This is a genomic window from Burkholderia sp. MS389, from assembly GCF_016899425.1.
Taxonomy (GTDB): domain Bacteria; phylum Pseudomonadota; class Gammaproteobacteria; order Burkholderiales; family Burkholderiaceae; genus Burkholderia; species Burkholderia sola.
In genome coordinates, this window is sequence record NZ_CP045994.1 from 400,774 (window position 1) to 515,293 (window position 114,520).

Consider the following 114,520-nt stretch of genomic DNA (forward strand, 5'->3'; position numbering starts at 1 on the left):
CTGGCGCGGGCTCGCGGCCGTCACGACCGCGGCGATCAGCTCGCCGTTGTCGGGATGCTCGAGCAGCGCGTCGTCGATCGCCTGTTCGCGGTCGTCGGCACCGGCCGGCAGCTCGATGAAGCCTTCCGGCCCGCGATAGCCGTGACGGCGCTCGTAATCCATGATGCCCTTGCGCAGCGCGGTGTACGCGACCTGCTGATCCGCGGAATCGATCGTCGTGACGACGTTGAAGCCGCGCGTGTAGGTTTCCTCACGGTACTGCGCGTACATCATCTGTCTGACCATTTCGGCGACGTACTCCGCGTGCACGCTGAAATCGCGGCCCGGACCCTTGACGACGAGCGGCTGCGCGGACGCTTCGTCGTACTGTTCGCGCGTGATGAAGTTCAGCTCGAGCATCCGTTGCAGGATATATTCCTGGCGTACCTTCGCGCGCTTCGGGTTGACGACCGGGTTGTACGCGGACGGCGCCTTCGGCAGCCCCGCGAGCATCGCGGCTTCCGCGAGCGTGATGTCCTTCAGGTCCTTGCCGAAATAGACCCGTGCGGCGCTCGCGAAGCCGTACGCGCGCTGGCCGAGATAGATCTGATTCATGTAGACCTCGAGAATCTGATCCTTCGTCAGCGCGCGCTCGATCCGGTACGCGAGCAGCATCTCGTAGATCTTGCGCGTGTAGGTCTTCTCGCTCGACAGGAAGAAGTTGCGTGCGACCTGCATCGTGATCGTGCTCGCGCCCTGCGACGCGTGGCCGTTCGTCAGCGCGACGAAGCCGGCGCGGATGATGCCGGTGAGGTCGACGCCGCCGTGATCGTAGAAGCGCGCATCCTCGATCGCGAGGATCGCCTTCTTCAGCGAGTCGGGCACGTCCTTGAAATGGACGACGTCGCGGCGCTCCTCGCCGAATTCGCCGATCAGCACGTGATCGGACGTGTAGATGCGCAGCGGCACCTTCGGGCGATAGTCGGTCAGCGCATCGAGCGACGGCATGTTCGGCCAGGCCACGACGAGCGCGTAGCCGAGCACGAGGCCGCCGGCCACGACGAGGGCCACGCACATCGCGGCGAAGCCGAGCAGGACTTTTTGCCACCAGGGCCGCTTCTTCGGCTCCGGGGCGGGAGGCGGGGACGTAGGAGTCGTGGATTGCATAGGCATACCGGAAAACAGTCCCGCGATTATAGCTGCCCGGTAAGAGCGCTCCTGACGCGGGGGCCGCCCGTCGCCAAGCCGCGGGTCGGCGTGCCGTCAGCATAGTCCGTGCACGGCCGCCGTGGACCAATGCTGGCCGTTTGGCCGACTGTCGGCGGCGCGCGTCGCTTTGCAGAATCAGGTCTCGGATGCGCGGCATGGGCCGCGACGATCTCGGGAGGCTGGGATGGCAGGACGATGGGTGGCGCGGTTTGCACAGGGCAGGCACCGGTCGACGGGAATCGACGTCGGTGCGCACGAAGTGAGGGTGGCCGTGCTGAGCCGGCGCGGCAGGGAAGCGGAGGTGCGCGTCGAGGGGCTCGAGCGCGAACCGGTTGGCTTGGCGGGCGGGCCGGAGGACGCGCGTTGGGCGGCGGTCGCGCGGTCGCTGGCGGCGGCCGTGGCGCGGCTGTCGGCGTCCGACGTGCAGTGCGACGCGCGCGGCGTGATGGCGCTGCACGATGACGAGATGCGCACCGCGACGCTCGATCTGGCCGGGCGCGGCGACATCCCGGACGCCGCGCGGCAGGCCGCCGAACGCATCTCGGGGCTCGCGCCGGACAGTCTCGCGTTCGACTGGCGGCACTACGGCGGCGCGCGGTCCGGCGAGATCGCGGTGGCGGTCGCGCCGCTGGCGCTGCTCGAGCGGCGGATCGACGTGGCCGCGCAGGCCGGTATCGACCTGACGGTGATCGACGGCGAGTCGGCCGCCGTGCTGCGCGCGCTGCGCTATGCCGCACGGTTCGAACTCGATGCGCAGGGCGCGTACGCCGTGCTCTGGTTCTGCGACGCGGGCGTGCGCGGCTGGCGAATCGAGGGACGGTCGGCGATGCAGGTGCTCTCCCTGTCCGGCACGTTGCCGGAGGCGCTTCCCGATGCGTTGCGTCGGCGCGTGCTGGGGGTCGTGGGCTGCGTACTCGTCGCCGGGGACGAGCGATGTATCGCCCGCTTCGATACGTCGATTGCCGAGATCGGCGACGTGCTCGGCACGGCAGTGGTCCCGTTCGACTGCACGGGCTGGGACGGCCTGCCGTGCGCGCGCGCCGCCGTGCCAGGCGGCCCGGCGTTTGCCGTCGCGTTCGGGCTCGCGTTGCGTGGGGTGTGGGAATGACGGCCGGTCACGTGGCGGCAAACGGAGACGGCGCGGCGGCGCAGCAGCTCGTACAGGCGGTACTCGGCGACTTCAACCTGCTGCCGTACCGCGAGCGGTTGGCGCGGGCATTGCGGCGTCGGCGGGCCACGCAGTGCGGTGTGGCGATCCTGCTCGGCGTGCTTGGCGCCGGTCTGTGGACGGGCGCTGCGGTGTTGTCGCGGTGGCGGGTGGATGCCGAGCGCGCCGGCGTGGAGGCGCGGCTGCGACAGGTGCAGCCGCGGGTGGCCGTTGCGACGCGCGCGGCCGATGCAGCCGCCGCCGTCGCGCGACGCGACGCGCAGGCGGCTGCGCTGGCCGCACCTTACCGGCGCGTGGCCGGGTTGCTGGCGACCCTGAAGCAGGTGCGCGCCGATCATGTCCGGCTCGATGCGCTGCGCATGACGACGACCGGCGCCGTGCTCGATGCGCGCGCCGCGAGTTACCGGGCGGCTGCGCTGTGGCTCGCCGCGATGGCGCGCGAGCAGCGCGACTGGCGGATCGATATAGATACGTTGAAGCCTGCGTCGGATGCGCCGGCTTCGACGGCCGGGATGCCGTTCCGGTTCTCGGTGCAGTTGCGCTGGCACGATGCGACGTCGTCGCGGACGGTGTCGGGAGGGGGCGCATGACGGCGCTCGCGCATTGGCCGGCGCTGCGCGCGGGCGCCAGGGCGGGCCACATGCCGCGCGTGTCGGCGGCCGCCGCGCATGCCGCGGGTTGCGTGCTGGCGTTCGCGGCCGTGCTGGCAGGCAGCATTCATCTGGCGAATGCGGCCGACTGGAGCGGGCTGGCACGTAGTCGCGCGTTGCTCGCCGCGGCGCAGGCGCGCGCGGCCGACGCGCAGCGCGTCCTGGCTTCCGCCGGACAACGACGCGACGGGCATCCTGCGTCGACGCGTGACGATCGCTTGCCGCCTACGCCGGAATGGGCCGCGCTGATGCTGGCGCTGGCCGATCTCGCCGCGTCGAGCGGGTTGCACGGCGTATCGATCGAACCGCAGCGCGCCGATGGCGCGGCACCGGACGGCCGACGCACCGTACACATCGCCGCGGACGGCGGCTTTCACGCGTTGCTGCATATGGTTGGCGGGCTGGCGCGCTTCCCGGTGTTGGCGGTACCGTCGGCGCTGCGTATCGAGCGTGGCATGTCGGCGGCGCGGGTGGATATGTCCGTCGACGTATTTCCGGCGCTGCAGGCGACAACGGCCGCGGCGGGCAACACGCCGGTTCGCGCCGCTGCGCCCGACGCCGATCCATTCGACGAGGGGGGCCTCGCCGAAGCGGCGGGGTGCGCAGCCCGCCTTGCCGGCACGATTCGCGACGCGCGTACCGGTCTCGCGTTGTTCGACGACGGCGACGGCGCGTTCACGGCCGTCGCACCTGGCGAGGTGCTGGGGGCCGCGCGCGTGGTGCGTATCGACCGCGCGGCCGTGACGCTTGCGACGGCGGACGGATCGCAGCGGCTTGTGCTTGACGACGGAGGCCGGCCATGACGAAGCACGGCTGTTGGATGCTCGTCATCTGGGCCGGCGTGACGGCGGACGGCGCAAGCGCGTCGGTGCCGCCGCTGCCGGCGGTCTGGCCGGCCGGGCCGACGAATGTGTCGGTGCCGCGCCTGCCGCAGCCGCTGCGCGTGGCCGACAGCGTGGACAGCGCGGTAGCGGAGGACGCCGGCCCGCCGCCGTTCGATCAGGCGGCGCGCACGGCGCTGCAGACGGAAGCCGCCGCGCCGGTCCCCGCGCTCGAGGGGCCGCCGATCCCGCTGGCGCCGCCGGCCCGGATGAGCGACGCCGCGGCACGGCAACCGGGCGATGCGGACGACGAGCGGCGGATCTCGCTGAATCTGCAGGGCGTCGGGCTCGCGGCGGCGTTCGACGCGATCGCGCGATTCACGGGGCTCAATATCGTCGTCGGCGAGCAGGTGCGCGGCACGGTCACGTTACGTCTGAACAATGTCCGCTGGCGCGACGCGTTCGACACGCTGCTCGACACGCACGGGCTGGCGATGTCCCGGCGCGGCAACGTGATCTGGGTCACGCCGGCCGCCGAGCTGGCGGCGCGCGAACGCGAGCGCTTCGACATGCATGCGCGGGCCGCCGATCTGGAGCCGCTCGCAAGCCGTACGTTCGTGCTGCACTATCCGCGCGCCCAGGACGTGCAGCGGCTGCTGGCCGGCGCGACCGGCCAGCGCCTGCTGTCGAAGCGCGGCGCGGCGGCGGCCGATCCCCGTACGAACCTGCTGTTCGTGACCGATCTCGCGCCGCGCATCGTGCAGATCGCGGGCCTGATCGACGCGATCGACCGGCCGTCGCGGCAGGTCCGGATCGAGGCCCGCATCGTCGAAGGCGAGCAGGGTTTCTCGCGCAACCTCGGCGCACGTGTCGCACTGCGTGCGCAGGGGCGGCCGTCGTCGGCCGAGGGCACGTCCTTCACGGCGGACGCGCGCAACGCGCTGGATCTCGCCGCGCGGCCGCTCGGCGGCTTCGATGCGGCGACCGCCGGCTTCACGCTGTTCGCCGCGCCGCTCAGCCGCGTACTCGACATCGAGTTGAGCGCGCTGGAAGCGCAAGGCCGGGGCCAGATCGTTTCGCGTCCGCGGGTGGTGACGGCCGACCGCGTGAAGGCCATCGTCGAGCAGGGCGCCGAGCTGCCGTACCAGGCGAAGGTCGGCAACGGCATGAGCGGCGTGCAGTTCCGCCGCGCGACGCTGAAGCTGGAGGTCGAGCCGCAGATTACGCCGGACGGGCGCGTGGTGCTCGATCTCGACGTGACGAAGGACAGCGTCGGCGAGCCGACCGCGGCCGGCCCCGCGATCCATACGAAGCACGTGCAGACGCGCGTCGAGGTCGAGAATGGCGGGACGGTCGCGATCGGCGGCATCTATGAACAACTGAGCCGGAACGATGTGACGCGGGTGCCGCTCTTGGGCAAAATACCGTTTCTGGGCGCGCTTTTCCGGCACCGCGCGCAGCGCGACCAACGCAACGAACTGGTCGTCTTCATCACGCCGACCGTCGTCGATGCGCGTTGCGGCGCACCCGGCGCGGGCGACGCGGATGCCGAGGAAACGGGGCCGGAAGCCGCCGGCGCAGGCTCGACAAGGCAGCCGCTTTGCCAGTAAGCTGCGCCACACACCAGCAAGATTGAAGCAGAGGAAGCCGTTGCAAGCGCGGGACCCACATGCAAACGTATTTTTCGTCGGCCTTATGGGAGCGGGTAAGACCACCGTGGGCCGTGCGGTCGCGCGTCGTCTCGACAGGACGTTCTTCGACTCCGACCACGAAATCGAGGCCCGTACGGGCGCGCGCATTCCGGTGATCTTCGAGCTGGAGGGCGAGGCCGGCTTTCGCGATCGCGAAACGCAGGTGATCGCCGAGCTCGCGCAGCGCGAGAACATCGTGCTCGCGACCGGCGGGGGCGCGGTGCTGCGCCCGGAAAACCGCAACAGCCTGAAAACCAACGGCATCGTCGTCTACCTGCGCGCCAACCCGCACGATCTATGGCTGCGCACGCGCAAGGACAAGAATCGCCCGCTGTTGCAGACCGAAGATCCGAAGGGGCGTCTGGAAGCGCTGTACGAAGTGCGTGACCCGCTGTACCGCGAATGCGCGGATTTCGTCATCGAGACCGGCCGTCCGTCGGTCAACGGTCTCGTCAACATGGTGTTGATGCAACTCGAACTGGCCGGCGTCATCGCCAAGCCGCTACAAGCATGATTACTGTCAACGTCGATCTGGGCGACCGCGCCTACCCGATTCATATTGGCGCCGGCCTGATCGGCCGCACCGAGCTGTTCTCGCCCCACATCAAGGGTTCGTCGGTCACGATCGTCACGAACACGACGGTCGATCCGCTCTACGGCGACGCGCTGCGCGCGGCGCTCGCGCCGCTCGGCAAGCGCGTGTCGACGGTCGTGCTGCCGGACGGCGAGGCATACAAGAACTGGGAAACGCTGAACCTGATCTTCGACGGCCTGCTGACGGATCACGCCGATCGCAAGACGACGCTCGTCGCGCTCGGCGGCGGCGTGGTCGGCGACATGACCGGCTTTGCCGCCGCGTGCTACATGCGCGGCGTGCCGTTCATCCAGGTGCCGACGACGCTGCTGTCGCAGGTCGATTCGTCGGTCGGCGGCAAGACGGGCATCAACCACCCGTTCGGCAAGAACATGATCGGCGCGTTCTACCAACCGCAGGCCGTGATCGCGGACATCGGCGCGCTCACGACGCTGCCCGATCGCGAGCTGGCGGCCGGCGTGGCCGAGATCATCAAGACCGGCGCGATCGCCGATGCGGCATTCTTCGACTGGATCGAGGCGAACGTCGATGCGCTGAATCGTCGCGAGCCCGCCGCGCTCGCGCATGCGGTGAAGCGTTCGTGCGAGATCAAGGCGAGCGTCGTCGCGGCCGACGAGCGCGAAGGCGGCCTGCGCGCGATCCTGAACTTCGGCCACACGTTCGGCCATGCGATCGAGGCCGGGCTAGGCTACGGCGAATGGCTGCACGGCGAGGCGGTCGGCTGCGGAATGGTGATGGCGGGCGACCTGTCGGTGCGGCTCGGCCTGCTCGACGAAGCGTCGCGGCAGCGCCTCGATGCGGTGATCGCGGCCGCGCATCTGCCGACCCGCGGGCCGGCGCTCGGCGATGCGCGCTACATCGACCTGATGCGCGTCGACAAGAAGGCTGAGGCCGGCGCGATCAAGTTCATCCTGCTGAAGCGATTCGGCGATACGCTGATCACGCAGGCGCCGGACGAAGCGGTATTCGCTACACTGGCGCAAACGACCGGCTAACGGCGCCCGGATCCGCCGGCGCGCCTGACATGGAGGAGACGTGAGCGAGACATCCAGCAGCACATTGCCCGAAGCCAGCCGCGCATCTGCTGCGCCGGTGGCCGAGCCGCCGACGCTGGCGGCGCTGGAAGCCCATCTCGCTCCGTATGCCGCGCACGCGTCGCAGTCACGCGGCCGCCGCCATCCGGAAACCCCGCCGGCGGCGCGCACCGAATTCCAGCGCGATCGCGACCGCATCGTCCATTCGACCGCGTTTCGCCGGCTCGAATACAAGACGCAGGTCTTCGTCAATCACGAAGGCGACCTGTTCCGCACGCGCCTCACGCACAGCCTCGAAGTCGCGCAGATCGCGCGCTCGGTCGCGCGCAACCTGCGACTGAACGAGGATCTCGTCGAAGCGATCTCGCTCGCGCACGATCTCGGCCATACGCCGTTCGGCCATGCCGGGCAGGACGCGCTGAATGCGTGCATGCGCGAGCACGGCGGCTTCGAGCACAACCTGCAGAGCCTTGCGGTGGTCGACGAGCTCGAGGAGCACTACGGCGCGTTCAACGGGTTGAACCTGTGCTTCGAGACGCGCGAAGGCATCCTGAAACACTGCTCGCGCGAGAATGCACGCAAGCTCGGCGCGCTCGGCGAGCGCTTCCTGCAGGGCCGCCAGCCGTCGCTCGAGGCGCAGCTCGCGAACATCGCCGACGAGATCGCCTACAACAACCACGACGTCGACGACGGCCTGCGTTCCGGCCTGATCACGATCGAGCAGCTCGCGGAAGTCGAGCTGTGGCAGCGTCACTACGACGCGGCGCTCGCCGAATTCCCGCACCTCGAAGGCCGCCGTCTCGTGCACGAGACGGTGCGCCGCATCATCAACACGCTGATCGTCGACCTGATCGACGAAACCACGCGCAATCTCGTGCGCGTCGCGCCCGCGTCGCTCGACGACGTGCGCGACGCGCCGCCGCTCGTGTCGCACAGCCCCGAGGTCGCCGCGCAGGCAGCGGCCCTCAAGCGCTTCCTCTTCAAGAACCTGTATCGCCACTACAAGGTGATGCGCATGGCGAGCAAGGCGCAACGCGTCGTCACGGGGCTGTTCGACGCGTTCATCGACGATCCGCGCCTGCTGCCGCCGCCGTACCAGTCCGACGACGCGGCGCAGCAGCCGCGTCTCGTCGCGCACTACATCGCCGGCATGACCGACCGCTTCGCGCTGAAGGAATATCAGCGCCTGTTCGTCATCAGCGACAACTGACTGTCACAAACGATCACTAGACTTCGCCGGTTCAATGGCGACGGGAAGGTTGCACACGCTGTTGGTAACGTTTTCATAGGAGAGGTCGATGAAGAAGAAGCCTGCGGGGACACTGGTTCGTTCGATCGCGCTCGGCGGCGCGCTGATGTTCGGGGTGCAGCACGTGGCGCTCGCCGCGACGGAAATTCAGTTCTGGCATGCGATGGAGGCCGCGCTCGGCGAGCGGGTCAACGCGATCGCCGACCAGTTCAACGCGTCGCAAAGCGACTACAAGATCGTGCCGGTCTTCAAGGGCACCTACGACCAGGCGCTCGCGGCCGGCATCGCGGCCTATCGCAGCGGCAACGCGCCGGCGATCCTGCAGGTCTATGAAGTCGGCACGGCGACGATGATGCAGGCGAAGAAGGCGGTCGTGCCCGTCTACGACGTGTTCAAGCAGGCCGGCGTGACGCTCGACGAGAAGGCGTTCGTGCCGACCATCGCGAGCTACTACAGCGACGCGAAGACGGGCCACCTCGTGTCGATGCCGTTCAACAGCTCGACGCCGGTGCTGTACTACAACAAGGACGCGTTCAAGAAGGCCGGCCTCGATCCGAACCAGCCGCCGAAGACGTGGGCCGACGTGAAGGCCGATGCCGAGAAGCTGCGCAAGTCGGGGATGGCGTGCGGCTTCACGACCGGCTGGCAGGGCTGGATCCAGCTCGAAAACTACAGCGCATGGCACGGGCTGCCGTTCGCGAGCCGCAACAACGGCTTCGACGGCACCGACGCCGTGCTCGAGTTCAACAAGCCGCAGCAGATCGAACATGTCGCCTTCCTGCAGCAGATGGCGAAGGACGGCACGTTCACGTACGCGGGCCGCAAGGATGAAGCGTCGGCGAAGTTCTACAGCGGCGACTGCGGGATCCTGACGACGTCGTCGGGCGCGCTCGCGAACGTGCAGAAGTTCGCGAAGTTCAGCTACGGCACGGGCATGATGCCGTACGACGCGAACGTGAAGGGCGCGCCGCAGAACGCGATCATCGGCGGCGCGAGCCTGTGGGTGCTGGCCGGCAAGGATCCGGCGACCTACAAGGGCGTCGCGAAATTCCTCTCTTACCTGGCGTCGCCCGCGGTCGCCGCGAAGTGGCACCAGGACACGGGCTACCTGCCGGTCACGACCGCCGCGTACGACCTGACGCGTCAGCAGGGCTTCTACGCGAAGAACCCGAGCGCCGAAACCGCGATCAAGCAGATGCTGAACAAGCCGCCGCTGCCGTACACGAAGGGGCTGCGGCTGGGCAACATGCCGCAGATCCGCACGGTCGTCGACGAGGAGTTCGAACAGGTCTGGGCGCAGAAGAAGTCGCCGAAGGACGCGCTCGATTCGGCCGCGTCGCGCGGCGACGAACTGCTGCGCCGCTTCGAGAAGTCGGGCGGCTGAGCACGCATCGCGTCGTGCCGCCGGCGGCGCCGCGCGCGAGCGCGTGCCGTCCGGCGGCGCGGTTTCCCTTCCGTTTCGCCTGACCGGATATCCGCGATGCAATCCCGTTCCCGTTTCGGTACGAGCCCGGTGCCGTACCTGCTGATCGCGCCGCAGCTCGCGATCACCGCCGTGTTCTTCCTGTGGCCGGCCGGCGTCGCGCTGTGGCAGTCCACGCAGATGCAGGACGCGTTCGGCACGTCGAGCGAATTCGTCGGCTTCGCGAATTTCACGCACCTGTTCGCCGATCCGCTGTATCTCGATTCGTTCCGCACGACGCTTGTGTTCAGTTCGCTCGTCACCGTGAGCGGGCTCGTCGTGTCGCTGTTGCTGGCCGCATGCGCCGACCGCGTGATCCGCGGCGCGCGCGTGTACCGCACGCTGCTGATCTGGCCGTACGCGGTCGCGCCGACGATCGCGGCCGTGCTGTGGGCGTTCCTGTTCAACCCGAGCATCGGGCTGATCACGTATGCGCTCGCGAAGGGCGGCATCGTGTGGAACCACGCGCTGAACGGCGGCCAGGCGATGTTCCTCGTCGTGCTGGCGTCGGTGTGGAAGCAGGTGAGCTACAACTTCCTGTTCTTCTACGCGGGGCTGCAGGCGATTCCGCGCTCGCTGATCGAGGCGGCCGCGATCGACGGCGCGGGGCCGGTGCGGCGCTTCTTCAACATCGTGCTGCCGCTGCTGTCGCCGACGAGTTTCTTCCTGCTGGTCGTGAACCTCGTCTACGCGTTCTTCGACACGTTCCCGGTGATCGACGCGGCCACCGGCGGCGGCCCGGCGCAGAGCACCAAGACGCTGATCTACAAGATCTTCGCGGAGGGCTTCCAGGGGCTCGACATCGGCAGTTCGGGCGCGCAGTCGGTCGTGCTGATGATCATCGTCGTGGGGCTCACGGTGATCCAGTTCCGCTTCGTCGAGCGCAGGGTCCAATACGCATGATCGAAAATCGCAAGGGCTTCGACCTGTTCTGCCACGCGGTGCTGATCGCGGGTGTCGTGCTGATCGTGTTTCCCGTCTACGTCGCGTTCTGCGCGGCGACGATGAACGCGCAGGAAGTGTTCGCGGTGCCGCTGTCGCTCGTGCCGAGCACGCACCTGTTCGAGAACGTCGCGTACATCTGGGGGCACGGCAGCGGCGGCGCGACGGCGCCGTTCGGCCGGCTGCTCGTGAACAGCTTCGCGATGGCGCTCGGGATCGCGGTCGGCAAGATCGCGGTGTCGATCCTGTCCGCGTACGCGATCGTCTATTTCCGCTTCCCGTTCCGCAATACGGCGTTCTGGCTGATCTTCGTCACGCTGATGCTGCCGGTGGAAGTGCGGATCTTTCCGACCGTGCAGGTCGTGTCGACGCTGCACCTGACGAACACCTACGCGGGGCTCTCGCTGCCGCTGATCGCATCGGCGACCGCGACGTTCCTGTTCCGCCAGTTCTTCATGACGCTGCCCGACGAGCTGATGGACGCGGCGCGCATCGACGGCGCGGGGCCGCTGCGCTTCTTCTGGGACGTCGTGCTGCCGCTGTCGAAGACGAGCATCGCCGCGCTGTTCGTGATCACGTTCATCTACGGCTGGAACCAGTATCTGTGGCCGATCCTGATCACGACGGAAGCGTCGCTGTCGACTGCGGTGGTGGGCATCAAGACGATGATCGCGAGCGGCGACGCCGCGACCGAATGGCAATACGTGATGGCGGCGACGCTGCTGGCGATGATCCCGCCGCTCGTCGTCGTGCTGGCGATGCAGCGCTGGTTCGTGCGCGGCCTCGTCGATTCCGAGAAATGAATGACCGACGGTAACCGGGAGAAGGACCAGGTATGGCTGCGCTGAGCTTGAAGGGCGTCAGGAAATCCTACGACGGCAAGCAGCACGTGCTGCATGGCATCGACGTGGAGATCTCCGACGGTGAATTCATCGTGTTGGTCGGCCCGTCGGGCTGCGGCAAGTCGACGTTGCTGCGGATGATCGCGGGGCTCGAGAGCGTGACGGACGGCGAGATCGCGATCGGCGACCGGGTCGTCAACACGCTGGAGCCGAAGGACCGCGACATCGCGATGGTGTTCCAGAACTATGCGCTGTACCCGCACATGACGGTCGCGCAGAACATGGGCTACGGGCTGAAGATTCGCGGGATCGAGCGCGCGACGATCGATGCGCGGGTGGCCGCGGCCGCGAAGATCCTCGAGCTCGAGCCGCTGCTCGCGCGGCGGCCGCGCGAACTGTCGGGCGGGCAGCGGCAGCGTGTCGCGATGGGGCGCGCGATCGTGCGCGAGCCGTCGGTATTCCTGTTCGACGAGCCGTTGTCGAACCTCGACGCGAAGCTGCGCGTGCAGATGCGGCTCGAGATCCAGCGGCTGCATGCGCGGCTCGCGACGACGAGCGTGTACGTGACGCACGACCAGATCGAGGCGATGACGCTCGCGCAGCGGGTGATCGTGATGAACCGCGGCTACGCGGAGCAGATCGGCGCGCCGGTCGACGTGTACGAGAAGCCGGCGACGGTGTTCGTCGCGGGCTTCATCGGCTCGCCGGCGATGAACCTGATGCACGGCCGGCTGTCGGACGACGGCGCGACGTTTACGGTTGCGGGCGGCGGCCCCGCGCTGCCGGTCGCCGGCGCGCCCGGCATCGGCACGGAGATCGCCACCGGGCGCGACTGGGTGCTCGGCGTGCGTCCCGAACACATGACGCCGCAGCCGGGCGTCGCGCAGGCGACGCTGCCGGTCGACTCGTGCGAACTGCTCGGCGCGGACAATCTCGCGCACGGCCGCTGGGGCAATCACGATGTCGCGGTGCGCCTGCCGCACGCGGATCGTCCCGCGCGCGGCACGGCGCTCGCGGCTGCGCTGCCTGCGCACCGGCTGCATTTCTTCGATCCCGAGACCGGCAAGCGTGCCGGCTGAACCTGCTGCACCTGCCGAGAGACCGACGATGACATCCCGTACCGACTGGCCCTATCCGCGCGTCGTCGCCCATCGCGGCGGCGGCACGCTCGCGCCGGAGAACACGCTCGCCGCACTCGACGAGGGTGCGCGCCGCGGCCACCGGATGGTCGAGTTCGATGCGAAGCTGTCGGCCGACGACGTGACGTTCCTGCTGCACGACGACACGGTCGATCGCACGTCGAATGGGCAGGGTGCGGCGGCGGGCATGCGTTATGCGGCGCTGGCCGCGCTCGACGCGGGCGCGTGGCTCGACGCGCGCTTCGCGGGCGAACGGATGCCGACGCTGGAGGCGGCCGCGGCGCGCTGCATCGCGCACGGGCTGGCCGCGAACGTCGAGATCAAGCCGTGCCCGGGGCGCGAACGCGAAACCGGGCAGCGTGTGGCGGCCGACGCGGCCGCGTACTGGCGCGATGCCGCGGTGGCGCCGCTGCTGTCGTCATTCTCGTTCGACGCATTGCAGCAGGCGCGCGCGACCGTGCCGGGCCTGCCGCGCGGGATGCTCTACGAAGTCGTGCCGGACGACTGGCAGGCGCAGGTGATCGATGCGCTCGGCTGCGTATCGTTGCATGCAGACCACAGTCGGCTCGACGAACCGCTCGTGCGCGCGATCAAGGCCGCCGGGCTGCGCATCCTGGTTTACACGGTGAACGACCTCGAACGGGCGCGCGAACTCGCGCGTTGGGGCGTCGATGCCATCTGCACGGACCGCATCGACCTGATTGCGCCCGACGCGCTGGACGACATCGACGCCGTCTGATGGCCGCAGCCACGGCTTGCGCCGCGGCGGCGCTGGCGAAACCGTTGCGCGGAACGTGCCTGACGCGAAAAAACGACGCCCCGACGGGATTCCCGCCGGGGCGTTTTGCATCGTGGCGACGTTACGTCAGGAAAAATCCGCTACAAATTGCAGCAGGATTAACCATTCCCCAAATATTCGACTACGCTTAGAAGCGGTAGCCGACGTTCAGGTACGTGACGATCGGGTTCAGCGAGATCTTCGCCTTCGACGTTTCGGTCAGGGTACCGACCGGCGTCCGGCGGGCCGTCGTGAAGGTCGCGGTCACCTTGACCGGGATGTACGAGAGCGACAGCCCCGCGAACCAGTGTTTGGTGAAGTTGTACGTGAAGCCGGCGTTGAAGACGGGCGCCCACTGGTTGCTGGTCGTCGCGCTGGTCGGGCCGCCGAGCACGCCGTTCTCGAAGCTGCTGTTCGTGATCTTCGCGCCGGTGAACCAGACGTACGTCGCGCCGACGCCGACATACGGACGGAACTTCGCATTGGCGTCGTTGAAGTGGTAGCGCAGCAACACGGCGGGGCTCCACTGGTACGCACGGCCGAGTACGCCGAATCTTTCGAACTGACCCTTGCCGGTAATGTCGAACTTCGGCGGTATCCCCATCACGAGCTCGGTGGAGATATGGTCGGTGACGAAGTAGCCCGCCGCGAGGCCCAGCGTGTCGGCGTCGTTGATGCCGGCGCCGGTGTTGGGAATGGATTGGTTGATGGGCGTGCCGCCCACGCGGTAGACGAACAGCGGGTCGCTGCTGTCCTGCGGCGAAAGGTGCAGCCAGCCGGTGCTGAGGTAGAAATCACCTGCGGATTGTGCGTGTGCCGTACCGCCCGCGAATGCGAATGCGAGCGCTGCGGCCCCCGTAATGGCCAGTTTTCGTTTCATTGTGTCTCCTCCGATCAAAGGCGTGCTCATTATGACGACTGCGTTTAAAACCAAACAAGCTCGTAAGTTAGAGTTTTCTCCCTAGGATTCGCACGACCGTACGCTTACGCGCGCCGCTGGGGCAGGCATTCCACGCAGGTGCGCAATTTCGGACCTCCGGGTATTTCCTAACGCGTTCAAACGGACATTCAGCATGGCACGGTTAGCACGACTCTACGTTCCCGACCAGCCGCAGCACGTGATACTGCGCGGCCTGGATCAGCAACCCGCGTTCGTCGACGACCAGGACTACGAACTCTTCATCGATTGCCTGAAGGCCGCCGCACGCGATCACCACCTGTCGGTGCATGCCTACGTGCTGCTGCCGCGCCAGGTGCAACTGCTCGTGACGCCGAGCGACGAGGCCAGCCTGCCGAAGGCGATGCAGGCCGTCGGCCGTCGCTACGTCGCGCATTTCAACCGGCGCTATTCGCGGCGCGGCACCCTGTGGGAAGGCCGCTATCGGGCGACGGTGATCGAAGGCGAGCGCTATTTCCTGCTCGCGAGCCGCGTGGTCGAGATGAGCCCGGTGCGCTCGCAGCTCGTCGCGACGCCCGAGGCCTATCGCTGGTCGAGCTACCGGCATCACGTCGGGCTCACCGTCGACAGCCTGATCACCGACCATCCGCTCTACTGGGCGCTCGGCAACACGCCGTTCGACCGCCAGCGCGCGTACAAGGAGCTGTGCGAGCAGCCGCTCGACGAGCGGCAGGCCGACCAGCTGCAGCAGGCGACGCTGAAGGGCTGGGTGCTCGGCGGCGAGAATTACCGCGAGTGGGCGGCGCGCACCGCGAACCGGCGTGTGTCGCCGTTGCCGCGCGGACGCCCCAGAAAGGTGCGCGAGAACACGCCGCCGATCCAGCAGTAACCCCGGAAAGGCAGGCTGGAAGCGGCGCAGCGGGCGCCGCTTCTTTTTGCACCAAATCGATACGCCCCTAATAAAAAGGCACCACATCAAAGCACTCATTTAATTGGGGTTCGATCAAGCGGTTTTTGTTGCTATTCCCTTGATTCGTCGCGTATATTCCGAATTCCGGTGGCCCGGGCGAAGCCTGCCCAACCACCGTCGGCCGCGCCGTCTCCCGCCGGGAGCGGGATCGATGGCAACAAGAAAACGGTTCAACGGCCTCCAGGCCCCCTTTACGACGGTGTCCCCATGAACGACCACCAGCAGCCGCTCGCCGCGGTGCCCGCCGCACAAGGTCTGTACGACCCGCAAAACGAACACGACGCCTGCGGCGTCGGCTTCGTCGCTCACATCAAGGGCAAGAAGAGTCACGAGATCATTCAGCAGGGTCTGAAGATCCTCGAGAACCTCGATCACCGCGGCGCGGTCGGCGCCGATCCGCTGATGGGCGACGGCGCGGGCATCCTGATCCAGATTCCGGACGCGTTCTATCGCGAGGAAATGGCGAAGCAGGGCGTGGACCTGCCGCCGGCCGGCGAATACGGGGTGGGGATGATCTTCCTGCCGAAGGAAAACGCATCGCGTCTCGCGTGCGAGCAGGAGCTCGAGCGTACGGTGAAGGCCGAAGGCCAGGTCGTGCTCGGCTGGCGCGACGTGCCGGTCGACCATGCGATGCCGATCTCGCCGACGGTGAAGGCGAGCGAGCCGCTGATCCGCCAGATCTTCATCGGCCGCGGCAAGGACATCATGGTGACGGACGCGCTCGAGCGGAAGCTGTACGTGATCCGCAAGACGGCGAGCCACCGCATCCAGGCGCTGAAGCTCAAGCACGGCAAGGAATACTTCGTGCCGTCGATGTCGGCGCGCACGGTCGTCTACAAGGGGCTGCTGCTGGCCGGCCAGGTCGGCGTGTACTACCGCGACCTGCAGGACCCGCGCGTCGTGTCGGCGCTCGCGCTCGTGCACCAGCGCTTCTCGACCAACACGTTCCCGGCGTGGGAGCTGGCTCACCCGTACCGGATGATCGCGCACAACGGCGAGATCAACACCGTGAAGGGCAACGTGAACTGGCTGAACGCGCGTACCGGCGCGATCGCGTCGCACGTGCTCGCCGACGATCTGCCGAAGCTGTGGCCGCTGATCTACCCGGGCCAGTCGGATACCGCATCGTTCGACAACTGTCTCGAACTGCTGGTGATGGCCGGCTACCCGCTCGTGCACGCGGTGATGATGATGATCCCGGAAGCGTGGGAACAGCACACGCTGATGGACGAGAACCGCCGCGCGTTCTACGAATACCACGCCGCGATGATGGAGCCGTGGGACGGCCCGGCCGCGATCGCGTTCACCGACGGCCGCCAGATCGGCGCGACGCTCGATCGTAACGGCCTGCGCCCGGCGCGCTACATCGTGACCGACGACGACCTCGTCATCATGGCGTCGGAGGCCGGCACGCTGCCGATCCCCGAATCGAAGATCGTCAAGAAGTGGCGCCTGCAGCCGGGCAAGATGTTCCTGATCGACATGGAACACGGCCGCATCATCGACGACAAGGAATTGAAGGACAACCTCGCGAACGCGAAGCCGTACAAGAGCTGGATCGACGCGGTGCGCATCAAGCTCGACGAGATCGAGCCGAAGGCCGAGGAAGTCGCGGCCGGCCGCACGCAGGGCGCCGCGCTGCTCGACCGCCAGCAGGCGTTCGGCTATACGCAGGAAGACCTGAAGTTCCTGATGGCGCCGATGGCGCAGCAGGGCGAGGAAGCCGTCGGTTCGATGGGCAACGACTCGCCGCTCGCGGTGATGTCGAACAAGAACAAGACGCTCTATCACTACTTCAAGCAGCTGTTCGCGCAGGTCACGAACCCGCCGATCGACCCGATCCGCGAGAACATGGTGATGTCGCTCGTGTCGTTCATCGGCCCGAAGCCGAACCTGCTCGACACGAACAACATCAACCCGCCGATGCGTCTCGAAGTGTCGCAGCCGGTGCTCGACTTCAAGGACATCGCGAAGATCCGCGCGATCGACCAGTACACGGGCGGCAAGTTCAGCGCGTACGAGCTCAACATCTGCTATCCGGTCGCCTGGGGCAAGGAAGGCATCGAGGCGCGCCTCGCGTCGCTGTGCGCGGAAGCCGTCGACGCGGTGAAGTCGGGCTACAACATGCTGATCGTGTCGGACCGCAAGACGGACGCCGAGCACGTCGCGATTCCCGCGCTGCTCGCCACGTCGGCGATCCACACGCACCTCGTCCAGCAAGGGCTGCGCACGAGCACGGGCCTCGTCGTCGAGACGGGCTCCGCGCGTGAAACGCACCACTTCGCGCTGCTCGCGGGCTACGGCGCGGAAGCCGTGCACCCGTACCTCGCGATGGAAACGCTCGCGAAGATGGCCGAAGGCCTGCCGGGCGACCTGTCGCCGGAGAAGGCCGTCTACAACTTCACGAAGGCGGTCGGCAAGGGCCTGCAGAAGGTGATGTCGAAGATGGGCATCTCGACGTACATGTCGTACACGGGCGCGCAGATCTTCGAAGCGCTCGGCCTGTCGAGCGACCTCGTCGAGAAGTACTTCAAGGGCACGGCGTCGAAGGTCGGCGGCATCGGCCTGTTCGAAGTCGCGGAAGAGGCGATCCGCCTGCACCGCGATGCGTTCGGCGACAGCCCGGTCCTGCGCGACATGCTCGACGCGGGCGGCGAGTACGCGTACCGCGTGCGCGGCGAAGACCACATGTGGACGCCGGATTCGATCGCGAAGCTGCAGCACGCGACGCGCAGCAACTCGTACCAGACTTACAAGGAATACGCGCACCTGATCAACGACCAGACCAAGCGTCACATGACGTTCCGCGGCCTGTTCGAATTCAAGGTCGAGCCGACCAGGGCGATCCCGATCGACGACGTCGAGCCGGCGAAGGAGATCGTCAAGCGCTTCGCGACCGGCGCGATGTCGCTCGGCTCGATCAGCACCGAAGCGCACGCGACGCTCGCGGTCGCGATGAACCGGATCGGCGGCAAGTCGAACACCGGCGAAGGCGGCGAGGACCAGAAGCGCTATCGCAACGAACTGCGCGGCATTCCGATCAAGTCGGGCGAGACGATGAAGTCGGTGATCGGCGACGAGATCGTCAGCGACATTCCGCTGAAGGACGGCGATTCGCTGCGCTCGAAGATCAAGCAGGTCGCGTCGGGCCGTTTCGGCGTCACCGCCGAGTACCTCGCATCGGCCGACCAGATCCAGATCAAGATGGCGCAGGGCGCGAAGCCGGGCGAAGGCGGCCAGCTGCCGGGCCACAAGGTGTCGGAATACATCGGCAAGCTGCGTTACTCGGTGCCGGGCGTCGGCCTGATCTCGCCGCCGCCGCACCACGACATCTACTCGATCGAGGATCTGGCGCAGCTGATCCACGACCTGAAGAACGTGAACCCGAGCGCGAGCATCTCCGTGAAGCTCGTGTCGGAAGTGGGTGTGGGCACGGTCGCGGCCGGTGTCGCGAAGGCGAAGGCCGACCACGTCGTGATCGCCGGCCATGACGGCGGCACGGGCGCGTCGCCGCTGTCGTCGGTCAAGCATGCGGGCACGCCGTGGGAGCTCGGCCTCGCCGAAACGCAGCAGACGCTGGTGCTGAACCGCCTGCGCGGCCGCATCCGCGTGCAGGCCGACGGCCAGATGAAGACCGGCCGCGACGTCGTGATCGGCGCGCTGCTCGGCGCGGACGAATTCGGCTTCGCGACGGCGCCGCTCGTCGTCGAAGGCTGCATCATGATGCGCAAGTGCCACCTGAACACATGCCCGGTCGGCGTCGCGACGCAGGATCCGGTGCTGCGCGCGAAGTTCAAGGGCCAGCCCGAGCACGTCGTGAACTACTTCTTCTTCGTCGCCGAGGAAGTGCGCGAGATCATGGCGCAGCTCGGCATCGCGAAGTTCGACGACCTGATCGGCCGCGCCGACCTGCTCGACACCCGCAAGGGCATCGAGCACTGGAAGGCGAAGGGCCTTGACTTCTCGCGCGTGTTCTACCAGCCGGAAGAATGCGAGGACGTCGCGCCGCGTCACGTCGACGTGCAGGATCACGGCCTCGAGCGCGCGCTTGACCACGTGCTGATCGAGAAGGCGAAGGCCGCGATCGAGAACGGCGAGCACGTGTCGTTCATCCAGCCGGTGCGCAACGTGAACCGGACGGTCGGCGCGATGCTGTCGGGCGTGATTGCGAAGAAGCACGGCCACGACGGCCTGGCCGACGACGCGGTGCACATCCAGCTGAAGGGCACGGCCGGCCAGAGCTTCGGCGCGTTCCTCGCGAAGGGCGTGACGCTCGACCTCGTCGGCGACGGCAACGACTACGTCGGCAAGGGCCTGTCGGGCGGCCGGATCATCATCCGCCCGACCAATGACTTCCGCGGCAAGTCCGAGGAAAACATCATCTGCGGCAACACGGTGATGTACGGCGCGATCGAAGGCGAAGCCTTCTTCCGCGGCGTGGCCGGCGAGCGCTTCTGCGTGCGCAACTCGGGCGCGACGGCGGTCGTCGAAGGCACGGGCGACCACGGCTGCGAATACATGACGGGCGGCACGGTCGTCGTGCTTGGCGAGACCGGGCGCAACTTCGCGGCCGGCATGTCGGGCGGTCTCGCGTACATCTACGATCCGGAAGGCACGTTCGCGGCCAAGTGCAACAAGTCGATGGTCGCGCTCGAGCCGGTGCTGCAGCAGGCCGAACAGGAGCGCACGGTCGACCGCGCGCTCTGGCACGAAGGCACGACGGACGAAGCGCTGCTCAAGGGGCTCGTCGAGCGTCATTTCCAGTTCACGGGTTCGCCGCGCGCGAAGTCGCTGCTGGAAAACTGGGACGCGGCGCGCCGCCAGTTCGTGAAGGTGTTCCCGCACGAATACAAGCGCGCGCTGGGCGAGATCGGTGCGAAGAAGGCGGCGAAGGAAGTGCTGGCCGCCTGAGCGACGAACGACATAGCGAATGCCGCGCGCGCCTGACGGCCGCGCGCGGCTCCCCCACCCGATACATCGAACAGAAGAGCACCTTATGGGCAAGGCAACCGGTTTTCTGGAGTTCGAACGCCGCCACGAGGCGTACGAAGCACCGCTCACGCGCGTGAAGCACTACAAGGAATTCGTCGCGGCGCTGACTGACGCGGACGCGAAGGTCCAGGGCGCGCGCTGCATGGATTGCGGCATCCCGTTCTGCAACAACGGCTGCCCGGTCAACAACATCATCCCGGACTTCAACGATCTCGTTTACCGCCAGGACTGGCAGCAGGCGATCGAAGTCCTGCACTCGACCAACAACTTCCCCGAGTTCACGGGCCGCATCTGCCCGGCGCCGTGCGAGGCGGCGTGCACGCTTGGGATCAACGACGACCCGGTCGGCATCAAGTCGATCGAGCACGCGATCATCGACAAGGCTTGGGGCGAAGGCTGGGTGAAGCCGCTGCCGGCCGAGCACAAGACCGGCAAGAAGGTCGCGGTCGTCGGTTCGGGCCCCGCGGGCCTCGCCGCCGCGCAGCAGCTCGCGCGCGCGGGCCACGACGTGACGGTGTTCGAGAAGAACGACCGTATCGGCGGCCTGCTGCGTTACGGGATTCCCGATTTCAAGCTCGAGAAGTGGCTGATCGATCGCCGCATGCGCCAGATGGAAGCGGAAGGCGTGACGTTCCGCACCAGCGTGTTCATCGGCAAGGAGCCGCTGCCCGAGTCGATCGGCAGCCTCGCGAAGGAAACCATCTCGCCGGACACGCTGAAGGAAGAGTTCGACGCGGTCGTGATCGCCGGCGGTTCGGAAACGCCGCGTGACCTGCCGGTGCCGGGCCGCGAGCTCGCGGGCGTTCATTTCGCGATGGACTTCCTGCCGCAGCAGAACCGCGTGAACGCGGGCGACAAGCTCGTCGACCAGCTGCTCGCGAAGGGCAAGCACGTGATCGTGATCGGTGGCGGCGATACGGGTTCGGACTGCGTCGGCACGTCGAATCGCCACGGCGCGAAGCAGGTCACGCAGTTCGAGCTGCTGCCGCAGCCGCCGGAAGAGGAAAACAAGCCGCTCGTGTGGCCATACTGGCCGATCAAGCTGCGCACGTCGTCGTCGCATGAGGAAGGCTGCGAGCGTGACTGGGCGGTCGCGACGAAGCGTCTCGAAGGCAAGAACGGCAAGGTCGAGAAGCTGATCGCGGTGCGCGTCGAGTGGAAGGACGGCAAGATGCAGGAAGTGCCGGGTTCCGAGTTCGAGATGAAGGCCGATCTCGTGCTGCTCGCGATGGGCTTCACGCAACCGGCCGCGCCGGTGCTCGACGCGTTCGGCGTCGCGAAGGACGCGCGCGGCAATGCGCGCGCGGCGACCGAAGGCGATCGTTCGTACTACACGTCGGTCGACAAGGTGTTCGCGGCAGGCGACATGCGTCGCGGCCAGTCGCTCGTGGTGTGGGCGATCCGCGAAGGCCGCCAGTGCGCGCGCTCGGTCGATGCATACCTGATGGGGCATTCGGAACTGCCGCGCTGAGCTGAATCGCGCGAGCGGGTTTCGATGAACGCCGGGCGTCCGAGAGGACGCCCGGTTTTTTTATGCCCGGCGCGGCTGCATGCTGGCGCAGCCCCGTCATTTCCGTCGAGTGTCGCCTAATGTCGCCTAATCTGATCACATCGGGGATTTCATTTACGGGGGGCTCTGGATGGAAACATTCGCGCATCGGCTGATCGACGCCGTCAACGGCGTGTTGTGGAGCAACGCGCCGATCGCGCTGCCGCAGCGTCCGGCGTCGGCCGACGCGGTGGCCGAAGTGCGCGCGACGGTGCGCGAGTCATGAACGGCGACCGGCTCCGTGCGTTCGTCGCGCTGATGCCCGATGCGGCATCGCGCGACGCGCTGCACGCGTTGCCGGTCACCCGTGGCGCGCGGCGCACACTGCCCGCGCAACTGCACATGACGCTCGCGTTCATCGGCGCAATCGAGCGGGAGCGGTGCGACGCGCTGGCCGCGTACCTGCCCGCGCTCGCCGCCGCGCATGCGCTGCCGTCGTTGCCGGTCGAGCGGATCGCGTGGTGGCCGAGCCTGCCGCGCGCGCGGCTGATCGTTGCGGAGCTCGCTTCCGATGCCGCTTGCGTCGCGCTGAATGCGGGGCTGGCGGCGCTGATGCAGGAACTCGGCGTGCCGGCCGATCGGCGGCCGTTCCGGCCGCACGTGACGCTCGCGCGCCTGCCGCACGATGCGGTCGGCCAGCCCGCGCACGGCGGCGCGCCGGGGCGGCCTGTCGAGGTGCGCGTCGAAGCGCTGACGTTGTTCGAAAGCCGGCTGTCGCAGGAGGGCGTGTCGCATCGGCCGATCGTGTCGGCGCCGATCGCCCCGGCCGAATGCCGGACGCCGCCGCGGTAGCGACACGCGCTGACGACCGCGCGCCATGCCGCCGGTCGCGACCGCGCATCGCTTCGACGGCATGACCCGCTGGCTGCACTACCGGTCGTAACGCGCGAGCGTCAGCCCGGCCAGATCGATCTCCGGTACGCGCCCGGTGACGAGATCCGCGACCACCTTTCCCGACCCCATCGACATTGCCCAGCCTGTCGAGCCGTGGCCGACGTTGAGCCAGAGACCCTCGATCCCGCTCGCGCCGAGCAGCGGCGGCCCGTCGGGCGTCATCGGCCGGCGGCCGACCCAGAAGCGCGCCGACGCGCGGTCGGCCGCATGCGGGAACCAGTCGTCGAGCACCTTCATCAGCGTGTCGAGCGCCTGCTGCCGCAGCGCCGCGCGGCGGTTGCCGAGCTCCGCGGTGCCCGCGACGCGCAGCGTCGGGCCGAAGCGCGTGATCGCGGTCTTCAGCGATTCGTCCATCAGCGCGGCGCTTGGCGCCTTTTCGTCGTCGACGACCGCGAGCGTGGCCGAGTAGCCCTTCACCGGATACAGCGGCACGTCGATGCCGTGCGGTCGCAGCAGGCCAGCGCTGTCGACGCCGAGCGCGACGACGATCGCGTCCGCAGCGAGCAGCGCATCGCGCTGACCGGCCGCGCCTGCTTCGAGCGAGTCGACCCGCACGCCGCGCACCTTGCCGCCCGCGACATCAAGCGCTCGAATGCCGGTGCGGAACCGGAACGTCACGCCGTTCGCCTCGCACAGCGTCCGCAGTTCGCGGGTGAAGCGCGCGCAGTCGCCGGCTTCGTCGTCGGGCAGGTAAATGCCGCCGACGGGGGCCTGCCTGGCCCAGCGCAGGCCCGGCTCGATCGCGGTGCAGCCGGCCGCGTCCAGTTCGCGAAACGCGATGCCGGCATCGCGCAGCACCTTCAGCGCGGGCTGCGCCATCTGGACGTCGAACGCGCCGCGCAGCAGTTGCAGGTAACCGCGGCTCGCGCCGTAGTCGAATGGATAGCGCTCGCGAAACGCATGCAGGCACGCGCGGCTGTAATACGCGATGCGCTGCATCCGCTGCTTGTTCACGCGGAACCGCTCGAACTCGCATTCGCGCAGCCAGCGCGCGATCCAGCGCCACTGGGCGGCATCGAGCGTCGGCCGGAAGATCAGCGGCGACGCGGGCTTGAACAGGTACTTGAGGATCTTGCCGGGCATCCCGGGCGCGGCCCACGGCGTCACGTAGCCGGGTGCGATCACGCCCGCGTTGCCGAGGCTGGTCGCTTGCGCGACGTCGGCCTCGCGTTCGATCACGGTGACGTCGCAGCCTGCTTCGCGCAGGTGCCAGGCGGTGGTGACGCCGATCACGCCGGCGCCGAGAACGATCACGTGCATGCGGTGTCCGGGATGAAACGGTGGCTCACGACGCGACGGCCGGATCGTCGGCGAGCGACTTGCCGCGCGTTTCCGGCAGCACGAGCGCCGCGACGATCACGAGCAGGTAGCCGCCGCCCGCGACGAGGCCGATCGCCTTCACGAGCGACATCGATTGCGACAGCGCGCCGACGAGGATCGGGAAGAACGAGCCGAGCCCGCGGCCGAGGTTGTAGCAGAAGCCCTGGCCCGAGCCGCGGATCGCGCCCGGATACAGCTCCGACAGATACGCGCCGACGCCCGCGAAGATGCCTTGCACGACGATGCCGAGCGGAAAGCCGAGCAGCAGCATCGCGGTATCGGTGATCGGCAGCATCGTGTACGCCATGCCGAGCGAGAAAGACCCGATCGCGAACAGGATGAACGACGCGCGGCGGCCGAGCCGGTCGGACAGGATCGCGCCGACCACGTAGCCGACGAACGAGCCGACGATCAGCACGACCAGATAGCCGCTCGTGTTGAACACCGACAGGTGACGCACGGTTTTGAGATAGGTGGGCAGCCACGTCGTGATCGCGTAGTAGCCGCCGAGCATGCCGGTGCACAGCGCGCTGCCGAACAGCGTCGCGCGCAGGTGCGGCGGCGAGAAGATTTCGAGGAAGTGGCCCGACACACGGCCTTCGTCGCGCGCGCGGCGCGTGGCCGTGTAGATGTCGGGATCGCTGACGTTGCGGCGGATGTACAGGATCCACAGCGCGGGCACGATGCCGATCCAGAAGCACGCGCGCCACGCGACCTGCTCGGGCAGCAGTGCGAAGAACGCCCAGTAAAGGATCGCGGCCGCGCCCCAGCCGAACGACCAGCTGCTCTGCACGGTGCCGACGGCCTTCGCGCGATGCTCGGGCGAGCGGATCGTCTCGGCCATCATGATCGTCACGACCGACCATTCGCCGCCGAAGCCGAAACCCTGCAGCGTGCGCGTGGCGAGGAGCTGCCAGAACGAATGCGTGAAGCCGGACAGGCACGTGAACAGCGCGAACGTCGCGATCGTCCACTGCAGCACGCGCACGCGGCCGTAGCGGTCGGCGAGGATGCCGGCGACCCAGCCGCCGATCGCCGACGAGATCAGCGAACTGGTCGCGATCATCCCGGCCTCGCTCTTCGTCATGCCCCAGCTGGCGATCAGCGTCGGAATCAGGAACGAATAGATCATGAAGTCGAACGCATCGACCGCATAGCCGCCGAATCCGGCGTACAGCGTCCGGCGCTCGCGCGTCGACAATGCGTTGAACCACTGGAATGCCTGCATGCTTGCCGCCCTCTCTCTTGTCTCGTCCCGCGTTGCCGCGTCGCGTCGCGGTTATTTTACGGGCGCGTTCCGGCGCGCCAAAAAGGCGGATGCAGGGTCGTGCGGGAAAGCGGGGAGGAGGAAAGACGCGTCAGAGCGTCAGGCCGCCGTCGACGTGGATGACCTGGCCGGTGATCTGCCGCGCCGCATCCGACAGCAGGAACGCGATCAGCGCGGCGACGTCGTCGGGTTCGGCGATGCGGCCGAGCGGCGTCGCCTGTTCGGCCTGCGCCCACGCGGCGGCGTTGCCGGCGCTCGGCCCGTGGTCCTTGCGCGTGAAGCCCGGTGCGACCGCGTTGACGGTGATGCCGGGCGCGGCGAATTCGGCGGCTGCGCTACGCACCAGCGATTCCAGCGCGGCCTTCGCGGCGGCGGTCGCCGCGAACGGCGCATCGGCGCGGTAGCGGTGTGCGACGAACGAACTGACCGCGACGATCCGCGGGGCGGCCGACGCTTCGAGCAGCGGCCGCGCGCGGCCCGCGAGCGCGGAGAACGCACCAGGCATCACCGCGAACGCGGACGCGAGCGCATCCGCGGACAGATCGGAAAAGGATTGCCGCGCGGCGAAGCCGGCGTTTGCGACGAGCTGGTCGAGCCGGCCGAAGCGGGTGGCGACGGCATCGACGAGCGTCGCGGCAATACCCGGCTCGCCGAGATCGCCGGTCAGCGTCAGGCATTCCGCGCCGGCCGCCGTGCACGCTTGTGCGACGTCGGCGAGCCGTGCGCGTGCCGCATCGTCCGCGCCGCGCGCATGCAGCGCCAGCGCGACGCCGGGTGCCGCGAGCCGCCGCGCGAGCGCCGCGCCGATCCCCGCACCTGCGCCGGTGATCAGCGCAATCCGCACGAGGTGCGCGGCGCGTGGGCTCACGCAGCGACCTTGTCGTCGTCGTTCACGCGCTCGACGTTGATCGTGCCGATATGGAACGCGGCCAGCGATTCGCGGTGCGCGATGCTGACGATCGCGGCCTTCGGCAGCCGTTCGGCGAACAGGTGATAGAGGCGCGCTTCGTTGTCGGCATCGAGCGCGCTGGTCGCTTCGTCGAGGAACAGGAAGTCGGGCTTGTGCAGCAGCACGCGCGCGCCGGCCAGGCGCTGCTGTTCGCCCGGCGACAGCACGCGGGTCCAGTGCGCGGTTTCGTCGAGGCGCTCGACGTAATCCCCGAGGCGGCACGCGCGCAGCGCATCGCGGCACGCTTCGTCGCTGAACGCGTCGGGCGTCGCCGGATAGGTGAGCGCGGCCTTCAGCGTGCCGATCGGCAAGTAGCTGGTTTGCGGCACGAACATCATCCGCGCGCCGACCGGCGCGTCGATCGCGCCGTCGCCGAACGGCCACAGGCCCGCGAGCGCGCGCATGAACGTGCTCTTGCCGGAACCCGACTTGCCGATCACGAGCCAGCGCGAACCGGGCTCGATCGTGACGTCGCCGATGTTCGCCAGCGCGTTGCCGTTCGGCAGCGCGAGCTTCAGCGACGACGTGGACAGTTTCGCTGCGTCGACGTAATGCAGGTTGATGCCGCCGTGCTCGGTCGCGGGCGACAGACTTTCCTTCAGGTGCGACGTGCCCATCACGCGCTTGAATTCGCGCAGACGGTTGACGGTGGCGCGCCATTCGACGAGGGTCGAGTAGCTGTTGATGAACCACGAGAACGAATCGCTGACGGTGCCGAACGCGGACGAGATCTGCATCAGCACGCCGAACGAGAACGCACCGGCAAAGTAGCGCGGCGCGGCCACGACGAGCGGGAAGATGATCGCGATCTGTCCGTAGAAGCTCAGCACGAACGTGAGCCGCTTCGTGTACTTCATCACGCGCCACCAGTTGTCGCGGATGCGCATGAAGAGGGTCTGCGCGTTGCCGGTCTCGGTCTTCTCGCCGTCGTAGAACGCGATCTGCTCGGCGTTCTCGCGCACGCGGATCAGCCCGAAGCGGAAATCGGCCTCGACGCGCTGCTGCTGGTAGTTGATCGACACGAGCGGATGGCCGACCTTCTGGATGATCAGCGAGCCGACCACCGCGTACAGCGCGGCCGCCCACACCATGTAGCCGGGAATCGCGATCGGCGTCGCGCCGAGCGTGAACGTCAGCGCGCCGGCGAGCGACCACAGGATCGTGATGAACGACACGAGCGTGACGACCGTCGACAGCAGGTCGAGCGACAGCGCGAGCGTCGTGGTCGCGAACGACTGGAGGTCGTCGGTGATCCGCTGGTCGGGGTTGTCCGCGAGGCGGTCACGCTCGATCCGGTAGAACGCGCGGTCGCCGAGCCACTGGCCGAGGAAGCGGTCGGTGAGCCACTGGCGCCAGCGGAAGCCGAGCATCTGCCGCAGGTAGCGGCCGTACACGGCGAGGATGATGAATGCGAACGCGAGCGCGGAGAACTGCATCAGCAGGTTCGGGAAGTCGTGGACGTCCTTCGACTGCAGCGCGTTGTAGAACTGCGCGTTCCATTTGTTCAGCCGGACGTTGATCCAGACCACGCAGAGGTTGATCGCGATGATCGTGACCAGCAGGCCCCACGCGATTTTCCATTCGGACGATACCCAGTAGGGCTTGATGAGGCTCCATGCGGATACCGGGCGCTCGTCCTGCGGCGCGTCGGAGGCGGAGCGGACGGGATCGATCGATTGGGTCATGTGCTTCCTGATGATGAGCCGGCGCGCGGGCCGGGCGAAACCGGGCGCGCGCCGCGATACGGCATGCCGGGGCGCGGCGCCGACTGACGGCGGGCGTCCGGATGGTCGCCCGTGCGTCTTAAACGGCACTTAAAAACCGGCGGTGACGCGGCAACCGGCCGCTCGCGCGGCCGGCCTGCGGGCATTGTGCCAGAGCGGCGCGACACGCCGGCGAAATTGCCGCAAGGGGGACAGTTTGCGGCGCTTTCCGCTTTTATGGTCTAATGGCCGACGACGAAACAGGGGTGCTTCGTGGCGCGGCCGGCGGATGTTCCGGGCAGCGCGGCGAGGCTGAGAAAGACCCTTCGCACCCGATCCGGGTAATACCGGCGAGGGAAGTTTCTGATCCCGCCGGGCCGCGCTGGCCGCCATCCCACATGATCAGCGCCCGAGTCCCGCCCGGCCGGCCTTTGCTGCCGGTTTCGTCCTTTTGGGTACGCGCATTGCGCGTTACGGAAGGAATGATGGCCGCACAATCTTCAGTCTTTTGCAGGGTCCCCGGCCCGATATCGCATGCGTTCGCATGCAACGGCGCGCGCGCGTCGGCGTTCGTCGCGCGTGACCGCGCGGAGGGCGCGCGATGAACGTCCGCGATGCACGGCCCGATTTCGCGGTGCTCGGCGGTGGTCTCGTCGGCCGCCTGATCGCGTGGCGCCTCGCCGGCGACGGGCACCGCGTCGCGCTTTACGAGCGCGGCGGCCCCGACGGCGAGCAGTCGGCCGCGTGGATCGCGGCCGCGATGCTCGCGCCGCTCGCGGAAGCCGCCAGCGCGGAGCTGCTGATCACCGAGCTCGGCGCCGCGTCGCTCGCGCGCTGGCCGCAGTGGCTCGCGGAACTGCCCGAACCCGTCTTCTTCCAGCAGCACGGCACGCTCGTCGTCTGGCATCACGCGGACCGCGCGGAGGCGCCGTTGTTCGAGCGGCGCGTGCGCGCGAATGCGCCGGCCGACTTGTTCGACGGCGGCTTCGTGACGCTGGCCGGTGCGCAGGTCGACGCGGCCGAACCCGCGCTCGCGGGCCGCTTCGCGCGCGGGCTGCTGCTGCCGCGCGAAGGCCAGCTCGACAATCGCCAGGCGCTGCGCGCGCTCGCGGCGGGCCTCGCCGAACGCGGCGTCGCGCTGCACTGGCACACGCCGGTCGACGACGCGAACCTGCCCGCCGCGCATTTCACGATCGATTGCCGCGGGCTCGGCGCGAAACCCGCGCTGCCTGCGCTGCGCGGCATCCGCGGCGAAGTCGCGCGCGTGCACGCGCCCGGCATCGGGCTCACCCGGCCCGTGCGGCTGCTGCATCCGCGCTACCCGCTGTACGTCGCGCCGAAGCAGGACGATCTCTATGTGATCGGCGCGACCGAGGTGGAGGGCGAGGACATGTCGCCCGTCAGCGTGCGCTCCGCGCTCGAACTGCTGAGCGCGGCGTTTTCCGTGCATCCGGCGTTCGGCGAGGCGCGCATCCTCGAACTCAACGCGCAGTGCCGGCCGACGCTGCCCGATCATCGCCCGGCGGTGATCTGGGACGGCGCGTCGACGCTCGCCGTCAACGGCCTGTACCGGCACGGCTTCATGATCGCGCCGGAAGTCGCGCACGCGGCCGTCGCGTTCGCGCAGGCCGCGCTCGGCGGCGCGCTCGGCAATCCCGACGCGTTCGCCGCGTGGCGCGACGCCGCGCGCTGGCCGACGCTGCTTCATCACCGCAACGACGCGCGCCAGCCGGCCTGACGCGCGCCGCCGACCGAATCCGACCGAGCCTCATGGATATCCAGATCAATCAACAGACCCTGACGTTGCCCGACGGCGCGACCGTGGCCGACGCGCTGGCCGCGTACGGCGCGCGTCCGCCGTACGCGGTGGCGTTGAACGGCAACTTCGTCGCGCGCACGCAGCATGCGGCGCGCGCGCTCGCGGCGGGCGACAAGCTCGACGTCGTGCACCCCGTTGCGGGCGGCTGAGCGCCGCCGGTCCGTCCCCGCTCTTCCAGGAAAACGACATGACGTCCCACCCCTCCGCCGATGCGCTGACGCTGTACGGCGAAACTTTCGCAAGCCGCGTGCTGCTCGGCACGTCGCGCTATCCGTCGCTGCAGTCGCTGTCCGATTCGATCGCCGCGTCGCGTCCCGGGATGGTGACGGTCGCGCTGCGCCGCCAGATGACGGGCGGCACCGCCGAAGCCGGCTTCTTCGACCTGCTCAAGCGCCACGCGGTGCCGCTGCTGCCGAATACGGCCGGCTGTCAGACCGTCGCCGAAGCGGTGACGACCGCGCACATGGCGCGCGAGGTATTCGATACCGACTGGATCAAGCTCGAACTGATCGGCGACGACTACACGCTGCAGCCCGACCCGGTCGGGTTGATCGAGGCCGCCGCGCAACTGGTCAAGGACGGCTTCAAGGTGCTGCCGTACTGCACCGAGGATCTCGTGATCGGCCGGCGCCTGCTCGACGTCGGCTGCGAGGCGCTGATGCCGTGGGGCGCGCCGATCGGCACCGGCAAGGGCGTCGTGAATCCGTACGGGCTGCGCGTGCTGCGCGAACGGCTGCCGGACGTGCCGCTGATCGTCGACGCCGGGCTCGGCGTGCCGTCGCACGCGTGCCAGGTGATGGAATGGGGCTTCGACGGCGTGCTGCTGAACACGGCCGTGTCGCAGGCCACGCATCCGGAGATCATGGCGCGCGCGTTCGCGCAGGGCGTCGAGGCCGGCCGCGCCGCGTATCTCGCCGGCCCGATGGATGCGCGCGACACCGCGCACGCGAGCACGCCGGTCGTCGGGATGCCGTTCTGGCACCAGGATGGGGGCGGCGCATGAGCGCGCGTTTCGCCGATGCGTTCTGGCCGCCGGCCGACGAGCTGGCCGAAGCGGCCGAGCGGATTCGCGCGCGGCTCGGCGACTGGCCGGACGGCGCGGCGCCGTGGCGGCTCTGCGTGGCGGCGCCTGACGTGCCCGCCGACGGCGACGTGCTGATCGTGTCGGCCGGCGATCGTGCCGCGCAGGCGCGCGCGTCGGCCGTGTCGCGGCCTGCGTCGCCGGACGCGGTGGCGATCGAATTCGACGAGCAGGGCGCCGTGCTGCATGCGGCCGGCGTGCGCTACGCGCTCGACGCCGCGCATCCGCTCGCGGACGACTGGATCGCGGCGCTCGCCGCTTTCCTCGATTGCGGCTTCGCGCCGGTCGACGCGCTGGTGCTCGCGCTGGCGTGGCGCGACGGCGACGAGACGGGCGCCGCCGATGCATGGCCGGTCGATGCCGCGCAATTCCCGCGCGTCGCCGGGCTGCCGCCTGCGCCGGAACCGGCATTTGCGCCGTGTCCCGCGCGGCTCGGCCTCTATCCGGTCGTGCCGAGCGCCGAATGGGTCGAGCGCGTGCTCGACGGCGGCGCGCGAACCGTGCAACTGCGCGTGAAGGACGCGACGCCGGACGCGCTACGCCGGGAAATCGCGCGCGCGGTCGCGGCCGGGCGCCGCTATCCCGATGCGCGCGTGTTCATCAACGATCACTGGCAAATCGCTGCAGAAGAAGGCGCATACGGCGTGCATCTCGGCCAGGAGGACCTCGAAACGGCCGATCTGGCAGCGATCGCGCGCGCGGGCCTGCGGCTCGGACTGTCGAGCCACGGTTATTACGAGGTGTTGCGGGCGCTGCACGAGCGGCCGAGCTATCTCGCGCTCGGCCCCGTGTACGCGACCGCCACCAAGGCCGTCGCCGCGCCGCCGCAGGGCCTCGCCCGGATTGCCCGCTACGCGCGCTTCGCCGGCGCGAGCGCGCCGCTCGTTGCGATCGGCGGGGTCGGGCTCGACACGCTGCCGGCCGTGCTGGCGACGGGCGTCGGCAGCGTCGCGGTGGTCAGCGCGGTCACGGGCGCGGACGACTATCGGACGGCGCTTGTTGCGCTGCAGCAGTGCTTTGCCCGACAATTTGACAATCATTGACCGCAGGGCCCGGAACGGCGTCACGACATCATTCCAATGCAGGCCCTATAATTCGGCGTTCTGCGTAAAAGGACTGTCAGCTCCGTGAGCCCCACTCCTACCGAGACCCTGCTGGAACTTCGCGACGTCGACTTCGGCTACGGCGACCGCCTCGTCCTGTCCAACCTGAACCTGCGCTTCGGGCGCGGGCAGGTCGTCGCGGTCATGGGCGGCTCGGGTTGCGGCAAGACCACCGTGCTGCGCCTGATCGGCGGCCTCGTGCGCGCGAACCGCGGCCAGGTGCTGTTCGACGGCGCCGACGTCGGCGCGCAAACGCGCGACGGCCTGTATGCGCTGCGCCGCAAGATGGGCATGCTGTTCCAGTTCGGCGCGTTGTTCACCGACATGTCGGTGTTCGAGAACGTCGCGTTCGCGCTGCGCGAGCATACCGACCTGCCCGAAGACCTGATCCGCGATCTGGTGCTGATGAAGCTGAACGCGGTCGGGCTGCGTGGTGCGCGCGACCTGATGCCGTCCGAGGTGTCGGGCGGGATGGCGCGCCGCATCGCGCTGGCGCGCGCGATCGCGCTCGATCCGCAGCTCATCATGTACGACGAGCCGTTCGCGGGCCTCGATCCGATTTCGCTCGGCATCACCGCGAACCTGATCCGCACGCTGAACGAGGCGCTCGGCGCGACGTCGATCCTCGTCACGCACGACGTGCCGGAATCGTTCGCGATCGCCGACTACGTGTATTTTCTGGCCAACGGCGGCGTGCTTGCGCAGGGCACGCCAGACGAGCTGCGCGCGTCGACCGATCCGAGCGTGCGGCAATTCATCGACGGCGCGCCGGACGGCCCGTTCAAATTTCATTACACGAGCCCGCCGCTAGCAGCGGATTTCGGCCTCGGCGGAGGGCGCGCATGATCAGCGCGATCGGACGTTACGTCATCGGCGGCCTCGAGCGGGCGGGCTACGGCACGCGCCTGTTCGTGCGCCTCGTGCTGGAATTCTTCCCGCTGCTGCGCCGGCCGCGGCTGGTCACGAAGCAGATCCATTTCCTCGGCAACTATTCGTTCGTGATCATTGCCGTGTCGGGGCTGTTCGTCGGCTTCGTGCTCGGCCTGCAGGGGTATTACACGCTGAACCGCTATGGTTCCGAGCAGGCGCTCGGCCTGCTGGTCGCGCTGTCGCTCGTGCGCGAGCTCGGCCCCGTCGTCACCGCGCTGTTGTTCGCGGGCCGCGCGGGCACGTCGCTGACGGCCGAGATCGGCCTGATGAAGGCCGGCGAGCAACTCACCGCGCTCGAGATGATGGCGGTCGACCCGATCAAGAACGTGATTGCGCCGCGCATGTGGGCGGGCATCATCGCGATGCCGCTGCTGGCCGCGATCTTCAACGCGGTCGGCGTGCTCGGCGGTTACTTCGTCGGCGTCGTGCTGATCGGCGTCGATCCGGGCGCGTTCTGGTCGCAGATGCAGGGCGGGGTCCAGGTCTGGGCCGACGTCGGCAACGGCGTGATCAAGAGCATCGTGTTCGGGTTCGCCGTGACCTTCATTGCACTGTTTCAAGGGTATGAAGCGAAGCCCACGCCCGAAGGCGTGTCGCGCGCGACCACCAAGACGGTCGTGTTCGCGTCGCTCGCCGTACTCGGCCTCGATTTCCTGCTGACCGCGCTGATGTTCAGCTAAGCCTCAGCCAAGCCAAATTTTGGGATGACGATGAAAAAGACTGCTCTCGACTTCTGGGTCGGCCTGTTCGTGGTGGTGGGCTTCCTTGCGGTGCTGTTCCTGGCGCTGAAGGTCGGCAACATGAGCTCGCTGTCGTTTCAGCCGACCTACTCGGTGAGGATGAAATTCGACAACATCGGCGGGCTGAAGCCGCGCGCGGCCGTGAAGAGCGCGGGCGTCGTGGTCGGCCGCGTGAAGTCGATCGGCTTCGACACGAACACGTACCAGGCGCTCGTCACGATCGACGTCGACGGCCAGTACCCGTTCCCGAAGGATTCGTCGGCGAAGATCCTGACGTCGGGCCTGCTCGGCGAGCAATATATCGGCCTCGAGCCGGGCGGCGACACCGAAATGCTGAAGGCGGGCGATACGATCACGATGACGCAATCGGCGATCGTGCTCGAGAACCTGATCGGCCAGTTCCTGTACAGCAAGGCCGCCGATGCGGGCGGTGCGAAGCCGGCATCGGGCGCGCCCGCCGCACCCGCCGCGCCCGCACCAGTGGCGGTGCCGGCATCGGCGGTGTCCGGTTCGGCCGGCCAATAACCACACGAGAGAAAACAAGAGGGAATGACCATGCACACGATCCGCATCAGGCACGCCGCGCTGGCGATGGCGGCAGTCGCCGCGTTGAGCGGCTGCGCGACCGTGCAGACGCCGACCAAGGGCGATCCGCTCGAAGGCTTCAACCGGACGATGTACAAGTTCAACGACACCGTCGATACGTACGCGCTGAAGCCGGTCGCGAAGGGCTATCAGTACGTGGTGCCGCAGCCGGTGCGCGACAGCGTGACGAACTTCTTCTCGAACATCGGCGACGTCTACATCGCGGCGAACAACATCGTGCAGTTGCGGATCGCGGACGGCGTCGGCGACATCATGCGCGTCGTGATCAACACGGTGTTCGGCGTCGGCGGCCTGTTCGACGTCGCGACGATCGCGAAGCTGCCGAAGCACACGGCCGACTTCGGGATCACGATGGGCCGCTACGGGATGCCGTCGGGCCCGTATCTCGTCCTGCCGCTGCTTGGGCCGAGCACGCTGCGCGACACGGCTGGCCTCGGCGTCGACTACGTCGGCAACCCGCTCACCTACGTGAAGCCGGACGGCCTGAGCTGGGGCCTGTTCGGCGTGAACCTGGTCAACACGCGCTCGAACCTGCTCGGCGCGGGCGACGTGCTGGATGCCGCGGCGCTCGACAAGTATTCGTTCGTGCGCAACGCGTACCTGCAGCGTCGCCAGATGCTGATCAGCAACGCGCGCGGCGAGGCCGCCGCGACGTCGAGCAACGACGCGCTGCCGAAGTACGACCTGCCGGAAGACGGCGCGGCACCGGCGGCAGCCGGCGCGGCCGGTACGGCGGGCGCGGCAGCGGTGGGCGGCGCGGCGCCGGCGCCCGCGTCGGGCGCGGCGGTTGCTGCGCCGGCCTCGGGCACGGCCGAATCGCCGAACCCGGCCAGCGAGACGAACGTGCCGGCGATGCAGGTGGCGCCTCCGTCGCCGGGCGGGTTCCGGTTCCCGAGCATCCGGCTGCACTGACGGATTTACATTCGTTACAGCCGGAAACGATTCAGTCGGTAGCGTATGCGAACTTGCGCGTAAGCTACCTGCTCCAACCTTCGCATCGACTCATTCATGCAGGCCACTATGATGAAAAAACTGTTCCTGATCCCCGTTTTCGCGGCGCTGTTCTCGTTCGGCAGCGCGGCTCACGCGCAAGTCGACCAGTCGAACCCGCAGGCGCTGATCAAGACGGCGACGCAGCAGGTGCTCGACGAAGTCAAGCAGCAGACGATCAAGCAGGGCGACACCAATCGCATCATCACGATCGTCAACAAGGACATCCTGCCGTACACCGATTTCCGCCGCACCACGCAGCTCGCGATGGGCCGCAACTGGCGCACCGCGACGGCCGAGCAGCAACAGCAGGTTCAGGAGCAGTTCAAGCTGCTGCTGATCCGCACGTATTCGGGTGCGCTCGCGCAGCTGAAGCCGGACCAGCAGATCCAGTACCCGCCGTTCCGCGCCGATCCGGCCGACACCGACGTCGTCGTGAAGACGGTCGCGATGAACAACGGCCAGCCGGTCCAGATCGACTACCGCCTGTACAAGACGGCGAACGGCTGGAAGGTGTATGACCTGAACGTACTCGGCGCGTGGCTGATCCAGACGTACCAGCAGCAGTTCAACGAGAAGATCCAGCAAAGCGGCGTCGAAGGGCTGATCCAGTTCCTGACGCAGCGCAACCAGCAACTTGCCGCCGGCAAGCAAGCGTCGTGAGCGGCTTCGAAGCCGGCTCCTCGCTGACCGTCGCGAGCGCGAAGTCCGCGCTCGCGGACGGTCTTGCGCGCATCGGCGCGGGCGCGACCGCCGTCGATTGCGCGGCGCTCACGCAGTTCGATTCGTCCGCGCTCGCCGTGCTGCTCGCATGGCAACGTGCCGCCAAAACGCGCGGCGCAGCTCTCGACATCCTCAATCTCCCTCCGAAGCTCGCCAGCCTCGCGCGCGCGTACGGCGTCGACGCGCTCATCGAAGGCACCGGCCGACATTGACGCTGTCCGATCGACGCCTGCCGCGCCAGCCGGCGCGCGCACGCTTCAGGCCGCGCGTCGCCGGCGCCGGCTCCCCCAGCCGGTTTGCCCTATAATCAAGCGTTTTGCGGGGCAGCCAATCGGCGTCCGGCCCCCATTTTCTTTCGCAGCAAGCACAAAATAGGCGTCGCGGCCCTGGCGTCGCGCACAGTCATGTCAGCCATAGAAATCCGTCACGTCAAGAAGCGCTACAAGTCGCTTCAGGCGCTCAAGGGCGTCAGCCTGTCGGTCGAGGAAGGCGAGTTTTTCGGTCTGCTCGGCCCCAACGGCGCAGGTAAGACCACGCTCATCAGTATCCTCGCCGGACTCGCCCGGGCCGACGAAGGCAGTATCTCGGTGCGCGGTCACGACGTCGTCCAGGATTTCCGCAACGCGCGCCGCTCGCTCGGCGTCGTGCCGCAGGAACTCGTTTTCGACCCGTTCTTCACCGTCCGCGAGACGCTGCGGATCCAGTCCGGCTATTTCGGGCTGCGCCGCAACGACGACTGGATCGACGAAGTGATGGCCAATCTCGATCTCACCGAGAAAGCCGACGCGAACATGCGCGCGCTGTCGGGCGGGATGAAGCGCCGCGTGCTCGTCGCGCAGGCGCTCGTGCACCGGCCGCCGGTGATCGTGCTCGACGAGCCGACCGCCGGCGTCGACGTCGAATTGCGCCAGACGCTGTGGAAATTCATCTCGCGCCTGAACCGCGAGGGCCACACGATCGTGCTGACCACCCATTACCTCGAGGAAGCCGAGTCGCTGTGCGACCGCATCGCGATGCTGCGCCGCGGCGAAGTCGTCGCGCTCGATCGCACCGACGCGCTGCTGCGCCGCTTCGCGGGCCTGCAACTGTACCTGCGGTTCGCGACCGGCGCGCTGCCGGCCGAGCTGCGCGGGCTGGAAACCGACCCGGCCGCGCGCGCGCCGGGCGAGCACCTGCTGCGCCTCGCGAGCTACGACGAGGTCGAACGCATCCTCGCGCAATGCCGTGCGGCCGGCTGCACGTTCGACGAGATCGAGGTCCGCAAGGCCGACCTCGAGGATGTGTTCGTCCAGGTGATGAACGGGGCCGAGGTCATCGAGGGACTGGCATGAATCAACACTCCCCACGCGAACTGCGTTCGCTGCCGCTCGAAGGGGCGGCCCGGCGCGTGCCGGGAAACGGGTTTCGAACGCTGTTCTACAAGGAACTGCTGCGTTTCTGGAAGGTGTCGTTCCAGACGGTGTGCGCGCCGATCGTCACGGCGTTGCTGTACCTGACGATCTTCGGCCATGCGCTGTCGGGCCGCGTCGAGGTGTATCCGGGCGTCGAGTACGTGAGCTTTCTCGTGCCGGGCCTCGTGATGATGAGCGTGCTGCAGAACGCGTTCGCGAACAGCTCGTCGTCGCTGATCCAGTCGAAGATCACCGGCAACCTGGTGTTCATGCTGCTGCCGCCGCTGTCGTATCGCGACATCTTCGGCGCGTACGTGCTCGCGTCCGTCGTGCGCGGGCTCGCGGTCGGCGCCGGCGTGTTCGTCGTGACGATCTGGTTTATCCCGATGCACTTCGCGGCGCCGCTGTTCATCATGGCGTTCGCGCTGCTCGGTTCGGCGATCCTCGGCACGCTCGGCCTGATCGCCGGGATCTGGGCCGAGAAATTCGACCAGCTCGCCGCGTTCCAGAACTTCCTGATCATGCCGCTGACGTTCCTGTCCGGCGTGTTCTATTCGACGCACTCGCTGCCGCCCGTGTGGCGCGAAGTGTCGCGTCTCAACCCGTTTTTCTACATGATCGACGGCTTCCGTTTCGGGTTCTTCGGCGCGTCCGACATCAACCCGTTCGCGAGCCTCGCGATCGTCACCGGTTTCTTCGTGCTGCTCGCGCTGATCGCGATGCGGCTGCTCGCGACCGGCTACAAACTGCGTCATTGATATCGACAGGCCGCGGCCGCCCCGGGGCGGCGTGCGCCGACAGGAGCCTTACACCATGTTGCCGACTCCCGAACAGGTCAAGCAATACATCGCCGGCGGTCTCGCCTGCACGCATCTGGAAGTCGAAGGCGACGGCCAGCATTTCTTCGCGACGATCGTGTCGGCGGCCTTCGAAGGCAAGCGGCCGATCCAGCGGCACCAGCTCGTCTATGCGGCGCTCGGCGATCGCATGAAGCAGGAAATTCACGCGCTCAGCATGAAGACGCTGACGCCCGCCGAATGGCAGAACGCATAAACGGAAATCACTGAGTGCAAGTCACCGTCAACGAGCGCGACGCCGTCCAGAGCGTCGCCACGGCACACCCGGCCGCCAACGGGGAATCGCAGGGACAGGGGATGGACAAGCTCGTGATCGAAGGCGGTCGCCGCCTGGCCGGCGAGATCGTCGTGTCGGGCGCGAAGAACGCCGCGCTGCCGATCCTGTGCGCGGGGCTGCTCAGCGCAGAGCCGGTCGAACTCGACAACGTGCCGAACCTGAAGGACGTGCGCACCACGCTGAAGGTGCTGAACCAGATGGGCGTGAAGAGCGAGACCGACGGCGCCCGCGTGCAGCTCGACGCGTCGCGCGTCGACAACCTCGTCGCGCCGTACGAGCTCGTGAAGACGATGCGCGCGTCGATCCTCGTGCTCGGCCCGCTGCTCGCGCGCTTCGGCGAGGCGAAGGTGTCGCTGCCGGGCGGCTGCGCGATCGGCGCGCGGCCGGTCGACCAGCACATCAAGGGCCTGCAGGCGATGGGCGCCGAGATCAGCATCGAGCACGGCTTCATCGAAGCGCGCGCGAAGCGCCTGAAGGGCGCGCGCATCGTGACCGACATGATCACGGTGACGGGGACGGAAAACCTGCTGATGGCCGCGACGCTCGCCGACGGCGAGACGGTGATCGAAAACGCCGCGCGCGAGCCGGAAGTGAGCGATCTCGCACACTTGCTGGTCGCGATGGGCGCGAAAATCGACGGCATCGGCACCGATCGCCTCGTGATCCAGGGCGTCGAGCGGCTGCACGGCGCGCGCCATTCGGTGATCCCCGACCGTATCGAGGCCGGCACGTTCCTGTGCGCGGTCGCGGCGGCCGGCGGCGACGTGATGCTGACGGGCGTGCGCCCGCACATCCTCGACGCGGTGATCGACAAGCTGCGCGAAGCCGGCGTGTCGATCGAGGAAGGCGACAGCTGGCTGCGCGTGAAGATGGACCGCCGCCCGTCGGCGGTGACGATCCGCACGTCGGAATACCCGGCGTTTCCGACCGACATGCAGGCGCAGTTCATGGCCCTCAATACGGTCGCGACGGGCACCGCGCAGGTCGTCGAAACCATTTTCGAGAACCGCTTCATGCATGTGCAGGAGCTGAACCGGCTCGGCGCGAACATCACGATCGACGGCAACACGGCGCTCGTGACCGGCGTCGACAAGCTGTCCGGCGCGAACGTGATGGCGACCGACCTGCGTGCGTCGGCGAGCCTCGTGATCGCCGGGCTGCGTGCGGACGGCGAAACGCTCGTCGACCGCATCTATCACCTGGACCGCGGTTACGACCGCATGGAAACCAAACTGACCGCCGTTGGCGCGAACGTGCGCCGCCTCTCCGGGAGCCAAGCATGACCGCGCCGCTGACCCTCGCCCTGTCGAAGGGCCGGATTTTCGAGGAAACCCTGCCGCTGCTGGCGGCGGCCGGCGTGCAGGTGGCCGAGGATCCGGAAACGTCGCGCAAGCTGATCCTGCCGACGACCGACCCGAACCTGCGCGTGATCATCGTGCGCGCGAGCGACGTGCCGACCTACGTCGAATACGGCGCGGCCGATTTCGGCGTGGCCGGCAAGGACGTGCTGGTCGAGCACGGCGGCTCCGGCCTGTACCAGCCGATCGATCTGAACATTGCGCGCTGCCGGATGTCGGTGGCCGTGTCCGCCGGTTTCGACTACGCGAACGCGGTGCGCCAGGGCGCGCGCCTGCGGGTCGCGACGAAATACGTCGAAACGGCGCGCGAACATTTTGCCGCGAAGGGCGTGCACGTCGACCTGATCAAGCTGTACGGGTCGATGGAGCTGGCGCCGCTGGTCGGGCTGGCCGACGCGATCGTCGACCTCGTCAGCTCGGGCGGCACGCTGAAGGCGAACAATCTGGTCGAGGTCGAGGAGATCATGGCGATCTCGTCGCGCCTCGTCGTGAACCAGGCCGCGCTCAAGCTGAAGCGCGCGGCGCTCAAGCCGATCCTCGACGCGTTCGAACGCGCGTCGCAGAATGGCGGTTGAGCGCATCACCGTAACGGAACTCCCATGTCCATCACCATCCGCAAGCTCGATTCGACGAACGAAGGCTTCGGCGCCGCGCTGCGCGCCGTGCTCGCGTTCGAGGCGAGCGAAGACGAAGCGATCGAGCAGTCGGTCGCGCAGATCCTCGCCGACGTGAAGTCGCGCGGCGACGCCGCGGTGCTCGAGTACACGAACCGCTTCGACCGGCTGAGCGCGAACAGCGTCGCCGCGCTCGAACTGCCGCAGGACGCGCTGCAGACGGCGCTCGACGGCCTCGCGCCGAAGGCGCGCGCGGCGCTGGAAGCGGCGGCGGCGCGGGTGCGCGCGTACCACGAGAAGCAGAAGATCGAGTGCGGCACGCATAGCTGGCAGTACACGGAAAGCGACGGCACGGTGCTCGGCCAGAAGGTCACGCCGCTCGACCGCGTCGGCCTGTACGTGCCGGGTGGCAAGGCCGCGTATCCGTCGTCGGTGCTGATGAACGCGATTCCCGCGCGCGTCGCGGGGGTCGGCGAGATCGTGATGGTCGTGCCGACGCCGGACGGCGTGAAGAACGACCTCGTGCTTGCCGCGGCGCTGCTCGGCGGCGTCGATCGCGTGTTCACGATCGGCGGCGCGCAGGCGGTCGGCGCGCTCGCGTACGGCACGGCGACGGTGCCGGCCGTCGACAAGATCTGCGGCCCCGGCAACGCGTACGTTGCGTCGGCGAAGCGCCGCGTGTTCGGCACGGTCGGTATCGACATGATCGCCGGGCCGTCGGAAATCCTCGTGCTGTGCGACGGCACGACCGATCCGAACTGGGTCGCGATGGACCTGTTCTCGCAGGCCGAGCACGACGAACTCGCGCAGTCGATCCTGCTGTGCCCGGACGGTGCGTTCCTCGATCGCGTCGAGAAGGCGATCGACGAGCTGCTGCCGACGATGCCGCGCCAGGACGTGATCCGTGCGTCGCTCGAAGGCCGCGGCGCGCTGATCAAGGTGCGCGACATGGCCGAGGCGTGCCGGATCGCGAACGACATCGCGCCGGAACATCTCGAAATTTCGGCGCTGGAGCCGCAGCAATGGGGCCAGCAGATCCGCCACGCGGGCGCGATCTTCCTCGGCCGCTACACGAGCGAGAGCCTCGGCGACTACTGCGCGGGCCCGAACCACGTGCTGCCGACGTCGCGCACCGCGCGCTTCTCGTCGCCGCTCGGCGTGTATGACTTCATCAAGCGCTCGAGCCTGATCGAGGTCAGCGCGGAAGGCGCGCAGACGCTCGGCGAGATCGCGTCCGAGCTCGCCTACGGCGAAGGGCTGCAGGCGCACGCAAGGAGCGCCGAGTTCCGGATGAAGGGCTGACCGCGCAGGGTGCGCGGGCCGGGCGGGCACCGAGGCGCCGGCGCCGGCCGCCCCGGATCGGGGCAGGGGACGAGCGCAGGGCGGCAGCCGCCGCCTTGCCGACCATTTGATGCCGGCGCGATGCACGCCGGCTTGAGACCATGACGACGCCACAAGACATCATCCGCCGCGACGTGCTCGCGATGACGAGCTATCCGGTTCCCGACGCGAGCGGGTTCGTGAAGCTCGACGCGATGGAGAACCCGTATTCGCTGCCGGCGCCGCTCGCCGCGGCGCTCGGCGAGCGGCTCGCGCAGGTCGCGCTGAACCGCTACCCGGCGCCGCGTCCGGCCGCGCTGCTCGACAAGCTGCGCCATGCGATGCGCGTGCCGGCCGGCTGCGACGTGCTGCTCGGCAACGGCTCCGACGAAATCATCAGCATGATCTCGGTCGCGTGCGCGAAGCCGGGCGCCAAGGTGCTCGCACCGGTGCCGGGCTTCGTGATGTACGAGCTGTCGGCGAAGTTCGCGCAGCTCGAATTCGTCGGCGTACCGCTGAAGGCGGACCTGACGCTCGACGCCGACGCGCTGCTTGTGGCGATCGCCGAGCACCGGCCGGCGATCGTCTATCTCGCGTATCCGAACAACCCGACCGGCACGCTGTACGACGACGCCGACGTCGAGCGGATCGTCGCGGCCGCGCGGCACAGCCTGATCGTGATCGACGAGGCGTACCAGCCGTTCGCCGAGCGTTCGTGGCTACCGCGCGCCGGCGAGTTCGACAACGTCGTCGTGATGCGCACGGTGTCGAAGCTCGGCCTCGCGGGCATCCGGCTCGGCTATCTCGTCGGCTCGCCCGCGTGGCTGAACGAATTCGACAAGGTGCGCCCGCCGTACAACATCAACGTGCTGACCCAGGCGACCGCCGATTTCCTGCTCGACCACCTCGACGTGCTCGACGCGCAGGCGGCCGAATTGCGCGCGGAACGCGCGCGCCTCGCGCAGGCGGTGGCCGCGCTGCCGGGCGCGACGGTGTTCCCGAGCGCCGGCAATTTCCTGCTGGTGCGCGTGCCGGACGCCGCGGCCGTGTTCGATGCGCTGCTCACCGAGCGGGTGCTGGTCAAAAACGTGAGTAAAATGCATCCGTTGCTGGCCGAATGCGTGCGGCTGACCGTCGGTTCTCCCGACGAAAACGCCCGCCTGCTGGCCGCCTTGAAACTCGCGCTGCCCGGTTGAGCCCAGGGCGCGGCGGCGCGCGACGATCAATCCCCATTTACATAGACTCAATCAAGGAATTGCCATGCGTGTGGCGGAAGTCGTTCGCAATACCAGCGAAACGCAGATCCGTGTGAAGCTCGATCTCGACGGCACCGGCCGGCAGAAGCTGGCCACCGGCGTGCCGTTTCTCGACCATATGCTCGACCAGATCGCGCGACACGGTCTGGTCGATCTCGAGGTCGAAGCGCACGGCGACACGCATATCGACGATCACCACACGGTCGAGGATGTCGGCATCACGCTCGGTCAGGCCGTCGCGAAGGCGATCGGCGACCGCAAGGGCATCCGCCGCTACGGCCATTCGTACGTGCCGCTCGACGAGGCGCTGTCGCGCGTCGTGATCGACTTCTCCGGCCGGCCGGGCCTCGAATTCCACGTGCCGTTCACGCGCGCGCGGATCGGCACGTTCGACGTCGACCTGTCGATCGAATTCTTCCGCGGGTTCGTGAACCACGCGGGCGTCACGCTGCATATCGACAACCTGCGCGGGATCAACGCGCACCATCAGCTCGAGACCGTGTTCAAGGCCTTCGGCCGCGCGCTGCGCGCGGCGGTGGAGCTCGACGAGCGCGCGGCGGGGCAGATTCCGTCGACGAAAGGCAGCCTCTAACTTCCGAACGGACGACGCCAAGGACAACCTCACGGCTTCGGCGCGGCGCGCCGGCTTGCGATGGATCTGCTCAAATCGTTCATTTCGCTGCTCGCGCTGATCAATCCGGTCGGCGCGGTGCCGTTCTTCCTGAGCCTGACGGCGCAGCAGACGGACGACGAGCGGCGGCGCACGATCCGGATCGCATCGGTGTCGGTGTTCTGCGTGATGACGGTGACCGCGCTGCTCGGGCAGCAGATCATCAACTTCTTCGGCATTTCGGTCGGGTCGCTCGAAGTGGGCGGCGGGATCATCATGCTGCTGATGGCGATCAACATGCTGAACGCGCAGATCGGCAACACGCGGTCGACGCCGGAGGAGCGCCACGAAGCCGAGCTGAAGGACAACATCGCGGTCGTGCCGCTCGCGATTCCGCTGCTCACGGGCCCCGGCTCGATCAGCACGGTGATCATCTATGCGGCGAACGCGCATCACTGGTATGAGCGGGCCGGGCTGGTCGCGATCGGCGCGGTCCTGGCTTTTCTGTGTTTCGTCGCGATGCGGCTCGCCGAGCCGATCGCGACCTGGATCGGCCGCACCGGCATCAACATCGCCACGCGGCTGATGGGTCTGATGCTGTCGGCGCTGGCGGTGGAATTCATCGTCAATGGACTGAGGGCGCTACTGCCTGCACTGAGATGAAAACTTCGATTGCGATTGTGGATTATGGGATGGGTAACCTGCGCTCGGTCGCGCAGGCGCTCAAGAAGGCCGAACCGGCCGCCGACGTGGCGATCGTCGACACGCCGGCCGCGATTCGCGCGGCCGACCGCGTCGTGCTGCCCGGCCAGGGCGCGATGCCCGACTGCATGCGCTGCCTCGGCGAGTCGGGCCTCCAGGAGGCCGTGATCGACGCGTCGCGCACGAAGCCGCTGCTCGGTGTGTGCGTCGGCGAGCAGATGCTGTTCGACTGGAGCGCGGAAGGCGACACGAAGGGCCTGGGCCTGCTGCCCGGCAAGGTCGTGCGCTTCGATCTCGACGGCCAATTGCAGGACGACGGCTCGCGCTTCAAGGTGCCGCAGATGGGCTGGAACCGCGTGCGCCAGGCGCAGCCGCACCCGCTGTGGGACGGCGTGCCCGACGACGCGTATTTCTACTTCGTGCACAGCTATTACGTGAGCCCGGACAACCCGGCGCACACGGTTGGCGAAACGGCCTACGGCGCGCCGTTTACGTCCGCGGTCGCGCGGGACAACATCTTCGCGACCCAATTCCACCCGGAGAAAAGCGCGGAGGTCGGATTGCGTCTGTATCGCAACTTCGTCCACTGGAAGCCGTAAAACGTGGCGCGCGAGCCACAGTCGACCTGGCCGAACGGCCTGTCGCGCGGGGCGCTCGCGCGTAAGCGCCGAAAGAGTTGTACTAAACTAGCGAGACGGCGCGGCACCGGTTTGGCCGGTACGCGCCTGATTCTTTTCATTTTCCACGACGACACCCGATTGCTATGTTGCTGATTCCGGCCATCGACCTCAAAGACGGTCAGTGTGTGCGCCTCAAACAGGGCGATATGGACCAGGCCACGATTTTCTCCGAGGACCCGGCGGCGATGGCCCGCAAATGGGTCGATCTCGGCGCCCGGCGGCTCCATCTCGTCGACCTGAACGGCGCATTCGCCGGCAAGCCGAAGAACCTCGAGGCGATCGAAGCGATCCTCGACGAAGTCGGCGACGAAATCCCGGTCCAGCTCGGCGGCGGCATCCGCAGCCTCGAGACGATCGAGAAGTATCTCGACGCCGGCCTGTCCTACGTGATCATCGGCACCGCGGCCGTGAAGAACCCGGGCTTCCTGCAGGACGCGTGCACCGCGTTCTCCGGCAGCATCATCGTCGGGCTGGACGCGAAGGACGGCAAGGTCGCGACCGACGGCTGGAGCAAGCTGACCGGCCACGAGGTGATCGACCTCGCGAAGAAGTTCGAGGACTACGGCGTCGAATCGATCGTCTACACGGACATCGGCCGCGACGGGATGCTGCAGGGCATCAACATCGACGCGACCGTGAAGCTCGCGCAGGCGGTCGGCATCCCGGTGATCGCATCGGGCGGCCTGTCGAACCTCACGGACATCGAGAGCCTGTGCGAGGTGGAAGAGCACGGCGTCGAAGGCGTGATCTGCGGCCGGGCGATCTACTCCGGCGATCTCGATTTCGCGGCCGCGCAAAAGCGCGCGGACGAACTGAACGGCGAACTCGACAACGCGTAACCGCGTCCGTCCCGTTCGCCGGGGCCGCCCGCGGGCGGCCCCGACCGGAAGCCTCGCGCGAGGCTTCCGCAACCGGCCGTCCCAGCGCGGCATTTGGCGCAACATCATGGCTCTAGCTAAACGCATCATCCCCTGCCTGGACGTGACCGCCGGGCGTGTCGTCAAGGGCGTCAATTTCGTCGAGCTGCGCGACGCCGGCGACCCCGTCGAAATCGCCCGCCGCTACGACGACCAGGGTGCCGACGAACTGACCTTTCTCGACATCACCGCGACGTCCGACCAGCGCGACCTGATCCTGCCGATCATCGAAGCCGTCGCATCGCAGGTCTTCATTCCGCTGACCGTCGGCGGCGGCGTGCGCGCCGTCGAGGACGTGCGGCGCCTGCTGAACGCGGGCGCGGACAAGGTCAGCATGAATTCATCGGCGGTCGCGAATCCGCAACTCGTGCGCGACGCGGCCGACAAGTACGGCTCGCAGTGCATCGTCGTCGCGATCGACGCGAAGCGCGTGTCGGCCGACGGCGAGACGCCGCGCTGGGAAGTGTTTACGCACGGCGGCCGCAAGAACACGGGCCTCGACGCGATCGAATGGGCGCGCAAGATGGCCGAGCTCGGCGCGGGCGAGATCCTGCTCACGAGCATGGACCGCGACGGCACGAAATCGGGCTTCGACCTCGCGCTCACGCGCGGCGTGTCGGACGCGGTGCCGGTGCCGGTGATCGCATCGGGCGGCGTCGGCTGCCTGCAGGATCTCGCGGACGGCATCAAGGACGGCCGCGCCGACGCGGTGCTGGCCGCGAGCATCTTCCACTACGGCGAGCACACGGTCGGCGAGGCGAAGCGCTTCATGTCCGACCAGGGCATCGCGGTGAGGCTGTGATGAATACCGAAACGAAATCCTTGCCCGCGTGGCTCGACAAGGTCCGTTGGGACGACAACGGCCTCGTGCCGGTGATCGCGCAGGAAGCGTCGACGAACGACGTGCTGATGTTCGCGTGGATGAACCGCGAGGCGCTCGCGAAGACGATCGAGACGCAGCGCGCGGTCTACTATTCGCGTTCGCGCAAGCGCCTGTGGTTCAAGGGCGAGGAGTCGGGCCACGTGCAGCACGTGCACGAGGTGCGGCTCGACTGCGACGAGGACGTCGTGCTGCTGAAGGTCGAGCAGGTGTCGGGCATCGCGTGCCACACCGGCCGGCATTCGTGCTTCTTCCAGAAATTCGAAGGTACGGTGGACGGCGGCGACTGGGTCGCGGTCGAGCCGGTGCTGAAAGACCCCGAACACATCTACAAATGACGCAATCGACCGAAGACACGCTGCTGCGCCTCGCGGCCGTGATCGACAGCCGCAAGGGCGGCGATCCCGATCAATCGTACGTATCGCGCCTGTTCCACAAGGGCGACGACGCCGTGCTGAAGAAGATCGGCGAAGAAGCGACGGAAGTCGTGCTGGCCGCGAAGGACGTGCGCCAGGGCGGCGCGCCGAGCGCGCTCGTCGGCGAGGTGGCCGACCTGTGGTTCCACTGCCTCGTGATGCTGTCGCATTTCGACCTGAGCCCGGCCGACGTGATCGCCGAGCTCGAGCGCCGCGAAGGCTTGTCGGGCATCGAGGAAAAAGCGCTGCGCAAGCGCCGCGAGCGCGAGGAAAACGGCGGCTGACGAACAGGGCCCGCCGCGGTGGCAACAGTGCGGTAAGCTGTAAGAATTGTCATCTAACGGGGGTAGCATCATGAACGATACGTCGAACCAGTTTCCGACGCCGGCGGTGCCGGGCGCCGCGGATGCCGAGCGCCTGAACGGGCTGCGCACGCTGACCCACGTGCTGTACGGTCTTTATGCGTTTCACTGGCTGACGGGCGGCGTCACGGGCATCATCGCGATCATCATCAACTACGTGAAGCGCGGCGACGTGGCCGGCACGCCGTACGCCGATCACTTCGAGTGGCAGATCCGCACGTTCTGGCGCGCGCTGATCGCCTACGTGATCGGGTTCGCGCTGATGTTCGTCGTGGTCGGATTCGTCGTGATGTTTGTCACGTGGATTTGGACGCTGTACCGTATCATCAAGGGTTGGCTGTACCTGAACGACAACAAGACGCTCGATCCGCAGGCGTGGTTCTGACCGGCCGCACGCGGGCGTTTGCAGGAGCAACATGAGTCACGATCCGAATTGCCTGTTCTGCAAGATCGCGGCAGGCGAGATCCCGAGCACGAAGGTGCACGAGGACGACGAATTCGTCGCGTTCCGCGACATCCGCCCGGCGGCCGACACGCACGTGCTCGTGATTCCGCGCCGGCACCTGCCGACACTGTCGGCGGCGGTCGACGCCGATGCGCCGATGCTCGGCCGGCTGATGCTGCTCGTCGCGCGTCTGGCCGACCAGCTCGGCGTCGCGTATACGGGCGGCGAAACCGGTTTTCGCACGATGATCAACACGGGCCCGGGCGGCGGGCAGGAGGTCTACCACCTGCACGCGCATATCCTGGCCGGCCCGCGCCCGTGGCAACGGATGGGTTGACGACGCGGGGCGTTTCCCCGCATCCGATAGTCGAAGCCGGCGCGTCGCCGGCGATTTACGCCGCACCGCGGCGTGGTTGAGGAGAGGTTTCATCATGGGTGGATTGAGCATTTGGCACTGGCTGATCGTGCTGCTGATCGTCGCGCTGGTTTTCGGTACGAAGAAGCTGCGCAACATCGGCAACGATCTCGGCAGCGCCGTGAAGGGTTTCAAGGACGGCATGAAGGAAGGCGAAACGCCGGCCGACGCGCAGCAACTGCCGCGTTCGGGCGCGGTCGACGTCAACGCGAAGGAAACGACGCGTTCCGATTCGAACAAGGCGTAACGCCGGCACGCTGAGGCATTCGCGATGCTGGATCTCGGTCTTTCAAAGATGGCGCTGATCGGCGTCGTCGCGCTCGTCGTGCTCGGCCCCGAGCGCCTGCCGCGCGTCGCGCGTACGGCAGGCGCGCTGTTCGGCCGCGCGCAGCGGTACATCAACGACGTGAAGGCCGAGGTCTCGCGCGAAATCGAACTCGACGCGCTGCGGACGATGAAGACCGATTTCGAATCGGCCGCGCGCAATGTCGAGACGACGATTCACGATAACCTGCGCGAGCACGAGAAGGAACTGAACGATACGTGGCATTCCGCGGTCGGCGGTCTCAACGAAGGCTCGGTCGATGCCGGTCTGCACGGTAGCGACACGCCCGCGGCGCCGTCGTGGCGTGGCGGCAGCACGGCCGCGCTTGCGCCGAAGCGTCGCAACTGGCGCATCAAGCAGGCGGCGACGCCTGTCTGGTACAAGCGCGCGACGACCCGCCGCACGCACGTGCAGTCGGGCGCCGCGCGTGTCGCGCGCCACCAGCCGGCCAGCCTGCGCCGGCCGACGCGCTTCTTCTGAGTCGAGCGCATGCTCGCTCGTCAATCCTACCGAGGGCCGGTGTGAGCGACCCCCAGCAGAACCCGGGCGACGCCCCGGAAGAAACCTTCATTTCCCATCTCGTCGAGCTTCGCGATCGCATCATTCGCGCGGGGCTGGCCGTGATCGTCGTGTTCGTCGGGCTCGTGTACTGGGCGCCGGACATCTTCAAGCTGCTCGCGCGGCCGTTGATGGAGAACCTGCCGAAAGACGGCAAGATGATCGTCACCGACGTCACCGGCTCGTTCTTCGTGCCGATGAAGGTCACGATGCTCGTCGCGCTCGTGATCGCGCTGCCGATCGTGCTGTACCAGATCTGGGCGTTCGTCGCGCCGGGGCTGTACCAGCACGAGAAGAAGCTCGTCACGCCACTCGTCGGCAGCAGCTACGTGCTGTTCCTGTGCGGGATGGCGTTCGCGTACTTCCTCGTGTTCCCGACGATCTTCCGCGTGATGGCGCATTACAACGCGCCGCTCGGCGCCGAGATGACGACCGACATCGACAACTACCTGAGCTTCGTGCTCGGGATGTTCATCGCGTTCGGGGTCACGTTCGAGGTGCCGATCGTCGTCGTGCTGCTCGTCAGGATGGGCGTGCTGTCCCTGAAGAAGCTGAAGGAGATGCGGCCGTACGTGATCGTCGGCGCATTCGTGGTCGCGGCGGTCGTCACCCCGCCGGACGTGTTCTCGCAACTGATGCTCGCGCTGCCGCTGATCGTGCTGTTCGAGATCGGCCTGTTGGCCGCGCGGTTCTTCGTGCCGAAGAAGCCGGTAGAAGAGGGCGAGGCGGGGAACGGCGAAGCCGCGAGTTGACGGCGCGGCGCCGGGGCGGCTTTCCGGCCCGGCCGGAGGCGCCCGGTACCGCGGTGGGCCGCCAGCCAGCGCATCGCAAAGCTCCTTCCGGCACCGGACGTCGTTTGAAGCAAAGCAAAAGGGCAGCCAACCGGCTGCCCTTTTCCGTTTCCGCGTCGCATCATGACCGACAGGCGGCGTGCCGCCCGCCGACCGTCATTCGCTATCGCCGTCCTGCTCGTCGAGCGTCTGCTTCGGCGGCGGCGGGCGCTTGCCGATCACGACGTTCACGTCGAACTGCTTGCCCTTGCGTACGACGTGCACCTTGGTCGGCGTGCCCGGCTTGATCTGCGCGACGACGTTCAGCAGCTTCGTCGTGTCGGTGATGTCCTCGCTATTGACGCTCACCAGGATGTCGCCCGGCTTGATGCCGGCCTTGTCGGCCGGGCCGCCTTGCAGCACGCCCGCGACGATCGCGCCCGATTTCTGCTGGAGCCCGAACGACTCGGCGATTTCCGGCGTGACGTCCTGCGGCTCGACGCCGATCCAGCCGCGCGTGACCGAACCCGTCGTGATGATGCTTTCGAGCACCGTGCGGGCGGTCGAAACCGGAATCGCGAAACCGATGCCGAGCGAGCCGCCCGAGCGCGAGTAGATCGCCGTGTTGATGCCGAGCAGATTGCCGTTCACGTCGACCAGCGCGCCGCCGGAGTTGCCGGGGTTGATCGGTGCGTCGGTCTGGATGAAGTTCTCGAACGTGTTGATGCCGAGGTGGTTGCGGCCGAGCGCGCTGATGATCCCCATCGTGACCGTCTGGCCGACGCCGAACGGGTTGCCGATCGCGAGCACGACGTCGCCGACGCGCGACTGGTCGGAGCGGCCGAGCGTGATCGTCGGCAGGTTCGTCATGTTGATCTTCAGCACCGCGAGATCGGTTTCGGGATCGCTGCCGATCACCTTCGCGGTGCCCGTTCGGCCGTCGGCGAGCGCGACTTCGATCTGGTCGGCGCCGTCGACGACGTGCTGGTTCGTTAGAATGTAACCTTCAGGGCTCACGATAACGCCCGAGCCGAGGTTGGCGGCCGGCTCGTCCTGCTGCTTGCGGGCGTTGCGGTCGCCGAAGAAGTAGCGGAACAGCGGATCCTTCGCGCGCGGGTCGGGCGGCAGCGAGCCGTCCTTGCTGGAGAACACGTTGACGACGGCCGGCATCGCCTTCTGCGCGGCTTCGGCATACGACGTGGTCGCCGGAGCGCCGCCGATGCCCGGCGCGACCTCGCGCAGCGCGACGATCGGCGTGGCGAGCTGCTTGCCGAGCTGTCCTTGCCGTTGCAGCCATTGCGGCTTGAGCGTCACGACGATGAACATCAGCGCGAGCAGTATGGTTACCGCCTGCGCGAAGAACAGCCAGAAGCGTCTAAGCATCTGAATGGATTAGAGGTTTATATGGATCGGATCGAACTCGAATTGTACTTGAACAATACCCTTGAAACCGCGCGCTTCAAGGACTATTGCCCGAACGGCCTCCAGGTCGAAGGGCGCCGCAAGATCGAGAAGATCGCCACCGGCGTGACGGCGTCGGTCGCGTTCCTCGAAGCCGCGCTCGAATGGGGGGCGGATGCCGTGCTCGTCCATCACGGCTATTTCTGGCGCAACGAGGCGCCGCAGATCACCGGCCGCAAGTATCAGCGGCTGAAGCTGCTGCTCGCGAACGACCTGAACCTGTTCGCGTTCCACCTGCCGCTCGACGCGCATCCCCAACTGGGCAACAACGCGCAGCTCGGCGAAAAGCTCGGCCTGATCGGCGAGCAGCGTTTCGGCGAAGGCGATCTCGGCTGGATGGCGACGCTGCCGATGCCGGTCACGCTCGAGCATTTCGTCGCGAAGGTCGAGCGCACGCTCGGCCGCACGCCGCTCGTGCTCGGCGATCAGGACACGCAGCTGCGCCGCATCGCGTGGTGCACGGGCGCCGCGCAGAGCTACTTCGACGCCGCGATCGACGCCGGCGCGGACGTGTTCCTGACCGGCGAGGTGTCCGAGTCGACCACGCACGCGGCCGCGGAAAGCGGCGTCGCGTTCGTTGCGGCGGGGCACCATGCGACCGAGCGCTACGGAATCCAGGCGCTGGGGCGCCACTTGTCCGAGGAATTCGATCTCGAACACCTTTTTATCGATATTCATAATCCGGTCTGAGCGACGGATTTGCGGCGGCGCATCGAAATTTCTCTATGTAGCATCCGCTTAAAAGCGAAATGATTTAATCGCTCCGATAGTGGGGGATAACCCTTAACTATCAAACACTTCGAAGGGATTTTCATCTCCGGGCCTTGTAAATGGCGACTCCATTCGCGCAAACTAGCGGCGGAATGGAAAGTCGTGACGGAAAATCCAACTCAGAAGTGGGGCGTGTGATGCGAGACAAGGAAGAGAAACGCGTCGACAGCGGCCGCCGTACCTGGCTGATTGCGACATCCGTAGCAGGTGGCGTAGGAGGCGTAGCCACCGTCATACCTTTCGCGGCGTCGCTTGCGCCGTCCGCGAAAGCGAAAGCGGCCGGTGCACCGGTCGAGATCGATATCAGTGGCCTGAAGCCCGGCGAAATGGTCACCGTGCCGTGGCGCGGCAAACCCGTCTGGATCCTGAATCGCACCGATTCGATGCTGGCCGACGTGGTCAAGGCCGACAAGGAAGTGGCCGATCCGACCACGAAATCCCCGTATTCGATGCCGTTGCCCGCGTATTGCGCGAACGAATATCGGGCACGGGCCGATCGCAAGAACATTCTCGTCGTGATGGCCGTGTGTACGCATCTCGGCTGCACGCCCAGCCAACGCTTCACGCCGGGTCCGCAGCCGAACCTGCCGGACGACTGGCCGGGTGGTTTCCTGTGCCCGTGTCACGGTTCGACCTACGACCTCGCCGGTCGCGTGTTCAAGAACAAGCCGGCGCCTCAGAATCTCGACATCCCGCCCTACATGTTCACGTCGGCGACGACCCTCGTGATCGGCAAGGACGAGAAAGGAGAAGCGTGATGGCCGCCGACAACAAGGAAGTCTCCACGACAGGTTTCACCGGCTGGATCGACCAGCGCTTCCCGCTCACGTCCACCTGGAAGAAGCACGTATCCGAGTACTACGCGCCGAAGAACTTCAACTTCTGGTACTTCTTCGGCTCCCTCGCGCTGCTGGTGCTCGTGAACCAGATCGTCACGGGCATCTTCCTGACGATGAACTACAAGCCCGACTCGACGCTCGCGTTCGCGTCGGTCGAGTACATCATGCGCGAGGTGCCGTGGGGCTGGCTGATCCGCTACATGCACTCGACCGGTGCGTCGATGTTCTTCGTGGTCGTCTACCTGCACATGTTCCGCGGGCTGCTGTACGGGTCGTACCGCAAGCCGCGCGAGCTCGTGTGGATCTTCGGCTGCGCGATCTTCCTGTGCCTGATGGCCGAGGCGTTCTTCGGCTACCTGCTGCCGTGGGGCCAGATGTCGTTCTGGGGCGCGCAGGTGATCGTGAACCTGTTCTCGGCGATCCCGTTCGTCGGCCCGGACCTGTCGCTGTGGATTCGCGGCGACTACGTCGTGTCCGACGTCACGCTGAACCGCTTCTTCGCGTTCCACGTGATCGCGATCCCGCTCGTGCTGGTCGGCCTCGTCGTCGCGCACCTGGTCGCGCTGCACGAAGTCGGGTCGAACAACCCGGACGGCATCGAGATCAAGGCGAAAAAGGACGAAAACGGCATTCCGCTCGACGGCATTCCGTTCCACCCGTACTACTCGGTGCACGATTTCCTCGGCGTGTGCGTGTTCCTGATGGTGTTCGCGCTGATCGTGTTCTTCTCGCCGGAGATGGGCGGCTACTTCCTCGAGGCGAACAACTTCGTCCCGGCGAACCCGCTGCAGACGCCGCCCGAGATCGCGCCGGTCTGGTACTTCACCGCGTTCTACGCGATGCTGCGCGCGACCACCGACCCGTTCAAGATCGTGCTGATGATCGTGATCGCGCTGCTCGGCCTGCTGGCGCTGATCCGCGCGCGCGGCAAGTGGAAGATCGGGCTGCCGGTGCTGGCCGCCGCGATCGTCGTGTTCATGTATCTGACCGAGTCGAAGTTCTGGGGCGTCGTCGTGATGGGCTCGGCGGTGATCTCGCTGTTCTTCCTGCCGTGGCTCGACCGCAGCCCGGTGAAGTCGATCCGCTACCGGCCGCTGTTCCACAAGGTGTTCCTCGGGATCTTCGTCGCGGCGTTCCTGACCCTCGCGTTCCTCGGCACGCGGCCGCCGTCGCCGGCGGCGACGCTGATCGCGCAGTTCTGCGCGTTGGTCTACTTCGCGTTCTTCCTCGGCATGCCCGTCTGGACGCCGCTTGGCACGTTCAAGCAGCCGCCGGAACGGGTGCGCTTCAAGCCCCATTAACGTGAGCGAGGAGAGAACGACATGAAGAAACTGCTTTCGACACTCGCGCTGATCGGGGCCACCGCCTGTGCGCTGCTGGCGGCACCGGCCGTGCGGGCGGAAGGTAATTTTCCGCTCGACCGGGCGCCCGATAACACGGAAAATCTCGTTTCGCTTCAGCACGGCGCGCAATTGTTTGTAAACTATTGCCTGAACTGCCACAGCGCGAACCTGATGCGCTACAACCGTCTGACGGATCTGGGCATATCCCAGAAGGAGATCGAAACGAATCTCCTGTTCACGACCGACAAGGTCGGGAACACGATGTCCGTGGCGATGCGGTCCGACGACGCGAAGAACTGGCTCGGCACCACGCCGCCCGACCTGTCGGTCGAGGAGCGTGCGCGCGGCCGCGACTGGCTGTACACGTATCTGCGGAGCTTCTACCGCGACGATACGCGGCCGACCGGCTGGAACAACGCGGTGTTCGAGAACGTCGGCATGCCCCATGTGTTGTGGCAGCTGCAGGGGCAGCGCGTTGCCAAATTCGAAGACAAGACGGACGAGGAGACGGGCGAGAAGGCCCACGTGCTCGTCGGCTTCCAGCAGGTCACGCCGGGCACGCTGTCGTCGCCCGACTACGATGCTGCGGTGGCCGACCTGGTGGCCTATATGACATGGATGTCCGAGCCGGCCCAGCAGACCCGCAAGCGCCTCGGCGTGTGGGTGCTGATCTTTCTCGGTGTCCTGACTTTCCTGGCCTGGCGGCTCAATGCCGCGTACTGGAAAGATATCAAGTAAACACGCCTGACCGGCGTGGGGCCGGCGCAAGGCGGAACCCGTGAAAGGGGTTTCGCCGCGTGCCGGCCCTCGGCTTTTTTGAGGAAACGCAAATATGATGGTTCTGTATTCCGGCACAACTTGCCCGTTCTCCCAGCGTTGCCGGCTGGTGCTGTTCGAGAAGGGCATGGACTTCGAAATCCGCGACGTCGACCTGTTCAACAAGCCGGAAGACATTTCGGTGATGAACCCGTACGGTCAGGTGCCGATCCTGGTCGAGCGCGACCTGATCCTGTACGAATCGAACATCATCAACGAGTACATCGACGAGCGCTTCCCGCATCCGCAACTGATGCCGGCCGACCCGGTGCAGCGCGCCCGCGCGCGCCTGTTCCTGCTCAACTTCGAGAAGGAACTGTTCGTCCACGTCAGCACGCTCGAGAACGAGAAGGGCAAGGCGGCGGAGAAGAATCACGAGAAGGCACGCCTCGCGATCCGTGATCGCCTGACGCAGCTCGCGCCGATCTTCGTGAAGAACAAGTACATGCTCGGCGAAGAGTTCTCGATGCTCGACGTCGCGATCGCACCGCTGCTGTGGCGCCTGGATCACTACGGCATCGAGCTGTCGAAGAACGCCGCGCCGCTGATGAAGTACGCCGAACGGATCTTCAGCCGTCCGGCCTACATCGAAGCACTGACGCCGTCCGAAAAGGTCATGCGTCGTTAATGTTGCAATGAAGGCATGACGGAGCGGGCGGCGGCGTGCCGCGCGCCCGCTCCGGGTTCGAGGATTGTGATGCAAGAGATTTCAACGAAGCCTTATCTGCTGCGCGCGTTGTACGAGTGGTGCACCGATAACGGTTACACGCCGCATATTGCGGTGAGGGTCGACAACTCGACGCGCGTGCCGCGTCAGTTCGTGCGTGACGGCGAGATCGTGCTCAACATCAGCTTCGAGGCGACGAGCCAGCTGCAGATGGGCAACGAGTGGATCGAGTTTACGGCCCGGTTCTCCGGGAAGGCGCACAAGATCGAGATTCCGGTGGCCAACGTGCTCGCGATCTACGCGCGAGAGAACGGGCAGGGCATGGCGTTTCAGGTCGAGGCGGTCGCAGGCGAGGGTGCGGATTCGGGTGCGTTCGACGATGATGCCGCGCCGGCCGATGACGCGCAGCGCGACGAGTCCGTATCGCCGTTGGCGCCCGTCGCCGACAGCGGGGCGAACGAGGAGCCGTCCGAAGGCGTCGACGAACCGCCGAAAACCGACGGCGACGGCTCGAAAGGCGGTAGCAGACCTCGCCTCAAGATCGTGAAATGAGGTAGAATCTCGCGCTACGCCGGCTTAGCTCATCTGGTAGAGCAGTTGATTTGTAATCATCAGGTGGCGGGTTCGAGTCCTGCAGCCGGCACCAATAAAATCAAGGGGTTACGCGATTTTTTCGTGTAACCCCTTGTTCATTTGCGGCGTCATGTAACCGCTGTGTAACCGGATTCGATCCGCTCATATCAACGTCGTCCCATCGCTCTGACGTTCGGTCGTGGCTCTATCGACGGCGTGTGCTGCCGCGAACAATCGTTCTCCGGCAGCCCATTCGATCGCGGCGCCTCATCTTCGTCGTCTTGTTGTACGCTCCCCTTTCTTGCCAGATCGCGGACGATAGCTATGTGGCCGTCGAGTCGCAGCGAGCTAGCATAGAAGGTGCGGACATGGATGAGAAAGAAAAAAATCCCCGGTTGATATGGTCAAAGGACCTGCCGCCAGAGGCGCAGGTGGCGCGGCGCGGGCATATGGATGTACTGAAGGCCGATGACGGCTCTCCATCTGGGGCGCAAGGTCTGATTCCTCTCGTGGAGGCGGCAGCCCGACTCGGATGCACGCGGAACGATTTGCTGGCCGAGGGGTTCAGAGGTGAACGGGTTATATATGCGCCTGTGCTCGACGACGCCCTGTATGCCTGGCCGGTGACCGACAGAGGGATGCAGCATTCAAAAGTCCTGGGCATGGCTATCCCCATATTCCGCAGAAGGCTCGGCGGTCGCGATACAGGCATCCTGCTCAAATCGGACATTGAGCGAATACAGAAAGGGGTTCCGGTGATTCCCGAGGGCTATGTCCTTCCGAAGATCACTCTACGGTGTATCGACGCGTGGGAGGCTGAGCATGCCGACGGCATCGTTCTCGAACGGATGCGCGAGCTGGTCAAGACCGTTGCTTGGGTCCACCCCTCCAAGTTGAGCTCGGAACGCGACCGATGGCCGCTGCCTACCCGTCTGTTGGGTATCGACATGCTGCTCGTAGATAGCGACGGTATTCCGGCACCGGTCCCTCTGACCATCAGAGAGTTAGCCGCCGCGCTTGAACAATATCTGAGCAGCGTCCCTAGCAAACGCAAAATCTCGGACTGGGAGCTTATCTTCCAGAAGCCGATCAAAGCCATGGAGCCGGCAAAAATTGCAACGACGCAAGGCAAAGCGGGCAAGTGGAAACCCGTCGAGGTCGGCATCGTGTTGCGCGAGGAGTATGACTACCCTTGGGTCAGCCTGAACCGGGCATTCCGGCGACACGAACAGCTGCGACTCTGGTGGCCGGCTTGGGCCAGCGAGACCAGGCATCGCGGCAACGAAAAGGTTGATGAACCCGAGAGCGAATCTTCGTCAGCCTCCCCGTTCGTCGGAAAATAATTCTTATAAATCAGTAGCATAACTTCCCCCGATTTACGGGGAAGTTCGAGTTCAGGAAATACTCCGCCCCGCATCAACGCGAATCAGCGTGAATGCGCGGACCGGCCCCCGCAGCGAGGCCGAGCAATACGGAGTTTTTCATGACGTTCGCAAAAGCGACACCGCCGGTACTGGCCAAAGGCGTTCCCACCGAAGTCTTCGCCAATAACAACCACATCCGGCCCCAGACCCCTCGCAAGCAATACTGCCTGACCGGCAGCTATTTCGGCGTCGTGCCGCAAAAGCTCGCGAACGGCCGCCTGCTCTGGCCCGACGTGATCGTCACCAAGCATGGTCCGGTTGCTGCCAATGACGCATTTGCCAACAGCAGCAATTGCGAGGTGTCGAAATGAACGACCCCAGAAAAGTCCGAATGATAGACAGCTCACCCGCATCATTCGACTGGATGAAATCGTGCTGCTGCCTGACGCGGCCGCATGGCTTCGCTGCACAGTCGGAGGTCGCATGATGCTGGCGCCTGCATTCCCCTTGCGCGATTCCTCGTCGCAACAGCCTATGCTTGCCCATCCCGTCGTGGGCGAGCAACTTGCGAGCACGAACAAAATTTACGCATACGCAAAGCACGCGGGCATCACTCTCAACGTTGCGCATTGCTTGGACGGTCGCGCGCACTGGTTCATCGACCGGTTCCCCCAAACCACATATGCGTTGATCAAGCTTGGTGGACAAGTGTTCGGTAGTGACCGAGAACTTTTCCCGATCGACTACCGTAGCGGCAAGGTGGGAAACGAAGCCCAGTTAATGGGCGTGAGCAGGATGGCCACGCAGCTTGAGCCGCTCCTTCCACGAGACATTGTGCCTGCTCCCATCATCGAGATGACTCTGAGCAGTTTACGTAGCGGCCGTCTCGCCGAGGTCAATGCGCTCACGGGATCGCTGATCGAATCGGCCGAGCGCGCCAATGAAGACGTTAAAAACTTGCGCTACGAGGGTACGCGCAATTCCGCCAAGGAGCGTACCAGTGCGTGGCAGCGCGGCGCTGAGGAATCGAATGCTCGACTTGATGCCTGCATTGGTGACGCATTTGTGCATCAGCCGAATCTGCTTGCGATGAAGCTCGATCTGTCGATCAAGGAATACCTGCCCGCGAATCAGCAGCAAGCCTATTCGATGTATGAGCGCGAATTCGAACAAAGCCACCACGATCAGCAAGAGTCCCTGGGTACGGCACCGTGGCTTCCGCACGACCGCCTCGACCGGATGCTGGCGAGCTGCGACGCCTTTCGCGCAAAGCTCGTCCATACAAGGTTGAGCCACGCTAGGTTGATCAACTATGTCCTGGTTCTGAAATTCAGCCGCATTACCGGCCCATACCTGACGGCAGTGCTGCTGTACAACGGATCACATGGCGACGTGTCCGTCCCGTTGTTTGGGGAACTAAGCCGGTTGTGGGACGACGCAACTGCCGGTAGTGGATTTTGCTATCGCTGGAACGAGGCCCAATGTCCTTGGGCTGGCCTCATCAAGCCTTCCGATGAGAAAAAGCGTGTCGCGCTGCTGTTCGAACTGGAGTGTTCCGCATTGAGTGGGAAATACGTTCGCGCGAGACCTACCTTGGCAGCGCCGATCTTCGCCATTGGCGAGTGTGACAAGCTGATCGAGGCTCAATCATGACCGACTTCCATCCACCCAAACGCAACGGCCCCATCATTGATTTTGCCTGCGACATAACGCTCCTGGCGATTGAATGGCTTTGGCAATTCTGGCTTGCTGTTGGAAAACTACACCTGCTGGTCGGCGAGCCTGGTTCAGGAAAAACCACGTTGCTGGCCGAATTGCTCGCGGCGTTTTCCACCGGCGGGTTGCTTCCGGATGGCACTCGCGCGCCCAAGGTGTTTTGCCTGTACTGGACTGGTGAAGACAGCATTCAGGAAACGGTTATGGCACGCCTCATTGCCGCAGGCGCTGACCTGAAAAACATCCTGGTTTTGCGCGGTATGGCAGAGCATGGCAAGAAGCGTTACTTCCGCCCGTCGGATCTGCCCGAACTGGTCAATGAAATCAAGCGATTGCGGGCATCGGGGATGGATGTTCGCGTCATCGCCATCGACCCGCTACCATCCGGTTCTGGCAATACGAACAATAACGATGCTGTACGCAAATACCTCGAACCCCTGATCTTGCTGGCCGAACAGGAGGGTTTAGCCATCATCGGGGTACGCCATCTGGCGAAGGCTTCGTCAAAGAAGAAGTTGGCAGATCGCATCAATGGCAGCGTCGCCTACCTGGCAGTGTCTCGCATTGTGCTGTTCGTGAGCAAGATCGCGGGTACTGGAACGTCACGCGAGAACCCCGTTCGGGGTGTGCTGGTTCGAGCCAAGTCCAACCTTGGCCCCACCGATGGTGGACACGCCTTCATGATCGAATCTGTGCGCCTTGACGCTGAAAACGGCACTGCTGATTCGACAGCTTTGAAGTGGGACACGCAGGATTTGATCGGTGACCCTGAGACCATTGTCCGTGCTGCCGAGTCCAATACCGCTGCCGTCGAGGATGAGTTGGCGGGTGAATTGGAGTTCGTCGGCGACCTGCTTCGCGGTGGCCCGGTACAGGCTAACGAGGCAATCAGCAGCGGGCAGGCCCAGGGCTATACCCCTGAGAACCTGCGCAAGGCACTGGCGGAGCTGGGTGGGAAGTCGATGAAAGAGCCTGGGTACTCGCGTGGTGCATGGTACTGGGTACTTTCTGCTGCTGATTTCGACAATCCTCATGACCGCTCCCGTGATGGCCAGAATGAGGATCGCCCTGACCGTTCTGACCGCTATAGGCGCGAGTCTCGCTATGACCGTCGTCGCGACGAATCTGATCGCCCGAGAAATAGCTACCTGCGGCGTGGCTCGCGTGATGACGGCCGCTACGACGACGATATTCCCGAAGTCGAGAAAGGCGGAAAAGTCGAAAAACACGACCAAGACGAAAAGGCGGGGTTTTGGGCGGAAGAACGCAATCTGCCAGACATTGGTGACAGCAATTCCGCTGAAGCTGCACCCTTCTGGCAGAACGGGATGAACCTCGCAGACCAGAATTCGACGCGGGAGTTGTTCACGCGCTACATGCACAAGAAGGACTCCGCTCAGGACTGAACTGTTCGCTCGGCGTGGCATCAGGAAGACGTGAGTAGGAAATGGCGCGAAGAAATTCGCGCCATTTTATTTCGTCTCCAGTTGCATATTTGGAGGAAGAAAAAGCAGCGTAGGCAACGTGATTTGTCAATGCTGCGTAGGTGCATGTGGGTGAAATATCGTTTCTTTATCCATGTCATGGGGCATCAGAAATTGCAGTCCCTATGTAATAGGTTTGTGTGAGAGATATTGAAAATAGAAATATTCAAAAAATGTATCTGCGGTTAACAAGACGTAGCCTACAAGGCCTACGTCTGTTGGTATCGCATCTCCAGTCTTGAGTGATCTATCCCCGGAGATATTCGATCAATAATTTTCTACTGCATGAATTAATTCGTTGGCGCAACAACCAACGAGATCAACCATGTCAGATAGAATGAATAAATATTGGCTCGATAGAGGCGACGACTTCCATGCCCAGAGACGCAAGAAGCAGCGCTTCAATAGATGCAGAATCAGGAATCTGAGCTTTGAGCATGAAATGTTTGAGCGACGTAAGAGCTACCAGCTTCTCTTCATCACGCTGGTTATCAAAAAATACGTACGTGACGATGTCAACTTTGAAACAATGCAGACGCTTCGTCGTAAATTATTTCAGCGCATCAAGGATGCTACACGTGGAATCCTGTATGACATTCACGGTCTGATATGGCGACAGGAGAGCGGTGGTAGCGGCGATGAGAATCATCACCTACATTTGGTCGTTTTCGTCTCAGCTAGTCGTCGTGACCACGTCACGGCTTGCGATGAGCTGGGGGAGTACTGGGTAGCACTCACGCGTGGCTGGGGAGACTACGACAACAGCAATCGCTATGCGCATTCCTACAAGAACAGATGGGGCGTAGCCGTAGGCTATCTACATCGTGACGACGATGAAAAGCGTGAATCGCTGCGTAAGGTCATCGGTCTGTACATGAGCAAGGTGACGCAGGCTCCTGTGGATCGGGACGAGGACGACAAACTGAGCGGCAGACGGAAATTTTGCGCCGAGTAGCGCGCTACCCAGCCCAGGGGGGGCACTCTTTCCTCGTAGAATCGTGGGGTTTGCTTATCCAGCCCATCTCCTCATGACCATCGACGAAACGAAGATGACCACCTTTCAGAGCATCTGCACGATCATCCTGCGGGAGCTGCGCGTCGCGCGAGGGATTCATCAGGCGTTACTGGCGGATCATTGCGGGAAGCCGCCGTCGTTTTGGGAAAAGATCGAATCAGGCAAGACCAAGCTCGACTTTGAGACCCTTCTTCGCGTTTGCAGAGGGCTCGACATCGTGCCGTCCGTCGTTATGCAAACGGCCGAGCGCTACACTTGGGCGTTGAGGGACCGCGGCTGGTCGGTCGTGTTCACCGACATTGGGAACGCTGACGTTTTGATGGAGCAGGCACCCAAATATTGGACGTCACCGGGCTACCGGTTTTGGTCATCCAGCTCGTCGGTCGGGCCGTCCATTCTCGACACACCTCGGTGGATGGACAACGTCCCGGTCCCGGGCTGGTATGGACTCACCGCAGCCTTCGTATTCGCCGACAGCGAGAGTTTCCGCAAATCGCAACTTGATGAAGAGCGCCACCGTCCTTTCGTCGGTCCGATGCGTCCGTTCGGCAACCTCTGATATGGTCGCCATACCCGAGAACGCCACTTGTTCATCATGTCGTTGCTGATGCGCGCTTCGTCCCGCATGCCGCTATGAAAGTCCTTCTGCTCGGCATTGAGCCGGCCTGGATCGGAGTGGAGGGCTCAGATGACTGTATCGATAGCGGATGTTCACTCCGCAGGCGGCTGGTTCAGTTATGACGGTTCTTGATCATGCAGCCGATGCGGCAGGTAAGCTGAGCCCACGATCATAGCGGTCTTCACCTGTAGGTCGAAGTCGTAGTCGTTCGGACTATCTACCCATTTTTCGGGTTTTTCAGATTTCGCGACGACGTGGCCTGCGGGATCTAGCCACGAAAGCCCATCGACCGACGGCAGTGGGGAAACCGAGACGTTCTCCACTAAGAAGTGATCTGCAGGACGTACGAGTTCGGCTGGTACAGTGATGTCAGCTCGCGTGCCCGCCGGTTCCGATGTGGCGCGACGGCCCCGGACCCAATCCCGAATTTCCCTCGGATCGAGAAGGTCGTTCGCGTCTACCACGGTCGATCTCTCCTCGTAGTAAAGCTTTGCTTCGGCTTCGGCCTTCTGTCGGTCCACGGAGTTGCCCCTCGCCAACAGAAATGCGACGACAGGATCCAGAGTGCCCCAATTCACCAACTCTTTCAGCCAGAACGCGATCCATGGAAGCCCGCTTCTGGGCCAGTCGTCGATCTCCAACGCACGTACCGGGCCACCGCCGTCGACACTGTCCATCAGCAGACTGATCAGGCCGCCGAGTCCCCAGCTACCGCGGTAGATGAAGTTGTCGTTGGCAAACTTGAACCACTTCGGACTGTCGTCTGCATGCGGTCGTTGCTTCGGAGATAGTGTTCCAGCTGCGAGCCACCACTGGAGGACAAGCCGCCAATCTACATTCTTCTTAAGCCGTGGCTCGATCTCGAACGCCGGTACAGCGGAGAGGGATTCGAGAATCTCCCCAACAAACTGCAACTGTGCTTCCCTACTGCGTCGTGCGTAGTCTCCGGCGGACTGAAGCAATCCGCGAAGCTCGTCGGCGATGCGGAGTAGCACCGTTGCCGAACGGGGCGTGAGACTCGTTTTGTATATTCTTCGACGTTGCGCCGCATCGGGATACAGTCTGTTAATGGCGAGCCCTCGCGTAAGCCAGCGCTGTTTGAGTGCCTCCTCGCTCGTGGCGGCGGCTGCCGCGTACGTGTACCTCCAGATGCGAGAAAGTTCGATTTCAATTTCGGCCGGCTCAAGCTCTGTCGTCTTTAACTGTGCGACCTCTTGAAGCGCGGCGATAAGGATTGCATCCAAGGGATCGAGCAAGTCGAGTAAACCGTCGGCCGTGTGCTTGGCTTCTTCGCCAATTACTGCTGCACGGGCGAGCCACTCATCGAAGGCTCCGTTTCCGTCCAGCCTCTCCCACGCTTCCCGCAACGCATCTAATAGGATCTGCAGCGGGCTGTTAGCGCCTACCGTTGGAGGTTCTCCGTCCGCGGGTGCGTCGCTTGCACCGGCTATTAGCATCTCTTTTACAAGTGAGTCGTATGCTTGGCGCTGTCTGTTCCATAGCTCTCTACCGGACCGCATTCGTTCGGCCTCAGGTAACACTACCAGTGCGGCACCCTCTGTAGAGACGCCCGGGCGGCCAGCGCGCCCGATGAGGTTCGTGAACTCTTGGACCGTCATGCGAGCGGTGCCACGAAAGAGGCTTGGAATTAGGACAGCGTTAACGGGGATGTTGACGCCTTCGGACAAGGTGGATGTGGCGATGATGACCCGCACCAAGCCGCGATCAATGATCACTTTGAGCCTGCGCGCAAACAGCGGTGGAAGCTGACCGTGATGGACGGCGATTCCGTGTTCCAGCAATCGGTACTCAACCGAGCGGTCGGTGAAGTAGTCGGCCGCGCTCGCAAGGCATTTCTTCCAAGCCTCGTCGTTCTCGTCGATCGCACTGTAGGCGGGGAGCACCTCGCTCTCCCACTGATCCATGAGGTCGGCACAGGTCTTGGCGAACGCACCGACATTCTGGGTGATGGAGATGAGCACGGCAGGACGTAGTCCATCGCTACGCTGCCCTGCAAGGTTGAGCGCCGCCCACAGCGTCGGCGCACGCATGCGAACCTCGGGACCGTCATCGGGCATCCCCCCTGGGATTGGCCCGAAGGGGGCAGGGACGTACGGCGTGTCCTCGCTCGCGCCATCACCGAAGCGAAGGCTTTGCCCGTCCATCAGGTCATAGTGAATGGAGAGGGCACCTCGAGGCGAAATCTCGAGCTTGCCGACCATTTGACGAGTACTACGATGGGTGGATGTGATCGGGCGAGCGCCCGGGTTGCCTCCGAGCCAACGCGCAATTGCTGGCGCGGCATGAGCAGCGACCGCCGAGAGAGCAATAATCCTGAAACCGTGCGTGTCCTGTGCGCGGAGTAGGCGCATTCCCAACTGTTCGAGACGGAGCGCGCGTGACGTGCCGCCGGCCAGCTCGGCTGCCTTTGTCGGATCAAGTTCGACCATATGCGCCTCATCGATCACAACAAGCCGCACGCGGTCGAGAAAAAGGATTCCGAGATAGCGGATCAGAGCATCTGCCTTCTCGAATGTGCAGATAACAATCGCCGGGGCATCGGATTGAATCCAGGCGTCCGTCGGCCCCCAATCCACGCCTCCATACAAGCCAGTTACCACCACCGGGCTTGCATCGATACCCTTTAGGTCTTCCGATAACCTATGCTCCACCTCGGCTGCCAACGCACGGGAAGGGACGAGGTACAGGATCAGATTCCCAGGACCAATGCCCGCGAGCGATAGAGGATTGTCTCGTTCCTCAAAAAGGCCTTGTACGATACCCAAGGTTGCGATCGTGGTCTTGCCGGAGCCAGTTGGCGTGCAGAGAACGAATGACCCTGCTTCCTGCAGCCGTCTGATTCCGTTCTCCTGCGCGGGCCACACAAGTGCGCGCCGATTTAGGAAAGCGGCCCGAGCAAACTGCACGAGCGCTTGGCCAGTCCGCTCCGACGTACCCGCGCGCAGTCGCTCCACGTGAGGCCACAGGCAAGTCTCCGAGAATCGGCGCGCACAAGCTGCGACGAGGCGCGCCAGTAGGAAAGAGTAGGAATCGCGGCTATGAAGAAAGACGTGAGCGAGACGGTCGAGCTTCGCCAAGGCGCGCTCAATAGGCACGTGACCTCCAGTTCGCAGGTACGCGCAGACGGTGCCGATGCATTTCACGACATGTTGCTCGGAGAGCCGGCTCAGTTCCAAATCGGTCCCCAACTGCGAACCATCGGGATGCGGCGGATCGACATCATATTCGTCTTGCCAGTAGCGTCCAACGGCCACCAAGGCACCGGGGAAGTCACCAGAGAGGAAATTCCTCAGGATCTCAGAGCCATGCTCGGTGACGGGTATTCGGCGCAAGTGTCCGAGTGCCATCGCCGGAAGATCTGCCACCTGATAGATTGCAGCGGCGATCAGGTGTAGCGGCGATCCCGCGGGTCTGATGTCCTCCTGGGACAGCCACTCGGCGATTTGAGCGGCTCGCTGCAGCGATGCCCGCCAGTTCGAACTCGGCGCTTCCTCTCGCTCGACCAGACCACACTCGACTAGTAGCATCGCCTCGTCAAGCAGTAGTTCCGCGTCGGCCTGCGAGAAACTCACGAGGCCAGGCCTGGACATGTCGCGCCGGAGCTGCTGGCTATATAGCTTGGCATGCGCAGCCAGAAGAGCCGGACCGGCTCTCTCTTCGCGGACCGCTCGAGCAACTCCAAGTATTACCGCGTCCGCCATCATTTGCCTCTGTAAATGATGTCGACTACGCCCTGAAGGTCAGGAATCTGAAACTCCAGCCCAACTAGCGGGTGAGTCAACTTGTACTCGGCGTGACGTTTGCTAGCATCCATCCAGCTCATCTTCGTCTTCGGCTTCTTTGGCTCCGCACCGACGGCGTACGAAACGCAATCGTATCGCCCCGCTGTCGTATGGCCGCTGCGCCAAAGGTTAAGGAGCGCCGCCCGCCATTTGCGAGCCTCATCCGTATCGTACTTGTTCAAGATGTTGATGAGCTCTTGAAATCCGCTGTTCCGGAGCAACACGGTCGAGAGCTTCGCATGCGCTTCGGCAATTGTCTGATTGCTGTTTGTCGTGACGCACTTCGCCTCGATGACAAGAACATCCGTTATCACACCAGCGTCGTTCATGCGAAAGGCAAGGGCGTCATCCCCAGTACGGCCCGGTCGCATTCCCGCGTCGTCATCTTGATTGAAGGGGAGCCCTCTAACAATACGCTCGTTGATCGACGCGAGGTGTTGGAGTTCGACCGTGTGAAACCGAAAAAGCATGGCTGGCACTTGCCAATCTGTATAGCCGGCCGCTCCCCAGTGCTCGACGGCGAGGGCGCCCAACGCCTCACCGAGGTAACCCTGCTGCGTGACCCGATGAAGGAGTCGCGGAAAGTTCGCCGCCGGATCCGTAGCGGGATCGTTGAAAGAGCAAAGGTCGTCCTCGAATCCCTCTCTGAGGCTCTTCCTCGCGTCTTCGAAAGCTTCGTCGAAGTAAGCGACAACTTCGTCCTTGAACGGTGACACTAGCGACTTACGCTCCTCCTTCCACACCCGGAGTGTGTATTGAGTACTGCCGCCAGGCAGGGGAACGTTTACGAGCCAGGTGTTTAGCTGGGGCGGTTGGAGACGCTTCGAACGGATCAATTTATCGAATCCAAATGGCTATACAGCGCTAAAGATCGCTGGGAAGTTTATCGCACAACTTTTATACAGCGCCACAATGCTGACTTTGGTCACGGGATCGTATTGAGGGCGATAAGCAGTTCCCTATTTGAGCAACCCTGACTCGGACATGAGGCACATATCTGATGCATTCAATCGGCTTTCTAGAGGGAACGGAAGGAACCATTATGGTTCAGCTTTTTCCAGGCACCAACATCCACGTCGAGATAGCGCAAGACGCAGCGCGGCATCTAGCTTGGTTGCTTGAACGCTACAACTGGACGAAGTCTGACTCCAGACTTTATGACGATAGATGGCGCCGCTTTTGGCGAGGCATAAAACCCGTCGAGCGCGCGATCGTTTCCATGTATGTGCAAAGCAACAACGGTGGGCAGTTTCGTCGGACGACGGTCAAGCTTGACAATCTCCCTCAAGCGCTTCACTCAGCAGATACGCGGCGCGGGTGTCCTCGTGCGACCGACGCCGTGCTCCGCGAGTTTGTCAAGCTTGAGCAGACCTTCATCCGCGCATGTGTCGACGTGGACCAGATCGCGTACCGGTGGCACGCCACACACCACGACGAGATGGCGCTGTGTGGGCCTGCGCTCACCGACGCCGCAGCCACCTGGTTGGCCTCCGATGGCGGTGTCAACCTCGATGCCGCGCTGTACGATCGGTTGCGGTCTGTAGGCCTTACTGAAGATGCAGCCCAGCAGACAGCGACCCACCTGACGCTCGAAGTGCAATATCTAATCCAGGAGCGGGAGCAGGCGCTCCTCGAACGCGTGCGCGACGAAAGTGATTTTGACTCGACCAGCATTGCCGCGAGTCTCCCTGACAATCCCACCAGCCGGGAGCGATTGGGACAAGCCCGTTTGGGGCAAGGCAGGTATCGCGACGACGTGCTGGCCTTATGGAACAACGCATGTGCCGTCACCGGATGTTCCCTCGCGCCCGTGGTGGTCGCCTCGCATGCGAAACCGTGGGCTGATTCGACGGATGGCGAGCGGTTGGACCCAAACAACGGCCTCCCGCTGGTGGGAACATTGGATAAGCTGTTTGACGCGGGGTTGATTGGTTTCGATCCAGCCACCGGGTCCATGCACGTCGCATCGGTGGTCGGCGCGCATGACCGAGCGTTGCTTGGGCTTCCTTCGCCTCTGCGCCGGAAGCCCAACAGGAGGCAAGCTACATTTTTGCGCTATCACTTGGACTACGTGTTTCAGCGGGCGTAGACCGTGTGGCAGCTTTGGAGTGCGGTCCGGCAAGACAATCCGAAAGTGGCACAATCACCTCATCTACTAAGACTAACGTAGCGACTGGACTGTTTCCGGCACCTGAGGGACGTGTCCGTAGTCAGTGAGGACTTCATGAGAGAAGATGAGCCGTTTGACGACATTTCAGAACACATCAAGGGCTACGCGCTCACCGCTTCGACGCATTGTGAACCCATCTATTTGATGCGAAATCGTAGAGGAGAAAGACACGATGAAGAGACCGAAAGCGCGACGATCACCTATATCAAGTTCAACGGGAAATATTACGGTCTAACCTGTGCGCACGTCGCTGATGCCCGTGAAGGGGGGCTTGAAGGTAAACCTTTCCTGGTCCCAACTGTTTGGGGGCTTTCGGGAAAAGGCTTTGCCTTTCGAGCTGGCTCTGAGAATGCGTTGGCAGGTGAGTTTCGGTTTTTGGAGCGGCCACGCCACGGGAACCGACGCCTCGACGTCGCTATTGCACCGCTAAGTGATGACTTTATTCGTCTGCATATGCAGACGAAGGGGAAGGTGCCTCTTGACCTGGATAAATGGGAAGAGCTGGACTGGAGTTTGGTTAGAACATGTGCGACTTGGGGCTTTCCTAACCGGGAGAAGTCCTCTTCTGGGGCTATCGTCAGCGCGAGCCTGTTAACGACGATACTTGAGCTTCAATCTCAGCCCATGTCCTTTGATCGCGATGAGTTCTTGCTTGCATCCAGCCTTCCAGAATCCGAGGGCACGTCTTTTAGTGGTCTCAGTGGCTCCGCAATCTACTGCCTTCACAGTGATGGATGCATAACTCCAGTCGGAATCATTTACGAAGGGATGCCCGGTGATCCATCTAGCAAGAAGGTGGATGGTAGTTTTTACGGCCCATCAGACTTCCAAATCCAAGCGTTTGTGCTCAGTCAGGCCAAGTTTCGAGGTTGGCTCGAAATGCTTGATTTCACCCCGCCCCGCTAGCCAGAGATGCAGCAACTACATACGGCCCAGCGTCACATCGGCGGACCAGCCGGATACTCCGTCGCGTTTCGCCGACGACTGCAGTTGGGCCGAATTGCACGCTCAACTTACCGGTGTCGATACCAGAAACCGTAGCGTTGCACAAAGAAAAATCAACCGTAAAATCCAGACGTCAAAAGAATGCCGCCCGTATGGGCGCGGCATTCATACTCCAGTCTGAGCGAATTAACGGGTCAGGTTGGCGGCGGTGCCTGATGGACATGACCCATCTGGGATATGACTTACTGCGATAGCCCGATCGTCACGTACTTGGTGTCAGCATCGTACGTGAGCGGGTCGTCGGCGCCTGTCGTGCTATTGACAGTGATGTAGGCGTACTTCGTAATGCCGTTTGCCGTGTACTTGTAGACCTTGGCGTGCATGACGGAATGATTGGCCGGGTCAGGGCGGCCCGCATCGGTGAGCGCCTGTGCGATGTTTGTATCCGGTGCGTCCTGATGGCCTGCGTTGTCCGTGAACGTAGCGGTGCCGTTGGCGAAGACCAGCTTGCCCGCCTTCACACAGTCCTCGTACTCGTCAAAGGTCTTGCCGTTCAGTTCATTCAGGTCCGTGACCTCAATCAGATCGCTGGACACGTACACATACTGACCCGGGTGACTGGCGACAACGCTGCCGACGCCGTTGGACGTGCATAGCTGGCCGACGCGGTTGCCCAGAACGCTCAAGACGGCGGTGAACGGGCCGGGGTTCGTGAACGACGTGACGTTGCCGTTCGAATCGATGTTTGCCTTCGCAACGTATTGACCGCGATTCGGATCGGCAATGGCGATTGCAAACGTGCCATCGAGATTGACAGACGAACCGAGTCGGATGGCCGTGATTCCCGGAGTGGTGAACGCCGTCGCCGCGTAAGCCTGTTGTGTCATCGCTGTGCCGGACGCGGTATCCGATGCGGCGTCCGCCTGCGTCAGGCCCGACGCAGACAATGCAACCGCATAGCTTTCGAGCAGGTTGTCGCCCGCATCGCCCTTGGCGGCTTTGAACTGCGAGGTCAGCGGATCAAAGGCGCTCGGTAGAGTAGGCTTGCCGGGGAGCGTGGCGAGTGCTGCGATGAGCTTGCTCTTCGCGTTGGCGAGCGCATCCGCCGTGATGGACGCACCCAGGGCACTGGGTTTCACGCTGTCGAGTGCCGAAGCGTTACCGTTGCCGAGTACGCCGACAACCAGATCCGTGAGAGGGGTGATGTTGGTCGTGCCGGGCGCGGCGGCAACCGAGTGTAGTGCCGAGGCGAGGGATGTACCGTTCGCCTGGCCGCTTTGCGCCCGCGCGACACACGGGTAGTCCGCCGGCTTCAGGGTGACCGAATACGTGCCGTCCGTACCAGTACTTGCCGACGCCGTGGTGCCCGATGCGCAGGTCAGCGTCACATTTCCGCCGACGATGGGCGAGCCGACCGCTACGGTGCCCGTCGTGTTGACCGAAGTGGAGTCGCTGCCGTCGCTGCTGCTGCTGTCGACACCGCCGCAGGCAGTAAGTGCTGCACACATGGCCACGCCGAGCGCGAGCTTGGTAATCCCCGTATTGAGTTTGTCCTTCATTTTGGCCTGTACCTTTTGAAGTAATGCTTGCCTTGATGAATCCAGCAGTGATTGCTGCTGGGCCTTGCGAATAAAAAAACGACCGGCGAACCGGTCGGTAAAAAGGGTTCTGGCGATCCGAGGGCCGGCGTGTCTTGCCAGAACCAGGGCACAACATCGTCGCGCGAGCGTTTTTGGCGATCACCATTGAATTGTCGTGTTTACTCGACAATTCACGGCGCAACAGAGCACACCGTGATCGGTATGGCCGATCCGGTGTCCCTGTCAGGTCGCATTGCAATGTAGAGTATATACGACTAATATTGACGAGTTTACAGCGTCGTTAATCAGTCGACAGGCGGGCATCCTGCACGCCATGACTACCAGGCGCCCCAACCCTCCCGCATCGCGTCCGGCTCCTATCTCGATTGCCCTCGGCAAGCGGATCAAGGAGTGCCGCCATGCAGCCGAGAAATCGCAGGAAACGCTCGCCTTCGAGGCACACGTCGACCGGACGTACATCTCGTCGATCGAGCGTGGCGTCGCGAATCCGTCTGTCGAAACGCTCGCGAACATTTGCTATTCGCTGAACGTGACGCTGGCCGAGTTGTTCGCGCCGTTGGATGGCGTGTCGCTGAAGCCGACCGGGGAGCGCCGGGCGAATGCGGCGACACCGCCAGAAATCAAGCGCCAGCGGTTGCGTTGACGAGCGGGCGAATCGACACGGCCCCTTCGACGGAGACGGCTCGCGCGGCGGCGGGCGATCGGTAGCGGATCTGGTCGTTGCCGTGCCGGTCGAGGCGGGCATTGAAGCCTGCCAGTCCCGGTGCGTCGCCGGCCGGATCGAGCAGTAGCAGTGCGTGCGGCTCGAAGGCTTGTCCAGTCTGACGCCCCTCCATGCCGACGGCGAGTGCTGCATGCCACTTGACCGGATGTCGCTGACGCCAGCCGACGATGACCGGTCGGCCGGCGCGCAGCTCGCGCGAGCCGAAACGTAGGATGTCGTTCGCCAGCCCCAAGTGGATCGTCGGCTGCACGCTCAGATTCAGTTCGGCAGTGAAGCTCGCCAGTTCCGACAGCGTGAGCCCATGCAGGTAGTGCGGCCAAGCGTGATCCCACAAGACCTGTTCGGTGCCGCCCGCGTGATACGGTAGGTAGATCGGGTCGGCCAGCTTGCCGAGCAGCGCGAGCGCCATCGCAACACAATGCAGGGTGCTACCACCGTCCCAATGGCCCTGACGGCTGAAGAGCGTGTCGCCCGTCGCGACAAGCGTCGGCTGTTGGCCGAGCCGGATGCCTGGATGGAATTTCTGAATCAGCATGTCAGTAATCCCCCGGCAAGAGGAACGTCGTGGCGCGGCGGTCGGCTTCGGTGATGATCCAGATGGTTTGCCCACCGGGCAGAACGTAGCTCGACAGGAGACGCAGCCCGGCGTCGACCGACAGCTCGTTCTGTTGGCGGTCGGATTCGGACAGATCGCCCCAGTCGCCGCGGACGTGCCGGATCAGCAGGTCGATGATCGAGACGCGCGTGTCGGCGATGACTTCCAGGGCGGCAGATGTTGCGAAGACCCGGCCGAGCTTGAAGCGCGGGCTCGCATGGTTGGTGGACGGCAGATTCATGATGAAGGTCTCGTCTATTCAGGGCGTGGGGTGTTAGGCCCCGTCGCGAGGTGTTGTCGGGCAGTGGTCGTAGAGCGGCCAGCAGTAGCGGCGGGCGATGGCGCGCGCATAGCGAAGTGCCTTCCGATGCGTTGGTAAATCGGCGCAGCACATCACGCCGCCCTCAACGCAATGCAGATAGACACTGAAGAATTGCGGGTTGTCGCTGTCGATCTCGCAGTAGGACCGTGCTGGATCGTTCGCATCGGGAAACTGCCGGACACCGTGAACCTCGATCGCATCAAACCGACCGGGTGCGCCCCGGATCAGTTTGTTGGCATAGTGGGCCGCTGGTGAGGGTTTCGTAATAGAGCGCGAGCGTGCAGCCCATCGCCGCTTGAGCGTCGCAATAACGGATGGCATGACGGGTTCTCCAAACGGGCGAGCCAAGGCCTCCGGCAGAACCGGATGCAAGGTCGCGAAACAAGGGAAATGCCAGACGCAGTGCGCGTCTGAAGACGACAACTACCGTGCTTCGGACGCGAGCGCGTTCGGGTAGTGTTTGGCGAGAATCAGGTTCATTTTGTCGACCAGATCGAGGCGTTTGAAGCACAAATGCCCGTTGCCGTTCTTGAACCAGCGCAGGTGGAAGTAGTTGTTCTCGGCTTCCGAGCGTCGAGCCTGGCGCGTATCGGAGACCAGCATATACGCGCCGTTCCGGTGGTCTGGCTCGGGCTTGCCGTCCAGTATGCAGAACACGCGGATCAGGTCGTCCAGCTCATTCGTGACTCGATGATTGGGAGAACCATAACTGAGCAGGTATCGGACGACGACGCGTTTACCAAATTTGAATGGCTCGTTGGTCCTGTAGTTCCACGACAGCCGCCGAAAGCACTGGAGCACACCGCGTTCGAACATATCTCCACGCGCGCCATAGAGCTGCGCGAACGTGGCTTCGATGTTGGCGGCGGTCAGTTCGGGCACGTTGCCTTCGGCAATCTGGCTATTCCATTGCTCGCGTGCCTTCGCGTCCATAAAGGTTCGCAACCCCGACTCCGACAGCAGGTAGTCCCAGCCGCGTATGTCGATGATGCGCACGATGGCGGCTTCAGCTTCGTCGCGTTTGGCATATTCTCCAGTAACCGTCGGTCTGCCACGGCAGCCGTAGCTTTCATCGAGGACGAGCCTTGGGAAACCAAGGTGCGCAGCCTTGGCGAGCTGTTGGGCTTGGCCGAGCAGATCGAGGGCGCCGCGCACGCGCTCGACGACGGCGACGCGTTGGTTGGCGAGATTGGTGATGCTGATGCTTTTGACGAGATCGGTGGCGTCCATGCGTCATGACAATGCGAGGGTGAATGGGGGCAAACAGCAAAAAGTCGGGCACGTGGCCCGGCTTCTATGCTGCTGAGTGGGATTCGGCGAGTTGGCGACGAAGGGTTACCGCCTTCGCCTGAGAGCAACCCAGATGACGGCGAATGTCGGAGACGGTCGGCCGCACCAAACCGGCCGTGATGTCGCGCGTGAGCTGCGTCAGGTGGTCGTCGATGGGATCGGAGACCGATTGCGGCATGATCGGATCGTCTCGAGGGGCGCGACTGCGGATCATGTCGTCGTGACTGGTTGTCACGGTTTCGCGACCAACAGTCTCGGCGGCATAACCCATCGTGACCGGCGTGACGACTGGCTGAGTCTCTGTCGTCGTGTTCGCGACTGCCGTAACCGTGGACGGAGTCGCGACGACGGAGTCCGTTACTGTCGCGACTGCTGGCGTCGTGACTCCCGTCACGAAGGGTAACGACGACGACCGAAGCGCCACCGTCCACAGCAGGCAGGCGACCCCTTCCAGTACCGCAGCGAAGATCGAACCGAGCAGCAGGTCGATGCGGGAGACGGGCACGCCGAGTAACGTGGCGAGTCGTGACGTGACTGGATCGGCGCGTAAAGCATCACGTCGGGCCGTGACACGGTCATCCGCGGCTTGCCGACGCCGAATGTCGTCCGCTTCAGCATTCAGCGCATCGACCTTCGCTGCGAGCGTCACGCGACGCGCTTCCAACGTGACGCAGTTACCGGCGCAGTAGCGCGCGTTGGCCGCAGCAAGTTGCGCGGTCACGGTCGCGCGATCCGCCATGATGGCCGTTAGGCTTCGACCGGAGGTTGAGACCGGAGCAGCAGGGACAGCCGACATGCGCAGTTCGCCCGCATGCTGCTGAGCCGTCACGAAGAAGACCGCATGCCCGATGCACGCGGTTGCCAGACATGCGGCCCATAGCACGCTACCTATGGCGCGGACGAGGATCGGTGCATCTCGGAGCAGCGCCGGCAACAGGTGCGCGCTTGTGACGAGCACCAATCCTATCGCCACCCAGACAAGTCGCTCAGGAAGCGACCCTCCGCGCTGCCAACCGGCGAGTACCGACAGGCAAAGCGCGGTGGACGTTGCGCCAATCGCCAGGACGAGCGCCCAGTGTCGTGTGCTCATGCTGCCTTGCCACCGAGTAGCGCGGCCTTGCGTTCCAGCTTCTCGCGCAGTGTTGTAGGCGCGTCGGACGTGCCACTGTCTTCAGCGCCGGCTCGGTCCGCTGCGTCAGGGTAGAACTCCTCGGCAACGGCCGCCTGTTCATCAGGACTGTCTTCGAAGGCGCCATTGGCGAACCCCAGTCGTGCTGCCTCGTCGAGCGCGGCCTGATCGAATCCGGCTGCGCGTCGTCGCGTGTCCAGTTCCTTCGCCTGCACGAGCGCGTCTTCGAGCGAACAGCCCGAACGCACGCCGAGATCGACGTAGTAGATCGCGGACCGGTAGCTCTGAGTGGTCGATTTACCGCGCAGCTTCAGTTCCAGTGGCAAACAGGCGAGCAGATTGCCGGATAAAGCGCGGAAATAGTGCAGCCGAGCGGCGAGCGTCCTGATACTGTTAAAACTCGTCGTCCTGAAGCAGAAACTACCCATTTCGTCGTCGTCGCCGACAATCACGTTTAGTCGCGCATAAGGCTTGCAGCCACCCTGACGGCCCCATGTGCAGGCGTCTGGAGACGGACAGGGCTGGTTCTCGATTCCGGCATCCGTCACACGGCGGCACGTCTCGCCGTTACCGACACACACCGGCCGACCGGTATCGCGATCGAACAGCGAGTAATCGGCGCGTAGGTTGAGATCGGGATCGTTGAACAGCATCCGGACTGGAATCGCGCGCAGTTTACCGGGCGTCGCTTTGCGCAGCGTTTCGTTGAGTGGATGCAACAGCCATTCGCCACCGCGCTGCTGTACTTGAGTTGTGATCGTAAACGCGTCGTCCTTCTCCGGGAGACGCTTGCCGTTCTTCTCGACAATTCTGCCGATCGAGATCCTTCCTACAACTGGTGGGGTTAGAGCAAGGCCCTTGAGCATGATGGTTCTCCGAATAGGAAAATGAAAGCGGATCGTTGTGCTGGTGGGGACATCGCGAGGCGTAGACGCGGCGCTAACGCGCAAAATGCGCCTCGAGCTTTTCGTGGATCTCTTGGGCGACGCCGTGCCACGCCTTGACGCTGACCATTGGCTGATCGCCGAATTGCTCGTTCAGTTCTTCAAGTGGCGTCCTCGCGATGTGTGCAGCGTGCTTGCTCAGTGCGTCCATGACGAACGCTTGCGCGAGCGTGCCGTACCGGGAGAACGTCATGAGGTCCGTGAGGCATTCAATATTTGTCATGGGCATCGGAATCAGGTGGAAACGAGAAAGCGCCGGGAACCGGGCTTCGAGGTGGCGTACTGCGTTTCGAACGCAGGGTGATCGGCCAGCAGTCGTGCCAGATCTACCTTCGACGAATCCTTGCTGCGTTTGAACGACACCGAACCGGTCTCGAACACGGCGTGGGTGGATTCGCCCATTGCCTGTTGCAAGGTCTGCTTGAGCGTCGCTTCGATCGCCTGTCTTGTTTCGATTTCGGCTCGTACGGCAACCAGATCGGAAAACGTTGAAGACAACTGCCGATCGTCGCTGAAGTCGACAGTTCCACCGTTGCCCGGATACAGATGCCGCAAGGCTCGGTCGGCTGATTCGGAGCCATCGGCCGGCGGCGGCGTATCGGTTTCGACGTACCGCCAGAATCGGGCTTCAAGTTCCACGAGCCGAGCGATCAGCGCATCGTCCCTTTCGATCCGATGCACTTCGAGCGCCTGTCCGCACAACAGCACGGCGACGTGAGCTGCCTGCTTACCCGTGACCGAGAGTTGGTGCTGAACTTGGATCTGGACGTATTCAGGGACATCGTTTCGCCAGAGCCGCGCGCCAAATTCGCCCGCCGTCTTGCATTCCAGAATCTGCACGTCGGGTACGCCGACGATCTCCCGGTCGAGGTTGGCTAGCATCCATGGGATGGTCGGGTGACGCAGCACGGCATTGACGCGACGGACCCGATTACCGGTCTGTTTCGTATACGACGCCGCGACTATCGGCTCCAACAGATTGCCCCAGTACACAGGCTCGGTCGTGTCGCCGGGATCGGGGCGGGGTAGACCGTCTGCCCGTCCGGTCTTATCGAGCCACAATTCCAGCGCACTCGTGTATGGGTTGAGGCCGACCGCGGCGGCAGCGTCGGAGCTGCCGATCCCGGTACGACGGACGGCGAGCCAGTCGTCGCGGCTAAGGTCCAGCGTCTTGACGAGCTTCAACGCAGGCTTCCGGGCGAACTGTGGGTCAGGTTGAATGGCATTCATCACGCCTCCAGAAACAGAATGACCCGGCAGGCGAACCTGACCGGGTCAAAGGTGAGGGAATTTGGGATGGGCGACTACACGATGAGCCGGAGCGCTTCATCCCAGGCCTTTTGCTTGAGGGTTGCGCCGGCTCCGAACCAGGCCGCTTCCCGACGGTTATCGTCGCTGCGTGCCCGGCGGTGATGATCCGTGTACTCGGTGATGGCATTCAGCATGCCCCACGCCGTGCTTGCCGCAGATGCCATATCCGCGCCCTTGCCACGACCGGCGAACAGTTCCTGAACGGCTTTGATCGCACTGTCATTTGTGGCGGGGACGGGCGTACTGGCGCTGGTGGCCGGATAGGTCAGTACACGGCGGAAGAACGCTTCGGCGGCCGTATCGCTCACCTTGCATTCGGACAGCGCTTTCATGCGGACCATGAAGCCGTCCCAGCTCGAAATCGCAATACCCAATTGGCGTTTGACGGCCTGCGCATCGAACTGGCTGCGGTGGGGCACCTTGACCGCGCCGGTACTGTCACCGAGAGCAATGGCAAGAGTGTTATTGCAAACGACGCGGACCGATGTGAACTGCGCTGTCGTCGCTAGGCTGCCATCACACGCGGTCGCAAGGAGCAAATAGCCATTCACCCGATCACGGCCCTTGAGCGTCGCGCTCTGGCCGGTCTTCGCGAGTGCCCACAGCTTTTTGCCGTCCTTCAATACCCCAGCTGTCTCTAGTTCATAGCCCCCCACTTCAACGAGGTCCCGATAGAATTCCAAAATGGATTCAGGCTGTACCACCTGATAGCGCGACGAGACAACCGAAAGCGGAGCCTTCGTGTCCGAGCGGTACAGCACCTTCTGTTCGGGAAAGGCGTGGATGGAGCCGAGCGTGGAGCCGGCCATACCGGAGACGAAGCGGACTTCGGCTTCTTCGATACGCCAATTCATACCGGCCTGTTGTGCCCAGACTTCGATCGGCTGGTGGGCCGCAAGCTGATTGCCGAGACCGTGCCACGGGGTTTCGTCGACGTAGGCCATCGTTTGCACCAAATGCATGGAAATCTCCTGATTGGGAATAAGAAACAGAAAGCAAAAAATGCCAACGGTCCCGAAGGACCGTAGGCATCAAGCGAAAAAAGGGGGATGCAAAAGAGTCGTCGGGCGTCAGGACGAGCGCGACTTGCTAAAGGCGTGGCCGCACTCAAGGCACTCGTAGTTGTCGAGTACGTAGGTGTCGATCTGCTCGCCGACGGCGGAACCGGCAGCGCAACCCGCAGCTCCTCCGAACAGCGCCCGCATCAGGGCACCGGCTAGTCCGCCGACGATCGAGCCGACAGGGCCAGCGACTAGACCGAGGGTTGCACCGGCTTCGGCCCCGCCGAGTGCGGCCGCAGCACTTCCGGCAGCACCGGCGGCGGCCCCGACGGCTCCGCCGGCTTTGCGGGCGTAATCGCGCGTGGTGATGCGGGTGGAGTTGCAGCGGGAACAGGAAAGAGAATGGTTCATATATCAGCCTCGTGAAAATTCAGGACAATGGCGTCGCCAATGCACACCGGGTTGTATGCTCGTAGAGGTGATATATGCGTGAGATTTTCTGCGATTAGGGTATCGTCGTTGATTAGTGCAAGCTGTGCCTTGCCGGAAGACGTGATTCGGCATCCAAGGTGTGTAGTTGACATGGTGACGGGAATCGGCACGCTCTTGCCGCGTGATGACAACGCGCCGGCGTCGCTCAGTTCAACAGTTTCCGAAAGTTACGCTCGCGAGCATGACGTTCTTTCGCTGCGGTTCCGCCACCAGTTGTTTCAGACGCACCTATTCGCGATGAAGCTCCTTGTAGCCGGAAGGTGGCATCGACATTGATTCGATCGTCGCGCGCGGTAGCAGGCGTAAGCCGTGTCCGATCGCGCTTGTTAGAATGGAACACGCCCCGTCACATTTGGAAAGACGATCTCATGAGCATGAATACCTATCTCAGAGGTAGGTTGCGCAACACCCCTCTGCCTCGCAGCCACGGTCTGTTGCCTTTGTTCGAAGCTGTGGTCAACTCGATTCAAGGAATCGCGGCCCTTGGCAAAGAGTCACCCTATGGTGAAATCACGGTCGAGATCGTACGTTTGCCCCAGGCTTCTCTAAACCTGGATAACGGGAAGGTGAAGCGCGGTGCGCCACCTCTCGAACACATCACCGGCTTTCGGGTCATTGACAACGGCGTTGGGTTTAACGATAGAAACCTCGAGTCGTTCGAAACGCTGGATTCCGACTACAAGGCCAGCGATGGCTGTCGAGGTGTTGGGCGGCTCTTGTGGTTGAAGGCGTTCGAGACGGTTCATGTGTCGAGCGACTTCATCGATGCCGAGGGTGTTTCGAAGCGCCGGGCTTTCACATTCACTGCGACGCAAGGCGTCGATAAGCTGGTGCTCTCGGGTACTCCGAAGGGGGGAGTTGGCAGAACGTCGGTACATTTAGATGGATTCAAGCAGGTGTACCGTGAGCGATCCGCCAAAACCGGACGAGCAATCGCCAATGCCTTGTTTGAACACTGTCTATGGTATTTCGTTCGAGACGGCGGGGCCCCGAAGATCAAGGTCAAGGACGACGAGGAAACGATCGACCTTGATGAGGTGTACGAAGAGTGTATGCATTCCTCAGCGAAGCGGCAAACCGTCACGGTGAAGGAGCAGCCATTCGAGCTTACACACTTGAAACTCAAGGCGACGTCGCAGAAGCAGCCGTTTATCGCTTGGTGTGCAGCAGGTCGGGTCGTTGAAGAGGAAAGCATCGCGGGGAAGATCCCCGGACTCCATGGTCGAATCAAAGATAATGCGGGTGATTTCGTCTACGCTTGCTATGTGACCTCACCATTTCTTGATCAAAACGTTCGTCCGGAGCGCATTGGCTTTGATATCGAGGAAATTAGCGACGATCTCTTCTCGGACACCGAGGTTAGCCTCGCGGACATTCGTGGCGCGGTACTCGCCTCGTCGCAGGATTTTCTGGCCGAATACTTGAAAGAAAGCCGGAAGGCTGGGCAAGAGCGCGTCGAGAAATTCGTCTCGCTCCGCGCGCCTCGTTATCGACCAATTCTCGGTCGGATCGCAGCAGACAAGCTCACCGTTGATCCCGAGATCTCGGATAAAGACCTCGATCTTCTCCTTCACAAGCAACTGTCGGAGATCGAAGGTAGCCTGCTCGCTGAAGGTCATGCAATGATGAACTTCAGCAAAGATGAATCGGTTTCCGACTACTTCGCAAGGCTTACGGCATATCTCGAAAAGGCGGATGACATCAAGAAGTCGGATCTAGCCAACTACGTGTTCCATAGGAAGGTGATCCTGGACATTCTCGAGAAGGCCATCGAACGCGGAGCGGATGGGAAGTATTCGAAGGAAGAACTAATTCACGAACTCATCATGCCGATGAGGAAGACGTCAAACGAAGTGCGACTAGACAGTTGCAACCTATGGTTGATTGACGAGCGCTTGGCATTTCACGATTTCCTCGCATCGGACAAGCCTTTGTCGTCCATGCCGATCACGGGGTCCACTTCGACGAAGGAGCCGGACCTCTGTTTGCTCAATGTATTTGACGAGCCAATACTTGTGTCCGATGGCAACAGGTTGCCGCTGGCGTCGATTGTCATCGTTGAGATCAAGCGCCCAATGCGTGATGATGCGGCCGCTGGTGAAGAAAAAGATCCAGTTGAACAGGCGCTTAGCTACCTTGAACGTATTCGTACTGGCAAAGCCAGTACAGCGAGCGGGAGGCCCATCCCTGCCTCAGACGAGATTCCCGGATTCTGCTACGCAATATGCGATCTCACGCCGTCCGTCGAGCGACGCTGCAAAATGTTGGGGCTCCGGGTCACAAGTGACCGCCAAGGCTATTTTGGCTACAACGATAACTTCAAAGCCTACATTGAAGTTATTTCGTTTGACCGTCTGCTCAATGCGGCGAGAGAGCGCAACCGCGCGTTTTTCGACAAATTGGGGTTGCCGACGAACTAACGGTTGAGCAGTCTCACGCATCAAGTAAAATCGGGGCTCCGCAGACGGAGACTGGATTGCGCTAACGGTCCCGTCCTGGTTGTAGCTGCCTAGAGGGGGTACCTTGAACCACCCGGGCAGCTCGGCGTACAGCGCCACGTCGTCTTTCTCCACCGCATCAGTTCGAATCCTTGGCCGTGGGGATAGAGCTGAAGCAGGCCGTTACAGGCGATGTAATCAGGCTGTTCAGCGTGCATTCTTGCTTTCTCCCGTGGGATCGAGCGCTGTCACGCATCGCCTTGCGTCGGTTGCTTCGCGTACTGCTTCAGCCCTTCCTGCACGAGCGAGCCGATCGCGTTCCTGACGGCATCGTCGTCCGCCGTGTCGTACGTCGGGAGCGCGTTGACTGACAAGGATTCACCCGGCAGCCTGAATCTTTGGTCCACGTGCAGGCGCGAAATGCCGGCCGCCACGAGCACTCGCCGGGCGTACTCCGGAAAATTGTTCGTGTGGCCCATCAGTGCGTTGCAGGAGGTGAGCTTCCGTTTGATCGCCGCCATTTTCCTGGCTGCGGTGCGCAGTTCATTGAGACGAGCACCGATGTGCGAGTGATACTCGATCTCAAATGCGTAGGCGTCCTCGAACTGATCGCTGAACGAACACCGGATGCGAATGTCGCCCATGTAGGCGTCGCCGAAAGCATTGATCAGGTAGTTCCTCAACTCGATGACGATTTTGCCGAAGCCGTATTCCGAATATCCGTAGCAGTAGGCAAATGGTTCTTGCTGGGTAGCGGGAAATGACATGAAACCTCCTGAGAGAAGTGCGCCGACGCGGGATTGGCTCGGCGGAGAGGCCTTTGATGGCTGAGCTCGGGAAGGTGATATGTGACTGAGATTTTCTGGAATGCACCGGAGGTGCACCCTGATGGGCGGCGGGGCGAGGGTATCTAGATGACTAAATTCCGCAAAACTCAAATCCTTCCGGCGCGAGGGGCATTGAGCAACGGATTTGCTGAGCAGTGCGGCGCGCTAATGCATTCTCGTCAGTATGTAATCTGGCTTCGTGATCGCACAGTCGGTCAAACGGCTAACCACATCGCTGGTCGTTTGTCCTGCCGGTTGACATGAGGGAGCACTGCTAGCTTTCATTCTCATAACAAAAAGATGTGATGCGGATCATTTTGATCCGATGTTCGCGTCAATTTACGACTTGTTGACGTATCGTTAGGCGATGGTTATCCTTGCGGCCTACTGGCATTAGCTACCTACCATGTCAAACGATCGTCTTTCCGAGATGAGCCAAGCCCAGCGCGACCGGCTCGCATTCATCGAGCTGCGTCTGCGCTTTCTCGGCGAAATCCGCAGGCAGGATCTCGTAACCCGCTTCGGCATCCAGTCCGCAGCCGCAACGCGAGACCTTGGGCAATACAAGGAACTGGCGCCGCGCAACATGGAATACGACGCTAGCGGCAAGGTCTACGCATGCGCGTCTTGGTTTCGCCCGGTTTTCGATTTTCCTGCCGAGCGTGTTCTTCGATGGCTCGCCCAAGGCTACGGCGACGCTGAACCCGTCCGTTGGAAAGGGCTAGTCGCCCATGATGGAACCAGTCTGCCCGTCAGGGCCGACCTCGAAATACTTTCGGTTGTGACGCGCGCTATCCACCGTGGTGATGCTGTGGAAGTCTCCTATCGTGCGTTATCGAGTGGCCTGACAACTCGAGAGATCGTACCGATCGCGCTCGCCGACAGCGGATTACGCTGGCATGTCCGAGCATTCGACCGGCGCAGCGGTGAATTCCGCGACTTCGTGCTGGGTCGTCTTGATGACGCGCGACTGGTCACGGGTCCAATCGCCGAGCATGAGATGCCAGATCAGGATATCCAGTGGAACCGCATCACCGAACTGGAGCTTGTGCCTCATCCAGCCAACGTGCAGCACCCCGATACCATCGAGGCGGAATACGGCATGGAGGGCGGCGTACTCAAGGTTCGCACTCGCGCGGCAATGGCCGGCTATCTACTACGCCGCTGGGATGTGGACTGCACCGAGGACCACAGCCTCAAGGGCGGTGAGCATCATCTTTGGCTGCGCAATCGCCAAGCGCTATATGGCATCACTAATCTTGCCCTCGCTCCCGGCTACGGGGCATCGGGCTCCGAATGGTGATGGCGATAAAGACATCGGCAATAACTGGAAGGGGGGTGTGCCGTGCTGAAGCTTGAGCAGATCCAGAAGAATGCAACGGTCTCGGGCCTTGAGCCAGGGCAAGTCGTGCGCATCGTCACGACGGAATCCGCCGGAGACAATTCACTCACCGTCTATTACAAGACGGCAGACGGTGCGCTGCGCGAGCGGATGCTGTTTCGCACCGACGAGGTCAACTTGTCGCTCGCCGAAGCCGGGCGCCCTTGGGCATTCGATGCGCCGGGTGAGGATTTCAAGCTCGCCGCCGAGGCATACCGTATCAATCTCGCGCACCTGTTTGATCCAATGATGGCTGTCCATACCTCCAACGTGGAGCCTCTGCCTCACCAGATCACAGCAGTCTACGAGTCCATGCTGCCTCGCCAGCCGCTGCGCTATGTCTTGGCCGATGATCCGGGTGCGGGCAAGACCATCATGGCAGGCTTGCTGATCCGTGAACTGCTGATGCGCGCCGATGCGAGGCGCGTGCTGATCGTCGCTCCCGGAAGTCTGGTCGAGCAGTGGCAGGACGAAATGTTCGAGAAGTTCGGTCTGTCGTTCGAGCTGTTTTCGCGCGAGCGTGTCGAGCAGTCGCGCAGTGGCAATCCGTTTGACGATTTCGACCTGCTGGTGGCGCGTGTCGACCAGCTCGCCCGGTCCGAGGAACTTCAGGACAAACTGCGCCTGTCGCAATGGGATCTGGTCGTGGTCGACGAAGCACACAAGCTGTCGGCCAATTATTTCGGTAACAAGGTCAACAAGACCAAGCGTTTCCAGCTCGGCGAACTGCTCGGTTCTATTTCACGCCATTTCCTGCTGATGACGGCAACGCCGCACAACGGCAAGGAAGAGGATTTCCAGCTCTTCATGTCCCTGCTCGACTCGGACCGCTTCTACGGAAAATTTCGCGACGGTGCGCACAAGGTCGATGTTACGGACCTGATGCGCCGCATGGTCAAGGAAGATTTGGTCAAGTTCGACAATACGCCGTTGTTTCCTGAGCGACGCGCATATACGGTCAACTACAAACTCTCGGATGCCGAAGCGGCGCTGTACGAAGCGGTTACGGACTATGTGAAGACCCAATTCGCGAAGGCCGATCAACTCGACGGCGGTCGAAAGGGCACGGTCGGCTTCGCGCTGACTGCTCTGCAACGCAGACTTGCATCCAGTCCCGAGGCAATCTACCAGTCACTCAAGCGTCGGCGCAATAAGCTCAAGCGACGAGTGGAGGATGAGAAACTGCGCCAGCGTGGTCAATTGGCTGCGGAAACGCTGAACGGCATCAATGGTTTTCCCGAAAATATCTGGGAATCGGCCGATGATCTGCCGCCAGAGGACTACGAGAATTTCGAGGAGGAGGTCGTTGATCAAGCAACAGCTGCTCAGACCATCCAGGAGCTTGAAACCGAAATCCTCATCCTCGAAGGTCTGGAGGAGCAGGCACGCCAGGTCGTTCACTCGGGGCGGGATCGCAAGTGGGACGAACTCTCACGCCTGTTGCAGGATACGCCGGAGATGCATGATACCGACGGACGCCAGCGCAAGCTGATCATCTTCACCGAGCACCGCGACACGCTGAACTACTTGAGCGTGAAAATCCGTGGCCTGATCGGCAGTGAAGACGCCGTGGTGATGATCCATGGTGGTGTGAAACGCGAAGACCGCCGCAAGATCCAAGAGCTTTTCCGCAATGACCCGAATGTTCGTGTACTGCTGGCAACGGATGCTGCAGGCGAAGGCGTGAACCTGCAGAACGCTAATCTCATGGTCAACTATGACTTGCCGTGGAATCCGAATCGCCTCGAACAGCGCTTTGGCCGGATCCACCGTATCGGTCAGACGGAGGTCTGTCACCTTTGGAACATAGTGGCCGCCGAAACCCGCGAAGGCGACGTCTTTCAGCGGCTCTTCGAAAAGATTGAGGTTGAGCGTGCCGCACTGGGTGGCCGGGTGTTCGACATCCTCGGCGAAGTGTTCGAAGAACGAAGCCTCAAAGATCTGCTGATTGATGCAATCCGCTACGGCAACGATCCCGAGGTTCGTGCGCGACTGCTGAAGAAGGTCGAGGGTGCATTGGATACCCGACACCTGGAAGACATCATTAAGCGCAATGCGTTGTGCGAAGAGGTCATGGACGAAAAACGCCTCTTTGCAGTAAAGGAGGAAATGGAGAAGGCGGAAGCGCGCAAATTGCAGCCCTTTTTCATTCGTGCCTTCTTCAACCAAGCGTTCCGGCAGCTCGGAGGCGAGCTACGTCAGCGTGAACCCGGCCGATATGAAATCACGAATGTGCCAGCCGTCATTCGGGAACGTGACCGTCAGATTGCGGGGCGAGACCGGCGCAATGCTGATCCGGTTCTCCGGCGCTACGAGCGCGTTTGTTTCGAGAAACAATTTGTCCGGTTGACCGATCGTGCTGGTGCGCCGATGGCGAGCCTGCTGCATCCTGCGCATCCGTTAATGCAGTCGGTTACGGATCTCGTGCTCGAGCAGCATCGGAACAAACTGAAGCAGGGGGCGGTGTTGGTTGATCCGGCCGATATGGGCTTGACACCCAAGGTCATGTTCATCATTGACCATTCGGTCAGGGAGGGCGGCGATCCGTCGCGCGCGGTATCCAGACGCCTGCAGTTCGTCGAGGTCACCCCTGGTGGTCACACGATCAATGCCGGCTGGGCACCACACCTCGATCTTGAGCCACTCGCTGCGGCGGACATGCCGCTAATCCAGGATGTTCTGTCTGCACCGTGGATCGTGAAGGATCTCGAGCACACAGCGCTTGCACATGCCTCGTCTCATCTTGTGCCAGAACACTTTGATGAGGTGCGCAGTCGCCGAGAAAAATCCGTCGAGAAAACGCTCAATGCCGTTCACGAGCGGCTGGTCAAGGAAATCAATTTCTGGTCCGATCGGTATATCAAACTGCAGGATGACCTACAGGCAGGCAAGGATGTTCGTCTGACGCTGGAAAACGTGCGCCGGACAATCGACGACCTCAATGCCCGCCTCGAGTCACGGCAGAAAGAGTTGCAGGCTATGCGTCACATTGTTTCTGCGACCCCGGTGGTACTAGGCGGCGCGCTCGTGGTCCCCGCCGGACTGCTGCTGCAACGCAAAGGCGAAACGGGGTGGAGTGCTGATGCGGATGCGCGGGCGCGTGTCGAGCGGATCGCGATGGAAGCCGTGATGAGCACCGAGCGCACACTTGGTCACGACGTCATCGACGTGTCTGCTGAGAAATGCGGATGGGACATTACCAGCCTGCCGCCGGCTATCGACGGCCGTGTATCTAACTCCAGGCATATCGAAGTTAAGGGGCGAGCCAAGGGGCAAACTACGATTACGGTCACCCGCAACGAGATCCTCTATGGCTTGAACCAATCGGACAAATTTATCCTAGCGATCGTCCTTGTTGATGGTGAAACACACGAAGGGCCGTTCTACGTCACGAAGCCGTTCACGCAAGAGCCGGAATGGGCCGTGACAAGTATCACTCTCGACCTCGATCAGTTGATAACCAGAGCGGAGCGTGTCGCATGACGGACCATGTCACTGCGCACATCGGCATTAAGGATTGCGATGGCCGCTGGGAGCCCGCCAACTATGGCAACTGCTAGGGCTGCCAAACCGTAGTCAGGTGGGCGATCACTACTTTCACGCGAATCGCTTCGATGCCTCCGATGGCGTCGAACAGTGCCAGTGGTGGACGAATACAACACTGGGCGATAGAGAACACAGTTGCTCAGTCGGCGGTAGCCATTGTGATGGCAAGGCCGGCCGGGAGAAAGACGATTAAATGAATATCAAAACCCCCAAAAAACTCATCGAAGTTGCCCTGCCATTGGATGCTATCAATGACGCATGTGCGTATGAAAAGATGCCGGGCATTGGTGCTCACCCACGAGGTATCCATTTGTGGTGGGCGCGGCGTCCGCTGGCGGCTGCACGGGCTGTCATTTTTGCGCAGATGGTCAACGATCCCGGCTACCAGCAGGGCGGTGGGTTCCGTTACGGCGTCAATAAAGAAAAGGCGCAGGTCGAGCGCGAGCGGCTGTTCAAAATCATCGAAGACTTGGTTCGGTGGGAGAACACCAACAACGAGGAAGTGCTGGAGCGCGCACGTGTCGAAATCCGTCGCTCGTGGCGCGAAATCTGCGAACTGAACAAGGGTCACCCACAGGCCGCCGAACTGTTCAATCCCGACGAACTCCCCGCATTCCACGACCCCTTCGCGGGCGGCGGCGCGTTGCCGCTGGAAGCGCAGCGTTTGGGCATGGAGAGCTACGCCAGTGACCTCAATCCAGTGGCCGTCACAATCAACAAGGCCATGATTGAAATCCCGCCGCGTTTCGTGGGAGGGGTGCCAGTGGGGCCGGTGCCAGCGGATGAAAAGCAGGCAAAGCTGCACAACGACTGGAGCGGAGCGAGGGGCTTGGCCGAGGATGTGCGCCGCTATGGCGCTTGGTTGCTGTCCAGTGCTAAGAAGCAACTGGGGCAAATTTATCCTCTTGTCGAGATCACTAAAGGCGCTGTTGCGGAACGCCCAGACCTAGCGCACCTACAAGGGAAAGAACTGAAGCCAATCGCATGGCTATGGGCGCGTACAGTCAAGAGCCCAAACCCCGCATTCGCTCATGTAGATGTGCCGCTGGTTTCCAGTTTCGTTCTTTCGAACAAAGAAGGGAAAGAGGTTTACGTCCAACCCGTGATCCAGGGTGAGAGCTATCAATTCAAGGTGGTTCTTGGAAAGCCGGGGAGTGACGCAGAGAAAGGAACAAAGGTTGGGAGCAAAGGCGCGAACTTCCTATGCCTTATATCGAAGGCTCCTATCAGCGGCGCGTACATCAAATCCGAAGCCAAAGCAGGTCGCATTGGCCAGCGACTCATGGCAATTGTCGCCGAAGGCCCAAAGAGCCGTTTGTATCTCTCACCAACTGAGGAGCACGAGACCGCAGCAAAAGGCGCGATATCTCATTGGCGACCAGAGGTCGAGTTCTTTCAACAAGCACTAGGATTCCGGGTCGGAAACTATGGGATGAGCAAGTGGAGTGATCTATTCACTCCTCGTCAACTTGCCACGTTGGACTCGCTTTCCAGCCTGATCACGTCTGTAGTTGATAAGGTCAAACAGGACGCCTTGGCACAAGGCTTCCTTTGCGATGGTCGCGGCCTTGACGCCGGCGGATCGGGCGCCCTTGCCTACGCACAAGCTGTCGCAATGTATCTTGCATTTGCCGTAGATCGGTGTGCTGATTTCTCGAATACGGTCACTCGATGGGTTCCGGGGAATCAGAAAGTAATGAACCTGTTTGGCAAGCAAGCAATCGCCATGACATGGGATTTTCCGGAAGCTGCCTTGCTGGAAAACACAGTCGGCGGATTCCTCCCTGCCGCGAGCTACATCGCAGATTGTATTGAGACCCTGCCCCGATCTGGGCGGGCTGGGTTCGCGTTGCAGGAGAACGCATCAACCAATACCACCAGCGCAAGCAAAGTGGTCTCAACAGACCCACCGTACTACGACAACATTGGCTATGCTGACCTTTCAGACTTTTTCTATGTTTGGCTCAGGCGAGGCGTCAGGGAGATATTTCCCAATATCTTCGCAACGGTTGCGGTGCCGAAAGCGGAAGAACTCGTGGCTACACCAGCCAGGCACGGCGGGTCTGATGCTGCCGAAAGCTTCTTCTTGGGTGGGATGACGCGTGCTATCCAGCGTCTGGCTGATCAAGCTCATCCGGCGTTTCCGGTCACCATCTACTATGCTTTCAAGCAATCGGACACCAGCGAAGAGGCCGGCACATCAAGCTCCGGGTGGGAGACATTCCTTGCGGCTGTACTGGACGCTGGTTTCGCCATCACCGGGACGTGGCCGCTTAGAAGTGAGCAATCAAGTCGTATCAGAGGGCTAAGTTCCAACGCTCTCGCATCAAGTGTGGTCTTGGTCTGTAGAAAGCGAAACACCGCCGCAGCGACGACGAGCCGCCGTGAGTTCATTCGTGAACTCAATACCGTGCTGCCCGAGGCGCTGGATGAGATGACGCGCGGCGGCGTTAACAGCCCGGTCGCGCCCGTCGATCTGTCTCAAGCTATCATCGGCCCCGGCATGGCGATCTTCAGCCAATACGCCGCCGTGTTGGAAGCTGACGGCACGCCGATGAGTGTGCGCACCGCACTGCAGCTCATCAACCGCTTCCTCGCCGAAGACGACTTCGACCACGACACGCAATTCTGCCTGCACTGGTTCGAGCAGCACGGTTGGGCCACGGGTAAATATGGCGATGCTGATGTACTGGCTCGCGCTAAGGGCACCAGCGTTACTGGCCTACAAGCTGCTGGCGTTGTTGAGTCCGGCAAGGGTGAGCTGCGCCTTCTCAAGTGGGCTGAGATGCCACGCGACTGGTCACCCGAGACGGACACGCGCTTACCCATATGGGAAGCACTACACCAGATGATCCGTGCGTTGAACCAAGATGGTGAAAGTATCACCGGTGCGCTGCTCGCTCGCATGCCCGCGCGCGCCGAACCTATCCGCGCACTGGCATATCGCCTCTACACCCTATGCGAACGGAAAGGCTGGGCCGACGAAGCACGCGCCTACAACGAGCTAGTCACAGCCTGGAGTGCGATCGAACAAGCCGCCGGCGAAGCGGGCGTGATCAATACCCAGCGTGAACTCGATATTTGAGTGAGACCAACCATGACACTAAAACCGTGGCGCGAAATTGCTGAACCGCATTCCGATGTGCGGCAGGGGAATTTTCTGCAATCTGAATTTGCTGCTGACCTCACGCGTGTACATGCGCGCAATGCTAGCGAGGAATATCAGGACCCGGCAAAATTCTTTCAACGCACTTTCATTACGGAAGGCATGCGCCTGCTGCTCGATTCTGTGGTCCGTCGACTTGCCGGCAAAGGCGGCGATCCCGTGATTCAGCTACAGACGGCGTTCGGTGGTGGCAAGACCCACACAATGCTCGCGGTCTACCATCTGGCGAAAGGTGAGGCGCCGGCAAGTGACCTGCAGGGCGTTCCGCCGATCCTTGATGCCGTTGGCATCAATGAGTTACCCAAGGCGCACGTCGCTGTGCTTGACGGCAACCAGTCGTCGCCCAGCCAGCCCGTTATTCGAGATGGGCTGAAGATCCACACCCTATGGGGCGATTTAGCCTGGCAGCTTGGTCGCGCCGAAGGCTACGCGCTCGTCGCGGATGCAGACACGTCTGGAAAATCGCCTGGTAAGGCTGTTCTCGAACAGCTGCTCAGTCGCTATGCCCCTTGCGTGATCCTCATTGATGAGCTGGTTGCCTATATGCGTCAGTTCGATGTCGGCGAGAAGCTCACCGGCGGCACCTTCGACACGAATCTCAGTTTCATTCAAGCGTTGACCGAAGCGTTGAAGGCTGTTCCGACCGCTGTCCTGCTGGCATCGCTGCCCGAGGCGACCAGGGAGGCGGGCGGCCAGCAGGGCGAGCAAGCACTGCAAGCGCTGTCCCACTATTTCGCTCGGATTCACACTCTGTGGAAGCCGATCGCGACCGAAGAGGCCTTCGAGATCGTCCGGCGGCGCCTCTTCTCGAACATCAATAACAAGCTGGCCCAAGATCAGGTATGCAGAGCATTTGCAGACTACTACACAGCTAACCGGAATGATTTCCCACAGGAAACGCAGGACAGCAAATACTTCGAGCGCCTGGTTCGCGCGTACCCCATCCACCCCGAGGTATTTGATCGTCTCTACGAAGACTGGTCGACGCTCGATAATTTTCAGCGTACCCGAGGCGTCCTGAAACTGATGGCTACGGTCATCCATCGCCTATGGGAGAGCGGTAATAATGATCCGCTGATCATGCCTGGTAGTTTCCCCCTGATGGAAGCCAAGACGCGCAACGAGGTGCTCTACTATCTCCCGCAAGGGTGGGATCCGGTAATCGAGCGGGACGTTGACGGTGAGCGTTCGGAGCCGTGGGATCTTGAAAACCGGGATACTCGGTTTGGTAGCGTGCAGGCCTGTCGCCGTACTGCGCGCGCGATATTCCTCGGCAGTGCACCCAATACCAGCAGCCAGGGTTTGCGTGGCATCGACCTGGAACGCGTCATTCTCGGCGTTGCCACGCCGGGGGAGCCGGTCAGTCTTTTCAAGGATGCCCTGCGTCGGCTCGGTGATCGCTTGCATTACCTCAACGAGGCGAATAACCGCTTCTGGCTGGATACTCGGCCTAACCTGCGTCGAGAGATGGAGGAGCGTAAACGCCGGTTTCAGGATCGGGAAGATGTATTCCCGACCATCCGTGAACGCGTGCAGCGCAGCGTCGCCAATGGGATCTTCGGTGGCACGCACATTTTCACCAGCAGCGGTGACGTGCCCGACGACTGGGCATTGCGCCTCGTCGTCCTGCCTCCCGATGCGGCATTCAGCAAGAGCGGTCAGAGCATCGCAATCGATCGCGCGACCGAGACTCTCCGGAATCGCGGCGATCAGCCACGCTTCCGGCAGAACCGGCTGATTTTCTTGGTGGCCGATTACGACAGTGTGAGTCGACTAAAAGATCACGTGCGTTCGTATCTTGCATGGCGCAGCATCGTCAATGACTACAAGGATAACCGCATCGTTCTCGACAACCTCATGGCAAGACATGCTCAGGCGAGCCTGGACCAGGCTGAGGAAACTGTCAAACGCATGGTCCGTGAGACATATAGATGGCTGTTGGCACCTATGCAGGAGGCGCGACCGGGCAAGGGCTTGTCGGAAATCGTGTGGGAGCACTTCGCCCTGAATCCCGGTGCACAGAACTGGTCGCAGGAGATCGAACGCGTACTGAAGGACAATGAGCTGTTGATCGGCGAGTGGGCTCCGATCCATCTCGCCAGGTTGTTGCGGGACTGGTTTTGGAAGGATAACGTCAAGGACGTGAGTGCGTTGAATGTGTGGCAACAAAGCTGCCAGCAGCTCTATTTGCCCCGGCTAAAGGACGACGACGTGTTTTTCAACACGATGGCCGCTGGCGCAGAAAGCCGGGAATTTTTTGGGATTGCGCAGGGCAAGGAAGATGACCGGTATGTCGGCTTCAGCTACGGCAAGCGGACATCGCTCATCAGAGACTCGTCGTTGCTGCTGATTGAGCCGATCGCTGCTGCCGCGTACATGGAGCAATTGCGCGCAGCGGAGGAAGCTTCTCGGGCCCAGGCTGCCAGCGCTACCACTGGCGCAGCAACGACGACATCACCGGGCGAGGGCACTCCGTCGGCAACCGGGACTTCCTCGCCTGGCGCTGGAGCGGGTACCGCAAGTCAGGCCATCAACAAACGATTTTACGGCGTATTTGACCTCGATCCGATTCAGGCCAAGCGGCAGTTTGCTGATCTGGCGGACGAAGTCGTTCAGCAATTCACCGTGCGTCCCGGCGTGAATGTAACGATCACCGTCGAGGTCCAGGCTGAATCCCCCACAGGATTCGATGCCGGAATCCAGCGTGCCGTAACGGAGAACTGCACCACGCTCAAATTCAAACCCGGGAGTTTTGAACCAGAATAATCGCTGCGAATATCGTAAAGAAGCCAAGTGGCCCACGGGTATGAAACCGATAGCTGCTGGATAGACTTGGCTTTTTTCCGAAACAGCGCGTTCACGACGTCATCAGCAATCGATGCGATGACGTCGTGAATTTCGCGAATACTAATGTGCTTGGGCAACCGAGACCTGTTGCCTCAGATGGCGTGCAGGTTGCGGGCGACGTTTTTTGAGCAGGACGACCTTGTCTGGCAGGCCACAGTCGCAGGTCAGGCTTTTGTTGGGATTTCTGTTGGCACCGGAACAGTTTGGGGGCATTTCTGGGGGCATGAGGGAACAGGTATGCCGCCTGACACTGGCGGCACAGTTGCTCCGAGCTTAAAGAACTGCTTCGAGTCCTTTCCTGTCAATCAGGTTCAGCAGCTTTTGCGAAGGTCCGCTTGGCCGCTTATCGCCGATCTCCCACTTACGCACCGTCGATGAGCTGGTGTTGAGCGCGGCAGCAAGCACCGCCTGGCTCAAATGAAACCGGGCGCGCAACGCGCGAATCTTCGCGGCATCGTATTCCGGCACGGGTTCGAGGCAGAGTGCCTCGTACTTCTGCATCTTCCGCTTGTCGATAAAACCGAGGCGATGCAGATCGGCCGCCGTTTCATGAACGGCACCAAGGATCGCGCTCTTGGCTTTAGCTTTGGTCGCCATGACAAATCTCCTGTAGCGTTCCGTCGGCCACCGCAAGGTCGAGTTGGCCGGACGTTCTGGCAAGCAAATCCACAGCAAGACTCTGCAAGGCATCGAGTTCGCTGTCACTGATATTCGAGCGTTCGTTTTTCTCGAAGCCGAACACAAAGAACCAACGGGTTCCCTTGTTCGTTGCAATGAGCGTTCTGGCCCCGCCACGCTTGCCGCGCCCGGAAAGGCCGACCCGCTTCTTCACGACACCGCCCCCAAGGTCGGCATCGATCAGCCCGGCAACCATTTCCCCGACCGCCTCGCACAAGGCCGCATCCGTCAGCCCGGACTTGCGCATCCAGCGCTGGAAGTGCCGGGTTTTGAACACTCTCTTCATTTTCGTATTATGCCACTTGGTGGCATAGTTTCAAGGTTGGGTTGAATCGAATTCGATGCCAGCCTGCTCCAGCATCCACGCCTCGATGCGGGTGTGCCACTGGCGCAGCAAGTCGAGCGGTCGCCGACGGTAGTGCTTCTCAGCCAGGGCGCTAGGCTTGTGTCCCTGAATTTGAGCCACGACACCGGCCGGAACCTCCAGCCACTCGGCCAGCGTGCCGAAAGAGCGGCGCAAACCCTGTAACGTCACATGGGGTAGGCCTGCTTGTTCGATAGCAGTCCCGTGGGCATAGCGCGGTTCTTCGATGTGGCCGCTTTCCGATGCACTGCTCGGGAATACCCATGGCGACGGTTGCCAGGGCGTGCCTGCCGCTGTCATGGCCTTCCGTTGTGCGACGCTTGGTGGTGTCTCGTTGATACGCTTCAGTTCCAGCAGGAGCGATCGGAAATAGGGCGTCAGCGGGATAGTACGGGCGCCTTCGATCTTGTCGCGCAGCTTTATCTTGTTCCAGCGCAAATCGACGTTTTCCCATTGCAGCTCCGCGAGTTCTTCGCGCCGTGGACCGGTGATGAGAACCCCTTGCAGATAGGCGGAGGCCACGGGATTGGGTAAGGCGCGTACCGCCTTGAACCACGCCGGTAATTGTTCGCGTTCCAGGCAATCGCCTTCGGGCGTCTTCGTACTGGGCAGCAGGGCCGTGACTTTAGGGGACGAATAGCAGTCGTCTGGCAACAGCCCTTTGAACTTGGCTTGACCCTCGCACCAACCGGCGAAGGCCTTGAACATGCGGTAGGCGTAGGCGATGCTCGTCGGGCGTTCGGCAACCTCGTCTTCCATCCAACCGGCGATCGTATCGCCAGTCATGTTGGACAGCTTCAGCGGCATGAGCGGATACAGCGGGCCTTGGCTGGTCAGCCCCTTTCCGCGCTTCTTTTTCTCGCCGCCGGGGGCGGCCAATTTGCGGTGGTCCTCGATGTACTGCGCGCTGCGCGGGCGCTTCGTTTTCGGGGAAGGTTTCGTTTCAAGCTCGACCAGGTAAGCCGCCCATGCGTCGGCAAATGTCACGTTTTGGCGCTCGGCTTCGGCCTTTCGCGTAGCTACGGCGGCACGCTGCTCGGCTGCGTGTTCGCGCGGATCGATGCCTTCGTCAACGAGGCGCTGCAGGCGGCGCGCCTCCTCCTGTGCCTGGTCGATGTTCCAGCTTCTGGGGTCGCCTATCGTGACGCGGACGGCGTCCCCGTTGAGCTTCGCCTGGAAGATGTACGCCTTCGCCCCTGCCTTGGTTGCACGCAAGCCGAGACCGGGAGCCTTGCTATCCCAGATGAATGCCTGTGATTTGCCGGCAGGGCACTTATGCGCTTCTACGCGTCCTGCCGTGAAATTGACCTTCGCCACCGTTACCGCCCTCGGAGAGGGTTACATGGACACTCCATGTAACCGCTGTGTAACCCGATTCTCGGACTTTGAGGGCATCCATGTCAACGTAAGAAGGTGACGAATTTCCTTGTGAGCCTTATATTTACTGGGTTTGTGGCGATTTCCAGCTCTTTGATCAACGTCGATAAATATCGCATCTTGATGATTTGTAATCATCAGGTGGCGGGTTCGAGTCCTGCAGCCGCACCAAATCCGAAAAGGGGTTACGGAGTTTTCCGTAACCCCTTTTTCGTTCATGGGGCTGCGCGCCGTGATGTCGCGAGCGCTGTCGTTCCCCCCTTTTTCTTGTCACGCCCGCGTCACGCCGCATCTCTAATGTTGCACGTTCCCGCCGCGGCAGCATTGTCGCGATCGGGGTGTGCGTGATCGCATCCGACGCCGTGCCCGCGTCGCGCAGGATCACCCGGGATCTCGCTCCCGGCAGCGCATCGGCTTCGGCCTCCCATCCATTCCATTCGAAAACGTGATCGACGCCGATCGAATGCATCGCGGACGATCAGGAGACATGGACCATGTTGAGTCCGCATGAATTCTCTATGCTGCTGCGCATTGCGCGCGCGCCCGACAGTGTCGACCTCGCGAACCCGGCGTTCGCCGTGCTCGTCGAAAAGCAGCTGGTCGACGACACGCAGGTACGCGTAGACGAGATAGCGGCGCGCCCGGCGCTGACGCCGATTGGCCAGATGCTGCTTGCCCGCTTCGACGAGGCGGCCTGACGGAAAACGGAAAAGAGGAAGAAGGAGGCAAGACGCTTGCATCTGCGCGTCACGCCTTCGCCGCAGCGAAAAGCGTGACACATTGATCGCGCGCCGAACCGCTTACTGCGCGACCGGCACCGTCACGTCGCTGCCGAACCAGTGCGTCGAGATCTTCTTTAGCGTGCCGTCCTTGCGCAGCGACTCGAGCGCATCGTTGATCGCCTTCTCGAACTTCGGGTTGCCCTTGCGGAACGGGATCGCCATCTCCTGCTTGCCGCCGTTCAGCACCGCCCCCGAGCGCAGCGGCAGGTTCGACGTCTTGATCATGTACGGCAGCATCAGCCGATCGTCGAGCGTCGCCTCGATCCGACCCGCGGCGAGGTCGCGCAGCTTCTCCGGCGCGCCCGGATACGTCTGCACCTCGATGCCCGGCACGCTGCGCGCCATCTGGTCGTAGTTGGTGCCGAGCGTCACGCCGAGCTTCTTGCCCTTGAAGTCCTCGAGCGACTTGAAGTTGCGCGTGTCGTCCTTGCGCTGGATCAGTTGCGCGGCCGAGTACGTGTACGGCTCGCTGAAGTCGAGCGCTTCCTTGCGTTGCGGCGTGATCGTGACCTGGTTGACGATCACGTCGAACTTGCCGGCCTGCAGCCCCGCGATGATGCCGCTCCATTCCGTCGGGACGAACTGCGTCTTCACGCCGAGCTTGCCGGCGACCGCGTTCGCGACGTCGACGTCGAAGCCTTCGAGCTGGCCGGACGTGCCGCGCGAGTTGAACGGCGGATACGTGCCTTCGAGGCCGACCCGCAGCACGCCGGCTTTCTTCACGGAATCGAGCAGGTCGTCCGCGTGCGCGGCGACGGCCGTGAAGCCGAGGGCCGACGCGAGCAGCAGGCCCGACAGCAGGAACTTCGAACGTTTCATCGCAGATCTCCAGTGGTCAGCAGGGTGTTGTGGTGAGCGCCGGGCACCGGGCGCTGACCGGCCTCGGTGGGCCGCAATACGGGCACGTAGACACTACTCGCAACCGCGCCGCACCGGAAGTCGAATTGGCCCTGATTGCACTCGATTTCAGCGGATTGAAGGCGGCAATGCAGTGTGACGGCAACCGCTGTGCACGGCGCCTGCCTGTTCGAGCGTTCGCCGCGGGCATTCGGAATCCGCTTAAAAATAGTCTTTTAAATCAGGTCATTTTCCGATTCGGGCCGTAATTTGTCTGTAAAATCGCGCGAGCGAAATCGCTCAGCGCGCCATCCGAGGGCGCGTCAAAAGAAGAAAAGGCCGTTGCCATGAACATGCAGAACACTGTTGCCGCATTGCGCGGCGGGTTGCTTCAGCAGGACCGGCTGCTGAAGCTCGACACCCCGTTGGGGGCGAACGTGCTGACCGTGCAGCGGGCGGTCGGCCGCTCACGCATCGGGCGCGCGTACGAATTCACGCTGGACGTGCTTTCGACCGACAGCGATGTGGAACTCAAAAAACTGATCGCGCAGCCGGTCACGTTGTGGATCCAGCAGGGCGATCGCAGCTACCGGCCGGTGAATGGCTATGTGCACACCGCGCGTCGTCTGGGCGCCGACGGCGGGCTCACGACCTATCAGCTCACGTTCGCCGATTTCACCCATTTCCTGAAGTTCCGTCGCGACCAGCGGATCTGGAACGATACGACCGTCGACCAGATCATCAGCGACGTGCTGGACCAGCATCCGCAGGCGAAGGGCCATTTTCGCTTTGCGCTGTCGAAGCCGTTGCCGAACCGTTCGTACACGCGCCAGCACGACACCGACTGGCATTTCGTACATCGGCTGATGGAGAGCGAAGGCCTTTACACCATCTGGCAGCAGGCCGACGACGGCAAGTCGCATACGCTCGTGATCACCGACAACCTGCAGGCGTTTGCGCCGCTGTCGCCGCAGGCCGTGCGCTTCTATCACGGCGGCGCGGCGAGCGAAGCCGACGCGCTCACGCAATGGTCGGGCACGCGCACGCTGCAGAGCGTGGCCCGATCGACACGCACGTTCGACTACAAGAATCCGTCGCAACCGTCGAACCCGAAGGGCACGACGCTGCCGACGATGGCCGGCCAGGGTGAATTGCCCGACCAGCTCGAAGTCTACGAATACACCGGTGCGTACACCTATCTGGACCAGACGCGCGGCGACCATCTGACGAAGATCCGGATGGAGCAGTGGGAGTCGGAGGCGAAGCGCTTCCACGGCGCGGGCGGCGTGCGTGCGATCGATGCCGGCCGGCGCTTCACGCTGGCGGACCATCCCGAACACGATCGCGATCCGGCCGATCAGCGCGAATTCGCGACGATCGGCGTCGAATGGTGGATCGAGAACAACCTGCCCGTTGCCAACCGCAGTGCGGACTTCCCGTACAGCCTGCGCGATGCGCTGACGCAGGCGCAGGACGGCTATGGCGCCGACCCCGCGTTTCGCGTGCCGCACGACGACGGCTCGGTCGGCTTCTATCTCGTCGAGGTCGAAGCGCAGCGCGTCAGCGTGCCGTATCGCAGCCCGTTCGAACACGAGAAGCCGAAGATGCATCTCGAGACGGCGATCGTCGTCGGGCCGCAGGGCGAGGAAGTCTATACCGACGAGTTGAACCGGATCCGCGTGCAGTTCGTGTGGGATCGCCTGAACCCGGGTAACGAAAACGCGTCGTGCTGGGTGCGCGTCGTGCAGTCGGACACGGGTGGCGGCTACGGCGGCGTGCACGTGCCGCGCATCGGCGAGGAAGTGCTGATCGACTATGTCGGCGGCGATTGCGACCGACCGCTGGCCGTCGGGCGCGTGTACAACGGCGCGAACCAGCCGCAGTGGCATAGCGACGGGATTCTGTCAGGGTATCGGTCGAAGGAGTATTCGGGCGGCGGCTACAACCAGCTCGTGATGGACGACGCGACGGGGCAGAACCGCGTGCAGCTGATGAGCAGCAGCGCGAACAGCCTGCTGCATCTCGGCTACATCATCGACCAGAGCGGCAATTCGCGCGGGTCGTATCTCGGCAGCGGGTTCGACTTGCGCTCGGATGCGTACGGCGCGGTGCGGGCGAGCCAGGGCCTGTACGTCACGACCCATCCGAAGGCGGCGAACAGCCAGCCGCTCGACGTGAAGGAAGCGCAGCAGCAGCTCGTGACGGGCGAGAGCCTGATCGAAGCGATGTCGGACGTGAGCGAGCAGCATCAGGCGGAAAGCCTGAAGGAAGCGCACGACACGATGCGTGCGTTCACCGACGCGACGCAGGACAGTGCGTCGGGTAACGCGTCCGGCGGACGTACGGCGGGCGGCGGCACCGGCAGCGCGAACGCATTCAAGGAACCGGTGATGCTGTTCGGCAGCCCGTCGGGGATCGGGATGTCGACGCAGCAGTCGATGCACGTGGTCGCGAACGATCACGTGAACGTCGCGAGCGGGCAAAGCGTGCATGTCGCGGCGGGCAAGTCGCTGATCGGCAGCATCGGGCAGAAGCTGAGCCTGTTCGTGCAGAACGCGGGGATGAAGCTGTTCGCGGGCAAGGGCAAGGTCGAGATCCAGGCGCAGTCGGACAACGTCGAGGTGACCGCGCAGAAGGCGGTAAAGGTTGTGTCCGCAACCGACCGGATCGAGATCGCGGCCGATCAGGGCATTTTGCTGACGAGCGGCGGCGGGTATATCCGCATCAAGGACGGCAACATCGAGATTCATGCGCCGGGCGCCATCGATGTGAAGGGGGCGTCGCATACGTTCGCGGGTCCGGCGAGCATGGGGTATCCGTTGCCGAGCCCGCGGCCGGATCAGCCGGGGCAGCTCGAACTGTTTCACAAGTACGTGAACGGCGAGGCGGTGAAAGGCGGACTGTTCACGGTGAAGGACGTGAACGGCGCCGTGCTGAAGAAAGGCGCACTCGACAACAGCGGTCATACGGTTGTGAGCGGGTTGCCACCCGGCGCGGTGCGCGTCGAATTCGGGAAGGACCCACGCGAGTCGGATCAGCCGGCGAACTATTTCAAGCAGGCGAAGTGGCCGGCGGAGCCCGTGCAACCGTCGGCGGAAGCCGCGCAGGCCGCGGCGAGCGGACAGCTCGCGAGCCAGTTGCAGGGGATGGCGCCGGCCGCGACGACGGCGGCGATGGGGCTGGTGAGCGGCGGCAGCGCGGGCGCGGCCCTCGGCGGGCTCGCGAGCTCGGCATTGCCGGCTGCGGCGACCGCGTTGGGCGGAGCCGGCGTTGCGTCGGCGTTGCAGACGGCCTCGACCCTGAGCGGTGCGGCGAAGCAGGTGGCCGGGATGGTTCAGGCCGCCCGTCAGGGCGGGCTTGCCGCGCTTGCCGCGCCGGCTGCGAATGCCGCGTCGGGCGCGTTGCAGAGCGCATTGCCGGGCGTCGCCGGCATCGCGGGCAAGGGCGCCACGACCGTGGCGTCGGCCGCGGGCGCGACAGGTATGAAGCTGCCGACGAGCGGGTTTGGCGGACCGCTGAAATCCTGAGAGGGCGGCTTGTCGGCCGTCTTTAAAAAATACGAATTGAACGAAGAACGACATGGCACAACAACTTCCACCGGGCGCGGAGAAGGAACAGGCTGTTACGTGGCTCAGCGATGTTTCCGCCAAGGACGTCGCGGCGGTCGGCAACCGCTTCGACGCATGGTTGCGCCGTATCAGCGGCAATCACATCACGTTCGAGGACGTGAAGACGTTTGCCGGCGCCGTACCGATCGTCGGCAACATCATGGCGATGGTCGACGCGCTGGGTGATATTGCCGAAATCGTCGAGAAGCGCGGTGGCCAGGTGCTCGACTACATGAGCCTTGCGATCAACCTGCTCGGCATCATTCCGATTCCGCCGACACTCGCGCCGTTCCGGATGTCCGCGCGCCCGCTGCTCGCGCTCGTCCGTCACGAATTGCTGGCGACCCGCAACAATCTCGGCGCGGCGATCATCTCCGTGCTGGTCACGCATATCAATGCGACCTGCGCGACCGAGATCGAGGATTTTCTGAACAAGCTGAAGGCTGGCCTCGTCGAACTGCTCGACGGATGCGCGTCGAAAGCCGAGGAGCTCATGATCGCGCTGGCGACCGGCATGGACAAAGCGCTGCACGGACAGCTCTTCGATGCCAACGCCAATCTGAAACGCCAGCAACAGCTTGCGCAGAAGATGGCGGACAACCGGCCGTGGTACAGCCCGAGCCGGGTCGGTGACGGCATCCAGTTCGCGTACGAGGGGACCAAGGCGCTGGGGAAGAAGGTTGTCAACAAGGCGGCGGGCACGGCGGCGAAACTTGCGCCGGATGCGTGGCTCGAGCCGTTTCGCAGCACGGTGACCTTCCTTCGGACCGAGGCGCCGAAGATCGCGAAGTCGATCCGTTCGCTCGCCGGCAGCGAAGAAGGCAAGATGATGTGGCTGGTCGTGCAGCTGATCGAGGCGGTCGGGCGGGTGAAGGCACGTGCGAAGCTTCATGAGCAGACTGCGGACGTCAAGGCGAGCGGGAAAAGCCAGGCGAAGAAGACGCGCGGGCAGGAGGGGCTCGAGAAAACGGAGGGGCAGGCGCCGGCCGAAGGGCCGGGGAAGAGCACGTGCAAGGCGTGTGGGGTCGGGGCATCGCCGGCATCGATCGACTTCGCTTTCGGTGACGAAACGTTCTCCCACGTGGATTTCGACCTGCCGGGCGCCATGCCGCTCGTTTGGGAGCGTACGTATCGCTCCCGGCTGTCGGCCTATGACAACGGAGAGCTGGGCGCGCGGTGGATTACGCCGTACACGACGCGAATCGACATCAAGAACGGTCAGTGGATCTATCGCGATGTGGAAGGGCGCAGCATCGAGTATCCGGCACTGGCGGCCGGCGCGGCGCACGATGATCTGTCCGAGAATCTGACGCTGTCGCGGCTCGACGATACGTGGGTGACGATCGCATACGGCCATGACGCGCTGCATGTATACGAGCGCCGTGGCGACGCGTTCCGGCTCGCGATGCAGAAGGACCGTGCCGGCAACACGATCACGCTCGACTACGATGCGCTTGATCGCGTTGCACGCGTGATCGATGCGAGCGGCAATGTGCTCGCGTTCGAGCACGACCGGCATGGCCGGATCGTACAGATCGAGCATGTGCTCAAGGACGGTGCGCGTCGCACGCTGGCTCGCTACGAATACGATGCGAACGGCGATCTCGTGCGCGCGGTCGATCGTCATGGCAACGCGCGGACGTATCAATATCACCGCCACCTGGTGACGCGCTATACCGATCGCACGGGCCGCGGGATGACGCTCGAATGGGATGGCGCGGATGCTGAAGACAACGCAGACGCGAAATGTATTCGCGAATACGCCGACGACGGGAGTCTCGATCTTCGGCTCGCATGGAATCCGAACATCCGCCTGACCTACGTGACCGATGCCCTCGGTCAGACGACGCGGTACTACTTCAACATCCACGGCTACGTGTACCGGATCGTGTATCCGGACGGTAACCAGGAGTGGTTCCGGCGCGATGCCCACCACAATCTGGTATTGCATATCCGGCAGGATGGCAGCATCGAGCGGCGCGAATACGACGCGCGCGGCAATCTGGTTCAGCACGAACGGGCGGACGGCAGCGTTGTCGAGATGGCGTATGACGACAAGGATCAGATGATCCGGCTCGTCGATCCGAACGGGCATGTGTGGCAGCGCAAGTATGACGATGCCGGAAACCTCGTCGAGGAAATCGATCCGCTCGAGCATTCGACGAAGTACGAATACAACGACAAGGGTTTGCCGACGCAGATCATCGACGCAAAGGGCGGCTCGAAGACGATCGAGTACAACAATGCCGGGCAGATGACGAGCTATACGGACTGCTCCGGAAAGAAGACGGAGTGGCGCTACGACGACATCGGGCGTGTGATCGAGACAAAGGACGCGGCCGGCGGTGTGGCTGCCTATCGGTACGGACCGAACGGGCAGCCGACTGAAGTTCGCTCGCCTGCCGGCGTCGAGCAGCTCCAATACGATGCTGAAGGCCGCTTGCTCCGGCATACGGACCAGCTCAATCGTTCGACGCGATATGGCTACGATGCGGTCGGTCGCATTGCGAGTCGCGCCGATGCGCTCGGGCAGACGGTCGCGTATCGCTATGACCGTCTCGGGCGCTTGACCGCGTTGACCGATGCGAACTTTTCGACGTATCAGTTTCACTACGATCCTGCGGGGCGGCTGATCGAGGAAGTCGGCTTCGACGGCAAGTCGACGCGCTATCAGTACGATCCGGACAGCGGCAGTCTCGTTTCGATCGATGAAGCGGGTTGCGTGACGTCGGTCGACATCGATGTAAGCGGCCGACTGCTGAAGCGCGTCGCGGGGGAAAGCGAGGAACGGTTTGCCTACGATCCGAGCGGCAGGTTGATCGACGCGGTGAATCGGTACAGCCGCGTGCAGTTCTTCTTCGATCCAGTTGGTAATCTCGTGCGTGAACATCACGCCTACGATCTGTTCGGCGACCGGCGCAGCTACGTGTGGCATCACGAATACGACGAACTCGGCAATCGGCGGCGGACCGTTCGGCCGGACGGGCATGTGGTCGACTGGTTGATGTATGGCTCGGGACATGTGCACGGAATGTTGCTCGATGGCGAGGAGCGCGTGCAGTTCGAGCGTGACGATCTTCATCGCGAGACGGTGCGTGTGCTGTCGAGCAAGGTCGGGCAGCGCACGCACTACGATCCGGCCGGACGCGTGCTGCAGCAGACGATCCAACGGTCGACGTCACCCGCGCCGCTTGCCGAGCGGCGGTATCGCTATGACGCGGTGGGGCAGTTGTCGCGGATCGAGGACAGCCGCAAGGGCGGGACCGACTATCGATACGATCCGGTCGGACGGTTGATCGAAGCGATCAGTCCCATCGCGAAGGAACGGTTTGCATTCGATCCGGCGAGCAACATCATCGATCCGGTGCGGACCGCGGAGACGCCGGCATCGCGTCCGAGCCCGGTGCGGCCGGAAAGTACGTTGCCGGTCGAGGTGCCGAAGGTGCTCGGTAACCTGCTGAAGGCGTATGCAGGGATGCACTTCGAGTACGACGCACGCGGGAATCTGGTGCGCAAGCGTACGCCGGCGGGTGAGCAGGAATACGAGTGGGATGAGTTCAATCGCATGCTGTCTGCGCGCGTTGCCGAGACGTCGCGGCAGAGTCAGGTGCGGTATTTCTATGACGCATTCGGTCGGCGTATTGCGAAGGAGGTGAACGGCGAGCGGACGGTGTTCGGGTGGGATGGTGACACGCTGGCGTACGAGAGTGATGGCGAGCGCGGCACGCACTATCTCTACGAGCCGGGGACGTTCGTGCCGCTGGCGCAGTATGTGGCGGAGCGGGTCGAGGGGATCGCGACGCCGGAGTGGAAGAGTACCGACCGCTATGTGCCGGAGGAGGATCCGCTGCAGAAGGTGCCGGAGCGGCGGGGCAATGCGGCGGTGTTCTATTACCACTGCGATCAGATCGGTACGCCGCAGATGCTGACGGACGACGACGGCGACGTTGTGTGGGAAGCATCGTACAAGGCTTGGGGCGAAGCGCGGGAGGTGATTGAGCGGGCGTCGAAGGCGGCGGGGATTGTGGCGAGGAATCCGCTGCGGTTTCAGGGGCAACAGTTCGATGATGAGACAGGGCTCGCGTACAACCGGCATCGGTACTACGATCCAAGTTCGGGGCGTTTCGTATCGAACGATCCAATCGGTCTAGCCGGTGGCATCAACGTCTTCCAGTACGCGCCGAATCCAATCACTTGGATTGATCCACTTGGGTTGACTGGCACGTTCCCCTCGAATCCAGATGATATGACCAAAGTCCTGGGTGTCGATCCTAAGATTGGCGCGACGCCGGATGGAACGCCTCGATATACGTGGTTCCCGAACAGCAACACACGTATTCGCTATGAAAGCCATCCAGAAGGGTTGTGTCCATGTTCGCGGGGCTTCAATCCACGTCATCATGGCGCGCATTACCATGTTGAAACGAAGCCAGATGGTCTAAGCTGGGGCCAAGCCGCGCGTCGCGGGGCTATAAGCAAATCAAAACCGGATGGTTATACGCCAGGAAGTGGCACTGGCTTTACTCCGGGAGAAAATTTTCCGGGAGGGTAAAAGTGAAAGGTAGCGAAATTCTTGTCGCGGATGGTCAGATCGAAGCATTCTCTTACCAGGGGAACAGCCTGGCCGTCTCAGTTAAAACTGACCACGGAGCCTTTGATGTGATCTTCCATAGGGTCCTTGGGATGAAGGCATTTTCGCCGGAGGAGCAGGATTTGTCTCATTTGGCGGAAAGTTCCGCGAGTTCATTTCTCTCGGAAGTATGCATCGCGGTGGAGGAGCCGGTTGGTGGGTTCAGGGAGTTCAGCTTTATTTCCGCCTGGACCGACGAACCATTATTAACGGTCATTGCCGACGACGTTCAGGTTCGCAAAATGATGCTGTAGTAAGGGATTGTCTATGCTGCAACCGTCCTCTGCCGCCGCCGTGCGGAGTGGATTATAGCGAGAATGCGGGCGGAGGCGAAATTCAGCATCCGGTAGCCCAAGATATTTACGGCGCTGTTCCTAAGGATCCGCGTTCTCCATTTGCTCATGGTTGTTGTGGGGAACTCGATTCGCTTAGTTAAATTGCTGCAGGCAATAATGTCAAGTCAATTGATGCGTTGAAAGATATTGCTCAAGACGCAACATCAACAACTATTTGAAAGGATGGGATCATTTGAAGTTCTGTCCCTTTTGTGCTCAAGTGATGCGGAAATTGGGAGTGTGTGACGAAGTGAAGGAATGAGTGATCATTGGGGGTGAATGAGATTGAGTCGCTTGAGGCGAATGGACTAGAAAATAATGTTTCATTCGATAAAATCAAGAATCATTACGCAAAGTTTATGCTTGATCTCATTCGCTGCTCTTGCGATCTGTGTGGTAAGCCTCGTCGGTAAAGTCGGAGAGATATTCGTCGAGGCACTGCATCCGTATGGCAATCAAAAGAATCCGGATTTTCCCATTGATCGTGATGCCTTTGATATTGATCGAAAACAATACTGGCAAGATCGAGTGGCAGAGGCGAACGTCTCAAAAAATGGGGGGATGCGATCTGTGATTCCATCAACAGTCGAGCGGTATCTGGCTGGATCTACTGGCGACATCGCTAGGAGTGATCCGAGAACAGCCATGAGGACACTTCAGGACCTCGGCGTTGCTTCAGATACTGATTTTGGACAGTTCTATCTCAAGTATCAGGGGAGCTTTATAAGCCCGCGACCTGTTGCGGAGTTGCTTGATGTCGAGGGGCCATCTATTCCCGCAATCCCGGATCAAACGGAATATGTTAGGAATCTGTACGGTATTCCAGAAGAGTATTTGGCTTTAACGTCGGATGAAGGCGAGGGAATGTACCTGTACGGCAAGGACGATGGTGCCGTCTACGACCTTGATATTTCCGTGCTAAATGATTTTATAAAAGGGAAGATCCCGGCCCGCTGGGCTACATTTAACGATTTCTTGATTTGGTATTTTGAATTGTCGGTGTAGGAAAAAGGGTCGCGCGAGCGGCCCTTGGCGTTATTTAGGGGCGAAATTGTTGCCACACGGCTGGTCTCACTTTGATTGATAAGGTCAGCTGAAGCGCATCGCCAGGAACGGTTTGCCTACGATCCGGTCGGCAATCTCGTGCGTGAACATCACGCCTACGATCTGTTCGGCGACCGGCGCAGCCACGTGTGGCATCACGAATACGACGAACTCGGCAATCGGCGGCGCACGGTTCGGCCGGATGGGCACGTGGTCGACTGGTTGATGTATGGGTCGGGGCATGTGCACGGAATGTTGCTCGATGGCGAGGAGCGCGTGCAGTTCGAGCGTGACGATCTTCATCGCGAGACGGTGCGCGTGCTGTCGAGCAAGGTCGGGCAGCGCACGCACTACGATCCGGCCGGACGCGTGCTGCAGCAGACGATCCAGCGGTCGACGTCACCCGCGCCGCTTGCCGAGCGGCGGTATCGCTATGACGCGATGGGGCAGTTGTCGCGAATCGAGGACAGCCGCAAGGGCGGGACCGACTATCGATACGATCCGGTCGGACGGTTGATCGAAGCGATCAGTCCCATCGCGAAGGAACGGTTTGCATTCGATCCGGCGAGCAACATCATCGATCCGGTGCGGACCGCGGAGACGCCGGCATCGCGTCCGAGCCCGGTGCGGCCGGAAAGTACGTTGCCGGTCGAGGTGCCGAAGGTGCTCGGTAACCTGCTGAAGGCGTATGCAGGGATGCACTTCGAGTACGACGCACGTGGGAATCTGGTGCGCAAGCGTACGCCGGCGGGTGAGCAGGAATACGAGTGGGATGAGTTCAATCGCATGCTGTCTGCGCGCGTTGCCGAGACGTCGCGGCAGAGTCAGGCACGGTATTTCTATGACGCGTTCGGTCGGCGTATTGCGAAGGAGGTGAACGGCGAGCGGACGGTGTTCGGGTGGGATGGTGACACGCTGGCGTACGAGAGTGATGGCGAGCGCGGCACGCATTATCTTTACGAGCCTGGGACGTTCGTGCCGCTGGCGCAGTATGTGGCGGGGCCGGTTGAGGGGATCGCGACGCCGGTATGGACGAGTACCGACCGCTATGTGCCGGAGGAGGATCCGCTGCAGAAGGTGCCGGAGCGGCGGGGCGATGCGGCGGTGTTCTATTACCACTGCGATCAGATTGGTACGCCGCAGCTTCTAACGGACGATGATGGCGATGTGGTTTGGGAAGCGTCGTACAAGGCTTGGGGCGAAGCGCGGGAAGTGATTGCGCGGGCGTCGAAGGCGGCGGGGATTGTGGCGAAGAACTCGCTACGGTTTCAGGGGCAGCAGGTTGATGCGGAAACGGGGCTGCATTACAACCGGCATCGGTACTATGATCCTGCGTTCGGACGGTTTACGTCGGCGGATCCAATTGGGCTAACGGGTGGCTCAAACGGATATGAATATTCAGCCAATCCGGTCGACAGCATAGACCCTCGCGGTCTAACAGCAGACCGACTTGGGCGAAACCTCGCTCGAGCAGGTAGACCTCTTCAACCAGGCCAAACGCCACACCACATCGTTCAGGAGAATTGCCGCAAGAGCTTGCCAAATAGCCACGTGCAAAAGTCACGCGAAATTTTGGAGCGGAGTGATATTGATATCGACTCAGCTTCGAATGGCGCTCGTTTGTGGGGTACTGGTAACGCTCAAGTACAGGTGCCGGGGCACCCAGGACGAGTTGCTGCGCGGGCTGACGGTACTTACCACGCTGGCGCTCACGTCCACGGCACCGATAATGATAAGTTGATATATCAAGTGCTTAAGGGTGTGGAGAAGAGGGGGGGCAATGTTGAAAATGCTCTCCGTGATATTGGACAACGAATGGAAAACGGCAGTTGGAAAGGCACGTTCAGTTGCTGTTGTGATTAGGAGGGTGACGAAATGCTATTGGAAGAGCCAATTGTCGAGAATATGCTGGCTACGCTTCGGCAGGAGTTTGAGTCGTTCGACACGACGAACCTCTACAATCGATATCGTGAGATCAGAGATTCGGTAGACGATTGGAGGTTTTCGTCGGGCGATTATTTTTCGTGTCTTCCATATGAAGAGCAGCGACAGGGCTTCTCCGCGCCGAAGTTGCTTAAGAAACGCTATGAAAGCGTTGACGAAGCACGCTGGCTTGGGAAATACAGTGCGGGCTTCCGGGCTGGAAAGCATGTTGTGACAGTCATGCCAGGTCAAAAGACCGTGCGAGCGCTTAGTGCAGATTTGTACCGCGAAGACGATGGTGTAATCGATGTATGTAGCATCACGTACAAGGGAATTGACCATCCCGAGAAGGTGACGTCTCGTGTGATCGGTATTGCGCGGATGAAACCGCTCGATGAGTCGAACAAGGTGTACGTTGCTGTCGGCGAGAGCGGGGCATTCGCGGTTTATCGTTACACATACTCTGCTGACGGAAAGCCGCTGACTGCGCTGGCGTTTTCGAAAGGATGGACGCGCGAATCTCAGTGGGACTTCCATTACGACTCGTCCGGCGAGTTGGATCAAATTACAGCAGGGCCGGCGACACTTTGGACACGCGCGTAGCGGCGCTTGTCGAGAGCGCAATTTGCATCTTTCTTTCCTCGTGTGCGTCTTTCGCGATCCACCTCCCTCCGCATGGCGGGAGGGCTGGCATCGCTCACGCTCGTCGTACCCATGACCGCCAGGCTGGATCGCCTCGGATAACGGTAACGGGGATCATTGCGCGGGAGGCAACCGTCGAGCCCTTAGCGATGCGCATCGAAGATGCTCGACCGACAGCGACCACCGACCCGGCTTCGCGTATCCGAAATGGGCATAATCGCGGCTCCCCTGACGCGAGCGCTACGACGACGCAGGCACCTTCGGAGCCTGTGACATCACAGCTCCTGTATTGACTTCAGTCCAGTTATAACCGCAATACCCATGTCGACAACCTCCGCGACGACCGCGTCGCTGAAACACATTCTCGAACACCCCGGTGACTTTTCCGGGTGGCTCTGTCTGCCGCCGATGCCATGGACGCTCGCTACAGAAGGCGTGTTCATCGAAGACGCGGAACATGCCGAAACCGCCACACCACCCACAACCGTAGCGCAGCCCGACTGGTGCGTCACACTACCGAGCGCGACGATCGAAGACATCGTGATCAACGCACATGACCAGGTCGACGAACCCAGCGTCGCGCAATTGCTCGACGCATTCGTGTTCTACGTCGACAACGAAGAATTCATTCTGCTCTGACGACGCACACCACGCGTCACAGTAAAAAAGGACTGCCAAGCGGTAATGCCGTTCAGTTCTTAACTGAACGGCATTACCGTACGCGATCCTTTTTCCATGAAGCGGCGTCGAAAAACACGCGCTTGTTACGGCAACGAAATCGTCAAATTAGCCGACTCCGGCCCCACCTTGATGACTTGCGAATAAGGCGCCAACGCCTGCAGCGTCTTGTCCTTGAGATAAGTATTGAGCCCGAGATACCCAAGCAGCGCCACAAGCGCGAACACCGCCCCAATCGCCCAAACCGGCACCTCCCGCTTCAACCGATGCGCGATCTGATCCGGCAGCGGCCAATGCGGAGCAAACGCAGCGCGCTTGCCCTTCATATGCGCGATCTCGTCGCCTAGCCGTGCGGTGAGATAAGCGAGCTTTTCCGGCCCCTCGAGCAGATACTTGCCTTGGAACCCGAGCAGCAGGCACATGTGAAACACCTCGAGCGACTGCAACCGCGCCGCGCCCTGCGCACGACATTCCTCGAGATACTGGAAGAACTTTTCCCCCGCGAGCTGCTCGCCGAACAGCACGAGCTGCAGCGGCCGGCGTTCCCAGTCCGCGCGGATCTTGAACTGCGACGACAGCACCATCTCGTCGATCGCCGCGCAGAACGCGAACTTCGCGCCGTACACGTCCTCGGCGGCGATATTCAGCTTCTTCGCGCCGCGCTCGAAATCCGACAGGAATTCCTGGATTCGCGTGCTGAACTCGCTGGCGCTGTCCGGCTCCCGCTTGTTCTTGAGCAGGAACAGCATGAAGAACCCGTCGTACAGCAGATCGAGCAGCGAACGGGCCTGGAACGCGGAGTCCGTCGACGCCGGGCTATGCAGGGGCGGCGGCACGTTGTCGCCGAACAGGGAAGGCGCGTAGCTCATGATGTGACCGCGATCAGTTCGAATTTCAGGTCATTGATGCCAGTCGGCGCATAGATCATCGCGGACTGGGCCTGCAGCATGCGCTCGTACAGCGGGCTGCGCGAATCGAGCGCGAAGTAGCACGCGCCGGGGCGCACCGGAATCGCGGGCGGCACCTGCGGCGTGTACGACAGCCGCACGCCCGGCATCGCCGACAGCACGAGCTTGTCGACGTCGTCGGGCGCGCCGACCTTGAAGCGGGCCGGCACCGCGTCGACGAGCTCGACGCTCGGCATGTCCGCGGACACCGCGAGGTAGAACTCTGTCTTGTCGTCGATCTTGCCGGAATCGAGGCGGCCGAGGTGGAACGACGGGCGCACCTCGTCGAGCGTGATCGCGAAATAGCGCGTCGAGATCACGGTGTCGAGCAGTTCGCGCAGCATCAGGTCGAGACGCGCGAAGCTCGGGCCCGGATCGTCATGGCGATACACGGGCAGGTCGGTGAGCGTATAGCCCTTCGAGAACGTCATCAGCTGGCCCGCGAGGCGCAGCAGTTCCTGGAACAGCCGTTCCGGATGCAGCGCCGCGTGCTGGTGCAGGTGCGCGAGCGTCGCGAATGCGGCGTTCGCCGTGTGCAGCAGCCAGAACGACGCGATGTCGCCCGAGCGGAATTCGATGATGTTCTTCGACGGCTCGCGGTGGAAGCCGTACAGCGCGTTCACCTTCGCCTGCAGCGCGTCGACCAGCTGGCGCAGCCGCTGATGCAGGATCGGCGACGCTTCGATCGCGAGGCACGGCGGCACGAAGCTGTCGTCGATCTCGAAGCCGGACGTCGCGGTGCGGCGCACGCGCACGAGCGGCACCGACAGCAACTGGTCGCGCGGCTCGCTGTGCGCGATCAGCTTGACCTGCGTCTTCAGGAACGTGATGTCGGCTTCCGCGGCGTCGGTGAAGTTGTCGGCGACGCTCGTCTGCTCGCTGACGAACCGCGTCATGAAGCCGGCGGCCGGATCGTCGCTGTAGTTGGTGCCGTTCTCGCGCAGCGGATGCAATGCGAGATAGAACACGAATTCGTTGATGCCGTCGGGCAACGTGTCCAGCGCGATCGGCGGCGGCAGGTCGTCGGCCTGCGGCGCGGCATACAGCGCGCCGTCCGGGAACACGAGCGCGAGTTCGGCTACCCGCAGCACGTTGCTGCCGAGCGCGTCGCGATCGATGCGCACCGAGCGCACGCCCCAGTTGTACGGCTGGATCGCCTGGATGGACTCGAACAGGCGCGCCTCGTGGTACGCGTCCTGCCGTTGAAAGTGTTGAGGCCGGAGGAACAGTCCTTCCCCCCACAGCACCTTGGCCGAATAACTCATGTCAAATCCGGTTAATGTGGCGTTGCGACGTAATCGATTTGTTCGTGCCCGAATTAAATCGCCAATTGTTAACTCTTGTTAATTGACATTCGTGCGTCATGTTTAACCGCAGGACACCGAGGACAGCATATTCAGCGGTTGCGAAGGCGCACCCTGTTGCGGTGCGATGACCGTGCCGTCGGTGACCGTCATCGCGCAATTATGCAGGCCGATGATTATGCCGGATTTCTCCGACTTCGCCGGATCGAACGTCAGTTTCCATCGTTGCAGTGCGGGATCGCGGAACAGCGCGACGATACCGAATGCCTGCGCCTCGCGCGATACCTTCTCGGTCGCCGTATAGCGCTGGCCCGGAATCAGCGTGATTTCGCGCACGTTCAGCAGATCGGCGCCGAGTGCGGCTTTTTCCTTGGTCGGATCGGTAAAGGCGTCGAACGGCGCCTGCTGGAACGAGGTCGGGTCCTTCAGCGCATAGAGCCGGACGACGAGCGCGAGCGGCTTGCGGTCGGTCGCGGCATTCAGGTTCGGCGCGGCGGCCAGCGTGAGCCCGATGTTGCGCGGCGGCTTCTGCGCGTCGGGCACCTCGGGCTTGCCGATGCCGGCCGCGGACATCACGGCGCTCGCGGCCGAGCCGAGCAGCGGGGCGGCCGCGCATCCGGCCAGGAGGGCGCACGCAAGCAGCGGCAGCGCGTAGCGAATCATGGACGATCTCATCGTTTTTCCGGCGTGCCGCCTTTATCCCTGTCAAAACTGCCGGGCATTGCCGCGTGCGCTGCGTATCCCCGACGTTGCATCGTTCAACTATTAAGCACGCCCGCGTCGTGGCAAGCGCCCGGAAATTTTTTCCGCCGCCCCGGCGGCGCGTCGTGCGATCAGTAAAACTTGCGCGCTCCAGCCCGAGGAAAAACCGCTGCGAGCCCGCAGCGAGAGGCCATTCGAGGGGGTAGCGCCCGGTTTTAAAAGGAATTACTCTTCACACGACGATTGAATTATGAAAAATTGATCGGTACTATACCCGCGCGCTTCTTGCAAAGCAAAAGAACCAGATTCTCAACGATTTAAAACTCACGCGCCGGTGGATATAACGATGAAAGACCGTCTGTTCGCAAAACTGTCTGGGGTGGTGGTGGCTTGCGGCGTGATCGCCGGCTGTGCGAGCCAGCCGTCCGCGCCGCCGACTGCGGAAGTGTTCAACAAGTCGCTGGCCGATGCAGACGCCGTCGCGAAGGCGGGGGATCAGGACAAGGCGCTGGGCCTGTACCAGCAGCTCGCGAAGTCGGATCCGACGCGCGAGGAGCCGTGGTCGCGCATCGCGCAAATCCAGTTCGCACAAAACCATTACGGGCAGGCGATCGTCGCCGCCCAGGAAGCGCTGCAGCGCGACGCGACCGATCGTCAGGCGAAGAGCGTGCTGGCCGTCGCCGGCCTGCGGATCGCGACGCAGTCGCTCGGCGAGCTGCGCCAGGATGCGTCGCTCGCGGGCGACGCGAAGTCCGACGCGCAGGCGCTCGCGAAGCAGCTGCGCGACACGCTCGGCGAGTCGGCGCTGTTCCCGCCGGAGCAGCGGGCGCAGTCGAAGAAGTACGGCGGCCGCCGTGCGGTTCATCGTGCGAAGGCGGGGGCCGCACCGGCCACGGACACGGCCGCGAGCGCCGCCCCGACGCCGACCCCGACGCCGCCCGCCGCGCAAAAGGGCAGCGCGGATCCGTTCGGCGCACTGCGCAACTGAAACCGCAACTGACGCGATAACCACAACTAACCTGGGAGCCGTCGAGATGGCCAAGAAAGAAAGCATTCAGAAAAGCTTGCAGAAAATACGGCCGCCGCGCGTCCAGCTGACCTACGAGGTCGAGAAGGGCGATGCGATCGAGGTGAAGGAACTGCCGTTCGTCGTCGGGGTCGTCGGCGATCTGGCGGGCCAGTCCGAAATCGAGCAGCCGAAGCTGCGCGACCGCAAGTTCGTC

General features: G+C 63.3%; 105 protein-coding genes, 1 tRNA gene, 1 pseudogene and 1 riboswitch (2 of these 108 running past the window's edge). Of the genes and pseudogenes, 77 read left to right on the forward strand and 30 right to left on the reverse strand.

Features of this window, described 5'->3' with window-relative positions:
- Nucleotides 1-1,152 carry the 5' end (the start) of a penicillin-binding protein 1A gene (locus tag GJG85_RS01875; RefSeq protein ID WP_050013155.1) on the reverse strand. It extends 1,242 nt beyond the left edge of the window, so 1,152 of the gene's 2,394 nt are visible here — the first part of the coding sequence; the start codon lies at nucleotides 1,150-1,152; its stop codon lies off the left edge, out of view.
- A gap of 220 nt (nucleotides 1,153-1,372) precedes the next feature.
- On the opposite strand from GJG85_RS01875, the gene GJG85_RS01880 reads away from it, so the two are divergent.
- From GJG85_RS01880 to ugpQ, 12 genes are all read left to right on the forward strand, one after another.
- Entirely contained in the window at nucleotides 1,373-2,296 is a 924-nt protein-coding gene (locus GJG85_RS01880; RefSeq protein ID WP_050013154.1) for a hypothetical protein, read from the forward strand.
- Nucleotides 2,293-2,946: a hypothetical protein gene (locus GJG85_RS01885; RefSeq protein WP_050013153.1), complete on the forward strand. Its 654-nt coding sequence runs from the start codon at nucleotides 2,293-2,295 to the stop codon at nucleotides 2,944-2,946. The genes GJG85_RS01880 and GJG85_RS01885 overlap by 4 nt, the downstream gene beginning before the upstream one ends.
- Nucleotides 2,943-3,809 (forward strand): hypothetical protein, encoded by an 867-nt coding sequence (locus tag GJG85_RS01890; protein WP_050013152.1) that lies wholly within the window; start codon nucleotides 2,943-2,945, stop codon nucleotides 3,807-3,809. The genes GJG85_RS01885 and GJG85_RS01890 overlap by 4 nt, the downstream gene beginning before the upstream one ends.
- A complete protein-coding gene (gene pilQ, locus GJG85_RS01895; RefSeq protein WP_089488076.1) occupies nucleotides 3,806-5,437 on the forward strand; it encodes a type IV pilus secretin PilQ in 1,632 nt (543 codons plus the stop codon). The genes GJG85_RS01890 and pilQ overlap by 4 nt, the downstream gene beginning before the upstream one ends.
- 40 nt (nucleotides 5,438-5,477) lie before the next feature.
- On the forward strand, nucleotides 5,478-6,032 hold the full coding sequence (gene aroK / locus GJG85_RS01900; RefSeq protein ID WP_050013150.1) for a shikimate kinase AroK: 555 nt from the start codon (nucleotides 5,478-5,480) through the stop codon (nucleotides 6,030-6,032).
- On the forward strand, nucleotides 6,029-7,108 hold the full coding sequence (gene aroB, locus GJG85_RS01905; protein WP_204383561.1) for a 3-dehydroquinate synthase: 1,080 nt from the start codon (nucleotides 6,029-6,031) through the stop codon (nucleotides 7,106-7,108). Before aroK ends, aroB begins: the two co-directional genes overlap by 4 nt.
- A gap of 64 nt (nucleotides 7,109-7,172) precedes the next feature.
- Nucleotides 7,173-8,357, forward strand: a complete 1,185-nt coding sequence (locus GJG85_RS01910) for a deoxyguanosinetriphosphate triphosphohydrolase (RefSeq protein ID WP_235356187.1) — start codon at nucleotides 7,173-7,175, stop codon at nucleotides 8,355-8,357.
- A gap of 88 nt (nucleotides 8,358-8,445) precedes the next feature.
- Nucleotides 8,446-9,780 carry a sn-glycerol-3-phosphate ABC transporter substrate-binding protein UgpB gene (gene ugpB / locus GJG85_RS01915; RefSeq protein WP_089488077.1) on the forward strand — a complete coding sequence of 445 codons (1,335 nt, stop codon included), beginning with the start codon at nucleotides 8,446-8,448 and terminating at the stop codon, nucleotides 9,778-9,780.
- A 96-nt stretch (nucleotides 9,781-9,876) separates the two neighbouring features.
- Nucleotides 9,877-10,761 (forward strand): sn-glycerol-3-phosphate ABC transporter permease UgpA, encoded by an 885-nt coding sequence (ugpA, locus tag GJG85_RS01920; protein ID WP_027783324.1) that lies wholly within the window; start codon nucleotides 9,877-9,879, stop codon nucleotides 10,759-10,761.
- Nucleotides 10,758-11,603 carry a sn-glycerol-3-phosphate ABC transporter permease UgpE gene (gene ugpE / locus GJG85_RS01925; RefSeq protein WP_089488078.1) on the forward strand — a complete coding sequence of 282 codons (846 nt, stop codon included), beginning with the start codon at nucleotides 10,758-10,760 and terminating at the stop codon, nucleotides 11,601-11,603. Before ugpA ends, ugpE begins: the two co-directional genes overlap by 4 nt.
- A gap of 32 nt (nucleotides 11,604-11,635) precedes the next feature.
- Entirely contained in the window at nucleotides 11,636-12,721 is a 1,086-nt protein-coding gene (locus GJG85_RS01930; RefSeq protein WP_089488079.1) for a sn-glycerol-3-phosphate import ATP-binding protein UgpC, read from the forward strand.
- Nucleotides 12,722-12,749: 28 nt separating this feature from the next.
- Complete coding sequence (gene ugpQ / locus GJG85_RS01935; protein ID WP_089488080.1) at nucleotides 12,750-13,520, forward strand: glycerophosphodiester phosphodiesterase; 771 nt, start codon at nucleotides 12,750-12,752, stop codon at nucleotides 13,518-13,520.
- 187 nt (nucleotides 13,521-13,707) lie between these two features.
- On the opposite strand, the gene GJG85_RS01940 is transcribed toward ugpQ, so the two are convergent.
- The gene (locus GJG85_RS01940) at nucleotides 13,708-14,439 is read right to left on the reverse strand and encodes an OmpW family outer membrane protein (protein WP_204383563.1); all 732 of its coding nucleotides are present in this window, start codon (nucleotides 14,437-14,439) and stop codon (nucleotides 13,708-13,710) included.
- A 193-nt stretch (nucleotides 14,440-14,632) separates the two neighbouring features.
- Between GJG85_RS01940 and GJG85_RS01945 the strand changes: the two genes are divergently transcribed.
- The 5 genes from GJG85_RS01945 to thpR all read left to right on the forward strand — a co-directional run bounded on the left by GJG85_RS01945 (nucleotide 14,633) and on the right by thpR (nucleotide 22,760).
- Nucleotides 14,633-15,346, forward strand: coding sequence for a transposase (locus GJG85_RS01945; RefSeq protein ID WP_027783329.1), 714 nt, complete (start codon nucleotides 14,633-14,635; stop codon nucleotides 15,344-15,346).
- A 288-nt stretch (nucleotides 15,347-15,634) separates the two neighbouring features.
- Nucleotides 15,635-20,338 (forward strand): glutamate synthase-related protein, encoded by a 4,704-nt coding sequence (locus GJG85_RS01950; RefSeq protein WP_050013142.1) that lies wholly within the window; start codon nucleotides 15,635-15,637, stop codon nucleotides 20,336-20,338.
- An 85-nt stretch (nucleotides 20,339-20,423) separates the two neighbouring features.
- On the forward strand, nucleotides 20,424-21,890 hold the full coding sequence (locus GJG85_RS01955; protein ID WP_050013141.1) for a glutamate synthase subunit beta: 1,467 nt from the start codon (nucleotides 20,424-20,426) through the stop codon (nucleotides 21,888-21,890).
- Nucleotides 21,891-22,059: 169 nt separating this feature from the next.
- Nucleotides 22,060-22,194, forward strand: a complete 135-nt coding sequence (locus GJG85_RS35195; RefSeq protein WP_275564758.1) for a hypothetical protein — start codon at nucleotides 22,060-22,062, stop codon at nucleotides 22,192-22,194.
- On the forward strand, nucleotides 22,191-22,760 hold the full coding sequence (gene thpR / locus GJG85_RS01960) for an RNA 2',3'-cyclic phosphodiesterase (protein ID WP_089488081.1): 570 nt from the start codon (nucleotides 22,191-22,193) through the stop codon (nucleotides 22,758-22,760). Before GJG85_RS35195 ends, thpR begins: the two co-directional genes overlap by 4 nt.
- A 78-nt stretch (nucleotides 22,761-22,838) precedes the next feature.
- Here the strand turns inward: thpR and GJG85_RS01965 are convergent, their stop codons facing one another.
- The 4 genes from GJG85_RS01965 to GJG85_RS01980 form a co-directional block, all read right to left on the reverse strand.
- On the reverse strand, nucleotides 22,839-24,122 hold the full coding sequence (locus tag GJG85_RS01965) for a D-amino acid dehydrogenase (RefSeq protein WP_089488082.1): 1,284 nt from the start codon (nucleotides 24,120-24,122) through the stop codon (nucleotides 22,839-22,841).
- A gap of 25 nt (nucleotides 24,123-24,147) precedes the next feature.
- Complete coding sequence (locus GJG85_RS01970; RefSeq protein ID WP_089488083.1) at nucleotides 24,148-25,410, reverse strand: MFS transporter; 1,263 nt, start codon at nucleotides 25,408-25,410, stop codon at nucleotides 24,148-24,150.
- A gap of 130 nt (nucleotides 25,411-25,540) precedes the next feature.
- A complete protein-coding gene (locus GJG85_RS01975) occupies nucleotides 25,541-26,317 on the reverse strand; it encodes an SDR family oxidoreductase (RefSeq protein ID WP_050013137.1) in 777 nt (258 codons plus the stop codon).
- Nucleotides 26,314-28,083, reverse strand: coding sequence for an ABC transporter ATP-binding protein/permease (locus GJG85_RS01980; RefSeq protein WP_050013136.1), 1,770 nt, complete (start codon nucleotides 28,081-28,083; stop codon nucleotides 26,314-26,316). Before GJG85_RS01980 ends, GJG85_RS01975 begins: the two co-directional genes overlap by 4 nt.
- Nucleotides 28,084-28,353: 270 nt before the next feature.
- Nucleotides 28,354-28,477, forward strand: a riboswitch (TPP riboswitch).
- Between the two features lie 225 nt (nucleotides 28,478-28,702).
- On the opposite strand from GJG85_RS01980, the gene GJG85_RS01985 reads away from it, so the two are divergent.
- The 29 genes from GJG85_RS01985 (at nucleotide 28,703) to tatC (ending at nucleotide 50,228) form a co-directional block, all read left to right on the forward strand.
- A complete protein-coding gene (locus tag GJG85_RS01985; RefSeq protein ID WP_204383565.1) occupies nucleotides 28,703-29,839 on the forward strand; it encodes an FAD-dependent oxidoreductase in 1,137 nt (378 codons plus the stop codon).
- Nucleotides 29,840-29,871: 32 nt separating this feature from the next.
- Complete coding sequence (gene thiS / locus GJG85_RS01990) at nucleotides 29,872-30,069, forward strand: sulfur carrier protein ThiS (RefSeq protein ID WP_027783340.1); 198 nt, start codon at nucleotides 29,872-29,874, stop codon at nucleotides 30,067-30,069.
- A 38-nt stretch (nucleotides 30,070-30,107) separates the two neighbouring features.
- Nucleotides 30,108-30,923 carry a thiazole synthase gene (locus tag GJG85_RS01995; RefSeq protein WP_011546614.1) on the forward strand — a complete coding sequence of 272 codons (816 nt, stop codon included), beginning with the start codon at nucleotides 30,108-30,110 and terminating at the stop codon, nucleotides 30,921-30,923.
- Nucleotides 30,920-32,044: a thiamine phosphate synthase gene (gene thiE, locus GJG85_RS02000; protein ID WP_063772886.1), complete on the forward strand. Its 1,125-nt coding sequence runs from the start codon at nucleotides 30,920-30,922 to the stop codon at nucleotides 32,042-32,044. Before GJG85_RS01995 ends, thiE begins: the two co-directional genes overlap by 4 nt.
- 84 nt (nucleotides 32,045-32,128) lie before the next feature.
- Complete coding sequence (locus tag GJG85_RS02005; protein WP_050013134.1) at nucleotides 32,129-32,950, forward strand: ABC transporter ATP-binding protein; 822 nt, start codon at nucleotides 32,129-32,131, stop codon at nucleotides 32,948-32,950.
- Complete coding sequence (gene mlaE, locus GJG85_RS02010; protein WP_050013133.1) at nucleotides 32,947-33,714, forward strand: lipid asymmetry maintenance ABC transporter permease subunit MlaE; 768 nt, start codon at nucleotides 32,947-32,949, stop codon at nucleotides 33,712-33,714. Before GJG85_RS02005 ends, mlaE begins: the two co-directional genes overlap by 4 nt.
- Before the next feature lie 24 nt (nucleotides 33,715-33,738).
- Nucleotides 33,739-34,299 carry an outer membrane lipid asymmetry maintenance protein MlaD gene (mlaD, locus tag GJG85_RS02015; protein WP_050013132.1) on the forward strand — a complete coding sequence of 187 codons (561 nt, stop codon included), beginning with the start codon at nucleotides 33,739-33,741 and terminating at the stop codon, nucleotides 34,297-34,299.
- Nucleotides 34,300-34,329: 30 nt separating this feature from the next.
- Nucleotides 34,330-35,292, forward strand: a complete 963-nt coding sequence (locus GJG85_RS02020; RefSeq protein WP_050013178.1) for a VacJ family lipoprotein — start codon at nucleotides 34,330-34,332, stop codon at nucleotides 35,290-35,292.
- Nucleotides 35,293-35,403: 111 nt separating this feature from the next.
- Nucleotides 35,404-36,033: an ABC transporter substrate-binding protein gene (locus GJG85_RS02025; RefSeq protein ID WP_050013177.1), complete on the forward strand. Its 630-nt coding sequence runs from the start codon at nucleotides 35,404-35,406 to the stop codon at nucleotides 36,031-36,033.
- On the forward strand, nucleotides 36,030-36,305 hold the full coding sequence (locus tag GJG85_RS02030) for an STAS domain-containing protein (protein WP_050013131.1): 276 nt from the start codon (nucleotides 36,030-36,032) through the stop codon (nucleotides 36,303-36,305). The genes GJG85_RS02025 and GJG85_RS02030 overlap by 4 nt, the downstream gene beginning before the upstream one ends.
- 192 nt (nucleotides 36,306-36,497) lie before the next feature.
- On the forward strand, nucleotides 36,498-37,424 hold the full coding sequence (locus GJG85_RS02035; RefSeq protein ID WP_050013130.1) for an ABC transporter ATP-binding protein: 927 nt from the start codon (nucleotides 36,498-36,500) through the stop codon (nucleotides 37,422-37,424).
- Nucleotides 37,421-38,242, forward strand: coding sequence for an ABC transporter permease (locus GJG85_RS02040; protein WP_235356186.1), 822 nt, complete (start codon nucleotides 37,421-37,423; stop codon nucleotides 38,240-38,242). The genes GJG85_RS02035 and GJG85_RS02040 overlap by 4 nt, the downstream gene beginning before the upstream one ends.
- 55 nt (nucleotides 38,243-38,297) lie before the next feature.
- Entirely contained in the window at nucleotides 38,298-38,537 is a 240-nt protein-coding gene (locus tag GJG85_RS02045; RefSeq protein ID WP_006477131.1) for a BolA family protein, read from the forward strand.
- 14 nt (nucleotides 38,538-38,551) lie between these two features.
- The gene (gene murA / locus GJG85_RS02050; protein WP_050013129.1) at nucleotides 38,552-39,901 is read left to right on the forward strand and encodes a UDP-N-acetylglucosamine 1-carboxyvinyltransferase; all 1,350 of its coding nucleotides are present in this window, start codon (nucleotides 38,552-38,554) and stop codon (nucleotides 39,899-39,901) included.
- Nucleotides 39,898-40,551, forward strand: coding sequence for an ATP phosphoribosyltransferase (gene hisG / locus GJG85_RS02055; protein WP_050013128.1), 654 nt, complete (start codon nucleotides 39,898-39,900; stop codon nucleotides 40,549-40,551). Before murA ends, hisG begins: the two co-directional genes overlap by 4 nt.
- A gap of 24 nt (nucleotides 40,552-40,575) precedes the next feature.
- Nucleotides 40,576-41,892, forward strand: a complete 1,317-nt coding sequence (gene hisD, locus GJG85_RS02060; protein WP_050013127.1) for a histidinol dehydrogenase — start codon at nucleotides 40,576-40,578, stop codon at nucleotides 41,890-41,892.
- A 140-nt stretch (nucleotides 41,893-42,032) separates the two neighbouring features.
- The gene (gene hisC / locus GJG85_RS02065) at nucleotides 42,033-43,106 is read left to right on the forward strand and encodes a histidinol-phosphate transaminase (protein ID WP_089488089.1); all 1,074 of its coding nucleotides are present in this window, start codon (nucleotides 42,033-42,035) and stop codon (nucleotides 43,104-43,106) included.
- Between the two features lie 64 nt (nucleotides 43,107-43,170).
- The gene (gene hisB, locus GJG85_RS02070; RefSeq protein WP_011546606.1) at nucleotides 43,171-43,758 is read left to right on the forward strand and encodes an imidazoleglycerol-phosphate dehydratase HisB; all 588 of its coding nucleotides are present in this window, start codon (nucleotides 43,171-43,173) and stop codon (nucleotides 43,756-43,758) included.
- Between the two features lie 60 nt (nucleotides 43,759-43,818).
- Nucleotides 43,819-44,439, forward strand: a complete 621-nt coding sequence (locus tag GJG85_RS02075) for a YchE family NAAT transporter (protein ID WP_050013125.1) — start codon at nucleotides 43,819-43,821, stop codon at nucleotides 44,437-44,439.
- Nucleotides 44,436-45,077, forward strand: a complete 642-nt coding sequence (gene hisH, locus GJG85_RS02080) for an imidazole glycerol phosphate synthase subunit HisH (RefSeq protein ID WP_050013124.1) — start codon at nucleotides 44,436-44,438, stop codon at nucleotides 45,075-45,077. Before GJG85_RS02075 ends, hisH begins: the two co-directional genes overlap by 4 nt.
- A 164-nt stretch (nucleotides 45,078-45,241) precedes the next feature.
- The gene (gene hisA, locus GJG85_RS02085; protein WP_006477123.1) at nucleotides 45,242-45,997 is read left to right on the forward strand and encodes a 1-(5-phosphoribosyl)-5-[(5-phosphoribosylamino)methylideneamino]imidazole-4-carboxamide isomerase; all 756 of its coding nucleotides are present in this window, start codon (nucleotides 45,242-45,244) and stop codon (nucleotides 45,995-45,997) included.
- Between the two features lie 106 nt (nucleotides 45,998-46,103).
- Nucleotides 46,104-46,877, forward strand: a complete 774-nt coding sequence (gene hisF / locus GJG85_RS02090) for an imidazole glycerol phosphate synthase subunit HisF (RefSeq protein WP_027783356.1) — start codon at nucleotides 46,104-46,106, stop codon at nucleotides 46,875-46,877.
- Nucleotides 46,877-47,293, forward strand: coding sequence for a phosphoribosyl-AMP cyclohydrolase (gene hisI / locus GJG85_RS02095; protein ID WP_011546604.1), 417 nt, complete (start codon nucleotides 46,877-46,879; stop codon nucleotides 47,291-47,293). The genes hisF and hisI overlap by 1 nt, the downstream gene beginning before the upstream one ends.
- Complete coding sequence (locus GJG85_RS02100) at nucleotides 47,290-47,655, forward strand: phosphoribosyl-ATP diphosphatase (RefSeq protein ID WP_011546603.1); 366 nt, start codon at nucleotides 47,290-47,292, stop codon at nucleotides 47,653-47,655. The genes hisI and GJG85_RS02100 overlap by 4 nt, the downstream gene beginning before the upstream one ends.
- 70 nt (nucleotides 47,656-47,725) lie before the next feature.
- On the forward strand, nucleotides 47,726-48,118 hold the full coding sequence (locus GJG85_RS02105) for a hypothetical protein (RefSeq protein ID WP_050013122.1): 393 nt from the start codon (nucleotides 47,726-47,728) through the stop codon (nucleotides 48,116-48,118).
- A gap of 31 nt (nucleotides 48,119-48,149) precedes the next feature.
- A complete protein-coding gene (locus GJG85_RS02110; protein WP_204383567.1) occupies nucleotides 48,150-48,515 on the forward strand; it encodes a histidine triad nucleotide-binding protein in 366 nt (121 codons plus the stop codon).
- A 94-nt stretch (nucleotides 48,516-48,609) separates the two neighbouring features.
- Nucleotides 48,610-48,840, forward strand: coding sequence for a Sec-independent protein translocase subunit TatA (tatA, locus tag GJG85_RS02115; protein ID WP_006477115.1), 231 nt, complete (start codon nucleotides 48,610-48,612; stop codon nucleotides 48,838-48,840).
- Between the two features lie 24 nt (nucleotides 48,841-48,864).
- Entirely contained in the window at nucleotides 48,865-49,398 is a 534-nt protein-coding gene (gene tatB / locus GJG85_RS02120) for a Sec-independent protein translocase protein TatB (protein ID WP_089488091.1), read from the forward strand.
- Between the two features lie 41 nt (nucleotides 49,399-49,439).
- Complete coding sequence (gene tatC, locus GJG85_RS02125; protein ID WP_050013119.1) at nucleotides 49,440-50,228, forward strand: twin-arginine translocase subunit TatC; 789 nt, start codon at nucleotides 49,440-49,442, stop codon at nucleotides 50,226-50,228.
- A 195-nt stretch (nucleotides 50,229-50,423) separates the two neighbouring features.
- On the opposite strand, the gene GJG85_RS02130 is transcribed toward tatC, so the two are convergent.
- Nucleotides 50,424-51,629 (reverse strand): Do family serine endopeptidase, encoded by a 1,206-nt coding sequence (locus tag GJG85_RS02130; RefSeq protein ID WP_050013118.1) that lies wholly within the window; start codon nucleotides 51,627-51,629, stop codon nucleotides 50,424-50,426.
- Between the two features lie 21 nt (nucleotides 51,630-51,650).
- Here GJG85_RS02130 and GJG85_RS02135 point away from each other — a divergent pair, with 21 nt between their 5' ends.
- The 13 genes from GJG85_RS02135 (at nucleotide 51,651) to GJG85_RS02195 (ending at nucleotide 62,854) form a co-directional block, all read left to right on the forward strand.
- Nucleotides 51,651-52,397, forward strand: coding sequence for a Nif3-like dinuclear metal center hexameric protein (locus tag GJG85_RS02135; protein ID WP_050013117.1), 747 nt, complete (start codon nucleotides 51,651-51,653; stop codon nucleotides 52,395-52,397).
- 218 nt (nucleotides 52,398-52,615) lie between these two features.
- Nucleotides 52,616-53,236, forward strand: coding sequence for a ubiquinol-cytochrome c reductase iron-sulfur subunit (gene petA / locus GJG85_RS02140; RefSeq protein ID WP_050013116.1), 621 nt, complete (start codon nucleotides 52,616-52,618; stop codon nucleotides 53,234-53,236).
- On the forward strand, nucleotides 53,236-54,618 hold the full coding sequence (locus GJG85_RS02145; protein WP_204383568.1) for a cytochrome bc complex cytochrome b subunit: 1,383 nt from the start codon (nucleotides 53,236-53,238) through the stop codon (nucleotides 54,616-54,618). The genes petA and GJG85_RS02145 overlap by 1 nt, the downstream gene beginning before the upstream one ends.
- Nucleotides 54,619-54,639: 21 nt before the next feature.
- Nucleotides 54,640-55,398, forward strand: a complete 759-nt coding sequence (locus GJG85_RS02150; RefSeq protein ID WP_050013114.1) for a cytochrome c1 — start codon at nucleotides 54,640-54,642, stop codon at nucleotides 55,396-55,398.
- A 94-nt stretch (nucleotides 55,399-55,492) separates the two neighbouring features.
- Nucleotides 55,493-56,104 carry a glutathione S-transferase N-terminal domain-containing protein gene (locus tag GJG85_RS02155; RefSeq protein ID WP_006400565.1) on the forward strand — a complete coding sequence of 204 codons (612 nt, stop codon included), beginning with the start codon at nucleotides 55,493-55,495 and terminating at the stop codon, nucleotides 56,102-56,104.
- 69 nt (nucleotides 56,105-56,173) lie between these two features.
- Entirely contained in the window at nucleotides 56,174-56,695 is a 522-nt protein-coding gene (locus tag GJG85_RS02160) for a ClpXP protease specificity-enhancing factor (protein ID WP_204383842.1), read from the forward strand.
- Nucleotides 56,696-56,713: 18 nt separating this feature from the next.
- Nucleotides 56,714-56,789, forward strand: a tRNA-Thr gene (locus GJG85_RS02165).
- 295 nt (nucleotides 56,790-57,084) lie between these two features.
- On the forward strand, nucleotides 57,085-58,059 hold the full coding sequence (locus GJG85_RS02170; RefSeq protein WP_204383569.1) for a hypothetical protein: 975 nt from the start codon (nucleotides 57,085-57,087) through the stop codon (nucleotides 58,057-58,059).
- A gap of 140 nt (nucleotides 58,060-58,199) precedes the next feature.
- Nucleotides 58,200-58,451, forward strand: coding sequence for a hypothetical protein (locus GJG85_RS02175; protein WP_239468920.1), 252 nt, complete (start codon nucleotides 58,200-58,202; stop codon nucleotides 58,449-58,451).
- A gap of 112 nt (nucleotides 58,452-58,563) precedes the next feature.
- Nucleotides 58,564-59,733: a hypothetical protein gene (locus GJG85_RS02180; RefSeq protein ID WP_204383570.1), complete on the forward strand. Its 1,170-nt coding sequence runs from the start codon at nucleotides 58,564-58,566 to the stop codon at nucleotides 59,731-59,733.
- Entirely contained in the window at nucleotides 59,730-61,202 is a 1,473-nt protein-coding gene (locus GJG85_RS02185) for an AAA family ATPase (protein ID WP_204383571.1), read from the forward strand. Before GJG85_RS02180 ends, GJG85_RS02185 begins: the two co-directional genes overlap by 4 nt.
- 403 nt (nucleotides 61,203-61,605) lie before the next feature.
- Nucleotides 61,606-62,235, forward strand: coding sequence for a hypothetical protein (locus tag GJG85_RS02190; RefSeq protein WP_204383572.1), 630 nt, complete (start codon nucleotides 61,606-61,608; stop codon nucleotides 62,233-62,235).
- A gap of 73 nt (nucleotides 62,236-62,308) precedes the next feature.
- Nucleotides 62,309-62,854: a helix-turn-helix transcriptional regulator gene (locus GJG85_RS02195; RefSeq protein ID WP_204383573.1), complete on the forward strand. Its 546-nt coding sequence runs from the start codon at nucleotides 62,309-62,311 to the stop codon at nucleotides 62,852-62,854.
- Between the two features lie 176 nt (nucleotides 62,855-63,030).
- Here GJG85_RS02195 and GJG85_RS02200 read toward each other — a convergent pair whose 3' ends face one another.
- Entirely contained in the window at nucleotides 63,031-66,507 is a 3,477-nt protein-coding gene (locus GJG85_RS02200) for a DEAD/DEAH box helicase (protein ID WP_239468921.1), read from the reverse strand.
- 128 nt (nucleotides 66,508-66,635) lie between these two features.
- On the reverse strand, nucleotides 66,636-67,433 hold the full coding sequence (locus GJG85_RS02205) for a hypothetical protein (protein WP_239468922.1): 798 nt from the start codon (nucleotides 67,431-67,433) through the stop codon (nucleotides 66,636-66,638).
- A gap of 326 nt (nucleotides 67,434-67,759) precedes the next feature.
- On the opposite strand from GJG85_RS02205, the gene GJG85_RS02210 reads away from it, so the two are divergent.
- Both GJG85_RS02210 and GJG85_RS02215 read left to right on the forward strand, forming a co-directional pair.
- On the forward strand, nucleotides 67,760-68,806 hold the full coding sequence (locus GJG85_RS02210; protein WP_204383576.1) for an HNH endonuclease signature motif containing protein: 1,047 nt from the start codon (nucleotides 67,760-67,762) through the stop codon (nucleotides 68,804-68,806).
- A 135-nt stretch (nucleotides 68,807-68,941) separates the two neighbouring features.
- Complete coding sequence (locus GJG85_RS02215) at nucleotides 68,942-69,793, forward strand: hypothetical protein (RefSeq protein ID WP_204383578.1); 852 nt, start codon at nucleotides 68,942-68,944, stop codon at nucleotides 69,791-69,793.
- 281 nt (nucleotides 69,794-70,074) lie between these two features.
- On the opposite strand, the gene GJG85_RS02220 is transcribed toward GJG85_RS02215, so the two are convergent.
- The gene (locus tag GJG85_RS02220; protein WP_239468923.1) at nucleotides 70,075-71,391 is read right to left on the reverse strand and encodes a hypothetical protein; all 1,317 of its coding nucleotides are present in this window, start codon (nucleotides 71,389-71,391) and stop codon (nucleotides 70,075-70,077) included.
- A gap of 355 nt (nucleotides 71,392-71,746) precedes the next feature.
- On the opposite strand from GJG85_RS02220, the gene GJG85_RS02225 reads away from it, so the two are divergent.
- Entirely contained in the window at nucleotides 71,747-72,076 is a 330-nt protein-coding gene (locus GJG85_RS02225) for a helix-turn-helix transcriptional regulator (RefSeq protein WP_204383580.1), read from the forward strand.
- Here the strand turns inward: GJG85_RS02225 and GJG85_RS02230 are convergent.
- The 10 genes from GJG85_RS02230 to GJG85_RS02275 all read right to left on the reverse strand — a co-directional run bounded on the left by GJG85_RS02230 (nucleotide 72,054) and on the right by GJG85_RS02275 (nucleotide 79,160).
- Complete coding sequence (locus GJG85_RS02230; protein WP_204383582.1) at nucleotides 72,054-72,692, reverse strand: hypothetical protein; 639 nt, start codon at nucleotides 72,690-72,692, stop codon at nucleotides 72,054-72,056. The genes GJG85_RS02225 and GJG85_RS02230 overlap by 23 nt on opposite strands.
- 1 nt (nucleotide 72,693) lies before the next feature.
- On the reverse strand, nucleotides 72,694-72,993 hold the full coding sequence (locus tag GJG85_RS02235; protein WP_204383584.1) for a hypothetical protein: 300 nt from the start codon (nucleotides 72,991-72,993) through the stop codon (nucleotides 72,694-72,696).
- Between the two features lie 33 nt (nucleotides 72,994-73,026).
- Nucleotides 73,027-73,395, reverse strand: coding sequence for a hypothetical protein (locus tag GJG85_RS02240; RefSeq protein ID WP_204383586.1), 369 nt, complete (start codon nucleotides 73,393-73,395; stop codon nucleotides 73,027-73,029).
- 102 nt (nucleotides 73,396-73,497) lie between these two features.
- The gene (locus GJG85_RS02245; RefSeq protein ID WP_204383588.1) at nucleotides 73,498-74,304 is read right to left on the reverse strand and encodes a DUF4942 domain-containing protein; all 807 of its coding nucleotides are present in this window, start codon (nucleotides 74,302-74,304) and stop codon (nucleotides 73,498-73,500) included.
- Between the two features lie 64 nt (nucleotides 74,305-74,368).
- Nucleotides 74,369-75,454, reverse strand: a complete 1,086-nt coding sequence (locus tag GJG85_RS02250) for a hypothetical protein (RefSeq protein WP_204383591.1) — start codon at nucleotides 75,452-75,454, stop codon at nucleotides 74,369-74,371.
- A complete protein-coding gene (locus tag GJG85_RS02255) occupies nucleotides 75,451-76,359 on the reverse strand; it encodes a phage capsid protein (protein WP_204383595.1) in 909 nt (302 codons plus the stop codon). The genes GJG85_RS02250 and GJG85_RS02255 overlap by 4 nt, the downstream gene beginning before the upstream one ends.
- A gap of 73 nt (nucleotides 76,360-76,432) precedes the next feature.
- Complete coding sequence (locus GJG85_RS02260; RefSeq protein WP_204383600.1) at nucleotides 76,433-76,660, reverse strand: hypothetical protein; 228 nt, start codon at nucleotides 76,658-76,660, stop codon at nucleotides 76,433-76,435.
- Between the two features lie 11 nt (nucleotides 76,661-76,671).
- A complete protein-coding gene (locus GJG85_RS02265; protein WP_204383604.1) occupies nucleotides 76,672-77,667 on the reverse strand; it encodes a lambda-exonuclease family protein in 996 nt (331 codons plus the stop codon).
- Between the two features lie 74 nt (nucleotides 77,668-77,741).
- On the reverse strand, nucleotides 77,742-78,710 hold the full coding sequence (locus tag GJG85_RS02270; protein WP_204383605.1) for a DUF932 domain-containing protein: 969 nt from the start codon (nucleotides 78,708-78,710) through the stop codon (nucleotides 77,742-77,744).
- A gap of 108 nt (nucleotides 78,711-78,818) precedes the next feature.
- A complete protein-coding gene (locus GJG85_RS02275) occupies nucleotides 78,819-79,160 on the reverse strand; it encodes a hypothetical protein (protein WP_204383607.1) in 342 nt (113 codons plus the stop codon).
- Between the two features lie 455 nt (nucleotides 79,161-79,615).
- On the opposite strand from GJG85_RS02275, the gene GJG85_RS02280 reads away from it, so the two are divergent.
- On the forward strand, nucleotides 79,616-81,661 hold the full coding sequence (locus GJG85_RS02280) for an ATP-binding protein (RefSeq protein ID WP_239468924.1): 2,046 nt from the start codon (nucleotides 79,616-79,618) through the stop codon (nucleotides 81,659-81,661).
- Here the strand turns inward: GJG85_RS02280 and GJG85_RS34915 are convergent.
- Both GJG85_RS34915 and GJG85_RS02285 read right to left on the reverse strand, forming a co-directional pair.
- Nucleotides 81,623-81,820, reverse strand: a pseudogene (locus GJG85_RS34915) (hypothetical protein); the annotation flags it as partial. The gene GJG85_RS02280 and the pseudogene GJG85_RS34915 sit on opposite strands and share 39 nt — an antisense overlap.
- A gap of 107 nt (nucleotides 81,821-81,927) precedes the next feature.
- On the reverse strand, nucleotides 81,928-82,446 hold the full coding sequence (locus tag GJG85_RS02285; protein ID WP_186166583.1) for a hypothetical protein: 519 nt from the start codon (nucleotides 82,444-82,446) through the stop codon (nucleotides 81,928-81,930).
- A 466-nt stretch (nucleotides 82,447-82,912) separates the two neighbouring features.
- Here GJG85_RS02285 and GJG85_RS02290 point away from each other — a divergent pair, with 466 nt between their 5' ends.
- The 4 genes from GJG85_RS02290 (at nucleotide 82,913) to GJG85_RS02305 (ending at nucleotide 93,365) form a co-directional block, all read left to right on the forward strand.
- A complete protein-coding gene (locus GJG85_RS02290) occupies nucleotides 82,913-83,809 on the forward strand; it encodes a WYL domain-containing protein (protein WP_204383619.1) in 897 nt (298 codons plus the stop codon).
- 42 nt (nucleotides 83,810-83,851) lie between these two features.
- Entirely contained in the window at nucleotides 83,852-87,370 is a 3,519-nt protein-coding gene (locus GJG85_RS02295) for a helicase-related protein (RefSeq protein ID WP_204383620.1), read from the forward strand.
- 256 nt (nucleotides 87,371-87,626) lie between these two features.
- On the forward strand, nucleotides 87,627-90,518 hold the full coding sequence (locus tag GJG85_RS02300; RefSeq protein ID WP_204383622.1) for a DUF1156 domain-containing protein: 2,892 nt from the start codon (nucleotides 87,627-87,629) through the stop codon (nucleotides 90,516-90,518).
- A gap of 12 nt (nucleotides 90,519-90,530) precedes the next feature.
- Nucleotides 90,531-93,365: a DUF499 domain-containing protein gene (locus GJG85_RS02305; protein ID WP_204383624.1), complete on the forward strand. Its 2,835-nt coding sequence runs from the start codon at nucleotides 90,531-90,533 to the stop codon at nucleotides 93,363-93,365.
- A gap of 354 nt (nucleotides 93,366-93,719) precedes the next feature.
- Here the strand turns inward: GJG85_RS02305 and GJG85_RS02310 are convergent, their stop codons facing one another.
- The 4 genes from GJG85_RS02310 to GJG85_RS02325 form a co-directional block, all read right to left on the reverse strand.
- On the reverse strand, nucleotides 93,720-94,043 hold the full coding sequence (locus GJG85_RS02310) for a helix-turn-helix domain-containing protein (protein ID WP_009906855.1): 324 nt from the start codon (nucleotides 94,041-94,043) through the stop codon (nucleotides 93,720-93,722).
- Nucleotides 94,027-94,410, reverse strand: coding sequence for a type II toxin-antitoxin system RelE/ParE family toxin (locus GJG85_RS02315; RefSeq protein WP_204383626.1), 384 nt, complete (start codon nucleotides 94,408-94,410; stop codon nucleotides 94,027-94,029). The genes GJG85_RS02310 and GJG85_RS02315 overlap by 17 nt, the downstream gene beginning before the upstream one ends.
- A gap of 30 nt (nucleotides 94,411-94,440) precedes the next feature.
- A complete protein-coding gene (locus GJG85_RS02320; RefSeq protein ID WP_204383628.1) occupies nucleotides 94,441-95,805 on the reverse strand; it encodes an integrase family protein in 1,365 nt (454 codons plus the stop codon).
- Between the two features lie 157 nt (nucleotides 95,806-95,962).
- A complete protein-coding gene (locus GJG85_RS02325; protein WP_204383630.1) occupies nucleotides 95,963-96,334 on the reverse strand; it encodes a hypothetical protein in 372 nt (123 codons plus the stop codon).
- 25 nt (nucleotides 96,335-96,359) lie between these two features.
- Here GJG85_RS02325 and GJG85_RS02330 point away from each other — a divergent pair, with 25 nt between their 5' ends.
- A complete protein-coding gene (locus GJG85_RS02330) occupies nucleotides 96,360-96,563 on the forward strand; it encodes a hypothetical protein (RefSeq protein WP_050013112.1) in 204 nt (67 codons plus the stop codon).
- Between the two features lie 102 nt (nucleotides 96,564-96,665).
- Here GJG85_RS02330 and GJG85_RS02335 read toward each other — a convergent pair whose 3' ends face one another.
- Complete coding sequence (locus GJG85_RS02335) at nucleotides 96,666-97,466, reverse strand: cystine ABC transporter substrate-binding protein (protein ID WP_050013111.1); 801 nt, start codon at nucleotides 97,464-97,466, stop codon at nucleotides 96,666-96,668.
- Between the two features lie 365 nt (nucleotides 97,467-97,831).
- Between GJG85_RS02335 and GJG85_RS02340 the strand changes: the two genes are divergently transcribed.
- The 7 genes from GJG85_RS02340 (at nucleotide 97,832) to GJG85_RS02370 (ending at nucleotide 110,305) form a co-directional block, all read left to right on the forward strand.
- Nucleotides 97,832-101,011 carry a type VI secretion system Vgr family protein gene (locus GJG85_RS02340; protein ID WP_124653564.1) on the forward strand — a complete coding sequence of 1,060 codons (3,180 nt, stop codon included), beginning with the start codon at nucleotides 97,832-97,834 and terminating at the stop codon, nucleotides 101,009-101,011.
- A gap of 52 nt (nucleotides 101,012-101,063) precedes the next feature.
- Nucleotides 101,064-105,644: an RHS repeat-associated core domain-containing protein gene (locus tag GJG85_RS02345; protein ID WP_204383632.1), complete on the forward strand. Its 4,581-nt coding sequence runs from the start codon at nucleotides 101,064-101,066 to the stop codon at nucleotides 105,642-105,644.
- A 2-nt stretch (nucleotides 105,645-105,646) separates the two neighbouring features.
- Complete coding sequence (locus GJG85_RS02350) at nucleotides 105,647-105,976, forward strand: hypothetical protein (protein WP_050013109.1); 330 nt, start codon at nucleotides 105,647-105,649, stop codon at nucleotides 105,974-105,976.
- A gap of 444 nt (nucleotides 105,977-106,420) precedes the next feature.
- Nucleotides 106,421-107,062 (forward strand): SMI1/KNR4 family protein, encoded by a 642-nt coding sequence (locus tag GJG85_RS02355; RefSeq protein WP_143328866.1) that lies wholly within the window; start codon nucleotides 106,421-106,423, stop codon nucleotides 107,060-107,062.
- Between the two features lie 138 nt (nucleotides 107,063-107,200).
- Entirely contained in the window at nucleotides 107,201-108,964 is a 1,764-nt protein-coding gene (locus GJG85_RS02360) for an RHS repeat-associated core domain-containing protein (RefSeq protein WP_321141491.1), read from the forward strand.
- Between the two features lie 12 nt (nucleotides 108,965-108,976).
- Complete coding sequence (locus tag GJG85_RS02365; protein WP_050013107.1) at nucleotides 108,977-109,627, forward strand: hypothetical protein; 651 nt, start codon at nucleotides 108,977-108,979, stop codon at nucleotides 109,625-109,627.
- Nucleotides 109,628-109,987: 360 nt separating this feature from the next.
- Nucleotides 109,988-110,305 (forward strand): hypothetical protein, encoded by a 318-nt coding sequence (locus tag GJG85_RS02370; protein WP_050013106.1) that lies wholly within the window; start codon nucleotides 109,988-109,990, stop codon nucleotides 110,303-110,305.
- Nucleotides 110,306-110,430: 125 nt separating this feature from the next.
- On the opposite strand, the gene icmH is transcribed toward GJG85_RS02370, so the two are convergent.
- The 3 genes from icmH to tssJ all read right to left on the reverse strand — a co-directional run bounded on the left by icmH (nucleotide 110,431) and on the right by tssJ (nucleotide 113,270).
- Nucleotides 110,431-111,213: a type IVB secretion system protein IcmH/DotU gene (icmH, locus tag GJG85_RS02375; protein WP_050013105.1), complete on the reverse strand. Its 783-nt coding sequence runs from the start codon at nucleotides 111,211-111,213 to the stop codon at nucleotides 110,431-110,433.
- Complete coding sequence (gene tssK, locus GJG85_RS02380; RefSeq protein WP_089488117.1) at nucleotides 111,210-112,556, reverse strand: type VI secretion system baseplate subunit TssK; 1,347 nt, start codon at nucleotides 112,554-112,556, stop codon at nucleotides 111,210-111,212. The genes icmH and tssK overlap by 4 nt, the downstream gene beginning before the upstream one ends.
- Nucleotides 112,557-112,658: 102 nt before the next feature.
- A complete protein-coding gene (tssJ, locus tag GJG85_RS02385) occupies nucleotides 112,659-113,270 on the reverse strand; it encodes a type VI secretion system lipoprotein TssJ (RefSeq protein WP_050013104.1) in 612 nt (203 codons plus the stop codon).
- 373 nt (nucleotides 113,271-113,643) lie between these two features.
- Between tssJ and GJG85_RS02390 the strand changes: the two genes are divergently transcribed.
- Together GJG85_RS02390 and tssB are read left to right on the forward strand one after the other, a co-directional pair.
- Complete coding sequence (locus tag GJG85_RS02390; protein WP_050013103.1) at nucleotides 113,644-114,285, forward strand: tetratricopeptide repeat protein; 642 nt, start codon at nucleotides 113,644-113,646, stop codon at nucleotides 114,283-114,285.
- Nucleotides 114,286-114,331: 46 nt separating this feature from the next.
- On the forward strand, nucleotides 114,332-114,520 hold the start of the coding sequence (gene tssB, locus GJG85_RS02395; RefSeq protein ID WP_006484395.1) for a type VI secretion system contractile sheath small subunit. Its footprint extends 327 nt past the window's final position; only the first 189 of its 516 coding nucleotides appear in the window; the start codon lies at nucleotides 114,332-114,334; its stop codon lies off the right edge, out of view.

Excerpts from the sequence above, each read along its gene's own strand:
- GJG85_RS01880 (WP_050013154.1), top strand. The coding sequence starts at position 1,373 with ATGGCAGGACGATGGGTGGCGCGGTTTGCACAGGGCAGGCACCGGTCG.
- GJG85_RS01885 (WP_050013153.1), top strand. The coding sequence starts at position 2,293 with ATGACGGCCGGTCACGTGGCGGCAAACGGAGACGGCGCGGCGGCGCAG.
- GJG85_RS01890 (WP_050013152.1), top strand. The coding sequence starts at position 2,943 with ATGACGGCGCTCGCGCATTGGCCGGCGCTGCGCGCGGGCGCCAGGGCG.
- pilQ (WP_089488076.1), top strand. The coding sequence starts at position 3,806 with ATGACGAAGCACGGCTGTTGGATGCTCGTCATCTGGGCCGGCGTGACG.
- aroB (WP_204383561.1), top strand. The coding sequence starts at position 6,029 with ATGATTACTGTCAACGTCGATCTGGGCGACCGCGCCTACCCGATTCAT.
- ugpB (WP_089488077.1), top strand. The coding sequence starts at position 8,446 with ATGAAGAAGAAGCCTGCGGGGACACTGGTTCGTTCGATCGCGCTCGGC.
- ugpA (WP_027783324.1), top strand. The coding sequence starts at position 9,877 with ATGCAATCCCGTTCCCGTTTCGGTACGAGCCCGGTGCCGTACCTGCTG.
- ugpE (WP_089488078.1), top strand. The coding sequence starts at position 10,758 with ATGATCGAAAATCGCAAGGGCTTCGACCTGTTCTGCCACGCGGTGCTG.
- GJG85_RS01930 (WP_089488079.1), top strand. The coding sequence starts at position 11,636 with ATGGCTGCGCTGAGCTTGAAGGGCGTCAGGAAATCCTACGACGGCAAG.
- ugpQ (WP_089488080.1), top strand. The coding sequence starts at position 12,750 with ATGACATCCCGTACCGACTGGCCCTATCCGCGCGTCGTCGCCCATCGC.
- GJG85_RS01940 (WP_204383563.1), bottom strand. The coding sequence starts at position 14,439 with ATGAAACGAAAACTGGCCATTACGGGGGCCGCAGCGCTCGCATTCGCA.
- GJG85_RS01945 (WP_027783329.1), top strand. The coding sequence starts at position 14,633 with ATGGCACGGTTAGCACGACTCTACGTTCCCGACCAGCCGCAGCACGTG.
- GJG85_RS01950 (WP_050013142.1), top strand. The coding sequence starts at position 15,635 with ATGAACGACCACCAGCAGCCGCTCGCCGCGGTGCCCGCCGCACAAGGT.
- GJG85_RS01955 (WP_050013141.1), top strand. The coding sequence starts at position 20,424 with ATGGGCAAGGCAACCGGTTTTCTGGAGTTCGAACGCCGCCACGAGGCG.
- GJG85_RS35195 (WP_275564758.1), top strand. The coding sequence starts at position 22,060 with ATGGAAACATTCGCGCATCGGCTGATCGACGCCGTCAACGGCGTGTTG.
- thpR (WP_089488081.1), top strand. The coding sequence starts at position 22,191 with ATGAACGGCGACCGGCTCCGTGCGTTCGTCGCGCTGATGCCCGATGCG.
- GJG85_RS01965 (WP_089488082.1), bottom strand. The coding sequence starts at position 24,122 with ATGCACGTGATCGTTCTCGGCGCCGGCGTGATCGGCGTCACCACCGCC.
- GJG85_RS01970 (WP_089488083.1), bottom strand. The coding sequence starts at position 25,410 with ATGCAGGCATTCCAGTGGTTCAACGCATTGTCGACGCGCGAGCGCCGG.
- GJG85_RS01980 (WP_050013136.1), bottom strand. The coding sequence starts at position 28,083 with ATGACCCAATCGATCGATCCCGTCCGCTCCGCCTCCGACGCGCCGCAG.
- GJG85_RS01985 (WP_204383565.1), top strand. The coding sequence starts at position 28,703 with ATGAACGTCCGCGATGCACGGCCCGATTTCGCGGTGCTCGGCGGTGGT.
- thiS (WP_027783340.1), top strand. The coding sequence starts at position 29,872 with ATGGATATCCAGATCAATCAACAGACCCTGACGTTGCCCGACGGCGCG.
- GJG85_RS01995 (WP_011546614.1), top strand. The coding sequence starts at position 30,108 with ATGACGTCCCACCCCTCCGCCGATGCGCTGACGCTGTACGGCGAAACT.
- thiE (WP_063772886.1), top strand. The coding sequence starts at position 30,920 with ATGAGCGCGCGTTTCGCCGATGCGTTCTGGCCGCCGGCCGACGAGCTG.
- mlaE (WP_050013133.1), top strand. The coding sequence starts at position 32,947 with ATGATCAGCGCGATCGGACGTTACGTCATCGGCGGCCTCGAGCGGGCG.
- mlaD (WP_050013132.1), top strand. The coding sequence starts at position 33,739 with ATGACGATGAAAAAGACTGCTCTCGACTTCTGGGTCGGCCTGTTCGTG.
- GJG85_RS02020 (WP_050013178.1), top strand. The coding sequence starts at position 34,330 with ATGCACACGATCCGCATCAGGCACGCCGCGCTGGCGATGGCGGCAGTC.
- GJG85_RS02025 (WP_050013177.1), top strand. The coding sequence starts at position 35,404 with ATGAAAAAACTGTTCCTGATCCCCGTTTTCGCGGCGCTGTTCTCGTTC.
- GJG85_RS02035 (WP_050013130.1), top strand. The coding sequence starts at position 36,498 with ATGTCAGCCATAGAAATCCGTCACGTCAAGAAGCGCTACAAGTCGCTT.
- GJG85_RS02040 (WP_235356186.1), top strand. The coding sequence starts at position 37,421 with ATGAATCAACACTCCCCACGCGAACTGCGTTCGCTGCCGCTCGAAGGG.
- GJG85_RS02045 (WP_006477131.1), top strand. The coding sequence starts at position 38,298 with ATGTTGCCGACTCCCGAACAGGTCAAGCAATACATCGCCGGCGGTCTC.
- hisG (WP_050013128.1), top strand. The coding sequence starts at position 39,898 with ATGACCGCGCCGCTGACCCTCGCCCTGTCGAAGGGCCGGATTTTCGAG.
- hisD (WP_050013127.1), top strand. The coding sequence starts at position 40,576 with ATGTCCATCACCATCCGCAAGCTCGATTCGACGAACGAAGGCTTCGGC.
- hisC (WP_089488089.1), top strand. The coding sequence starts at position 42,033 with ATGACGACGCCACAAGACATCATCCGCCGCGACGTGCTCGCGATGACG.
- hisB (WP_011546606.1), top strand. The coding sequence starts at position 43,171 with ATGCGTGTGGCGGAAGTCGTTCGCAATACCAGCGAAACGCAGATCCGT.
- GJG85_RS02075 (WP_050013125.1), top strand. The coding sequence starts at position 43,819 with ATGGATCTGCTCAAATCGTTCATTTCGCTGCTCGCGCTGATCAATCCG.
- hisH (WP_050013124.1), top strand. The coding sequence starts at position 44,436 with ATGAAAACTTCGATTGCGATTGTGGATTATGGGATGGGTAACCTGCGC.
- hisA (WP_006477123.1), top strand. The coding sequence starts at position 45,242 with ATGTTGCTGATTCCGGCCATCGACCTCAAAGACGGTCAGTGTGTGCGC.
- hisF (WP_027783356.1), top strand. The coding sequence starts at position 46,104 with ATGGCTCTAGCTAAACGCATCATCCCCTGCCTGGACGTGACCGCCGGG.
- hisI (WP_011546604.1), top strand. The coding sequence starts at position 46,877 with ATGAATACCGAAACGAAATCCTTGCCCGCGTGGCTCGACAAGGTCCGT.
- GJG85_RS02100 (WP_011546603.1), top strand. The coding sequence starts at position 47,290 with ATGACGCAATCGACCGAAGACACGCTGCTGCGCCTCGCGGCCGTGATC.
- GJG85_RS02105 (WP_050013122.1), top strand. The coding sequence starts at position 47,726 with ATGAACGATACGTCGAACCAGTTTCCGACGCCGGCGGTGCCGGGCGCC.
- GJG85_RS02110 (WP_204383567.1), top strand. The coding sequence starts at position 48,150 with ATGAGTCACGATCCGAATTGCCTGTTCTGCAAGATCGCGGCAGGCGAG.
- tatA (WP_006477115.1), top strand. The coding sequence starts at position 48,610 with ATGGGTGGATTGAGCATTTGGCACTGGCTGATCGTGCTGCTGATCGTC.
- tatB (WP_089488091.1), top strand. The coding sequence starts at position 48,865 with ATGCTGGATCTCGGTCTTTCAAAGATGGCGCTGATCGGCGTCGTCGCG.
- GJG85_RS02130 (WP_050013118.1), bottom strand. The coding sequence starts at position 51,629 with ATGCTTAGACGCTTCTGGCTGTTCTTCGCGCAGGCGGTAACCATACTG.
- GJG85_RS02135 (WP_050013117.1), top strand. The coding sequence starts at position 51,651 with ATGGATCGGATCGAACTCGAATTGTACTTGAACAATACCCTTGAAACC.
- petA (WP_050013116.1), top strand. The coding sequence starts at position 52,616 with ATGCGAGACAAGGAAGAGAAACGCGTCGACAGCGGCCGCCGTACCTGG.
- GJG85_RS02145 (WP_204383568.1), top strand. The coding sequence starts at position 53,236 with ATGGCCGCCGACAACAAGGAAGTCTCCACGACAGGTTTCACCGGCTGG.
- GJG85_RS02150 (WP_050013114.1), top strand. The coding sequence starts at position 54,640 with ATGAAGAAACTGCTTTCGACACTCGCGCTGATCGGGGCCACCGCCTGT.
- GJG85_RS02155 (WP_006400565.1), top strand. The coding sequence starts at position 55,493 with ATGATGGTTCTGTATTCCGGCACAACTTGCCCGTTCTCCCAGCGTTGC.
- GJG85_RS02160 (WP_204383842.1), top strand. The coding sequence starts at position 56,174 with ATGCAAGAGATTTCAACGAAGCCTTATCTGCTGCGCGCGTTGTACGAG.
- GJG85_RS02170 (WP_204383569.1), top strand. The coding sequence starts at position 57,085 with ATGGATGAGAAAGAAAAAAATCCCCGGTTGATATGGTCAAAGGACCTG.
- GJG85_RS02175 (WP_239468920.1), top strand. The coding sequence starts at position 58,200 with ATGACGTTCGCAAAAGCGACACCGCCGGTACTGGCCAAAGGCGTTCCC.
- GJG85_RS02180 (WP_204383570.1), top strand. The coding sequence starts at position 58,564 with ATGATGCTGGCGCCTGCATTCCCCTTGCGCGATTCCTCGTCGCAACAG.
- GJG85_RS02185 (WP_204383571.1), top strand. The coding sequence starts at position 59,730 with ATGACCGACTTCCATCCACCCAAACGCAACGGCCCCATCATTGATTTT.
- GJG85_RS02190 (WP_204383572.1), top strand. The coding sequence starts at position 61,606 with ATGTCAGATAGAATGAATAAATATTGGCTCGATAGAGGCGACGACTTC.
- GJG85_RS02195 (WP_204383573.1), top strand. The coding sequence starts at position 62,309 with ATGACCATCGACGAAACGAAGATGACCACCTTTCAGAGCATCTGCACG.
- GJG85_RS02210 (WP_204383576.1), top strand. The coding sequence starts at position 67,760 with ATGGTTCAGCTTTTTCCAGGCACCAACATCCACGTCGAGATAGCGCAA.
- GJG85_RS02215 (WP_204383578.1), top strand. The coding sequence starts at position 68,942 with ATGAGAGAAGATGAGCCGTTTGACGACATTTCAGAACACATCAAGGGC.
- GJG85_RS02220 (WP_239468923.1), bottom strand. The coding sequence starts at position 71,391 with ATGAAGGACAAACTCAATACGGGGATTACCAAGCTCGCGCTCGGCGTG.
- GJG85_RS02225 (WP_204383580.1), top strand. The coding sequence starts at position 71,747 with ATGACTACCAGGCGCCCCAACCCTCCCGCATCGCGTCCGGCTCCTATC.
- GJG85_RS02230 (WP_204383582.1), bottom strand. The coding sequence starts at position 72,692 with ATGCTGATTCAGAAATTCCATCCAGGCATCCGGCTCGGCCAACAGCCG.
- GJG85_RS02235 (WP_204383584.1), bottom strand. The coding sequence starts at position 72,993 with ATGAATCTGCCGTCCACCAACCATGCGAGCCCGCGCTTCAAGCTCGGC.
- GJG85_RS02240 (WP_204383586.1), bottom strand. The coding sequence starts at position 73,395 with ATGCCATCCGTTATTGCGACGCTCAAGCGGCGATGGGCTGCACGCTCG.
- GJG85_RS02245 (WP_204383588.1), bottom strand. The coding sequence starts at position 74,304 with ATGGACGCCACCGATCTCGTCAAAAGCATCAGCATCACCAATCTCGCC.
- GJG85_RS02250 (WP_204383591.1), bottom strand. The coding sequence starts at position 75,454 with ATGAGCACACGACACTGGGCGCTCGTCCTGGCGATTGGCGCAACGTCC.
- GJG85_RS02255 (WP_204383595.1), bottom strand. The coding sequence starts at position 76,359 with ATGCTCAAGGGCCTTGCTCTAACCCCACCAGTTGTAGGAAGGATCTCG.
- GJG85_RS02260 (WP_204383600.1), bottom strand. The coding sequence starts at position 76,660 with ATGACAAATATTGAATGCCTCACGGACCTCATGACGTTCTCCCGGTAC.
- GJG85_RS02265 (WP_204383604.1), bottom strand. The coding sequence starts at position 77,667 with ATGAATGCCATTCAACCTGACCCACAGTTCGCCCGGAAGCCTGCGTTG.
- GJG85_RS02270 (WP_204383605.1), bottom strand. The coding sequence starts at position 78,710 with ATGCATTTGGTGCAAACGATGGCCTACGTCGACGAAACCCCGTGGCAC.
- GJG85_RS02275 (WP_204383607.1), bottom strand. The coding sequence starts at position 79,160 with ATGAACCATTCTCTTTCCTGTTCCCGCTGCAACTCCACCCGCATCACC.
- GJG85_RS02280 (WP_239468924.1), top strand. The coding sequence starts at position 79,616 with ATGAATACCTATCTCAGAGGTAGGTTGCGCAACACCCCTCTGCCTCGC.
- GJG85_RS02285 (WP_186166583.1), bottom strand. The coding sequence starts at position 82,446 with ATGTCATTTCCCGCTACCCAGCAAGAACCATTTGCCTACTGCTACGGA.
- GJG85_RS02290 (WP_204383619.1), top strand. The coding sequence starts at position 82,913 with ATGTCAAACGATCGTCTTTCCGAGATGAGCCAAGCCCAGCGCGACCGG.
- GJG85_RS02300 (WP_204383622.1), top strand. The coding sequence starts at position 87,627 with ATGAATATCAAAACCCCCAAAAAACTCATCGAAGTTGCCCTGCCATTG.
- GJG85_RS02305 (WP_204383624.1), top strand. The coding sequence starts at position 90,531 with ATGACACTAAAACCGTGGCGCGAAATTGCTGAACCGCATTCCGATGTG.
- GJG85_RS02310 (WP_009906855.1), bottom strand. The coding sequence starts at position 94,043 with ATGGCGACCAAAGCTAAAGCCAAGAGCGCGATCCTTGGTGCCGTTCAT.
- GJG85_RS02315 (WP_204383626.1), bottom strand. The coding sequence starts at position 94,410 with ATGAAGAGAGTGTTCAAAACCCGGCACTTCCAGCGCTGGATGCGCAAG.
- GJG85_RS02325 (WP_204383630.1), bottom strand. The coding sequence starts at position 96,334 with ATGCATTCGATCGGCGTCGATCACGTTTTCGAATGGAATGGATGGGAG.
- GJG85_RS02330 (WP_050013112.1), top strand. The coding sequence starts at position 96,360 with ATGTTGAGTCCGCATGAATTCTCTATGCTGCTGCGCATTGCGCGCGCG.
- GJG85_RS02335 (WP_050013111.1), bottom strand. The coding sequence starts at position 97,466 with ATGAAACGTTCGAAGTTCCTGCTGTCGGGCCTGCTGCTCGCGTCGGCC.
- GJG85_RS02340 (WP_124653564.1), top strand. The coding sequence starts at position 97,832 with ATGAACATGCAGAACACTGTTGCCGCATTGCGCGGCGGGTTGCTTCAG.
- GJG85_RS02345 (WP_204383632.1), top strand. The coding sequence starts at position 101,064 with ATGGCACAACAACTTCCACCGGGCGCGGAGAAGGAACAGGCTGTTACG.
- GJG85_RS02365 (WP_050013107.1), top strand. The coding sequence starts at position 108,977 with ATGCTATTGGAAGAGCCAATTGTCGAGAATATGCTGGCTACGCTTCGG.
- GJG85_RS02370 (WP_050013106.1), top strand. The coding sequence starts at position 109,988 with ATGTCGACAACCTCCGCGACGACCGCGTCGCTGAAACACATTCTCGAA.
- icmH (WP_050013105.1), bottom strand. The coding sequence starts at position 111,213 with ATGAGCTACGCGCCTTCCCTGTTCGGCGACAACGTGCCGCCGCCCCTG.
- tssK (WP_089488117.1), bottom strand. The coding sequence starts at position 112,556 with ATGAGTTATTCGGCCAAGGTGCTGTGGGGGGAAGGACTGTTCCTCCGG.
- tssJ (WP_050013104.1), bottom strand. The coding sequence starts at position 113,270 with ATGAGATCGTCCATGATTCGCTACGCGCTGCCGCTGCTTGCGTGCGCC.
- GJG85_RS02390 (WP_050013103.1), top strand. The coding sequence starts at position 113,644 with ATGAAAGACCGTCTGTTCGCAAAACTGTCTGGGGTGGTGGTGGCTTGC.